Here is a 112,870-nt window from a genome sequence, read left to right on the forward strand (position 1 = left end):
TCCTCGGCTCGTCCACGACGACCTGGACGTGGACGTCTTCGGTGTCCAGGCGCAGCGGGGCTTCGATCGTGAGTTCCTCGACGCCCGCACCGCCGGCGTGCAGGGCCAGCTCGGCGAAGACCGTCCCGGGCACCAGCACGGATCCGCCGACGACGTGGTCGGCCAGCCACCGGTGGCGGCGGACGCCGAGCGAGCCGCCGTGCACGACCCGCGGCGAGTCGGGCGCCTCCAATGCCGGGCCGAGCACCGCGTGGTCACCGCTGTCCCGCTCCGGGGACGGCTGGTCCAGCCAGTACCGCGTGCGCTTGAACGGGTAGGTGGGCAACGGGGTGATCCGCGCGCCCGAGCCGGCGAACACCGCGGGCCAGTCCACGCGGACGCCCGCGGTGTGCACCGAGCCCGCCGCGGCCAGCACCCCGGTGCCCGACATCGTCGCCGGCGCCAGCGGCAGGACGTCCGCGGCCAGGCGGCCGAGCGCCGGCGCCGGGCCGATCTCGAGACCGACGGCCGGCCCGAGGGCCGCCGCCGTGGCGAGCGCGTCGGCGAACCGCACGGTCGAACGGGCGTGCCGGCGCCAGTGGCCCGGCTCGATTTCCTCGACCGGTTCCCCGGTCACGCACGAGACGAGCGGGAGGGCCGGACGGCGGTGCGGCAGCGCGGCGGCGACCTCGTGGAACTCCGCCAGCACCGGATCCAGCGACGGCGAATGGAAGGCGTGGCTGACGCGCAGCAGCGTCCCGCCACCGAAGCGATCGGCCAGCGCCGTCGTCGCGGCTCTTTCCCCGGAGAGCACCACCGAACGCGGGCCGTTGACGGCGGCGATGGCAACGGTGTCGCCCACGAAGGGCGCGACGTCCGCTTCGGTGGTCTCGATCGCGATCATCACCCCGTCGCCGGGCAGCGCGGCCATCAGCCGGCCGCGCGCCGCCACGAGCGTCGCCGCGTCCGCCAGCGACAGCACGCCGGCGACGTGCGCGGCGGTGATCTCCCCGATCGAATGGCCGAGCAGGACATCGGGGCGCAGGCCCCACGATTCGAACAAGCGGTACTGCGCGACGCCGAAGGCGAACAGTGCGGCTTGGGCGTGGTCCGTGCGGTCCAACGCTTCCCCGGTGAAGGCGGCCTCGCGCACGCCGCCGCCCAGGGCGTCGCACGCCTCGGCGAAGGCGCCGGCGAACACCGGGAACCGCTCGGCCAGTTCCCGGCCCATCCCGGCCCGCTGCGCGCCCTGCCCGCCGAACACGACGGCCAGCCGGGTTCCCGCCCGGACGGTCCGGCCCGGCACGCGCCCGTCGGCGACGGCACGCAGGGCCTCCCGGTTCGCCGCGGGCACCAGCACGCGGTGGGCAAGGGCCGTCCGCCGGGCGAGGGTGTAGGCGATGTCGACGGTGTCGGGCGCGTCGGCCAGACCGGCCGCGACGAGCCGGAGCGCGTCGGGGTCCGCGGCGCTGAGCAGCCACGGCGCCGCGGGGAACGGCCGGCGGGCCGGAGAATCCGCCGGCGGTGCCTCCTCGACGATCACGTGCGCGTTGGTGCCGCCGATGCCGAAGGCCGACACCCCCGCCCGGCGCACCCGGTCCGAACGCGGCCACGGCCGCGCCTCCGTCAGCAGCGCCACCCCGCCGGCCGACCAGTCGACGTGCGGGCTCGGCTCGTCCGCGTGTAGCGACGGCGGCAATTCCTCGTGCTGCAACGCCGTCACCATCTTGATCATCCCGGCGATCCCGGCCGCGGCCTGGGTGTGGCCGATGTTCGACTTCACCGAGCCGAGCCAGAGCGGAGCCCGGAGCGGCTCCCGGCGCGAGGTACGCCCGTAGGCCGCGATCAGCGCGTCCGCCTCGATCGGGTCGCCCAGCGGCGTCCCCGTCCCGTGCCCTTCGACGGCGTCGACGTCCGCCGCGGTCAGCCCCGCGTCCGCGAGCGCCGCCGCGATCAGCGCCTGCTGGGCCCGGCCGCTGGGCGCGGTCAGGCCGTTCGACGCGCCGTCGGCGTTCACCGCGGTGCCGCGCAGCACGGCCAGCACGGGATGCCCGTGCCGGCGGGCGTCGGACAGCCGTTCCAGCAGGACCACCCCGGCGCCCTCCGACCACGCCGTGCCGTCCGCTCCGGCCGCGTAGGACCGGCAGCGGCCGTCCGGGGAGAGGCCGCGCTGCCGGCTGAAGGCCAGGAACGTCCGCGGGGTGGCCATCACCGTGGCCCCGCCGGCGAGGGCGAGCGAACACTCCCCCTCGCGCAGCGCTTTCACGGCCAGGTGCAGCGCGACCAGCGAAGACGAGCAGGCGGTGTCGACGGTGAGCGTCGGCCCGGTGAGCCCGAAGGTGTAGGAGATCCGGCCCGAGGCCACCGCGTGCGAGGAGCCGATGCCCAGCCACGCCTCGAGTTCGTGGGCGGTGGTGAACCGGCTCGCGTAGTCCTCGTTCATCACGCCGACGAACACGCCGGTGTCGCTGCCGCGCAGCGCCGGGACGTCGAGGCCGGCCCGCTCGAACGCCTCCCACGACGTCTCCAGGAGCAGCCGGTGCTGCGGGTCGGTGGACAGGGCCTCCCGCGGGGAGATGCCGAACATCCCGGGGTCGAAGTCCGCGAACCCGTCGAGGAAGCCGCCGCGGCGGGTCACCGAATGGCCGATCCGGTCGGGGTCCGGGTCGTAGAGTTCGGCCACGTCCCAGCCGCGGTCGGCGGGGAACTCCCCCGTCGCGTCCACCCGGTCCGCCACCAGCCGCCACAGGTCCTCCGGCGAGCGCACCCCACCGGGGAACCGGCAGGCCATGGCCACGACGGCGATCGGCTCCGCGGACGGCGCCGGGGCCGTCCGCGCGGGCTCCTCCGGGCGGGCCGAGCCGAGCCGGGTCAGCTCGGCGATCACCGCGCCCGGCGTGGGGAAGTCGTAGATCAGCGAGTGCGGGACGGGCACGCCGGTCAGCGCGGTGATCCGGTGCCGGAACTGCACCCCCGCGAGGGAGGACAGCCCGAGGTCGGTGAACGGCCGGTCCCGCCAGCCGTCGCCGCCGTCATGGCCGCAGAGGGCCGTCAGCTCGGCCCGCACCACCGCGGCGAGATCCGGCTGCTTCAGCGCGTTCCGCTTCGGTTTGCCCGACGCGGTCCGCGGGATCGCATCGATTTCGAGGTAGGCCACGGGAACCTTGTGCAGCGACAGCCGGCTCAGGCAGAGGCTCCGCAGTTCCTCGGCGTCGAAGCCGCCGGGCCCGGCTACCACGAACGCCACCGGCACCTGCCCGACGACGTCGTCGGGGCGGCCGGTCACCAGGACCTCCCGCACCGACGGGGATTCCTCCAGCACCGCCTCGATCTCGGTCGGGTGGACGTTCTGGCCGCCGCAGACGATCACGTCGTCGACCCGGCCGGCCAGCACCAGCCGGCCGTCTTCGAACCGGCCGGCGTCGCCCGTGCGGTACCAGCCGTCCCGCAGCGGGGATCCGGTTCGCCCGTGGTAGCCCAGCAGCAGTCCCGGGCCGCGGACGAGCACCTCCCCCGCGTCGATCCGGACGTCCATGCCGGGTACCGGCACCAGTCCCGGTACCCCCGGTCGCTCCACCGCGACCTTGCCGCCCGTTTCGGTGCTCCCGTAGCCGTCGACGAGGGGCAGGCCGAACAGGTCCCGGACCGCGGCGCGGGTCGCCGGCGTGCACGGCGCTCCGCCGGTCAGGCACAGCCTCGGCGGGACGACCGGGCCGCCGGCCTCCTGGTGGAGCCGGTGGTAGGTGGCCGGCACCCCCGCGAGCACGCAGCCCGGGTGCTCGGCGAGCAACTCCGGCGAGCAGCCGTCGGCGAGGCGGGTGTGGGCGCCGAGCGCGATCGTGGCCGTGAAGGCGAGCGACAGGGCGTAGGCGTGGTGGAGCGGCAACGGCCACACCACGGTGTCCGCGGCTTCGATCCCGAAGACGGGGACGTAGCAGGCGGCGGTCGACCACAGCATCGCCCGCTGCGAAAGGAGAACGCCTTTCGGGCGGCCCGTGGTGCCGGAGGTGTAGAGCAGCCAAGCAGGCTCGTCCAGCCCGAGGTCGTCGCGCGGCGGCCCCGCGTTCGCCGGTGGCGGGTCTTCGACGAAGAGCACCCGCAGCCCCAGCCGTTCCGCCCGCGAGGCGTGCCGTGCCTCGGTGATCAGGAGCGTCGCCCCCGAGTCGTCGGCCAGGCGGGCGAGTTCGGTCTCGGTCGACCGCGCGCTCACCGGCACCCCGATCGCCGCCGCCCGCAGCACCGCCAGCAGGGCGACGACGAACTCGACCCGGCTGCCGACCTGGATCAGCACGCGATCGCCCCGGGAGACGCCGAGCCCCGCGGCGAGCCCGGCACTGGCGCGGGCCAGCTCGCCGTAGGCCAGCGTCCGCCGCCCGTCGGAGTAGGCGGGGCGGTCCGCGGGGTGCGCGGACAACGACGTCAGCAGCGGCTGGATGAACTCGGTCCGGATTTCCTCCACCGCTCCGGGTATACCGCAATCACCGCGGCTGCGTCGGCGGAACGGTGCCGGTCCGTTCGTCGCCGTAGCTCAGCCACGTCCCGATCGGCGCGCGCTGCCCGACGCCCGGACGGCGGTAGTCGCAGACGCCGTCGGGGAACGCCGTCCGCAGCCGCTGCCGCTCCGCCGCGGTGAAGGTGACCGGGTAGTCGCGGAAGTCGAGGGGCTTCAGCCGGCACTTCAGCACGTCCAGGGCCAGGCTCTCCCCCGCGACCATCCGGGTGTTGGCCGCGACCGGGTACTGCGCGCCGCACTGGCCGCTCGCCGGGTAGGTCAGCTTCTCGGTGATCCGCGACGCGGGTGAGAGGTAGCAGCCGTCGCCGAGGTCGGCCGGGCGGTTCGCCAGCACCTTCTGCTGGCGGCTGCGGTGTGAGCCGTCGGCGTCGATCGCGGTGAGCCAGCGGTCCATGGCGTCGAGTTCGTAGGCGCTGGCGGCGGCCGCTTCGGCCGGGGTGGGGTGGTTTTCGATGATGACCTGGTTGCCGGCGGTGCCGTTGGCGCGCAGAAGCCGTTGCCGCAGCACGTAAGACCACTCGGTGGTGTGGATGTCGTTGCCGAACCCGGCGAAGTCGAGGTCGGTTCGCTGGTCGATGATCGGCGTCTCCCGCAGGCCTTGCGACGCGGAGTTCAGGATGTCCTCGGCGTACACCGTGGCCAGGGCCTTCGGGTCGGCCGCGATCCGTTGCGGCACCGGTGTTCCGGTGTGGTCGAGGCCGCCGATGGCCGCGTTGAGGTCCACGAACTGGGCCGCGGTGATCGTGCCGGCCTTCAGCGCGTTCAGGCCGTACTGCACGCCGACGGTGTCCAGCGGGCTGCGCACGAACCCGGTCCGCGGATCCCGCCCGAGCTGGTTGACCAGCTGTTCATTGGAGTTGCACTTCACCCCATGCGGGTTGCTGACCGGATCCCACCGCACCGCAACCGGGATGGCCGCGTTGCAGCTGCCGGTCGCCGTGGCGCGGCTGGCGAACGTCTTGTCCCAGGAGACGCAGGTGTCGTAGCTGCCGAAGCCCGCGACGGCCTGCTTCTGCGCCGCGGTGAACGACGCGCCCGGCCCGGCGAAGTACCGCTCCAGCAGGCGGCAGTCCGACACCGGGCCGCCGGTGCTCAGCGGGTCCGGGAACGAGACGCCGGGGATGATCCCGTCGACGATCCCCGGGTAGTTCTCCGCGATGTCGTACTGCTGGATCGCCCCGCCCGAGCCGCCCCAGCCGATGGTGTGGGCGATCGGGCCGTAGGTCTCGGCGAAGTGCTCCTTGACCATCATCGCGGCCTCGGCCGAGATGATCGGGCTGCAGTTGTTGTCGAGCACGTTCAGGGTCGAGGACGCGACCGCGTAGCCCCGGGCCAGGAACAGGTCGTTGACCACCCCGCCGGTCGAGGTGCCCTGGTGGTAGCCAGCGTTGCAGCCGCCGCCGAAGGTGTAGACCAGCTTCCCGTTCCAGCCGGCCTCCGGCGCGACGGGCGACGGCGTGCCGTCGTACAGCGCCGCGATCTCGTAGACGGCGCGGTCGATCGTGCCCCGCTCGACGCGGACGACGTACGGCACCACGTGCCCGCCGACCGTGGCCGTCGCGAGGTCCGCGGGCCGGGCCGCCGGGTCCGCGAGCGGCGCGAACGTCCCGGCGGTGGTCCGGTACTGATAACTGACCTGGGTCGGCGCGCTGCAGAGCGGCTGCTGCGCCGCGGGGAGGCCGAACGCCTGCGTCTCGCAGTAGAACGGGAGCTGCTGCGCGCCGGAGAAGACGGGCCCGGTGCTCGGGTGGTTGGTGACGCGCAGGTTCGCCCGCCGGTCCCGCGTCCGGGCGCCGAGGTCGTTGCCGCCGTCGCGCAGGCCGGTGACCAGGCCGAGCAGGCTGCCGTCCGGCTGGGCGCGGAAACTCGAGGTGACGTCGTGGCCGTTGAGGCTGACGGTGACCCGCCTGTCCGCCGGAGCGACTTTGACCAGCACCTGTCCCCCGCTGACGAGAGCGGGCCGCGGATTCGACACGGTCTCGATCGTCAGCTGCCGCCCCGGCGGAGCGGCCACGGCGGTGGCGGCCCCCAGCAGGAGGACGGGCACGGTCAGGGCCGCGACCACGGCGGACGAACGCACAGCACGGTGTGCCACCAGACCCTCCGGTCGTTCGTGGCATCGCGTCGTCGCGACACCGGGCTACTGCCCGGTATAGCACCTGCGGCCCGGCCGGAACAACGGCCGGCAGGCGGTGCCCTCCGCGGAGGGCACCGCACCCTTTCCGCTAGCCCACCTGCTTCTGCATCTCCTCCTTCTCGAACCGGGACGGCCGGGCCCTGGCGATCCGGGCGATCACCGCGCCCCACTCGTCGCCGAGCGCGCCGCTCAGCCCGCCGAGGACCCCTCGGCAGGCGGCCTTCCAGTCGCCCGGTCCGACCTGGCCGAGTCCGAGCGCGGCCGCCACCTCGGCCTGCAGGTCCGCGTCGATCAGCCGGTAGCCGTAGTAGAAGTACAGCGGGATCAGCGACGGGTCCTCGGCGTTCAAGCTGACGACCGTCTTGCCGTTGTCGCCGGCGTAGGTCTCGGCCTTCGCCATCAGCGCGCTGACCGGGCTCTCGCCGCCCGGCCACTTCGCGTTTTCGGCTTTGGGCTTGGCGATGATGTGGTGGAGCACCAGCTTCCCCCAGAGCCCGACCTTCATCACCGCGAGGACCTCGTCGTCGTGCGAGGCGACGAAGTAGTGCTCCTTGGCCGACGTCGCCCCGCCCAGGCCGTCGGCCATCGATTTGATCTCCTTGACCACGTAGTCGCGATCGGTGTACTTCAGCTGCCGCTTCGGCTGCGCTTTGAGCACCTCCGGGGCGAGGTCGATCCAGCCCAGCAGCACCTTGACGACCGCCGCCCGGTCCCCGGCCTGTACTTCGGTGATCTGCATGCGTGCACGTTCCCTCCACGCCCGAAGGCGTCGTCAGCACGGATTCTCCGAACGAGCTCCGAGCAGGGAGTCGCGCCGGCGTTCCCGGCGTTACACGGGATTCGGCCGAAAGCGTTGCGGGGCAGGCTGTTTCAGCTCAACAGCCGAGTGCGCCACCCGGATGGCCGCACCGCGCGAGCAAGGTGAGCAACCGGGCCACCTCGTCCCCGACCGCGTCCCGGCCGGGGGCCAGGTACCGGCGAGGATCGGTGAGAGCGGAGTGCGACCCCAGTGTCGAGCGCACGGCTTCGGTGAGCACCTGGTTCAGCCGGGTTCCGATGTTGACCTTCACGATGCCGCTGGCCACCGCCCCGCGCAGGCCTTCGTCGGGCACGCCGGAGGAACCGTGCAGCACCAGCGGCACCGGGACCCGGTGCGCGAGGGCCGCGATCAGCGATTCGTCGAGCACCGCGCTGCGGTCGGCCATGGCGTGCGACGAGCCGACGGCCACGGCGAGGGAATCGACGCCGGTCGCCGCGACGAACTCGCGGGCTTCGTCCGGGTCCGTGCGCACGCCGGGGGCGTGGGCGCCGTCCTTGCCGCGGATCTCGCCGAGTTCCGCCTCGACGCGGCACCCCGCGGCGTGGCAGCGTTCGACGACCGCTTTCGTCCGGGCCACGTTTTCGGCGTAGGGCAACGCGGCGGCGTCGAACATGACCGACGTGATGCCCAGGTCGAGCCCCTCGCGGATGAGCTCCTCGTCCTCGATGTGGTCGAGGTGGACCAGGACGGGCACGGTCGCGGTCTCGGCCAGCCGCAGGCAGGCGAGCGCGAACGGCGCGAGCGAACCGTGGTAGCGGACGGCGTTCTGCGAGATCTGCAGGACCACCGGGAACCCGCTGCGCTCGGCACCGGCCACGACGGCTTCGGCGTGCTCGATCAGGATCGCGTTGAACGCCCCGATCGCCCGCCGCTGGGTACGCAGGTCGTCCAGCAGGGTGGTCCAGTTCATCGGATCCTCTCCACGTTCACCGCCGGGATCCAGCGGTTCCTGGCCGCGATGTCGATCTCGCCGGCGACCGGCCGCAGCACCGCGGCGGCCGAGGTGGCGACGACGTCCGCGAGCGCCACCGGCCAGTCCACTTCGGACACTCCGGTCAAGTGCCCGGCCAGCGCGGCGGCGCCCGCGTCCCCGGCGCCGGCCGGATTGCCGGTGACGACCTCGGCGGGCCGGGCCCGCCAGGCACCCTGGGCGGTCACCGCCATCGCGCCGTCGGCACCGCAGGTCGCCACCACCGCGGGGGCTCCCGCGGCCACAAGGTCCCGGCAGGCGCCGGGCCCGCCCAGTTCCCCGAGTTCGTCCTCGTTCGGCATGAGCACCGCGCCGCTTCCGGCGACCTCGCGGAGGGCGGCGCCGGAAACGTCGGCGATGACCGGCACGCCGTGCCGGGCGCACAGCCGGGCCAGCTTCGCGGGGACGGCGGCGCCCAGCCCCTCGGGAACGCTGCCGGAGATCACGACGGCTCCCGCCCCGGCCGCCAGCTCGGCGCCGAGCGCGTCGAGGATGCCGGTTTCCGCGGTCTCGTCGGCCGGGAAGCCGTTCTCCTGCAACATGGTCGTGCCGTCGGCGCGGGTCACCACCGCCACCGTCCGCCGCACGGCGGGCAGCGCCGGGACGAGCCGGTGCGCGAGTTCCAGCCGGTCCAGCCCGTCCCGGAACTCGTCCGGCGTCCGGGTGGTGGTCAGGGCCAGCACCACGCTCTCGCCGCCCAGCTCGCGGACCACGGCCGCGACGTTGACCCCCTTGCCGCCGGCGCGGGACCGGACGTCCGCCACCCGCACGGTCTCCCCCGGGCGCAGCACGTCCACCCGGTAGGTCACGTCGATGGCGGGGTTGAGGGTGATCGTCAGGATCCGAGCGGTCACGGCTCGGCGGTCACTTCCGCGCGGTACACCATCAGGGTCGAGCCGACCAGGGCCAGCACGATGCCCGCGAGCTGGAACCCGGTCGGGGTGGCGCCGAAGAACAGCAGCGAAAGGACGATCGTCAGCACGGGCGCGAGGGCGTTGGTCACCGGCGCCACGATCGACGCCTTGCCCCGGCTCATCGCCATCACCAGGAACAGCGCGCCCACCGCGTTGAGCAGCTGGGTGCCCGCGGTGAGCGCCGGTGCCTGCCACGGGAACCCCAGCGGGAGCCCGCCCATCATCAGCACGGCGACCGGGATCAGCAGCAGCCCGCTGATCGTCATCCACCCGAACGTCGACGCGTCGTCGACCCCGGCGAGCGCGGCCTTGCGCATGAAGAACGCCTGCACCCCCCACGCCACGCACACCCCGGCCGCCAGCACCAGGTAGAGCCACCCGCTGTCCCCGCCGTCCCCGGTGGAGACGGAGAACAGGACGACGGCGACGAGCGCGAGCAGCACCCCGGCCCACGACCACCCGCCGAGCCGTTCCCGCAGCGCGACGAAGGCCAGCAGCACGGTGACCGCGGGCGAGAGCGCGACGATCGGGAAGATCACGTAGGCCGGCCCGATCGTCAGGGCCTTGAACAGCACGAGCTGGCCGCCCGCACCGGTGAGCCCGATCAGCAGCCCGTAGCCGGCCGCGACCCGGCTCCGGCTGAACTTCTTGCCGCGCAACGAGAACCACGCGGGTACGAGCATGGTCAGCGCCCACACCACGTACACCATCGGGTCGGGGTAGGCGTAGAGCTTGGTGGGCAGGCTGGAAAAGGCGCCCCACACGCCCCAGAACAGCACCAGCAGGCCCGCGTACGGGATCCAGGTGCGGGTGGACACGGCGGTTCCGGTCATTTCGGCTCCTCAGCGAGGCAGGGACGCGGTGGAGTGGACCTGCTCGGCCCGCAACGGGTGCCCGTGCAGGCGCGCCGCGTAGAGCGCGGCACCGATGTGCGGTTCCAGCAGGGGCGCCCGCAGGTCGTACTCGAGGGACAGCGCATCGCGGAACGACGACAGCACGTGCGCCGACCCGAACACGCCGCCGGAGTACGACAGCGGAACGCTGTGCCCGGCCTCGAAGCCGAGGGCCGTCCGGCCGACGTCCACGAGCAGGGCGAGCTCGCGCCCGGCTTCCCGCAGCACCCCGGTCGCGACCGCGTCGCCGGCGTCCGCGGCCCGGACCACGACCTTGCTCAGGCTCGCGATCCGGCCCCGGTCGCCGTGCCACCGGTTGACGACGACGTCGATCGCGTCGAAGTCGGCGGCGAGGCCGAGCGCCTGGCGCAGCTCCGCCACGAGCGGGCCGGCGGGCAGCCGTCCGTCGACCATGCGGCTGAACGCGTTCAGGCCCTGGATCGCCACCCAGTAGCCGGAGCCTTCGTCGCCGAACAGCTCGCTCCAGCCACCACCGCGCCACTGCCTGCCGTCGTGCTCGCCGTAGGCGATGGAGCCGGTGCCGGCCACGACGTTGATGCCGTCGATCGCCCCCAGCGACCCGGCCCAGCCGCAGATCATGTCGTTGCCGCAGCGGTAGTTCGGCGTGCCGAGGATCCGGCCGGGGATGGCGTCGAGGACCGGCACGTCGGCGCTGATCTCGCCGTAGGCGGGCAGGCCGAAGAAGGCGTAGGAGATGTCCGGGACCGGAATGCCCGCGGCTGCACAGACCTCGCCGATCCCCTGGCGCAACAAGGGTTCCACGATCTGCAGGCCGTCGCTGAGGTAGTACACGCTCGCGGTCCTGGCCTCCGCGACCACCCGGCCGTCCGGGCTGACCAAGCAGAACGCCGTCTTCGTCCCGCCGCCGTCGACACCGAGGTACACGTCAGCTCACCTCCGAAGGAGTGAAATCGTGGATGACCACGCCCTGCACCACGCGGTTCACTTCACCGTCGGGGAACGGGTTGTCCGGGGTGACGCCCAGGGCGAGCGAGCAGGCGAGGGCCGTGGTCTGGGCCGCGATCACCGCGAGCAAGGCGTAGCCGGCCACGGGGAGGCCGGGTGGCGAGGGCACGGGCCAGACCCGGGCGCCCCCGGTTCCGGTGCCGTCACCCACCACGACGACCCGCTCCTCGCCGAGCGACAGCACCAGTTCGCGGGCGATGTCGACGTCGTACTGCCGGGTGTGCGGATCGGTGGAGAGGAAGACGACGGCGATGGTGCGCTCGTCGAGCACCGACTTCGGGCCGTGCCGGAAGCCCAGCGCGGAGTCGGCGATGCCGACCACTTCCCCCCGGGTCAGCTCCAGGCACTTGAGCGCGGCCTCGCGGGCCAGCCCGCGCAGCGGTCCGGAGCCCAGGAACACCAGCCGGGCCGGCTTGGCGCCGGCGATCGCCGACGCGTGGTCCGCGGCGTCGGCGAGCACGGCGGTCCCGGCGCGGGCCAGCGCCTCGACGTCGACGTCCACGCCGAAGGCGAGCAGGGCGGATAGGGCCATCCCGGTGAACGAGGACGTCATCGCGAACCCGCGGTCGTTGACCTCGTCCGGAAGGGACACCACGACGGCCCGGTCGGCACCGGCCCACCGCCGCGCCAGCTCGCCCGCCGGATCGCAGGTGATCACCAGGTGCGCCAGCTCGGGGGTCAGCCGGTCCAGCAGGTCCGCCGCCGCGACGGACTCGGGGCTGTTGCCGCTGCGCGCGAAGGACACCAGGAGGATCGGCCGCTCGTCGACCACGGCCAGGGGGTCGGCGACGATCTCGGTGGTCGCGATCGCCTCGACCGGCCGGCCGAGCCGGCGCGCGAGGTCGCGGGCCACGACCTCGCCGACGAACGCCGAAGTGCCCGCCCCGGTGAGCACGATCCGCCGGCCGGGCAAGGCGATCAGCCGCTCGATGTCCGGCCGGGCGCGCCGGACGGCGTCCGCCACCCGGAGCCAGGTGGCGGGCTGCTGCCCGATCTCCCGTGCGGTCCAGCTGTCGCCGGACGACCGCCCGTTGCTGTGCATAGGTGTTGCCTCCGATGTCCGAGGACGTCCTCCGGCAGAGTCATCCGCCGCCGCGCGAGCGGGCAAGGTCCGGTGGCCAAATGCGCATTCCGAGTGAGCGTTTCGGCGGCTGTCGTAGGCTCGCCCCATGTCCACGCGGAAGCGGCGCACCACCCGCGCCGAACGGCTCTCGGAGCTGCTGCGCGTGCTCGCGGACACCGGCTCGCTGCAGGTGGGCGAGCTCAGCGCCCGGTTCGGCGTCTCCTCCGCCACGCTGCGGCGTGATCTGGCCAAACTGGAGGAACAGCGGCTGCTGACCCGCACCCACGGCGGCGCCCGGCCCCGGGGACGCACGACCGAAGTGCCGCCGCCCTACCGGGAAAACCGGTCCCGGGACGCCAAACGCGCCATCGTGCAGGCGGCGATCCGCACGCTGCCGTCCGGGCCGCACGTCATCGCCCTGACCGGCGGCTCCACCACGAGCGAACTCGCCAGGGAACTGCCGGGCCGGGCGGACCTGACCGTCGTCACGAACGCGTTGAACATCGCGATGGACCTGGCCCTGCACCCCCGGCTGAAACTGGTCGTCGTCGGCGGCGTCGCCCGGCCCCAGTCCTACGAGCTGGTCGGGCCCTGGGCCGAGCACGTGCTGGCCTCGATCAGCGTCGGCACCGCGTTCGTCGGCGTGGACGGCATCGACGCCACGGCGGGCATCACCACCCACGACGAGAACGAGGCCCGGACCAACCGCGCCATGCTGGGCCGCGCGCAGCGGGTGATCGTCCTGGCCGACGGCAGCAAGCTCGGGCGCACCACCCTCGCCCGCATGGGTGACATCCGGGACGTGCACGAGGTGATCACCGACTCCTCCGCCGCGCCCGGCGCGGTCGCGGCGATCCGCCGGGCCGGTGTCCGGGTCACCGTGGTCGAGGCCGCCGCCGGCCGGTGAAACGCGCATCGCGAATGCGCGTTTCGTTGACCGCGGTGGCCGTCCTGCCTACCTTTCGCCGTCACCAGCCCCGACGATGACGGAGTTCCGGATGAAACGTTCCTTCCCCGTCCACGGCAAGCGATTCGCCTCGTTCACGGCCGCGGGCGCGCTGGCCGTCGGCACGCTCACCGCGGTCGCCGCACCGGCGTCGGCCGCGATCACGCTCCCCCCGCAGGCCGCCGGGTTCGACTACCAGATCGGCGGCGCCTACACCCCGCCGTCGGGGGTGCAGATCGTCAGCCGCGACGTCTCCGCGGCCCCGGCGAGCGGCAAGTACAACATCTGCTACCTCAACGCTTTCCAGGCACAGGAAGGCGCGGACGGCGACTGGCCGGGCGACCTGCTGCTGCGCGACGCGAACGGCAACAAGGTCGTCGATCCGGACTGGAAGGAGACGCTGCTCGACCTGCGCACGGCCGACAAGCGCTCGCGGGTCGCGGCCAAGGTCGGCAGCTGGATCGACACGTGCGCGTCGAAGGGCTACCAGGCGATCGAGCCGGACAACTACGACAGCTACTCGCGGTCGAAGAACCTGCTCACCACCACGCACGCGCAGGAGTACATCAAGCTGCTGGCGGCCCACGCCCACGGCAAGAACCTCGCCATCGCCCAGAAGAACACCCCCGAACTGGCCGGCAACCGGGTCGCCAACGGCCTCGACTTCGCCGTCACCGAGGAATGCGGCGAGTACGAGGAGTGCGCCGACTACGCGGGCCCGTTCAACAACCGGGTGGTCGACGTCGAGTACACCGCGTCGGGCATGAGCAAGGGCTGCCCGTCGTGGAAGAACAAGATCAGCATGGTCCGGCGTGACCTGTACGTGGTGCCCCAGGGGACGAGCGGGTACGTCCGCAAGACCTGCTGACCGCCCGCCTTGACACGTTCGATCGCGCTCGCTTTACTGCTGTCCACGTCGGGAGCACCGACGTCAGAGGTACGCCCAGCCGGTATGTCGGTTCCACCGCGAGCCCGGACCGAGTCGCCAGGACGCGAGAGTCCGAGGCGGGGTCGTGCCCACCATCATCGGGAGTCGGCGATGATGACTTTCTCCTTCCCCCGCAAGACGAGCTGATGGACCGCCGCGGATTCCTGCGCGGCGCCGGTGGTCTGGCCCTCGGCGCCGCGCTCACCGGTTGCGGCCCGGCGCGGGCCACCGGGGGCCCGGTCACGGTCGAGGTCTGGCACGGCCAGACCGACACCGGCAAGAAGGTCCTCGACGAGCTCGTCGCGGACTTCCACCGCACCCACCCCGGGATCCGGATCGACCTGGGCGGCGGGGTTCTCGCCGACGCGATGCTGCAGAAGATCACCGCGGCGCTCGCGTCGGGGTCGTTCCCGGACATCGCCTACGTCTTCGGTTCGGACCTCGCCAGCGTGGCGCGCAGCCCCAGCGTCGTCGACGTCACCGACCTCGTCGACGCGGGCCCCGGCTTCTGGGCACCGGCCCGGGAAGCGGTCACCGTCAACGGCCGCGTCCGCGCGGTCCCGGCGCTGCTCGACTCCCTGGCCGTGGTGTGCAACAAGGAGCTGTTCGCGGGCGCCGGCATCCCGCTGCCCGCCGCGGGCTGGACGTGGGCCGATTTCGTCGCCACGGCGAAGAAGCTCACCGACCCGGGCAACGGCACCTTCGGCACCGCGTGGCCGGCCACCGGTGACGAGGACACCGTGTGGCGGCTGTGGCCGATGGTGTGGGACCTCGGCGGCGACGTCATCGGCGCCGGCGGGCGCGGCATCGGGTTCGCCGGCCAGGGCGTCCGTGCCTTGGAGGTGGTCCGCGACCTCGCCGCGGCGAAGGCCGTCTACCTCGACCCGAAAACCGGCAGCGAGCAGATGTACCAGGCCTTCCAAGCCGGGCACATCGGCATGGTGCCGACCGGGCCGTGGCAGCTGCCCGACATCGCCGACGCCGGGGTCGACTACGCGGTCGTGCCGCTGCCGAGCTTCAGCGGCCGCCCGGTCACCATTTCCGGCCCGGACACCTGGACGCTGTTCGACAACGGCGAAGAACGCGTGGCGGCGGCCCGCACCTTCCTGTCCTGGCTGGCGGACCCGGCCCAGGACGTCCGCTGGGACGACGGCGCGGGCAGCCTCCCGCTGAGCCGCCGGACGCAGCAACTGCCCGCGTGGCAGGAGAAAACCGCCGGAACGCCGGGCCTGCCGGTGTTCGTCGACGCGCTGGAGAACGCCCGCGTCCGGCCGGTGCACCCGGCCTACCCGCAGGTGTCGGCGGCGCTCGGCACCGCGATCGTCGCCGTGCTGCTCGGCCGGGCGACGCCGGCCGACGCCATGCGCGACTGCGCCGCGGCCGCGAACGCCGCCCTGATCATTCCGCGATAGGGAGCCGCCATGCCCGGACTGCCGAGGCCCATCACCGTGAACCCACCGTCACGCGGACGGCGTCGCGAAACCGCGGCCGCGTGGGCCTACATCTCCCCCGCCGTGCTCATCATCCTCGGCCTCGGCGTGGTGCCGGTGGCCTGGTCGCTCGTAATGTCCTTCCAGGCCGACGACCTGGTGACCCCGAGCCGCTGGGTGGGCCTGGACAACTACGCCGCGCTCGCCCAGGACCCGCACTTCGCCCAGGCCGTGGGGAACACCGTGCTGTACACGGTGTTCTACGTCCCGCTCAGCATCCTGTTCGGGTTCCTGCTGGCCCAGGCGCTCAACCGGCGCATCCGCCTGGTCGGCGTGTACCGGACGCTCGTGTTCGTGCCCTTCGTGCTGTCGGCGACGGCCCAGGGCGTGCTGTTCTCCTTCATCCTCGACCCGCAGTTCGGCGCGGCCAACTCGCTGCTGCACCACCTCGGCGTGTCGCCGCAGGGTTTCCTGACCGACCCGGCGCAGGCGCTGCTGGTGCTGGTCGGCATCACCCTGTGGAGCGGCACCGGCTTCTGCGTCGTGGTGTACCTCGCCGCGCTGCAGGACGTCCCGCCGTCGCTGGTCGAGGCCGCTCGGCTGGACGGCGCCGGGACATGGCGGGTGCTGCGGCACGTGACGCTGCCCGCGGTCACCCCGGTGACGGCGTTCCTCGTGCTGTGGCAGCTGATCACGTCGCTGCAGGTGTTCGACCTGGTGTACGTGACGACCAAGGGCGGCCCGCTCGGCTCGACCACGGTCATCGTCTACTTCGTCTGGGAGCAGGCGTTCAAGAACTTCACCGCCGGCTACGGCGCGGCGTCGGCCTACGTGCTCGCGCTGGCGCTGCTGGTCGTCGTGGCCGTCCTGCGGGTGCTGCGCCGGCCGGGGAAGGCCCTGCGATGACCACACAGCCCGCCCGGCTCGACGCACCCGCGACCCGCGCCGCGCTGCCCGTGCTGCGCCGGCCCCGGCTGCCGTTCAGCCCCTGGCACCTGCTGCTCGTGCCGCTGGCCCTGGTGTTCGCGGCGCCGCTGGGGTGGCTGCTGCTCAGCTCGGTGATGAGCAACGCCGAGATCAACCGGTTCCCGCCCGCGCTGTGGCCGTCCCATGTGGACTTCTCGGGGTACCGCTACGTCCTCGACAACGCGTTGTTCGTGCGCTGGTTCACGAACTCGCTGATCGTCTCGGCGGTCACCGTGGTGTCGAACCTGCTGTTCGGCACGCTCGGCGGGTACGCGTTCGCGCGGATGCGGTTCACCGGGTCGCGGGCGTTGCTCGCGCTGATGGTCGCGACGATGGCGATCCCGTTCCAGCTCACCATGATCCCGACGTTCCTGGTGATGAAGAAGCTCGGCCTGATCGACACCCTCGGCGCGCTCATCGTGCCGTCGCTGGTGACGCCGTTCGCGGTGTTCCTGCTGCGCCAGTTCTTCCTGTCGCTGCCCCGCGAGCTCGAAGAGGCGGCGTGGATCGACGGCTGCTCGCGGTTGCGCGTGCTGTTCACCATCGTCGTTCCGCTGTCCCGGCCCGCGTTGAGCACGGTGGCCGTGCTGACGTTCTTGAGCACCTGGAACGACCTGACCTGGCCGCTGATCGCGGTCAACCACGACACGACGTACACGCTGCAGCTGGGGCTCACCACGTTCCAGGGCCAGCACCACACGAACTGGGCCGCGGTGATGGCGGGCAACGTCATCACCGTGCTGCCGGTGCTGCTGGCCTTCCTCGGCGCGCAGAAGACGTTCATCCAGTCCGTCACCTCCAGCGGGCTCAAGGGCTGACCTCCCTCCCAACCTGATCGGAATCCGATGACCCCCAAGATCACCTTCGTCGGCGCGGGCAGCGTCGTGTTCACCCAGGGCCTGCTCGCCGACTTGTTCACCTACCCGGAGCTGGACGGCGTGCACGTCGCCCTGCACGACATCGACCCGGACCGGCTGGCGACCGCGCTGGCCGCGGCCCAGCGGATCGCCGCCGTGCGGGGTGTCAAGCCGGTGCTCACCGCGCACGCCGACCGCCGGGAAGCCCTTTCGGGCGCGGACTTCGTGGTGAACATGGTCCAGATCGGGATGGGCGCGGCGACGCGCACCGACTTCGAGGTGCCGGAGGAGTTCGGTCTGCACCAGACCATCGGCGACACCCTGGGCATCGGCGGGATCTTCCGCGCGCTGCGGACGTTCCCGTTCCTTCGGGCGCTCGGGGCGGACATCGCCGACGTCTGCCCGGAGGCGTGGCTGCTGAACTACACGAACCCGATGGCGATGAACGTCCAGTACCTGAGCGAGGCCACCGGGCTGACGCGGGTCGTCGGGCTGTGCCACTCGGTGTACTGGACGGTGCACGGGCTCGCCAGGCTGGTCGGGGTGCCGTTCGAGGAGGTCACCTACGTCGCGGCCGGCGTCAACCACCAGGCGTGGGTGCTGCGGTTCGAGCACGCGGGCGCTTCCCTCTACCCGCGGCTGCGCGAGCTGGCCGAGTCCGACGAGCAGCTGCGGCGGCGCGTCCGGTTCGACATGCTGCGGCGGCTGGGCTACTACCCGACGGAGACGAGCGAGCACTCGGCCGAGTACGTGCCCTGGTACCTCAAGCACGACAGCGAGATCTCCCGCTTGCGGTTGCCGATCGGCGCGTACCTGGACATCGTCGCGGAGAACGAGGCCGAGTACGAGCGAACCCGCCGGGCGATCGCGGCCGACGAGCCGCTGCCGGTGGAAGGCACGGGCGAGTACGCACCGCAGATCATCCACAGTGTCCTGACGGGAACGCCGAGGACGGTCTACGGCAACGTGGTCAACCGGGGCTTGATCGAAAACCTGCCATCGGGCGGCGTGGTCGAGGTCCCGTGCCTGGTCGACGGCACGGGCCTCCGCCCGACCCGCATCGGCGAGCTGCCCCCGCAGCTGGCCGCGCTGAACCGGACGTACCTGAGTGTGAACGAACTGGTGGTGCGAGCGGCGGTCGAGGACAACCCCCACCACATCCGCCACGCGGCGATGGTCGACCCGGCCACGGCGGCGGCGCTGCCGGTGGAACAGATCTTCTCGCTGTGCGACGCGATGGTCCACGCCCACGGCGACCGGCTTCAGCCTGCGCTGCGGGCGGTGCTCGGGAGGTGAGTCACCCGAGCTGAGCGGCTCGGGTCGGGAGGTGGCGCCGCTCGGGTTCGCTAGTGGTGCGCCGGGCCGCCTCGCGGTAGCCAGCGCAGGCCACGGCGCGCCAGCGCGGTTTCGCTCCCGCCGCGTTGCCTGGTCCGGGCCGCGAAACGGCACCGCGTCGGCTTGGCCACCGGCGACCCGCGGGTCACCAAATCCTGGCAAGCCGGCCGCGGCCCGTCACCCGAGCCGGGCGGCGCGGGTCAGGAGGTGGCGCCGCTCGGGTTCGCTCGTCGTGCGGCGGGCCGCCTCGCGGTAGCCCGCGCGGGCCGCGGCGTGGTCGCCCGCCAGCTCCTGCAAATGAGCCCTCACCGACACCAGGTGGTGCGATGCCGAGAGGCGGTCGTCGGCCGAAAGCCCCTCGAGCAGGGCCAAGCCCGCCGCCGGGCCGTGGACCTCGGCCACCGCCACCGCGCGGTTGAGCGTCACCGCCGGGTTGGGCGCCACTCGCTCCAGGAGCGTGTACAACGCCAAAATCTGGGGCCAGTCCGTGGCTTCCGCCGTCGAGGCCTCGTCATGGAGCGCGGCGATCGCCGCCTGCAGCTGGTATGGGCCGACCGGGCCGCTCGCCAGGGCGCCGGTCACCAGCGCCACGCCCTCGGCGATCGCTTCGGCGTTCCACCGCGTCCGGTCCTGCTCGCCGAGCGGTACGAGGGATCCGTCCGGGGCCGTGCGGGCCGGGCGGCGGGCGTCGGTCAGCAACAGCAACGCCAGCAGCCCGGCCACCTCGCCGTCGCCGGGGACCAGCCGGTGCAGCTCGCGGGCCAGCCGGATCGCCTCGGCCGCCAGCTCCGCCCGCACCAGGCGCGTCCCCGACGTCGCCGTGTAGCCCTCGTTGAACACGAGGTAGACCACGTGCAACACGGCGCCGAGGCGCGCCGCCTGCTCGGCCGGAGGCGGCAGCGCGAAGCCGGCCCCCTTGAGGCGGTGCTTGGCCCGGCTGATGCGCTGGGCCATGGTCGCCTCGGGCACGAGGAACGCCCGGGCGATCTCCGCCGTCGACAAGCCGCCGACCGCCCGCAGCGTCAACGCGATCTGCGACGACGGCGTCAGCGCCGGGTGGCAGCACAGGAACAGCAGCGTGAGCGTGTCGTCGCCGGCTTCGACCTCGCCACCGGCGGGCGGAGTGCGGAGGGCGTCCGCCTCCTCCCGCCGGCGGCGCGCGGCGTCGCTGCGCACCTGATCGGCGAGGCGGCGCGAAGCCACCGTCACCAGCCACGCCCGCGGGTTCTCCGGCCACCCCTCCACCGGCCACTGGGCCGCGGCCGCCACCAGCGCTTCCTGGACGGCGTCCTCGCACGCGTCGAACTGCCCGTAGCGGCGCACCAGCACGCCGAGCACCTCCGGAACCAGCGGCCGGACGGCCTGCCAGCCGGTCACGGCGCGACTTCGGCCTCGTGCATCAGCGGCCGGACCTCGACACCCCAGTAGCGCGCGGACGGGGCCCGCGCCGCGATCTCCAGCGCCCGGTCCATGCTGTCGCAGTCGACGATCATGAAGCTGCCCAGGAACTCCTTCGCTTCGGCGTAGGGGCCGTCGGTCACCACCGGTGTCCCGTCGGTGACCCGGACCATCTTGGTGTTCACCTCGTCGGCGACGCCGTAGGCCCCGACCAGCTCGCCCGACTCGAACAGCTCCCGGTTGAGGGCGTCGGTCTCGCGGATGACCTCGGCGAGGGTTTCCGCACCCACCGAGTTGAAGGCTTCCTCGTTGCCGTAGATCAGCAGCATGTACTTCACCGTTCGCTCCTCTCACTGGCCCGTCTCGGCGGATCCGACCAGGTCACCACTGGCGCCGCGGTCGTCCAGCATCAGCTTCGACCGTCCGGTGACGGTATAGCGGAGGTGGGTCACCCCGGGCGTGTCGACGACCCGGGCCGGGACCAGCTCGATGCCGTCGTCCGCGCCGAGGCCGAGCTCGGGGCCGAACAGGCGCTGGCCCTCCCCCAGCAGCACCGGCGCGATGTGCAGCTCGAGCTCGTCGAGCAGCCCGGCGGCCAGCACCTGGCGCAGGAGCTCACCGCCGCCGGCCACCGCCACGTCCTTGTCCCCGGCGGCGGCCCGGGCCAGCTCGACGGCTCGCTCGACGCCTTCGGTGACGAACGTGAAGGACGTGCCGCCCTGGCGTTCGAGCACCGCCCGGGGCCGGTGGGTGACGACGAACACCGGGGCGCGGAACGGCGGTTCGTCGCCCCACGGGACCTCGCCGGCGTCGAACATCCGCCGGCCCATGACGTACGCCCCGGCCGCGGCGAAAGTCTCGGCGACGATCTCCGAGTCGACCGATTGCTCGCCGCCGGCGAAGCCCTGCCGCTCGCGCCAGGCCATGGCGTCGACGGCCCAGCGGGTCACCCGGAAGAACCCGGGCGCTTCGGGGCCCCGCAGCCAGCCGCTCATGTCCTGGTCAGGCCGGGTGTCCCGCGGCCCGGTGTAGAAGCCGTCGAGGGAAACCGACATCTGGGCGGTCACCTTCGTCATGTTCACGCTCCGTGGTTGGGGGCAGCCTCTCCCGGCCGCCGCTGCCCCTCAGTCGGAGCCGGCCGCGCGTTCTCGACACGCGCCGCCGCCGGCTCCTAGGCGAACCGCTCCCACGCCGACTGGCGGGTCATCCCCAGGGCCTCGCCGATCTGGGACCACGTGCCGCCCAGGTCGCGGGCCTTGCCCACCCAGGCCGCCAGGTTCTGCTGGACCTGGGTGCTCGCCGCCGACACCGGGGCCAGGTTGGACAGCACCTGCTCCAGCGGCAGGTCGTGCTCCCACGGCGCGATCATCGGTGCGTCCGCCGGCTTGCCCTCGATCACCGACACGCACAGGCCGACGCAGCCGTCGCAGATGAACACGCCCGGGCCACCGACCAGGACTTCGACCTCCGTGTTCGGCTTGGCACAGAAGGAACAACGCGCGATCACCATCGACGACCTCCTTTGTCAGGCGCGACCTTACAGCCGTAAGGGAGCGCCTGACAAGAGGAACGCCGCCGTCCACTCGGCCAGCTCCGTCAGCCGGCCGGTCAGTTCCTCGATCTCCGCCCAGCGGCGGTGTTCGCGCTCCAGGTCCGGGACCAGGAAGTCCTCCACCAGCAGCAACAGCGTCGCGATCTCGTAGGCGACGTCGGCGAGCTGCAGGAACGGCCGGTACTCCGCCTCCGTACCGGCCCCGTGCCGGGCGGCCCAGTCGCGGGCGCCGTGACCCGCCGTCCGGCACACCGCCACCACCGTGCGCCGCAGGTCGCCGCGGCGGGAGCCCGAGCCTCCTTCGGCCAGCGGGGCGACGTTCCAGGCCACCGACAGCAGGCAGCACCCGGCGTCGTCCATCGACTCGTTCATCACCGGACGTACTCTGCTGACCGGCACGCACAGCCGCGCCGCTCCGACTCGCTCGGTCACCCCATCGTGTGACCAACCGGCCCGGAACGGGTGAGCATCGGCACCGAGACGAAGTCCGCGAGCGCCTGCTGGCCGGCGGCGTTCGCGTGGATGCCGTCGCCGTTGTCGTACGCCGGGAGGATGCTGTTCGGCTTCAGCGGGTCCGCCAGCACGGTGTCGAAGTCCACGACCCCCGAACACGTGCCGCCGCAGGTGTTCCAGCGCTGCACGAACAGCGCGATCTCGTGCCGGGCCAGGTTCGCCTGGTCGCCGTACCCCGGCCGCGGCGTGCTGGGCGTGACGTACACCGCGATCCCGGCGGCCCGCAGCCGCGCGAACACCGCGCGGTAGCTGTCGAGCTGCCGAACGGCACGACGACGCCCGCCAGCGCGGCATTGTGCACGTCGACGGCGCTGACCACGTACGTCGACCCGACCGTGGCCGTGAACGCGCCGGCCGGGACGTCGCCGGTGTGGTCGCCCGAGCCCGGCGGCGTCAGGTAGTTGTCGCGCAAGGCCGCGCCGTGGCGGCCGGGCACGGCCGTGCCCTCGACCGACATGCTCACCGCGAGGTCGGAATCCGGGCGCGTCACCAGCTTCGTTTCGTCGCTCCACACCTCGCCACCGGCGGGAATCGTGACCGCGGGACGGCCGGCGAAGGTCAGGTCGCGCGCGAAGGTGACGGCGGCGCCGCCCGCGCTCGGCCCGGCCGTGGCGTGCCCGATGGTCAGCGGCCCGGTGCCGAAGGTGTTCTGGAACCGGACGCGCACGGCGTCGCCGCCCTGGCTGAGGTGGGTGATCATCCGCAGCGTCTGGCCGGTGACGGCCGCGTCGGCCCGGCCGTCCTGCGACTGCGCCCACGACGTGAACCACGCCCGCCCGGCTCCGGCGGCCCCCGGGGCGAACGCGAAGACAGCCGCGGAAACCACGGCGAGAAGGGCGAATCTGCGCACGGCGCCTCCCGAGTCCACAAAGGACGAACGTCGACGAGCTGCCCGCCGATGGTAAGCAGCCGGTCACGGAGGCGACAAGGTTTTGTCCGATCTTGTCAGCGGCGGCGGTCTCCGGTTCGATGGCGGACATGACCGAACCCCGCATCTTCGGCGATCCGCACGAAACCCCGGACGGGACCACGGTGATCCCGGTCCACCGGCCGGTCGGCGTGTTCGCGGTCCGCGACGGCCAGGCCAAGTGGGAGCCGGCGGTGGACGCCACGCGCGTCGCCCTGCTGGGCATCGGTGTCGGGCTGGTCGCGGCCACCCTCGCCGGGGTCGCCATGGTGCACCGGCCGCCGTGGCCGGACCTGCGCGGGTGGTGGCGCTAACCCTTCGCCAGCGCCTGGACCCGGCCGATCGGGCCGTTGTAGTAGTTCTGGTCCCCCGGCAGGCCGCCGCCCCGGGCGAACTGCCAGATGCTCTGCTTCGCCCACCCGGCCGGCAGTTCGCCGACCTCGGGGCCGTACCGGGCCAGCCACAGCGGGTCGGTGTTGCCGAAGCGGTTCGTGTTGCCGGTGCAGCGCTTCCACCACGCCGTGCTGGTGTAGATCAGCGCGCTGCGCTTGGCCTGCGCCAGGTAGGTGCGGGTGAAGTCGGTGATCCACGCCGTCAGGTCGGCCGGGTTCTTGCCATAGCAGACGTCGCCGTACGGGTTGTACTCGATGTCCAGCGCGCCGGGCAGTGTCGTGCCGTCCGGGCGCCAGCCGCCGCCGTGGGCGATGAAGTACGCCGCCTGCTCGGCGCCGCCCGAGACGTCCGGGCGGGCGAAGTGGTACGCGCCGCGGATGATGCCCGCCGCGTGCGCGCCGTCGTACTGCTGCGCGAACTGCGGGTTGACGAACCCGGTGCCCTCGGTCGCCTTGACGTAGGTGAACTTCGCCCCGGCACCCGCCGCGGCGGCCCAGTCGACCGGGCCCTGGTGCCCGCTGACGTCGTGCCCCAGCGTCTGCCCGACCGCCTCGGCGCGAGGTGTCCCGTGGACGCCCTCGTGCCGCGCGATCTGGGTGCCCGCGTAGTTCGTGTCCGCCGAGGAGTAGTCGGCTCGCGCCGGCGTCGCGACCACCACGGCCGCGAGCACCGCCAGCGCGGCCGCACCCGACAGCCGCTGTCCCGCCACGGTTCGGTTCATCCGGGCTCCGATCACGTCGGGAACAGGTCCGGAGCCCATGCTGCCTGCCGCGCGCGCTTCCCGCGAGGCGTCTGTCACCCGATGCAGTGATCTTCAGAGTTCGGTGGTGATGATCGCCTCGACGAGCACCTCCCCGGCCGGGGTCAGCTCGACGGCGTCCGGGCCCAACCGGACCAGGCCCCGCGAAGCCAGCGACCGGAACTTGCCCAGCCACGGCTCCGCGAACAGCGAGCGGCCCGGAAAGCGTTGGCGGTGCAGGGAATCCCGCACCGGCTGCAACGTCGTCAGCGCCATCTTGACGGCCCGCGCCTCCTGCGCCTCGGGCGTGAACCGGGTCGCCGACCCCAGCGGGATCCGGCCGGAGAGCACGGTTTCGGTGTAGCGGCGGGAGTTCACGTCGGTGATCGCCTCCGACGCGCGGCAGCTCGAACTGCCGCCGAGGCCGATCGCGACCTCGGGTTCCTGCTTGTCCTGGTCGACCATGATGGACTTCCACTTCTCGGGTCCGAGGCCGTCGCGCGCGAAGTACATCGTCGGGTGCTCGGTGTACCCGGCCGCGCGCAGGCCCTCGGTGAGCAGCTCCCGCATCTGGTACTGCTCGCCGAGCGGCGGCCAGCGGTGGCCGTCGCGCACCAGCTTGTCCCGGTAGGACGGCAGCTGCCACGCCGCCGGCTTCTCGCCGGTGACGCCGGTGCGCGTGTCGCTGTAGGACGCCAGGTGCAGCTTCGTGCAGACCACCGCGGTGACCTCGTTCTCCAGCACGGTGTCGAGGTCGCGGCGGACGCTGTCGAGGGTCTGGTCGAGCAGGCCGTACATCAGGTCGATGCTGACCCACTCGAAGCCCAGCGACCGGGCGTTGCGGACGAAGTCGACGCACATCTCCGCGGAGTGCTCCCGCCCGCACAGCTCGAGCACGTGGTCGTCGAACGACTGGACGCCGCTGGACAGCTTGGTGCAGCCCAGGTCCCGCAGCAGTTCCAGCTTGGCCGGGGTGAACGTGCTCGGGTCGCCCTCGAACCGGATCGTCGTCTCCGGCGTGAACCCGAAGTTCGACCGGTAGAACTCCAGCAGGCGCCGGATCTCGGGTTCCGGCAGCAGCGACGGCGTGCCGCCGAAGACGTTGAACTCGCCCACCTCGGCGCCACGCAGGTGGGGCACGGCCTCGAGCCACAGCTTCGCCTCGGCGATGTTGAGGTCGACCCAGTCCGCCGCCTTCTCCATCTTCCCCTTGACCAGCACGACCGGGTACTGGCAGAACCGGCAGCGGTAGGCGCACGTCGGGATGTAGGACCACAGGTGGATCGGCCCGGACGAAGCGAGCTGCGCGTCGAGGTCGGCCAGGAACTCCGCCGGCGTGCCGGGCACGTTGCCGGGGAACACGTGCGCCCCGAACGGGTCCTCCTGCACGAAGTCCAGGAGGTGCCGGTTCTCCGGCGCTTCGAGCACGTCGAGCACGGCGGGCCGCGGCCACGCGGGGTCGAGCGCGTGCAGCGAGCCGACGGCTTCCTCATAGCCCAGGGTCATCAGAACACCCCTCCGTTGCCGAAGTAGTTGTGGGCCTCGCCGGACTCCCGGTCTTCGCAGTAGTAGCGGACGAACTCGGCGAACCGCGCGGCCGGGATCTCCGCCAGGCAGGGCGGCAGTGGCGGCGGGTACCCGATGTCCTCGCCGACGTGCCGCCGCAGGCACGCGAACAGCTCGTCGGCGAACTCGAAGTACAGCCGGTAGGACGGCGTCTTGTAGGCGTGGATCGGGGTGAAGTCGACGACGCGCATCTCGTGCCGGATCTCGCTGATCCGCCGCGCCAGCCGCGCGGCGAGCTCGGGCCCGAAGAACGCGATGACGGCGGCGTCCTCGAGCAGCGCGGGGGTGAGCAGCACCGGCAGGATGGTGTTCTTCGGCGTGAAGTCCTTGATCGAGAACGCCCACGCCTGCTCGGCCTCGGCTTCGGTGAGGTCGGTGGGTTCCGAGGGCGCCGACGGCCGGATGTCGCGCATGACGATGATGCCGTCGGAGCCGTAGGCGCGGCCGGCGATGACCTCGTCGATGGCGTGGTCCACGCGCCGCGGGTTGATCTCGACGCGCGAGCGCGGCGCGTAGGTGATCGGGTCGCCGCCGTTGGCGACCTTGATCCCGAAGTCCCAGTCGTCGGAGAGGTGGTTGACGAACTTGCCGTCCTGCAGCTGGTAGAAGATCTCGATGCCGCCGGCGCGCTCGTAGGCGTCGCGCTCGACGGCGAAGCCCTTGCCGTCGGGGAAGCCGCCGAAGAGCGCGAAGGTGACGGCCCGGCAGCGCAGGGTCCGCTGGATCGCGTCCCACAGCCGTGGCCGGCCGGTGAAGTGCTCGGCGTTGTAGTAGTAGTCGCAGACGCCGATCGCGGCCTTGGTCGTCTCCATCGCGTCGAGGAGTTCGCTCAGCCAGTGCGCGTCGACGCGGCAGTCGGCGTCGGCGGAGACGAGGTAGAACCGCTCCCCCGGGTCGCTGTCGGGCCGGTTGCGGCTGCGGGCCGCGGCGAAGTCCATCCCGGCCCGCCGCGCGCACGAAACGCCCTGCTCCGGCTCGTGGATGACGTACAGGGCCAGGTCGGGGTGCGCGGCCGCGAAGGCGTGCGCGATGGCGACCGTGTCGTCGGTGGAGTTGTTGTCGACCAGCACGACCTCGTACCGGCTCTTGTCCAGGGGCGCGTCGCCGTCGCGCTGGTCGTGCAGGGTCCGCAGCACCTCCGGGAGGTTCGCGGCTTCGTTGTACACCGGCAGCACGACGCTCAGCCGCGTCGCCGCGCCCATCGGCGGTGGGTACAGCCGGTCGACCAGCTCGTCGACGACCCGCGCCCCGAACCGCGCCTGCCCGAGTTCCGAGTTCACCCGCACCACTTCCGCCCGTTTCCCTTCGTCGGTGATCAGCTCGGCGACTTCGCGCGCGAACGCCGCGTCCGGCAGGTCGCGGCTCCGGATGTCCAGCACCGGGGCCCGGAAGCCGGCGTAGACGACGTCGTAGAGCTCGTAGCCGCTGGTGATGTACGGCGTCCCGGAGGCGATCGCCTCGCTCACCGGGTTGCCGTAGCTCTCGTAGTCGTAGGAGGTCAGGAACGACACGACCGTCGCGTGCGCGAGGAGGTCGCGCACGGAGTACCGGCCGGGGACCGCGGTGTCGTACGGCGTCAGCCAGCCGCCGAACACGACCCGCTCGCGCACGCCCAGGCGCGTCGCGAGGTCGACGAGCCGGGCGTGCTCGGTCGGCGTCTCGCGGGTGTCGCCGGCGACGAACAGCCACGCGTCCGGCAGCAGCGCGAGCAGGTGGAGGTCCCGGTCGATGCGCTTCTGCGGGATGATCCGGGTGATCCGGGCCAGCAGCGGGACGCCGTCGGGAATGCCGTGGTCGCGCCGGAAAGCCGCGTTGCGCTCGTCGATCCGCGCGGGCGCGATGGCGAAGGAGTTCGGCAGGACGTCGATGTTGGCCAGGCCCGGCACCCACTCCAGGGTCCGCGCCAGCGCCTCTTCGTGCAGGGCGAAGTAGTGGATGTGCGGGGAGTTCCGCGGCGCGGGCACGCCGGGGTACGGGAACGTGCCGTACTTGGCGATCCCCGGCTCGCTCTGCCACATCAGGTCGTGGTCGCGCCAGAACACGAACCGGCCGAGCCGGTGCCGCGCGCCGTAGCGGCCGATCGCGGCGTACAGCGCCTCGGTGTAGGCGAGGTTTTCCGGCAGGGTCCCGTTTTCCACCAGGACCACGGTCACGCCCAGCCGTTCCCAGGTGGCCACCATCCGGTCCGCCAGTTCCCCGGCGATCCGGTCGATCTCGGGCCGCAGCGCGGTGTCACCGCCCTGCACGACTTCGCGCAGGACCCGCTCGACGAACGCGCGGTCGTAGCCGCGGATCCGCTCGACACCCTCGACGCGGTCGAGCGTGACCCACTCCGGCAGCAGCTGGGCCTCGTCGCGGTAGGGCCGGAAGAAGGCGTCCTTGTCGGCCTTGATGTCGTACCCGAGGTCGAGGTGGACGCGGTGGCCCCGACCGGCGAAGCGGTGCGCCGTCTTGAGGAACTCGACCACGACCCCGGACAGCGGAGTGGCGTCGAACGAGACGCCCCAGAGCACTGACATCGATGTCAAACCCCCGAATCGGCTTGGCCGTCGAGTCCAGCGTAAGCGCCGGGGTGTCGAACGGCCGTGTGAACGCGTTCGTGGTTGACCGCGGGCCGCCGCAGCCTCCACAGTGACCGCATGAACCGGGCCCTCGGGGTGCTGACCTGCGGCGCCCTCCTCTCGATCGTGCTCGGGGTCCTCGGCTCCGGGGAACCCTGGCTCGCCCTGGTGCTCGGCGTGGTCTTCGCCGCGCTGGCGACGGCGGCCTTCGGCTGGGTGCGCGACGGGAAGGGGCTCGCGTGGGGCGCGGCCTACGTCGCCGTGCAGCTGCCGCTGGCCTTCGTGCTCTTCACGATCGACGCCGGCGTCGGGACGACGCTGTTCCTCGTCGTCCTGGTCAGCCAGTGCGTGCTGCTGCGCCTGCCGCGGCCGGCGATCGCGCTCGTCATCGCCGTGGTCCCGCTCGTCCACCTGGGGATGTCGCTGGGCGAAGGCCTGCGGGAAGGGATCGGCACGCTCATCTCGGTGCTGTTCGCGGCGATCATCACCGAGCTGCTGCTGCGGGAGCAGCGGTCGCGCGCCGAACTCGCCGAAGCGCACGCGAAACTCCGCGACTACGCGGCCCAGGCGGAACGGCTCGCGACGGCGCAGGAGCGCAACCGGGTCGCCCGCGACATCCACGACGGGCTCGGGCATTCGCTCACCGTCGTCCAGATGCAGGTGAAGGCCGCGCGGGCGGTGTTGCCGACCGATCCCGGCAAGGCCGACGACGTCCTCGCGAAGGCGCAGGAGCAGGCGGAAACCGCGCTGGCCGAGGTGCGCCGCTCGGTGCGGACGCTGCGGGAGCCGCGGCCGGTCCCGGCACTGCCGGAGGCGCTGAAGGCCCTCGCGGAAGAGACGTCGGCGACCGGGGTCACGGCCCGGCTGACGGTGACCGGCACCGAACGCCCGCTGCCGGACGAGCAGCGCGAAGCCCTCTTCCGGGCCGCGCAGGAAGGCCTGACGAACGTGCGCAAGCACGCCGGCGCCGCCACGGCGGACGTCGTGCTCGACTACGCCGAGGCGGCGGTCCGGGTCGAGGTCCGCGACGACGGCCGCGGCAGCGACGGCGGCCCGCCGACCGGCTTCGGCCTGGTCGGGCTCCGGGAGCGGGCCGCCCACCTCGGCGGCGAGCTCGCCTTCACCTCGACCCCCGGCCGCGGCAGCGCCCTGACCATGGAGATCCCCGGATGACGCCGGTCCGCGTCCTGCTCGTCGACGACCAGGCCCTGTTCCGCGAGGCCCTGGCCACCCTGCTCGCCACGCACGACGGCATCGACGTCGTCGGCGAAGCCGGCAACGGCGACGAGGCCCTGCGCTCGGCGGCCGCGCTGACCCCGGACGTCGTCCTGATGGACCTGCGCATGCCGGTCCTCGACGGCGTGGCCGCGACCCGGCGGCTGCGGCTGGAGCAGCCCGGCACCCGGGTCATCGCGCTGACCACCTTCGACGACGACGAAGACGTCTTCGCGGCGTTGCGCGCGGGTGCCGTCGGATACCTGCTGAAGGACGTCTCGTCGGCGCGGCTGGTCGAGGCGGTGCTGGCCGCGGCGCGCGGGGAGTCCGTGCTGCAGCCGTCGGTGGCCGCGAAGGTGGTCGCGCGGTTCGCGCAGCTGCCGGACGCGCCGGAGCCCCGGCCGCAGCCGCTGGTGGTGCCGTTGTCCTCGCGCGAGCTCGACGTCCTGCGGCTGCTCGCCGACGGCCGCAGCAACCGCGAGATCGCCACGACGCTGTTCCTCGCCGAAGGCACGGTGAAGAACCACGTCACCAACGTGCTGGGCAAGCTCGGTGCCCGCGACCGCACCCAGGCCGCCCTGCGCGCGCGGGACCTCGGCCTGCTCTAGACCGTGACCCCCGGTCATGACTTCCGGCACCTGGCAGCACGGCCGCCGGCCGCGATCCTCCTTCCAGGAACAACCTGGAGGGACTCATGACCACCACCGAAACCCCGCGGACCACCGCCCGCAAGCTCGCCCGGTTCACCGGCCACTACGTCGAGATGGTCGTCGCCATGCTCGTCGGCATGGTGGCGCTCGCCCCGCTGTGGCCGTCCGCCTGGCTCGAACGCCCGGACGTCGACGCGCTCGTCATGGCCACGGACATGACCGTCGCGATGGTCCTGGCCATGGCGCTGCGCCGGCACTCGTGGCCGCGGATCGCCGAGATGGCCGCGGTGATGTACCTGCCGTTCGTCGCGCTGCTCGTGCCGTACTGGCTGGGCGCGATCTCCGGCACGGCCCTGATGGTCGCCGGGCACGTGATCATGTTCCCGCTGATGCTGGCCGCCATGGTGTGGCGCCGCGCCGAGTACTGGCACTGACCATGCTGAAGCGCATCGCCTTCCTCCTCGCCGCGGTGATCGCCGTGCTGGTGGTCCCCGCCGCGGGTGCGACCGTCGCCGCCCTCGGCGCGTTCGACGCGCTCTACGCCGCCGGCCCGGCGCGGCCCGTCCCCGCCGCGGCGCCGGGCCCCCACGACCCGGCCAAGCCGACCGCGGTGGTCGTCGTCGGCGACCGCGGTGCCGTCGTCTCCGACGCACTGGCCCCCTACGAGATCCTGGCCGCGACCGGCCGGTTCAACGTCTACACGGTCGCACCCCACCGCGAGCCGAAGCCGCTGACCGGCGGCCTCGACCTGGTGCCCGACTTCGACTTCGCCGGCCTCGCCACCCGGCTCGGGTCCCGGGCGCCGGACCTCGTCGTCGTGCCCGCGTTCCCGGACGTCGGCGAGCCCAGCGCCGAACCGGTCACGACGTGGCTGCGGGAGCAGGCCGCACGCGGCTCGAAGCTGCTGAGCGTCTGCAACGGCGGTGCGGTGCTCGCCTCCGCCGGGTTGCTCGACGGGCGGCCGGCCACCGCGCACTGGCTCAAGGTCGACGCCTGGGCCGCCGAATACCCGGCGGTGCGGTGGGTCCGCGGCGAACGGTTCGTCGACGACGGCACCGTCGTGACCACGGCCGGGATCCTCTCCGGCATCGACGGCACCCTGCACTGGGTCGAGCGGCTGGCCGGGCGCCAGGTGGCGGCCGACGCCGCGGCGGCCATCGGCTGGCGCCGCTACGGCACCGCGGTGCCGGTGCACCCCCCGGAGGGAACACCGGACGCGGCCGCGATCGTCAACGCCGGGTTCCGCTGGACCCCCGACGAGATCGGCGTGCTGCTCGCGAACGGCGTCGGCGAGGTCGAACTCGCGTCGGTGTTCGACACCGAAGGCCAGTCGCTGTCCTCGCGCACCCTCGCCGTGAGTCTCGACGGCGGCCCGATCCGCTCCCGGCACGGGCTGGTGTTCCTGCCCCGGGCGGCCCTCGCCTCGGCGGACCTCGACCGGCTGCTCGTGCCGGGCGCGACCCGCGGGATCACCGCACCCGGCGGGCCGGCGCCCGAGTACGTCCACGACCGGCCGGGCTTCCCGTACGACACCGCGGTGAGCGCGCTGTCCCGCCGCACCGACGTGGCGACCGCCCGGTGGACCGCGAAGGTCCTGGAGCTACCCGCCGACGACGTCGTCTTCGAAGGCGACGCCTGGCCGTGGCTGCCGACGGCGCTGCCGATCGCGCTGATCCTGGCGGGCGTCGCGGCGGTGGTCGTGGTCGTCCGGGTCCGGCGCAGGCGGCTCAGCCGAGCTGCCTGAGCTTCAGGTGGAAGTTGTCGAGAGTGGCCGGGAGCGGGCGGTCCGGGGACAGCACCGTCCCCGACGCCTGCTCGTACCGGTGGTCGCGCAGCAGGTTCGCCAGCATCGTGCTCGCGCAGAACTGGACCAGGTCCCGGCCCGGGCAGACGGCCGGGCCCGCGCTGAACGGGACCAGCGCCGGGTTCTCCGCCGCGCGGCCGTCGAGCCACAGGTCCGGGTCGAACCGGTCCGCGTACGGGAGGTCCGGGTCCCGGTGGAAGAACGGCGTGAAGATCAGCACCGTCGTCCCCGCCGGGCCCCAGGTCGTCTCTTCGGTGGTCTCGCGCAGGATCATCGGGGTGGTCGGCCACAGCCGGACCGCGTCCAGCACGCACGCGCGCAGGTAGCTCAGCTGGTTCGGCTCGGCCAGGTCGACGCCGCCGAGGTCCGTGCGGGCCCGGTCCAGGGCCGCCGGGTGACTCGCCAGCAGCGCCAGCGTCCGGTAGGTCGCCATGCCGGCCGCGTCGAACGCGAACAGCCAGTGCGCCACCTGGTCGGGCGCGGTGTCTTCGCCGGTCTCGGCGATCACGGCGGCGAGGCTGCCGGGCTCGGCGCGGCCGAGGTGGGCGACGAGCCGTGCGCGGAACTGTGCGTGCAGCTGCTTGCGCTTCGGGTGCAGGTACGCCCAGTTCGCGTCCAGCCGCAGCCGTTCGAGCTGGTCGGTGAGTGTCGTGTCGTCACGGGCTTGCGAGCCGAGCACGATCCGGCGCACCAGCCGCCACCAGGCGACGTTGAAGGTGTCCCAGTCGAGCGTTTCCGACGTCCGCAGGACGGCCGCCTCCTCGGCGGTGGCGCGGGCGAAGGGTGCCGCGAGCTCGTGCAGCGGACGGCCGGGTTCCAGGACGGCTTCGGTGAACCGGCGACGGGCGGGCCGGTCGGCCGGAGCGGAAATGAGGACGCCGTGCGGCTGGAAGTGCCCCAGCGCGGCGCGTTTCTCCACTGTGGACGGACTGAACGGCGTCGGGGCGCCGGCCAGCAGCCGCTTCACGTCCGCCCCGGACAGGGCCAGCCCGACCGACCGGCCGGGCACGCGCAGTTTCAGCGGGTGCCCGTAGTGGCGGTCGTGCAGCCGGCGCAGCAGCCGCACGGCCGGGCGGTCGTACTGCAGTTTCCCGGCCACCGCCATGGCCGCGGGACGGCGTTTAATCACCCCGCCGGCCAGCGTGGGCAGGGCCACTCCGAGCGCGACACGCAGGGTTTCGGCCACCGAAGCGGTCTCCGGGTGCGTGCGGTGTTCCCGAGTGGACGTCATGGCGCCCGGCTACCCGCGGGCGCCGGTCCGGAAACGCCGCTAGCCGCGCAGGGCGACGTTCAGTACGTCGCCGGCGTGGTCCAGGCAGTCCACGCAGATCACCGCGTCGCGCGCGGCGCAGTCGACCCGCAGCAGCGGCCGCCGGAGCCCGAGGAAGGTCCGGCGTTCCCGGCGCCCGCAGAAATCGCACACCGCGGCCAGCGGCGACGTCACCGCGGCCAGCACGTCACCGGCACCGCTTTCCCGGTCGGCACCGTCGCGCGCCACCCGCAGGCCGGCGCGGACGCAGTCGACGCAGATCGGCCCGCTCCGGCCGGGCACCCGGGGATCCCGCCGCCTCCCGCAGAACCGGCAGGGCCCGCCCGCCCCGTTCACCGCCGTCACCGCGGCCTCCTCGGTCCCGCCGCCCGCGCGCCACTCGCACCGCCCATGCAGACCGGCCCGCTCCGGCCGGCCACCCGAGGATCACGCCGCCGACCGGACAACCGACCTGCCTCGCCCGTCACCGCGGCCTCCTCGGTCCTGCCGCCCGCACGTCCCCCGCGCCGCTCACACAGAGCTGCCTGCCGGAGAACCGGCCTGCCCCGTACGTCACCGCGGCCTCCTCGGTTTCGCCGCCCGCGCGCCGGGAATCCGGGTCGCGGCGCGCCTCTTCCTGCCACGCTACCCGGCTGCCGGGTGCCCGGCCGATCGCGGTGGCGCGGGGACCGGTGAGCAGGAGGAGCCTTTGTCGTCGTTGACCGTGTTGTTCGGAGTGGCCGGCCTGCTGGCGCTCGCCGCGGCGATCGTGCCGAAGCTGGTCGCCGACCGGCCGTTCTCGGTGCCGCTGGTGATGCTCGGCGCCGGCGTCGTGCTCGGGCTGCTGCCGCTGCCCGCCCCCTACGGCAACGGCTGGAGCGACCCCGCCGCCCATCTGCACGGCGTGGAATCCTTCGCCCAGCTGGGCATTCTCGTCGCCCTCGCCGGAGCGGGCCTGTCGGTGGACCGTCCGTTCGGCCTGAAGCGCTGGGGCTCGACGTGGCGGCTGCTCGCCATCACCATGCCGGTGTCGATCCTCGCGATCGCCGTGCTCGGTCACTGGTGGCTGGCGCTGGCCCCCGGCATCGCCCTGCTGCTGGCCGCGGCGCTGGCGCCGACCGATCCGGTGCTGGCGGGCGACATCGGCGTCCCGCACCCCGACGTCGAGCCGGAACTGGCCCGCAACAACGAGATCCGCTTCACGCTCACGACCGAGGCCGGGCTCAACGACGGCCTGACCATGCCGTTCGTCCTCCTCGGCCTGGCCCTGGCGAGCGGGCAGCCGCGTCTGGAGCTGTCCTGGGTGCTGGTGGACCTGCTGCTGCCCCTGGCCGTCGGGGTCGTGGCCGGCCTGCTGAGCGGGCGGCTGCTCGGCTGGGCGATCTTCCGGGCGCCGTCGGACCGGCTGCGGCTGGCCGAGTACGCCGACGGCCTGGTCCTGCTGGCGCTGGCGTTCGTGCCCTACGCCCTTTCGGAACTGGTGCACGGCAACGGGTTCGTCGCCGTGTTCGTCGCGGCCGTCGCGGTCCGCACGCAGGAACGCGAGCACGACTACCACGGCGTCCTGCACGCCTTCGGCCACCAGCTGGAACGGCTGTTCGTCCCGCTCGCCCTGCTGGGACTGGGCCTGGCCATCGGCGACGGCCTGCTGCGCGGACTGCAGCCCCTCGAAGTGGTGCTCGCCGTCGTCGCCGTGCTCGTGGTCCGGCCGCTGGTGGGCTGGCTGTCCCTGCTCGGCGCGCCGTCGCCGGGCCGGCCGGCCACCGCGGCGATCGCGTTCTTCGGCGTCCGCGGCATCGGCACGCTCTACTACCTGGCCTACGCGCTCAACCGGCTTCCCGTGCCGCAGCAGGACGTGCTGTGGCGGGTCGGCGCGCTCGCCGTCGCGGTGTCGGTGGTCGTGCACGGCGTGCTCGCGGAGCCGGCGATCCAGCGGATCGAGCGGATGGGCGGGCACCTGCCGGCCGATGTGTAGCCCGCGAACCAGTGGGTAACCCCCAGGCAAGGCCCTTTTGGCGACTGGCCGATCCGGAAATGTCGCCATGACGGAAGGTGCACCCTGATGAACGACAAGCTGGAAAACAAGGGCGAAGAGCTCAAGGGCCGGGCCAAGGAAGCCGTCGGCGACGCCACCGGCAACGAGCAGTGGCAGGCCGAGGGCAAGTCCGACCAGGCCAAGGGCTCGCTCAAGCAGGCCGGCGAGAAGATCAAGGACGCTGTGAAGGGCGTCACGGACAAGAAGTGACCCGTTTCCCGCTGCCGCACCCCGGACGCCGGGGTGCGGCAGCGGGTTCGTGTCCGGGGGGACTGTGCATGTTCGAAGGCTTCACGCTGGAGCGCGTCGACGTCGGTGACGTGACGCTGCGGGTGCGCCACGGCGGCTCCGGGCCGCCGATCCTGCTGGTGCACGGGCATCCGCGGACGCACACGACGTGGCACCGCGTCGCCCCGCGGCTCGCCGAGCGGTTCACCGTCGTGTGCCCGGACACCCGCGGCTACGGCGAGTCCGCCAAGCCGCCGACCGACGAAAACCACACGCCGTACAGCAAACGCGTCATGGCGGCGGACTGCGTCGCGCTGATGCGGCACCTCGGGCACGACGAGTTCTTCGTGGCGGGCCACGACCGCGGCGCCTACGTGGCCACCCGCCTGGCGCTCGACCACCCGGACGTGATTCGCGGCGCGGCGATCCTCGACGCCGTCCCGATCGCCGAGGCCCTGGACCGCTGCGACGCGCGGTTCGCGCGCGAGTGGTACCACTGGTTCTTCTTCGCCCAGCCGGAAAAACCCGAGCGGGTGATCACCACCGATCCCGACGCCTGGTACGACGTCGGCACGCGCAACTCGCCCGAGCGGCTCGGTGCGGAGAACTTCGCCGACTTCCACCGCGCGATCCACGACCCGGCCACGGTCACCGCGATGCTCGAGGACTACCGCGCGGGCCTGGGCGTCGACCGCGCCCACGACGACGCCGACCGCGCCGCCGGCCGGCGGATCACCTGCCCCACCCTGGTGCTCTGGTCGAGCGACGACGACCTGGAAGACCTCTACGGTGACGTCCTGGCCGTCTGGCGGCCGTGGACGACCGACCTGCGCGGGCACGCGATCAAGTCCGGCCACCACGTCGCCGAGGAGAATCCCGAGGCCCTCGCGGCCGCGCTGGGTGAGTTCTTCGGCGGGCTTCAGCGGTAGCGGGAGGCGAGCTCCGGGCGCTGCCCGCCGAAGGCGGCGAGGTCGGCCCGGAAGACGGCGTCGAGCAGCCCGGCGTCCTCGACCCCCGGGGCGGTGACGACCTCCCCGAGCTCGAAGCCGCGCAGGGACGCGGTGACGACGTCGGCGGCGGACATCCGGGGCACCGCGCCGAGGTCGAGGCCCTGCCGCTCGTGGAACTCGGTCGCGACGACACCCGGGCACAGCACCTGCACCCGGACGCCGGTGCCCTCGAGCTCGGCGTTCAGGGTCTGGGACAGGGCGACCAGGTAGGCCAGCGAACCGGCGTAGACGGCCCGGCGGGGCATGACGGAGGCGTCGGCGGGGCCGCTGAACGCGATCATCCCGGCCACGTTGACGATCTTCCCCTCGCCGCGTTCCTGCATGCCCGCGACGGCCGCGCGGGTCAGCATGGTGGGCGCGGCGACCTTGACGTGAACGAGCTCGCCGGCCTTGCCGGCGGGCAGCTGGGCCAGCGGCATGTAGTGGGCGACGCCGGCGTTGTTGACCAGCAGGGTCAGCGGCTCGGCGGCGCAGAGCGCGGCGACGGCCGCGACGCCGTCGTCGGTGGACAGGTCGGCGGCCACCGTGCGGATCTCGGCGTCCGGGTGGGCGGCGGCGAGCTCGGCGAGGCGGTCCTCGCGGCGGCCGGTGACGATCAGGTCGTAGCCGTCGGCGGCGAGGCGGTCGGCGAAGGCCCGGCCGATGCCGGAGGTGGCGCCGGTGACGAGGGCGAGCTGCTTCATGGTCGCGATCCTTTCCGTGGGGTCTGCCACCACGATCGGCCCGCGGCGAGGGCGCAGGAAGCGGCCGGGTTTTCCTGGGAGCGGCAGTACCAGGACAACCGCCCGGCCGGCTTGCACAATCGAGGTATGGCGAACACCGGACTCGGCACGGCCCTGCGCCACTGGCGCGACCGCGTCCCGCCCCAGGCCGCCGGCCTGCCCGCGGGCCGCCGTCGTCGCGCCGCCGGGTTGCGCCGCGAGGAACTGGCCCAGCTGGCGGGCATCTCCGCCGACTACGTCGTCCGGCTCGAGCAGGGCCGCGCCACCAGCCCGTCGGCGCAGGTGGTCGAGGCGCTGGCCCGGGCGCTGCGCCTCACGCGGGACGAGCGGACGCACCTGTTCCGCCTGGCCGGGCTCGTGCCGCCGGGCCCGGGCACGGTCCCCCGGCACATCACCCCGGGCGTCCACCGCATGCTGGACCGGCTGGCCGGCACCCCGGTCGCCGTCTTCGACGCCGCCTGGAACCAGCTCCTGGCCAACCCGCTGTACACGGCGCTGATGGGCGAATGGCACGGCGACGACCTCAACGGCGTCCGGCGCAATTTCCTCAGCCCCAACGCCCGGGTGCGCGACACCCCGGAGTCCCGGGACGCGCTCCAGGCGGCCCTGGTCGCCGACCTGCGCCGCACGGCCGGCACCTACCCCGACGACACCGGCATCCGGACGCTCATCGCCGACCTCCGGCAGCACAGCCCGCGGTTCGCCGACCTGTGGGACTCGGGCGCGATCGGCCGGCACGAAGCCGCCCGCAAGACGATCGACCACCCGGACGTCGGCGAGCTGACCCTGGACTGCGACGTCCTGAGCGTGGCGGGCAGCGACCTGCGCATGATGGTGTACACGGCCGAGCCGGGCACGGAGGCCGCCGACCGGCTGGCACTGCTGGGTGTCATCGGGACGCAGTCACTGGTCGAGGACCGGCGCTAATCCCTCGTCCGGCGCGTACCGTCGCCGAGCGGCTCGGTCCGGCCGGTCGCGTCCAACCTCTCCAGCAGCGGGATCATCACCCGGCGCGTGCTGTCGAGGGCCTTGCGGGCCTCCGACACCGTGAACGGCTGGGGCAGCCGGCGCAACCCCTCCACCGCCCGCTCCGCCACGTCCGGGCCGAGCACCACCCCCTCGGCGAGCGCCGTCAGCCGGCCCAGGCGGACGGCTGCCGCCAGCTCTCGGCGGCCGAGGCCCAGTTCCCGCAGCTCGTCCGCCTCCGGGGCGCGGAACGGGTGCTCCGCGAGCCGCTTCGCCACCACTTCGAGGGCCTTCTCCACGGCCGGGGCCAACCCGGCGCCGGGGCGGCGGACCAGCCCGCCCGCCACCTCGAACCCGGTCCCCCGCAGCACCGGCACGACCAGCTCCGGGGCGGGCAGCCCGAGCCGCTGCCGCAACGCCTCCACCGGCACGCCCGCGGCCGTGGTGTCCCACGCGCCCACCACCGAGGCCGCCTGCGCGCGCGACGCCGCCAGCCGCTCCTCGTCCGCGCACCACTCGCCCAGCCGCTCCCCCGTCGGGCGCAGACCCATCGCCGCGAAGTCCCCGGCGGGCACGAAACCCTTGCGGCGCAGATAAACCCGCGCGAGGTCGGGCTCGGTCAGCTCGCGGCCGCGGGCCCGGGCCGCGCCCCGGCGGGACAACGCGGGCGGGTCGACGTCGAGGACGTCGAACCCGGCGGCGATCCGGTGCTCGCCGGGGTCGCGCAGCAGGCCGCGGTCGCCGGTGCGCAGCGGCAGCGCGGTCGCCGTGGTGAGGCGGGCGGTGTCCGTCCCGAGTGGACGGACGCGGACCGGCACGGCCGCCGTGCCCAGGTGCAGCACCAGCTCGCGGTGCAGGTCCGCCGCGACCGCGCCGCGCAGCCGGACGTCGAACTCCGTCGTGGTGCGCCAGCGGCCCGGGGTGAGCAGGACGTCGCCGCGGCGGACGTCACCACGGGCGGTTCCGCGCAGGTTCACCGCGACGCGGGCCACCGCGCTCACCCGGGCGTGGGGTTCGCCGAGGGCCTGCAGCGCACGGACCTTCACCCGCGCCGACCCCAGCAGCAGCTCGTCGCCCGTGGCGATCGTGCCGGCGGAGAGGGTGCCCGTGACGACCGTGCCGGCCCCCGAAACCGTGAAGGCGCGGTCGATCCACAGCCGGACGTCGGCGTCCGGGTCGGGGGCCGGGAGCCCGGCCGTGAGCTCGCCGATCGCCGCGCGCAGACGGTCGAGGCCCGCGCCCGTCGTGCCGCTGACGGCGACGCTCGGGACGGCCCCCAGCGACGTCGCGGCGATCTCCCGCAGCGCGAGGGCCGTCGCCGCGGCCGGGTCGGCGCGGTCGGCCTTGGTGACGACCAGCAGGCCGCGGCGGACGCCGAACGCCTCCAGCGCCGCGAGGTGCTCGGCCGACTGCGGCATCCAGCCCTCGTCGGCGGCGACGACGAACAGCACCGCCGGAGCGGGCCCGGCGCCGGCGAGCATGTTGGGTACGAACCGCTCGTGGCCCGGCACGTCCACGAACGCGACGTCCTCCTCGCCGATCCGCGTCCACGCGAAGCCGAGGTCGATGGTGAGGCCGCGGCGGCGTTCCTCGGCCCACCGGTCCGGTTCCATCCCGGTCAGCCGCCGCACGAGCGTGGACTTCCCGTGGTCGACGTGCCCGGCGGTGACGATCACCCGCATCGGCGGACGGCTTCCCGCAGCTTCGCGTCCTCATCCGGGCGCACGGTCCGCAGGTCGAGCAGGCAGCGGTCCTTGACGACCCGGCCGGCCACCGCCGGCTCGCCCGTGCGCAGCGCGGCCGCGTACCGGGCGGGCAGGCTCACCGCGACGCTGGGCAGCTCGACACCCGGTGCGCCCCCGCCGCCGACCGCCGCCACCGACGCGACCACCTCGGTATCGACGTCGCCGAGGGCCTTGACCAGCGCTTCGGCCCGTTCCCGCAGGCTCGCAACGGACGCTTCGAGCGCCGCGCGCACCGGCGGTTCCGGCCCGCGCAGCGTCGCTTCGAGCGCGGCGAGGGTGAGCTTGTCGACGCGCAGGGCCCGAGCGGCCGGGTGGCGCCGAAGCCGTTCGACGACGTCGGCGTCGCCGAGCAGCAGGCCTGCCTGCGGGCCGCCGAGCAGTTTGTCCCCGCTGGCCGTGACGATCGTCGCGCCCGCCCGCAGCGCGCTCGCCGCGTCGGGTTCGTCCGGCAGGAGCGGGTGCGGGGCCAGCAGGCCGGAGCCGATGTCGGCGATCAGCGGCACGCCGAGCCCGGCCAGCTCGCCGAGCGTCGCTTCCGCGGTGAACCCGGTGACGCGGTAGTTGGACGGGTGGACCTTCAGCACGAATCCGGTGTCCGGGCCGATCGCCGCGGCGTAGTCGCCGGCGGTCGTCCGGTTCGTGGTCCCGACCTCGCGCAGCCGCGCGCCGGCCGATTCGAGGAGGTCCGGGATGCGGAAGCCGTCGCCGATCTCGACCAGCTCGCCCCGGCTGACGACGATCTCCCGGCCCGGGGCCAGGGCGAGCGCGCAGAGCAGCAGGGCGGCCGCGTTGTTGTTGACCACGTGCACGCCGCCGGCGTCCGGCACGGCCGCCTGCAGCGCCGCGAGTGCGCCGCGGCCCCGGCGGGCGCGCTCGCCGGTCGTGAGGTCGAATTCGACGTCGGTGGCGCCGCCGGCCGCGGCGAGGGCGTCGAGCGCGGCGGCCGAAAGCGGGGCCCGGCCGAGGTTGGTGTGCACGACGACGCCGGTCGCGTTGACCACCGGCCGCAGCGAGGACGCGCCCGCCGGCAGCCGCGCGAGTACGGCGTCGGCGACGGCGTCCGGGGCGATCTCGCCCGCCCGCGCCGCCTGCTGGACGGCGTTGACCACCGCTTTCACCAGGTCCCGGCCGAGCGTCCCGGCGGCCTTGGCGATCCGGGGCTCGGCCAGGAGCGCGTCGGTCCGCGGGATCGCGCGGCGCGGGTCAGGCATGGCGGAGGCGGACGGGAATCGAACCCGCCAGCGGCAGAACCTGCCGTTCGACGGTTTTGAAGACCGCGCCGGTCACCAGGCCGGATACGCCTCCCTGCACCATGGCAGCCATCCTGCCAAGTTCGCGCCCGGCGGGCACGATGAACCGGTGGGTTACCGACTGACGCAGTACGCGCACGGCGGCGGCTGCGCGTGCAAGATCCCGCCGGGCGAACTGGAGGCGGCCGTGGCCGGCCTGACCGGCGCGGCGCCCGTGGCGCCACCGGGTGAGCTGCTCGTGGGCCTCGACACCGGCGACGACGCGGCCGCGGTCCGGATCTCCGGCGACACCGCGCTGATCGCCACCACGGACTTCTTCACCCCGGTCGTCGACGACGCCTACGACTGGGGCCGGATCGCCGCGGCCAACGCGCTGTCCGATGTCTACGCCATGGGCGGCACCCCGGTGGTGGCGGTCAACCTGCTGGGCTGGCCGCGCGAGACGCTGCCGTTCGAGCTGGCCGCCGAGGTGCTGCGCGGCGGCCTCGACGTCTGCGCCGAGGCGGGCTGCCACCTGGCGGGCGGGCACAGCATCGACGACCCGGAGCCGAAGTACGGCCTCGCGGTGACCGGCGTCGCCGATCCGTCGCGGCTGCTGCGCAACGACGCGGGCCGCGCGGGCGTACCGCTGACGCTGACCAAGCCCCTCGGCATCGGCGTGCTCAATTCGCGGCACAAGGCCACCGGCGAGCGGTTCCCACAGGCCATCGAGGCGATGACGACGCTGAACGCGCCGGCATCCCGGGCCGCGCTGGCCGCCGGGGCGGTGTGCGCGACCGACGTGACGGGGTTCGGCCTGCTGGGCCACCTGCACAAGCTGGCGCGCGCGAGCGGCGTCACGGCCCGGCTGGACCCGGCGGCGGTGCCGTACCTGGAGGGCGCGCGGGAGGCGCTGCGCGACGGCTACGTCAGCGGCGGCACCCGGCGCAACCTCGACTGGGTCCGCCCGCACGCGGAGCTGTCCCGGATCTCGGAGGAGGAAGCGCTGCTGCTGGCGGACGCGCAGACGTCGGGCGGGTTGCTGGTGGCCGGGGAGCTGCCGGGCCACCCGGTGATCGGGACCCTGGAGCCGCGATCGGACCACACGATCGTCGTGGGCTGAGTTTCCGGCCCGGCCGCCCCGGGTACGCGGGGTGGGGAGAACGATCAGGAGGTGTGCGATGCCCGCTCCGGACCGGACCAGCCTCGAGCAGCACCTGTCCGACACCGAGTACCCCTGCGGCCGCGACGAGCTCTTGCGCCGAGCCGCGGCGGCGGGAGGCGGCGACTCGGTGCTGGGCTCGCTCGGCGGGCTGCCGGACAGCGACCGCTACGACAACTTCGACGCGGTGTGGGAGGCGGTGTCCGCCAAGCATATCGGCGGGGCGCCCTAGGAGAGCCGTTCCACGGCGTCCCGGGCTTCCCGGAGGTCGGCGCCGGTGCGTTCGCGGTAGGCCTTGATCGCCTGGATCTTCTTGCCCTGCCGCAGCAGTTCGGTGACCTCGGCGAGTTCCGGCTCCGTGGTGGGCACGCCGAGCCGCTCGGCGATCGCGTCGAGCTTCCGCTCCACCCGCGCGAGCCGCCGATCGACCCGCCCCAGCCGCCGCTCCGTGGCCGACGACGCCAGTCCGACGACCGCGACCAGCGCGACGACACCGAGCAAGAGCATCCCGTAATCCATACCGCGGCATGCTACTTCCGGAAATTGTCGGTGCCGGTGGCTAGGGTGACGCCATGACCACACTGACCGACCGTCCGCACACCGCGCTGGTAGTCATCGACGTCCAGAACGGCGTGATGGAGACGGCACACGACCGCGAAACCGTCGTTGCGAACATCGTCGCGCTGGTGGACCGCGCCCGCGCCGCCGGCACCGAGGTGGTGTGGGTCCAGCACACCAGCGACGAGCTGCCCCGGGGAAGCCAGACGTGGGAGTACGTGCCGGAACTGGTGCGCCGGGAAGCGGAACCCTTGGTGCACAAGGAGTACGGCGACTCGTTCGAGGACACGGACTTGGAGGAGGTGCTGGCGAGCAGGGGAATCGGCTCGCTGGTGGTGGCGGGCGCGCAGACGGACGCGTGCATCCGCTCGACGCTGCACGGCGCGCTGGCGCGGGGATATGACGTGACGCTGGTTTCGGACGCGCACTCGACGGAGGACCTGTCGGCGTATGGCGCCCCGCCACCCGGGCAGGTCATCGCGCACACGAACTTGTACTGGAAGTACCAGACCGCGCCGGGCCGGACGGCCGGGACGGTGGAGACGGCCGAGGTGGAGTTCGGGGTGAAGGCGGAGGTCTGAGCCGGGAGGTTCCGCTGGGCCGGGCGGGCCGGGCCGCCGGGTGAGGTGACTTCGCGCTGGGCGCGGAACGCGTTGGCCAGCGCCCCGCGCAGGCTTGCCCACGTACGCCAACGACTACCAAGCGAGCCAAGGGGCGAACCCGAGTCGCCGCACAGCCGTGGTGGAGTGGCCGGCCCGCCTGCCGTGGTTGCGCGGCCAGGCCCGCCAGCCGCGGTGGAGCGGCCGGGCCTGCCAGCCGTGATGGAGCGGCCGGACGTACCCGCCGCGGCGGAGCGGCCGGGCGTGCCCGCCGCGGCGAGTTGGCGTGCCCGGCCCTCCCGGACGCGCGCATCCTGCCCGCGCCGCCGGACCGCGTCCAGCACCCTCGCGATGATCACCTCGCGCCCCAACCGGTTTCTCAACGCAACGCGTCGCGCAACGTCCGGGCCACCCGGGCCATCAGCACCTCCGCCTCCGGCTGGAGGACCGCCGGCACCCTCGACTCCGTCAGGGCCACCACCGCGAACACCCCTCCGTCCGCGTGCTCGACCACGCCTATCTCGTGCCGCAAATTGAGCAGCGTTCCCGTCTTCGACGACCAGCGGGCCGCGTCGGAGGCGAAGTCAGGGGTCAAGCGGTGGCGGATCACGTTGTTCGCCATCAGGTCGCGGACGCCCGCCGCCACCGAGGGGTCGATCTTCGACGGCCGCCACAGCGCCTCCAGCAACGAAACCAGCGCCCGGGCCGAGGCCGAGTTCGCGCGGGTCACGTCGAGCTGCGGGACGCGGTGGCCCTGGCCCGCCGTCGACGCGCCGATCGCCAGTGCGTGGGCCAGGTGCGCTTCGCCCTCTTCGAAGCGCTCGGCCGGCGTCTCCACCAGGTCGCGCATCAGGTGGCGCACCGCGATCCCCGGCAGGCCCCACTCCCCCAGCATCCGCGTGACCTCCGGCGGCGGCGTCAGTCCGAAGAGGACGTCCGCGGCCGTCCCGTCGCTCAGGGACGTGCTCAGGTACACCAGGTCGCCGACCGCGACGCGGGCCGGGTGGCGGAAGCGGGTCAAGCCGATCGGGCCCGGGGTCGTGACGCCGCCGGGCGGGACCTCCAGCTGGGTGGCCGCGTCGAGCTCGCCGCGGCGGATGCGGTCCAGGGTGGCCGCCGCCAACGGGACCTTGACCAGGGAGGCGATCGGGTACTCGCGGTCCGGGTCGAGGCCGATTTCGGCGCCCGTGCGCAGGTCGCGGACCAGGAACGAGCCGCGCAGGCCGCCGTCGTCCAGGGCCGCGCGCAGGTCGCGGACCAGGGCCGCGGTCACCGGGTCGCTCCGAGGCACCGGCCGACCGCCGCACGCAACGTCGTCCGGAGCCGGTCCGCGTCCTCGGCCAGCGGCGCCGTGACGTCGAAGCCGCGCGCGAGGTCCAGCTCGCCGATCGGGCGCCAGGTCAGGCCCAGGTCCTCCGCCTGCGCCGGTGAGCACAGCAGCAGGTCCTGCGACGCGAACACCTCCGCGGCCGCCGCCGTCAGCGCCTCGGCCACCGCCACCTGGGCCGGGGACAGCCCCACCGCGTCCCGCACGCGCAGCACCCGGTCCCGGATGTGCGGGACGTCGTCCTCCGGCTGGATCCAGACACGCCGCCGCACGCCCGCCGCCCGGCCCGGCCGCAGCGTCTCCAGGTGCACGACCCGGCCCGGCATCGCCCCGACGCCGGCCACGCCCAGCGGCACCGACCACACGGCTTCCTCGGCCGGGACGGCGGTGAGCGCGGCCCGCACCTCGCTCGTCCGGACGAGCGCGGCCCGCTCCCCCGGCCCCGCCTCGCGGAACTCCAGGTGGATCCCCATGCCCCTGGCTTCGGCGGCGAGCCCGGCGAGCTCCCGCACCCCGCACGTCGCCGGCACGGCCACCCGCACCGGCCGCAGCCGGGCGCGCCGCGCGTCGTGTTCCATCTCCTCGGCCAGCTGCACGAGCCGCCGGGCGGAGGGCAGCACGTCCCGGCCGAACGGCGTCAGCCTCGCCCGGCGGGTCGAGCGGTCGAAGAGCCGCTCCCCGAAATGCCGTTCGAGCGCGGCGATGCGCCGGCTCGCGACCGGCTGCGGGATCCGCGCGAGCGCCGCGCCCGCCGTGAAACTCCCCGTCTCGCTCACGCTCACGAACGCCCTGCAGCCGCCGACCAGGTCCACGACCACACCTTATGCCTGATCGGCATCGAACCGCGCACTTCCGTCTTGGACAGCATGGACGATTGGCGTGAGACTGCGAGGACGATCAAGAAACCGGAAGGATGTCTTCGTGCCGTTCCCCCGAGCCCGGCAGGCCGCGCTCACCGCCCTGCTCCTCGTTCCGCTGACCGCCTGCGCCGCGGAACCGGCGAAAACACCGGAAGCGACACCGACCCGAGCCACCACACAGACCGCGGCACCGCAACCGGACTTCGCCCCGCTCGAACGCAGCTTCGACGCCCGCCTCGGCGTGTACGCCCTCGACACCGGCTCCGGCCGCGAGATCGCCCACCGCGCCGACGAGCGCTTCGGCTACGCCTCGACGCACAAGGCGTTCTCGGCCGCCGCGGTGCTCCAGCGCACCAACATGGCCGACCTCGCGAAGGTGCTGACCTACCGCCGGGCCGACCTGCAGGAGAACTCCCCGGTCACCGAAAAGCAGGTCGACACCGGCATTTCGCTGCGCGACGCGATCGACGCGGCGTTGCGCTACAGCGACAACACCGCCGCGAACCTGCTGTTCCAGCAGCTCGGCGGGCCGCCGGGACTCGCCGCCGCGCTGCGGGCGATCGGCGACACGACCACCCACGTCGACCGGACCGAACCCGCGCTCAACGACCTCGCGCCGGGCGACCTCCGCGACACCAGCACCCCGCGCGCGATGGCCGGCAGCCTGCGCACCTTCGCCCTCGGCGACGCGCTCCCGCCGGACAAGCGCGCCCTGTACACGGACATGATGCGCGCCAACCGGACCGGCGCGACCGTGATCCGGGCGGGCACGCCGGCCGGCTGGGCCGTCGCCGACAAGACCGGCACCGGCGAATACGCCACGCGCAACGACATCGCGGTCGTCTGGCCGCCGGGGCGGGCGCCGATCGTCCTCGCGATCATGTCCAGCCGCCAGGCCGAGGACGCCGACCACGACGACCGGCTCATCGCGCAGGCGGCGAAGCTGACACTCGACGCCCTGAAGGGGAACTAACCGAAGAGCCGCAGCACTTCCGAGGAGACGTCGTCGAGCCAGCCGGCCCGCTGGGCGGGGTCGGCGTCGGCCACCACCCGCAGGACGAGCCGCCGCACCTCCGGCTCCCCGAGGTAGGGCGCGAGGCAGCGCCGCCAGATCGCGTCCAGGGGGTCGCCGAACAGCGTCCGCTCCCGCTCCTCCGGGGTGTCGGAGGTGTTGACCACCAGCATCCGCCGCAGGGACAGCAGCGACTCGGGTGCGCCGCCGGCGTCGTCGAGGCGGTAGGCCACGCCGGGGACGAGGATCCGGTCGAGCCAGCCGCCGAGGATCGCGGGCGGCTTGCCCCACCAGTTGGGGTGGATCGCGACGAGCCCGCCGGCCTCCCGCAGTTCCGAACGGTGCCGCCGCACCAGCGGGTCCGGTTCGGCCGCGAGGAACTCCTCCGCCCGGGTCCCGCTGGTGTAGGCCTCTTCCGCGGTCAGCACCGGGTCGAAGCCTTCGGCGTACAGGTCGTGGAACCGCACCGGCACCCCGGCCCGCTCCAGCGCGTCGACCACTCGCGCGGCGAGTGCGTGGTTGAAGCTGCCGGGCCGGGGATGGGCCAGCAGGACCACCACCGGCTTTGCGTCGATCACCATGATCGCGCCATCCTGCCACGGCGCACCGCGGGTCCCGCGGAGCGTTCAGCCCGCGTTGGCCAGCAGGCCCGGCCCGGCCGGCGCGCTGCTCACCAGGCACCGGTGGCACGGCATGCCCCGCAGCCCGTCCAGCACTTCGGCTTCCCCGGGGAAGATCGACTCCCCGCACAGCGCCGTCAGCTGCTCGGGCACCGGGCCGGACGGCACCGGGATCAGGTGACAGACGCGTCTGCTCTCGCCGACGACGCCTCGGCGTAGCCGCACCAGTGCGAGCATCCCACCGTTCTCACCCATGCCAGCACGGTAAGCGACGAACAGCGCAACGGCTTCGTGCCGTCGGCCCAACGATCTTGGGCACCGATGGTCCCGGACACCAAAGTCACGCCGGGGACAGCACCGCCGAGCCCAGGCGGCGGCACAGGGCCAGCGCCAGCTCGACGTCCAGCCGCGACTCGCCGAGGCCGCGAGGCAACAGCTCCTGGGCCTTGCGGACGCGGTACTGCACCGAATTCTTGTGCATGGTCAGCTCCGCGGCCGCCGCCGTGTAGCTGCCGCCCGTGCTCAGGAACACCTGGAGCGTCTCGCGCAGGCGGCCGCAGTTCTCGTCGTCGGCGGCCAGCGGGCCGAGGCTGCTCGCGACCCACAGGCGGGCCGCGTTCAGGTCGCTCGTCATCAGTGCCACCGTGCCGACCTCGCGGAAGGTCAGCACGCGGTCGCAGTGCTCCCCCGCCGCCAGCGCCAGCGCGTGCACCCGGCGGGCCTGCTGGTGGGTGTCGCGGAAACCGGCGACCCCGGTGCCGGCATCGCCGACGGTCACCCGGACTCCGGCTTCGGCGAGCGCCGCGTCGAGGTGCTCGCGGCCGACCGTCGCGCCCGGGGCGAGCGGGAGCCACACCCAGGCGCTGGCCTCGTCGCGCGGGACGAACAGCGGACGGCCTTGCCCGCCGACGCGCTCGGACACCGCGACCGCGACCGATTCCAGCAACGACAGCGCATCGTCGACCAGGGCCGCCGACGCGTGCCAGACGATCATGCCCACGTGCGTGCCGCGCAGGCGGTAGCCGATCAGCGCCTCGGCCGCGTCGACGTCGGGCGGGCCGCCGTTGCCGTCGAGCAGGTCCGCCACCTTCGCCGCCCGCGCGGCACTGCGGTTGAGCAGCCAGCGGTCGCGTTCGTCCTGGTAGACGGCGACGAGGTGGCGGACGACCCGGGTGATGAACTCGTAGGCGACCCGCAGCAGCCGGCGCATCATGGCCCCGAGCAGGGCCGCGTCGTCGACGAGCCGGGTGCACTCCTGGAACCCGAAGTCGAGCATCGCGGCCTGCCCGAGGTCGTACGCGCGGATCAGGTCGAACACCGGCGTGCCGCGCTGGGCCAGCCGCCGCGCGTACTCGATCGCCGCGGCCGGCGGCTCGACACCGGCCGGGTCGATGCCGTGCCGGAAGATCTGCAACGCCGTCTCGATGTTCTGGTACACGCTCGACGACAGCAGGCTCACCATGCGCTCGTCGTCGTTGACCAGCTGCGGCAGATCGGCGGCGTACAGCTGGACCAGTTCGCCGGTCAGTTCGCCCGCGCGGTCGGCGAGGGTGGCGGCGATCTGCCGGATGCGGTCCGAGACGACTTCTTCGTCCACCATGGAGCCACCTTAGGGGGTGGCGCTTCAAGCTAGCCGAGGAACTCGTCGATCAAGTCGAACGTCCGGTCCGGCGCCTGCAGCGCCGGCTGGTGCCCGGCGCCCGCCACCACCTCGAACCGGGCGTCGGCGAACCCCGCCGCATACGCCTTGCCGAACGCCGGCGGGACGACGACGTCGTCTTCGCCCCAGATCAGCAGGGCCGGGACCCGGACCCGCGCGAGCCGGCGCAGCAGCTTCGGGTCGGCGAGGCCCGGGCCGGCGTAGGCCCGCATCGCGGCCAGGTCCGCCGGGTCCGGTCCGGGCGCGCCGGGCGGCGGCTGCGGCAGGCGCACCGGGTGTCCCTCGATCTCCGGGCCGATCGCGTCGAGCAGCACGAGCCGGCCGAGGCGCCGGCCACGGTCCCGCACGGCCAGTTCGGCCGCCACCCAGCCGCCGAACGAACTGCCCACCACGACGACGTCCTCGAGGCCTTCGTCGTCCAGGAGGTCGAGGTAGGCCAGGGCGAGGTCGTCGACGCCGGTGAACGCGTCCGGCCGCGGGGTGCCCGACCAGCCCGGGTGCGTGGGCGCCAGCACACGGGCGCGCGGCGCGAAGTGCTCGACGATCGGGATGACGCTGCGTGGTCCGGCGCCGCCGTGCAGGACGAGCACGGCGCGGTCGCCGCCGCCGGTGTCGACGAGGTCGAATTCCATGGGTTTCCTTCCGTCAGTGTTGTGCGGCGAAGCGGGTCATTTGCTCGACCATCGCGTCGGGCGCGCCGGCGGCGAAGCAGGCTTCGAGGTTGTCCGCCGAGGCCCGCGCGGCTTCTTCCGCGCGGGGGAACATCGCGGCTTCGTAGGCCGAGAGAGCGCTTTCGACGTTGTCGTGGCCGGCCAGCGCGAGGGCCAGTTCGGTGGCGTCCAGCATGGCGAGGTTCGCGCCTTCGCCGGCGAACGGCGACATGACGTGCGCGGCGTCGCCGAGCAGGGTCACGCCCGGCACGCGTGACCAGCGGTGGCCGACCGGCAGGGCGTGGATCGGCCGCGGGATCAGGGGCTCGTCGCTGTCCGCGACCAGGGCCCGCAGTTCCGGGGCGAAGTCGGCGAAGACGTCGAGGAGCCGATTCCGGTCGGCGAACCCGGCGGCGTCCTCGGCCCGGACCGCGGCGTACACCCGGATGCGGCCGCCGCCGGTGCGCTGGGCGATCAGCCCTTTCCCTTCGGCGAGCGCGAACATCGAGCCCGGCCCGACCAGCGCCGCCACGGCCGGGTGCCGGTCGTCCACATCGGACAGCCGGGCTTCCACGAAGGACAGACCGGAATGGCGGGGCACGGCCTCCGAAAGCACCGGCCGGACCTTCGACCAGGCGCCGTCCGCGCCGACCACCAGGTCCGCTTCGACGACCTCGCCGGTGGCCAGGGTGAGCCGCCCCGGTGACACCGCGGCCACCTTGGCACCCCAGCGGACGACGCCGTCCGGCAGCGATCCGGCCAGGATCCGCTTGAGCTCGCCGCGATCGACCTCCGGCCGCGTCCCGTCGCCACCGGTTTCCTCGAACCGGACCGCGCCGTGCCGGTCAAGGATGCGCAGCGCCTCGCCCTCCTCGCGGACGACTGCGCGGAACTCCGCCGTCAGCCCGGCTTCGGCCAGCGCCCGCTGACCGGATTCCTCGTGCAGGTCGAGGGTGCCGCCCTGGTCGCGGGCGGCCGGTGACGCTTCGAGTTCGTAGACGGCCGAAGCGATTCCGCGCGTGTGCAGGATCCGGGCCAGCGTGAGGCCGCCGAGGCCGCCGCCGGCGATCGCGATCGACGGCGTCATCGGGCCTCCCCGGAGCCCGGGCGCGGGGTGGCGAGCGCGCCGTTCAGCAGTGCGTCGAACGCCCACCTCGCGCGGGCGGGGCCGGGGCCGGACACCAGGTCGGTGGCCAGCGCGGCGATGTGCGGGTGCGTCCCCGGCGAGACATCGGCCAGGGACTCCGTCATCACCTCGTGCTCCCGCGCGGCACCGGGCCGCTCCCGGCGGCTGCCGTGTTCGACGGCCGTCGCGGTGGCGGTGAGCAGCAGGACGTCGACCGCCCACGCGGCCTGCCCCGGTGCCATGCCGCCCTCGTCGAGCAGGGCCAGCACCGCCTCGACGAGGGCCAGGTAGTGCGGGCCGCTCAGCCGGGTCACCAGCGCGACCCGGGCCAGGCTCGGGTGGGCGAACAGCACCGACCGGTAGGAGTCCAGCACCGCCCACAGGCGTTCGCGCCAGTCCCCTTCGCCGGTCAGGGCGACCTCGGCGAGCAGTTCGTCGAGCACCGCGGCGTGCAGCTCCTCGGTGTCCTTGACGTAGACGTAGAGCGAGGCGGCGCCGGTGTCGAGCTCCCTGGCGAGGCGGCGCATGGTGACGCGCTCGACGCCTTCGGCGCGCATGACCGCGACGGCGGCCGCCACGATCCCCTCGCGCGTCAACGCGGGCTTCGCCGGGCGTTCCCGGCGGTTGTACGTGCTTCCCGGAGTCATGCCACCACTGTAGCGAACATGTTCGTTGCGAGCACGTTCGGGACGAACATGTTCGCAGTGATCCACGGCACACGAATCAACACATCATTCGGGTGCGTGGAATGCGACATTCGGATCCACCATTTTGTTAAGTCGTCCGTTAAGCACCACATCGAAAGACTCGAAAATAATCGCGAAAGTGCGAGCGCGATTATTTTCGAGGTCCAGACCACTGAGGAAAGATCACCCATACGGCGGCTTCTCCTTGCACCGCAACGATGCCGGACGAGCGATGCGAGCGGTGCCCGGTTTTCGAAACTGCCTTACACGACATTTGGCGCTTGTGGCAACTCTCCACGAGCGGTATATCTGGGTGACCTGAATTCGCACACGGCCGCCTCGCACAGCCGGCCGGTTCGATGCCGCCCTTCCCCGCTCCCCGGAGGCACCACCATGCACCGCCTGGACCCCGCCCGCGACCACGTCATCGGGCTCTACCGCATCGTCATCGGCTTCCTGTTCGCCTGCCACGGCCTCAAGTCGCTCTTCGGCCTGTTCGGGGCGAAGTCCACCATCGCCGTCGGCACCTGGCCCGGCTGGTGGGCCGCGGTGATCCAGCTCGTGTGCGGCGTGCTCGTCTGCGTCGGCCTCGGGACCCGGGTCGCCGCGGTGCTCGGTTCCGGCTCGATGGCCTACGCGTACTTCGTCGTCCACCTGCCGACCGGCCTGTTCCCGATCCAGAACGGCGGCGAAGCGGCCGCGCTGTTCTGCTGGTCACTGCTGCTCGTCGCGTTCGTCGGCGCGGGCCGCTTCGCGCTGGACAACCTGACCGTCCGGCAGCGGTCCTCCGAGCCGACCCGGGCCGGCGCCGCAGTCTAGGAGGAGCGCGAGATCCCGACGCCGCTGCGCGCGTCGGGACCGTACTTCGCCAGCTCCCCCGCGAGGTCGAGCCGCCCGATCGACGCGCCCTTCGCGCGGTCCTCTTCGGTCAGCAGCTCGCGGGGGATGATCCAGACGACCTCGAACTCCAGCCCGCTGGGATCCTTGGCGTACAGGGATTTCGTGGTTCCGTGGTCGGACGAGCCGACCAGCGCGCCCGCTTCGGTGAGCCGGGCGGCGAGCCGCTCGAGGTCGCCGAGCGTGTCGACCTCCCACGCGAGGTGGTACAGCCCGACCGAGGTCCGCCCGGCGCCGGAGTCCGCGGCGTCCGGGCCGATCTCGAAGAGCCCGAGGTCGTGGTCGTTGGCCGAGCCGGGCGCCCGCAGGAACGCCGCGCCCCGGTGCGCGTCCCCGCCGTCGATGTACCCGAAGCCGAGCACGTCCCGGTAGAACGCCACGCTTTCGGCCAGGTCGCGGACGTAGAGCACGGCGTGGTTCAGACGAGAGATCGACATCGAGGCTCCGTGCTGCACGCAGGTCGGTTGAAGTTTCAACTTAATGTTAAGCGCGTGTTCAGCACCGGTCAACCCACCAGTGCCGCCACCCACAGCCCGCCGAGCCAGGCCGCGTACCGCTCGTCGGACCACCCGCGCTGCTCGACGAGCCGGTGCCACAGCGTCCCGTCCGTCGTGGACCACAGCACGTCCCGGCACTCGTCTTCGGACACCCCCAACTGCCCGGTCACCGCGGCGGCCCGGGCGTGTTCGGCCATCGCCGCCAGCCGCTCGCGGTCGATTTCCTCGAGCAACGCCGCCGCCGCGGGCTCACTCGCCGCCGCGCCGCGCACGGCCAGGTGCAGCCGCGCGGTCCGCCGCATGACGGCGGTGTTGACGACGGCCAGCGCCGCGAACCGGGCGGGCAGCTCGGGCTCGGCGAACACGGCCCGCAGTTCCGGACGCTCCAGCAGGGGCACCTCCTGCTCGTCCCCGCCCACGGCCACATCCCACGCGCGGTGCAGCAGCGCGGGCTTGTTCTTGAACGCCGCGTAGACGGTCTCGGGAGCGACCCCGGCCTCGGCGGCGACGTCCGCGATGGTCGTCCGGCCGTAACCGCGCGTGATGAACAGGGCGTGCGCCGCACTGAGGATCCGCCGCCGGTTCTCCAGCGCCTGCTCCCGGCGCCGGCTCGAGTCGTACTGGCGCTTGACGGGCCCGTTCATCCGATACATCCTCACTGTATTGAAAACAGCACGACTGTATTGGAGTCATCATGCCATCCGCCACCGACGCTTTCCTGGCCGAGATGCTGCCGCGGCAGCTCGCCGCCGAAGAAGCCATCCACAACGGCGACGCCGGCCCCCGCAGCGAGACCTGGTCGCACACCGATCCGGTGAGCCTTTTCGGCGCCTGGCTGCCCCTCCGGACCGGCTGGGCCGACGTCGGCGAGGCGTTCAAGCGCGTCGCGGCCCAGTTTTCCGGCTCGCAGGACTACCGCTTCGAGATCGTCGCGGCCGGCGCGAGCGGCGACCTCGCCTACACCGTCGGCTTCGAGCACAACGTCGTGTCGGTCAACGGCAAGCCCACGACGTACACCCTGCGCGCCACGCACGTGTACCGCCGCGAGAACGGCGAGTGGAGGATCGTCCACCGCCACGGCGACCGGCCGCCGGACGAACCGGAGCCCGGGGAAACGCCGACCGGGACCCACTCTCGGTAGGTCCGCCGACCGACCGGGCGACAAACCTTCGACACCGCATCGAGGCCCTGGTCAGAGCCACCGGCGGTTCGTAGGGTAGGTCCACCGCAGGACACCGTGTCAGCTGTCCCGCGGGCGGTGATGCCCCCGGATCCGACCTTTCCCCGAAGCCAAGTCCCGGGGCATCACCGCATCGATCAGCCCTCCCACCGACGTTCCGGCGCACCCCCGGCGGCGCGACCGTGCTCGACGCGCCGGACTTCCCCGCCGAGCCGCGGCCGATCGCGACCTACCCCACCAGCGAACCCGCTTCACCGTCGCCTTCGGACGCATTTACATACATACACCATGTATGTAACCATGGCCGCATGACGAAGCGCAGCGAAGCACTGGGTCAGGAGCACCGCGTCCGGCTGCCCGCCGGCGAGGTGCGGTACTTCGAGCGGGGCGCCGGCGCCCCGGTGGTGTTCGTGCACGGGGTGCTGACGAACGCCGAGCTGTGGCGGAAGGTCGTCCCCGACGTGGCCGCGGCCGGGTTCCGGTGCCTGGCGCCGAATCTGCCGCTCGGCGCGCACGACCTGCCGATGCGCGCGGACGCCGACCTCTCCCCCACCGGCAACGCCGACGTCATCGCCGACTTCCTCGACGCGCTGGACCTGCGGGACGTCACGCTCGTCGCGAACGACACCGGCGGCGCGCTGACGCAGATCCTGCTCGGCCGGCGCCCCGAGCGGGTCGGCCGGGTCGTGCTCACGCCGTCGGACTGCTTCGAGTACTTCTTCCCGCCGATCTTCAAGGCGCTGCCGCCGCTCGCCCGGATCCCCGGGTCGATGGCGGTGCTCGGGCAGCTGCTGCGGATCCGCGCGCTGCACCCGCTGCCGGTCCTCTTCGGCTGGGTCGTCAAGCGGCCGCTGCCGGACGCCGTCGCGCAGGCCTACCTCTCGCCGCTGCGCAAGTCCGCCGGGGTTCGGCGTGACCTGCGGAAGCTGCTGCGGGAGGTTGATCCGCGGCACACCCTGGCCGCCGCGGAGAAGCTGCGGACCTTCGACCGGCCCGTGCTGCTCGCGTGGGCGCCGGAGGACAAGCTGTTCCCGATCCGGCTGGCCCACCGGCTCGCGGAGCTGTTGCCGGACGCGAAACTCGTGGAGGTGCCGGACTCCTACACCTTCCTGTCCGAGGACCAGCCGGCGGTGCTGGCCCGCCACGTCGTCGAGTTCGCGGGCGTCGTGGCAGATTAGGCGGGTGCGACGTACCCAGCAGGACCGTTCCGCCGGCACGAAGGCCGCCCTGGTCGCCGCCGCGCGCGAGCTGTTCGCCGCCCGCGGCTACCAGGCCGTGCCGGCCGACGAGATCACCCGCGCCGCCGGGGTCACCCGCGGCGCGCTGTACCACCACTACGCCGACAAGCAAGGCCTGTTCCGGGCCGTCGTCGAGGAGCTGGAACGCGAGCTGACCGAGGAGGTCCGGGCCGCGTTCGCCGCCGGCAGTGACCCTCTTTCCGGCATGCTGCAGGGCCTCGGCGTGTTCCTCGACGCGTGCCTGCGCGAGGAGGTTCGCCGCATTTCCCTCACCGACGCTCCCGCGGTGCTCGGCTGGGACGTCTGGCGCGAGATCGAGGCGGAGTACGGCCTCGGCCTGATCGTCGCCGTGCTGGAGCAGGCCAGGGCGGACGGGCTGATCGTCGAGCTGCCCGTCCGCGCCCTGGCCCAGCTGGTGCTCAGTGCGGTGATGGAAGCGGCGCGGATGATCGCCGCGGCCGACGACCCGGCCCGCACCCGCGCCGAAGTGCAGGAGGTCCTCGGCGGCTGGCTCGGCAGTCTGGTGCGGACCTAGCGTGTCCGGTAGGTGCTGAGGATCGCCGGCCCGACCCGGGTGGTCGAGACCAGGTGGAAGTCCACGGCGTCGACGAAGAGCCGCCGGCCCGTTCCGGCGACGCTCGGGAAGACGAGCAGGCGGTACTCGTCGACGAGGCCGTGGCGGGCGAGTTCCTGCGCGATCCCGACCGAGCCGATGACGACGACGTCCCGTTCTTCCCGGGCGACCGCTTCGGCGAGCTCTCCTTGCAGCAGCGCGGAGTTCTGCCACGCGGACACGTCGTGGAGGGTCCGCGTGGCGACCAGTTTCGCGGCGGCGTTGAGCCGGTCGGGGAACTCGCCCGAGCGGCCGGGCCAGAGCTTCGCGAACTGCTCCCACGTTGCTCGCCCGAACAGCAGGACGCCGGTGTCCAGCAGGGACCCGAGCCGGAACTTGTCCCCCGCCACCGCGTCCGGGCCGTGCCGGAACGCCCAGCCGCCGGCGGGGGTGCCGCCGCTGCCGTCGGGGTCCTCGACGACGCCGTCCAGGGTGGTGAACTCGACGACGATCACGCTCATGACTGCTCCCGGTGTCTCCCTCGCCGCGCCCCGGTGGCGCGGCCGCACCGGTACCTACCGGCGGCGGCCGCCGGATTCATCGGCCGCCGCCGGAACTTTTTTCCTACGCCGTCACCAGGGACAGGCCGTAGGTCTGCAGGATCTCGTTGACCGGCTGGAACCAGGTCTCCCCGCCGGAGCCGCAGTTGCCCCAGCCGCCGGAGGTGACGCCTTGGGCCTGGTCGCCGGTGATGAACGAGCCGCCGGAGTCGCCGGGCTCGGCGCAGACGTTGGTGCGGGTCATCTGGTAGACGGCGCCCTGGGCGTAGTTGACCGTCTCGTTCTGGCCCAGCACCGTGCCGCAGTGCCAGTGCGTGGTCGAGCCGGAGCGGCACACCGACGTGCCGACCGGCGCGACCCAGGAGCCGCGGACGAGCGCGTCGCTCACCGTGCCCCAGCCGAGCACGACGGGCGCGGTCCACCAGCCGCCGCCGATCCGGATGAACGAATAGTCGTTGCCCGGGAAGGACGAGCCGGCGAAGGTGCCCATCCACGAGCCGTCCCAGCCGACGACCGAGCTGCCGGTGCCGCCGCAGTGCCCGGCGCTGACGAACCCGCCCTGGACGGAGAAGCCGATCGAGCAGCGGGTGTTGCCGTTGATGTAGTAGGGGTCGCCGCCGACGGTGCCGGCCGAGAAGGGCCGCGCGGCCGGCGCGGTCTGGACGGTGACCGGGCCGGCGGCGCGGGCCTTCGCGAGGAAGGCGTCGACGTCGGCGCCGTGCGCACCCGGCTGCAGGGTGACCACGACGCTGCCGGCGCGGGGGTCGGTCCGCCAGCCGCTGACGGCGGCCGGTGCGGGCTTCGTCTTGGCCGACGCGTCGATCGCGGCCTTGGCGGCGTCGAGTTTCGCCGCGCTGGTCGTGGCCGCGACGGGCTCGGCACCGGCCTGCCGGACGGCGGCGGCCGCGGCCGGGTCGGTCACGCCGACCACCAGCTTGCCCCGCGCGGGGTCGAACCACGCCCCGCCGAACGCGGCACCGGCGGCCTGCTGCGCGCCGGGCAGCACCCGGGAGGCGGTCATTTCCTGGGTGAGCCGGGCCGACGCCTGGGCGGCGGTGAGCCCGAGGTCCCGCTGCATGGCGGCGATCAGCCCGGGTGAGGCTTGGGCGACGGCGGGGGTGAGGGCGGTCAGGGACGCGGTGAGGACGGCGGCGGCGCTGCCGAGGGTCAGGGCGATTCTTCGACGCATGGGAACTCCTCCAAGGCCGGGGGAAAGAAACACACCGTCCGCAGAGTGTGCGGGCGAGGTCCGCGCCGGGTCCAGATTTGTCCGGTCTTCTGTCCGATTTCCACGCAGGTTGTCCACTGTGGATAGTGAAGATTGCTTGCCTGGCAGGGGTTTTCCCGCGCATGCCGGAGAGGCGGACCGGCTCTCGGGCCGCCCCGCGTCGATGTCACCACCCCTTCTTCGCGGCGTTGCGGAAAGGTCTGAACCAAGTAGAACACGTTTCCACGACGGCGAGCCCGGACAGGAGTCTGGCGGGCACCGGACGTGCCCGGCCGTCCCCCTGGCCACCTACGGCCCCGAATGGGAGAACTCCGGGCACGACGCCGCCCGGCCACCGATTTTCCGGTGGCCGGGCGGTTCCGTGCCCGGAATCAGATTTCGTCGACCTGGTAGGCGATCACCCGGGCCGGAACGAGGAGCGCACCGGAGCACTCCGCGACCGCGGGGCCGAATCCGTACGGCACCGGAAGACCGGCGACCAGCCAGAACGCGCTGCCGTTCGAGCAGTGCGCGAGGACGCGGTATCCGTAGCCCTCACCGGGGAAGCAGCTGACGGAGACGCCCTGTCCGAACAGGGTCCCGTAACGCTCGCCGAAGCAGCCGGGTGGCGCGAAATCACCGGTCGCCGCGGCCGCCGGCACGACCGACAGACCGAACAGGGAAAACACCGCGATCGCAAAAACCGCGCATTTCCTTCGCATGACCACTCCTCCGACGCCGAGAACCCGACGTGCCGAGCGTAGAAGTGCGCGAGAATTACCGGCAATTCATCGGGCCAGTGAATCGGCACGCAGCGGAAAGTCACAGCGCTGCTCCATCCGGGCTAGCCCGCGCCCCTGGACGGATGGCGGATTCCCCGCCGCGGCCCGTGGATCCGCTCGCAGCCCGGCACCACCGGTGGAAGCGTCCGAACAGGACGGTCAGTGCGCGAAGGCGTTCAGGAACCGGTCCCGGAAGGAGTCCATCTTCCAGATCGGTGCCTGCGCGCCCGGGTGCAGGCCGTCCTGCCAGCCCCAGCCGGCGATCCGGTCGAGCACCTTCGGGTCCTTCGCCACGATCGTGATCGGCACGTCGTGGACCGCGCCCTGCGGGGTGACCACCGGCGGCTGGTGGTCGCCGAGGAACACCAGCACCGTGTTCTCGTCGCCGTACTGCTTGACGAACGAGATCACCGTCTTCAGCGAGTAGTCCGTCGCGTCGCGGTAGGCCTCGCGGATCTTCGACGGCTCCTTCCAGACCGACTCCGGCGCTTCGCCCGCCGCGGGCTGGGGGTTGAAGATCGAGCCGTCGCCGACCTGGTTCCAATCCACCAGCCAGGGCCGGGGCGACCACGGCGCGTGGCTGGAGACGAGGTCGACCTCCGCCATCACCGGCCGCTGCGGGGTGGCGTTCGCCAGCTCCTTGCGCTGCAGCATCGAGAGCGAGAACTGGTCGGGCATGGTCGCGTAGGCGAAGCCCGGGCCGTGGTACCCGATCGACCGGGCGTCGTAGTAGGCGTCCGGGTGGTAGAACCGCTGGCCTTCCGGCCAGTCCTTCGTGTGCGCGGGCACGTCCCAGACCGTCCGCCAGCCCGCCCGCTGGAACGCCCCGCCGAGGGTCAGCCGGTCGCCGGCGAGGAGGTCGTTGTACCGCTGCTGGTTGTCGATCCACATCCCCGACTGCACCGTCGAGTGCGCGAGCCAGCTGCCGCCGCCGAACGTCGACGAGGACAGGAACGCGCTCTTCGCGCCGATGCCGGCCGCGCGCAGTTCGGCCGTGCCCGCGTCGAGCGTCGGACCGATCTTCGCGCCGATGACCGGGTCGTCGAGGGCGATCCGGCCGTAGCTCTCCACGAACGTCAGCACGACGTTCTTGCCGCGCAGCCCGTTCAGCAGCTGCGGGCCCGGGGTGGAGCGGAACGCGTCTTCGGCGGCGACCTCCTCGAACGGCCGCTGGTCGCGCAGGTCCGCGCCCACCTGGCGCAGGTCGCCGTAGGCCAGCGCGGCGGCGCTCTGCGCGGCGACCGGCTGCCCCGGCGCGATCTCGACACCGAACACCGACGAGACGATCCAGACCACGGAAAGGACGGCCACGACCCGGGTGGCGCCGGTCCGCCGTCCGGCGGCGACCCGGCTCAGCCGCAGCATCGCCAGCACCATCAGCACCACGACGGCCACCGCGAGCAGGCCGGCGCCGACCAGCGCGGCGATCGTGGCCGCGTTCCCGATCTGGCCGGCCAGGAACTCGACGCCGGCGTGGAAGAAGCTCCAGTCGTAGACCGGGTCGAACGGCTTCTCCAGCGTCGCGTAGAAGCCGGTGTCGAGGGCTTTCATCAGGGTCAGCAGCCCGAGGCCCAGCCCGGCGAGCACGGCCGCGACGCGGCGCGCCCGCGGCGGCAGGACCAGCAGGACCGCCCCGATGACGAGCCCCTCGACGGGCACGCGCACCAGCGCGGCGACGGAGAACGAGCTGAGGTCGTCCGGGGCGAGCAGCCCGAACAGCACGAGCAGCGCGGCCAGCACGGTGAGGGCCCGGCTCGCGACGACGTGCCGCCGCCGCCCGGGCCGGGGCAGCCCGAAGTCGGGCAGGGCCACCCCCGGGACGGGGGTGCGGCGGCGGACGCGCCGCACCAGCGGCAGACCGATGTTTCCAACCATGGCGAGCCTCACGTCGTGGTGCACGGTGATCGCCGGCCCGTGCGGCCGGGCGGCGATCGTCACCCCCGATATACGGGCCGCGGCGGCGCGCGGTTCACGCACCCCGGGTCCGCTCGCCCGGCCGGTGGGCCGGCGTCCGTCATCGCGGGAGGAACCGGACGATCGGCCGCCGCTACCCGCCGGCGATCTGCCCAAACCCCCGCGGACCGCCTTTCACCCGCGCGAACACCCGAAATCCCCGGCACAGGGGAACGAGCGTTGCGGGCCCGCTCGGCCGGTGTTCTCCTCGGGAGGTCCGAAGATCCACTCCGAAGGAGGCCCACGATGAACCTGTTCGACAAGGCGAAGGAAGCGCTCGGGAAACACCCGGACCAGGCCGACCAGGGTGTCGACAAGGCCGCCGAGGCCGCCAAGGAGCGGTTCGGCCAGCACTCCGACAAGATCGACCAGGGCTCGGAGAAGGCGAAGGAGTTCCTGCACAAGCAGGGCGGCGGGCAGCAGGACGCGCCGCCTCAGTGAGCCGTCGCGGGTGATCCCCAGCCGTCCGGGGGAAGCACGCTTCGCCGCCCCCGCGGCTGGGTACCACCGGCTCCGTGGTCGCCACCTACCTCGTCCCCGTCCGGACCGCCCTGCTCCTGTTCCCGCTCGTCGCGCTCGCCGTGATGCTGCCGGCCGCCTTCGTCAGCTACCGCCGCCGCGGCCGCGCCGGCGGGTGGCCGACGTTCGTCTTCTACGCGTTCCTCTTCTACCTGCTGGCGATCGCCACGCAGACGGTGCTGCCGCTGCCCGCCGACCCGGCGTACTGCGCGGGCCACACCTACGCGAGTTCGCCGCAGCTGCGGCCCTTCTACTTCGTCGAGGTGGTCTCCCAGCGGGCCCGCGGCCACTGGAGCCCCGGCGCGCTGCTGCACAACCCGGCGGTCTGGACCACCGCGCTCAACGTCGTGATGCTGGCCCCGCTGGGCTTCTACGTCCGCTACGCCCAGCGGATGCGGCTGCTGCCGGCCACCCTGATCGGCTTCGGTGTGTCGCTGTTCTTCGAGCTGACGCAGCTGACCGGCCTCTGGTTCGTCTACCCGTGCCCGTACCGGCTCTTCAGCGTCGACGACCTGATCCTCAACACCGCGGGCGTCGTCGCGGGCTGGCTGCTGGCCGGCCCGCTCGGGCGGCTCCTCCCGTCGCCGGAACCCGAGCACGACCGGCGCCGCTACGCCGCCCGGGTCACCTTCACCCGGCGGCTGTTCGCGCTGGCCACCGACCTGCTCGGGTTCGGCGCGCTGCTCGGGTTCCTCTTCGGCCTGCTGACGCTGTTCGGCGAGGACCTGCGCCACCGCGACACGCCGGTGGTCATCCTCGCCCTCGTGTGGTTCGTCGTGCTGCCCGCCGTGACCGGGTCGACGCCCGGCAAGCGCGCGGTGCTGCTGCGGGTGACCCGCCGCGGCGGCCGCCGGGCCGGACCGGTCGCCCTGCTGGTCCGCAACGGCGTGCTGCTCTCGCCGCTGTGGCTGACCTGGCTGCTGCTGGACCTGGACCGCTGGGACCTGGCCGGCCACCCCGAGCAGCTGCTCCTGCCGGTCGCGCTGGCCGCGTCGGTGTTCGTCGTCGGCGTCTGGACGCCGCTGGCGGTGCTGCTCGACCCCGAGCACCGGGCGCCCTACGAGCGGCTGACCCGCACCGTGAACACCGCCGTCGTGCCGCCGGCGGCCGCGGAACCGGAGCCGGCGCCCGCGCCGCCGGAGAAAGTCCTTAAAGGACAGTAACGGGACACCGGCCTGCCCGCGGTCGACAGCGCTGGTAGATTGCGTCCGGAACGGGTTGAGCCGCCAGCCCGTGTCCCGATCCCCATCCAGGAGCTTGTGATGACCACCGACGCAGCGCGGCCCCGGCAGCGGCATTCGGGTGACGGCTGGTCACTCGAAGCGCACGACTCCGGGGGTACCGGCGTGTACACGCTGCGCGGTGAGTTCGACTTCGCGGCCTCGGCGAAGCTGGCCGAGCTGCTCCCGGCCGAGCCCGGCCCCGCGCGGGTCGTCGTGGACATGACCGAGGTCGCGTACTGCGACTCCAGCTGCCTGCAGGTCCTGCTGCGGCTGGCCCGCGGGCTGCGCGCTGCGGGCGGCCGGTTCGCCGTCGTGTCGGCCTCCCCCGCCGTGACCCGGCCCATCGGCCTGCTCGGCCTCGGCGACGTCATGCCCGTGTACCCGGCCCACGAGTCGGTCGAAGCTTCCTGGGGTGCGGCATGACGACCTCGGACACCCGTGTCGGCGGGCCCGGTTCCGGGCATGAAGAAGGGGAGGGCCTTCCCGCGGGGGCCGGCACGGCGAAGGAGGCGGACGTGAAACTCCGATCGATCCGGCACGAACTCGGCATCTCCCCCGAGCTTTCCGAACTGGCGCGGGTCCGCCACTGGGTCCGGACGGTCCTGCGCGGCTTCCCGGCGCACTTCGTCGGCACCGCGGTCATGGTGGTGGACGAGCTGACGTCGAACGCGCTGCGCCACGGCCGCGCGCCCTACCACGTCCGCCTGCTGCCCAGCGCCGCCAAGCTGCGGATCGAGGTCGACGACAGCGGGGGCGAGAGTGCCCGCCGCCGGACGCCGTCCGACCACGGCGGCCGCGGGCTCCTGCTGGTCGAACGCTGCGCGGCGGCCTGGGGTCAGCTGCGCCGGCCCAGCGGCAAGACCCTGTGGGCCGAGCTGGCCACCGACCCGGATCCGGCGGGCGCCCGTGGCTGATCCGGCGCACACCGCGTCCGCCGTCGCGATCGACGGCACCGCGGGCTGGGCGGGCGCGCCGGCCGCGGCCGTGGTGCTCGACCGGTCCGGGACGATCCGCGCCCTCAACGACGCCGCCCACCTGCTGTTCCCCGCCGCCGCACCCGGCCGGCCGGCGGCCGGGACGGTCGCCGGCTGGCTCGTCGAAGCCCACGACCGCGGCTCGGACGAGGTCGTCCGCGGCGAAGTGGGCGACCAGGCGTTCGCCGCGCACCCGGTCCCGCACGGCGAGGCCGTGACCTGGTGGCTGGTCGACGAGACCGACGTCCACTCGGCGCGCGAGGCGCTGGCCCGCGAGCAGGAGCGGACCACGTTCCTCAGCGAGGCCTCCGCCGCGTTGCTGGGCTCGCTCAACCTGGACCGCTGCATGGAGGTCGCCGCCCAGCTCGCCGCCGAGCACCTGGCCGACGCCGCACTCGTCCTGGCCCCCGCCGCGGGGACGAGCTTCCCCGCCGTCACCTGCGTGCGCGGTGGCCGGCCGACCCGGTCCCGGCTGGACATCGACCCGGACGACCTGCCCGGCCTCGGCGAAGCGCTGCAGGGCTTCCCGCCGGTGCCGTCGCGCTGGCTCGACCCGGACGCGGCGCCGTCCTGGGTGCTCCCGGAGGGCTTCGGGCCGGTCGGCTCGATCGTCGTGACGCCGCTGCCCGGCCACGGCGTCCCCGCCGGGGCCCTGGTCCTGCTGCGCCGCGGCGACCGGGCGTCGTTCACCGCCCAGGAGGAGCTCTTCGCCCGGCTGTTCGCGGCGCGGGCGGGCGCGGCGATGTCGGCGGCGCGGGTGTTCGCGCTGCAGGCGTCGATCACCGACACGCTCATGCGCGAGCTGCTCCCGCCGACCCTCGAACAGCTCGGGGGCGTCGAGTTCGCCGGCCGCTACCGCCCGGCCCGCGACGGCGAGCGGATCGGCGGCGACTTCTACGACGTCCACTCGGCGGTCACCACCGAAGGCGACGAGTCACTGGCCGTGCTCGGCGACGTCTGCGGCAAGGGCCTCGACGCGGCCGTGCTCACCGGCAAGATCCGCACCACGCTGCGGGCGCTGCTGCCGATGGCCGGCGACCACCACCGGCTGCTCGAACTGCTGAACCGCACGCTCGGCGAGAACGCCGACGCCCGCTACGTCACGCTCGTGCTGGCCTCCGCGCGGCGCGAAGGCGCCACCGTCCGGCTGCGCGTCACGTGTGCGGGACACCCGCCACCGCTGATCGTGCGGGCCGACGGCCGGGTCGAGGAGGCCGACAGCCAGGGCAGCCTGATCGGCGTGCTGCCCGAGATCGAGTCGTCGAGCGCGGACATCACGCTGCACCCCGGCGAGACCTGCCTGCTCTACACCGACGGGATCGTCGAGGCGAAGGGCGGCCCGCTCGGGGACGCCATGTTCGGCGAGGAGCGGCTCATGCAGGCCCTGGCCGAGTGCGCGAACATGCCGGCCGACGCCGTCGTCGAGCGCGTGCAGATGCTCGCCTCGCAGTGGATCGGGCGCGGCACCCACGACGACATGGCCGTGCTGGCGATCACCGCGCCGCGCGGGCAGCACCTGGCCGCGGTGGGCGGCCACGGACGCGGGAGGTACACCGCTTGAGCACCGCTACCCGGAGCACCGGGGTGGCCGAGCACGCCGAACGGCTCTGGTCCGCCGTCACGGCCGGCGACGAGTACACGGCGGGTGACGTCGTGGTCCGGGCCCTCGGCGACGGGACCGACCCGGAGAGCGTGCTGCTCGACGTGATCGGCGCGGTGCAGCGGCGGGTCGGGCGCGAGTGGGCGGCGAACCGCCTCACCGTCGCCCAGGAGCACGCGGCGACCGCGATCAACGACCGCGTCATCGCCGCCTTCGGCTACGTGCTGAAGCGCCCGGAACCGCACCTCGGCCGGATCACCGTCGCGTGCGTCGACGGGGAGTGGCACGCGATGCCGGCCCGGCTGCTGTCCGAAGTGCTCCGGCTGCGCGGGTTCCACGTCGACTACCTGGGCGCGCAGGTGCCGGCCCCGCACCTGGTGGCCCACCTGCACCGGACCGGCCCGGACGCGGTCGCGCTGTCCGGCTCGCTCGCGCCCCGGCTGCCGACGGCGCACGCGACGATCACGGCGTGCCAGGCGGCGGCGACCCCGGTCATCGCGGGCGGCGCCGCCTTCGGGCCCGACGGCCGGTACGCGCGGCTGCTGGGCGCCGAAGCGTGGGCCCCGGACGCGCGGGCGGCCGCCGACCGGCTGGCCGAGCCGCTCCCCCGGCCGCACGCCGCCCACCAGCCGCTCGACGACCTGCCGCACCTGGCCGACCAGGAGTACACGCTCGTCACGCGCAGCTCGGGCCGGCTCGTGAAGACGGTGCTGGCCGGGCTGGAGGAGCGGATCCCGGCCATGCGGGCCTACACCGACCTGCAGCGCCAGTACACGGCCGAGGACCTCGCGCACACCGTCGACTACCTGGCGACCGCGCTCTACGTCGGCGACACCGAGCTGTTCACCGGATACCTGAACTGGACGGCCGGGATCTTGACCGCGCGGGGCGTCCCGGCGACCTCGCTCGAGCCGGCCCTCGAGCTGCTCGAAGCGGAACTGCGCGACTTCCCGCGGGCCACCGGCATGCTCCGCACCGCACGAACCCACCTGGCGGAGCCGGCCGCCGGATCGGAGCAGTCCGCATGACTTCCGGGCTCACCTGCACCTGGGTGGTGGAGGACGGCGTCGCCCGCGTGGCGATCGACGGCGACCTCGAGTTCGCGACCACGGGCACGCTGCTGCGGCTGGTCACCGACCGGCTGGCCGGCCCCGCGAGCGTCCACGAGGTGCGGCTGGACTGCGCCGGGATCGGCTTCTGCGACTCCTCCGGGCTGTCGGAGCTGATGAAGGTGCTCCACGTGGCCGCCGACGCGGGCGCCCGGTTGCACCTGGACAACCGCCAACCCGCCCTGGACCGGCTGCTCACCCGCACCGGCACCGCCGGCTACCTCACCGGCGAAGCGGTGATTTCCCGGGCCCGGCGGGATTCCTGAGCCGGTCCTCCTCCCCCGGAGCGTGGGCGAAGCCGGCATGGCCGACCGGTCCAGCCGCCCGCGCAGCAGTCCGGCCCGCACGCCGTTGCGGACCGAGCGGCGCGTCATCAAGGTCCGTGTCCTGCGCCGTGGGGACCGGCTCGCATCGCCTGCTTGCTCGGTCTCAACCCCTCCACGGTGGACCTCGATCGGGTCACCGGCCAGCCGGTCCGCCGCTACGAGCACGCCGCACACCTAGGGAGTGGGGATGGCCGGGCACACGGTTCCCCTGGCGGGCAGCTGCAGGTCGTCCAGATAGGCCTCGATCCGGCCGGCCACGCACGGGGACGACAGGAACGCGATGTGCGCGTCGCCCGCGTACTTCAGGAGCACACTCCCCCGGATCTGCGCCGACACCCTGGCGACGTTCCCGTACGGCGACCACGGGTTGCCCTCGGCGCCCACGATCAGGATCGGGGGCGCGTCCCGGACGATCGCCGGCCGGGGCGGGTTCGTGCCCGGTGTGCGACGGCCGACGCAGCCGCTCAGCGCGTCCCACGCCTGGGACGCGCCGCGGGTGTGCGGAGCCAGCCCGGCCACGAGCGGGCGGGCCGCGAGCAGATCGGCCGGCGAGGCCGGGTAGTCCTCGCACATGCCGGCCCGCATCGGGTTCCACAGGTCGCGGAAGCCCCACGAGTAGCGGTAGACGAAGGCGAACACCGGGCTCGTGCCGCTCCTCGCCTGCTGGATGGCGGTCGCCAGGTCGGCCCATCCCATGCCGCCGCCCGGGAGGGTCAGGTCGCCGATCTCCAGCAGCTGCTCGGTGAGGAACGCCAGGTCGTCGCCGCGCACCGCGACCGTGGTCTGCTGCGGTTGCGGGCGCCCCGGCTCGGGCGGCAGGTCGAGCCGGACCGGGTGCCGGTCGGCTGCGCGCAGCAGGGCGTCGTAGACCGCGGCCACGTCCTGTCCGTGCAGGACGCAGTTCACCGATCGCCGGCACCACGCCACGAACCGCGTGAATTCATGCTCCACTGTGGACGCGTACTCCGCGGCTCGGACGACCACCGGAACGCTGTGGTCGAGCGGGCTGTCCATCGCCATGGCCCGGACGCGCTGCGGGAACAGCCGCGCGTACGCCTGCCCCGGCCCGGCGTAGCCGTAGAAGAAGAAACTGGCCCGCTCTTCATCCAAGGCGGCCCGGACGGCGTCGAGGTCCTTGGCCTGGGTGACGGTGTCCAGGTGGCCGGGCAACGGGCCGGCGCAGCTGGCTTCGTACGCCCGGTTGTGCCGGACCAGCGCGTCGACCTCGACGGCCGAGCGCGGGAACACGGTCACGCCGGGGTCGTGCACCGGCAGGCCGCAGTCGACCGCGTCGGACCGGACCGGCGCGGGCAGCCGGCCGGTGAACGGGTGCACCCCGCCGCCGCGGAGGTCCACGCCGATGAGGTCGAAGTCGCGCAGCAGGCCGGGGAACATCGCGAACACCCCGGCGCGGACGTCGGTGAGCAGGAAGTCGAACCCCACGCCCGGCGCCATGAACAGCACGCCCTTGCGGTGCGCCGGATCCGCCCGGTGCCGGTTGAAGGCCAGCGTGATCTTCGGCCCGTCCGGCCGATCCCAGTCCAGCGGGACGGCGATCTTCGCGCATTCCGCACCCACGCCGCAGGGCACCCAGTCAGGGCGTTCCGGCGCGGCGGAGGCAGGTTGAACGACGACGGCCACGAGCAGGATGACGAGTGCCGCGATCCTTCCCCACATACTTCCCCCCATGAGATGTTTGGTTACTAAGATTCTTATCATGGGGTATGGGTGCTGTCGACCGCGATCGCCGCCTTGGGGGCTGCCTGGCAGAAGTTTCAGCTGGCTGCCGGCTTGCTCGCCGGTCGGCCCCGGGCGGGCCAGGGACGGGCCGATGGTCCCGCGCCTCCTGCGGATTCGCCGAACCGGACGCGGCCGGGCTCACCACCGGCCCGGCCGTGCCCGCGGCGAGAAGGCCTACTCCTCACGAGCGATCTGCCGGCCCCGGACCTCCTGGCGCGCCAGCTTCGACGGCCACCAGATCCGCCGCCCGACGTCGATGGTCAGCGCCGGGACCAGCAGGGATCGCACCAGCAGCGTGTCCAGCAGGACCCCGAACGCGACGATGAACGCGATCTGCGCCAGGAACAGGATCGGGATCACCGCCAGCGCCGAGAACGTCGCCGCCAGTACGACGCCTGCCGACGTGATCACCCCGCCCGTCAGCGACAGCCCGCGCAACGTCCCGTCGCGCGTTCCCCGCGTCAGCGCCTCTTCCCGCACCCGGGTCATCAGGAAGATGTTGTAGTCGATCCCCAGCGCCACCAGGAAGACGAAGCCGAACAGCGGCACCACCGGGTCCGCGCCCGGGAAGTCCAGGACGTGGTTGAACACCAGCGCCGACACGCCCATGGTCGCCGCGAACGAAAGGACCACCGTCGCGATCAGCAGGAGCGGGGCCAGCAACGACCGCAGCAGCAGCGCCAGCACCAGGAAGATCACCAGCAGCACGATCGGGATGATCAGCGCCCGGTCGCGCTTCGACGTCTGCTGCGTGTCCAGCTGGATCGCCGTCGGGCCGCCCACCTTGGCGTTCGCCTCCGGGACCGCGTGCACCGCGTCGCGCAGGCGCCCGACCGTCGCGACCGCCGTCTCCGAGTCCGCCGGGTCCGTCAGCACCGACAGGATCTGGACGCGACCGTTCACCACCTTGGGGCGGCCGTCCGGGCCCGGCAACGGGAACGACTGCGCCACTCCGTCTATTGTGGACGCCTTCAGCACCGCGGGCAGCGCGCCGGCGTCGGCGATCGTGATCGCCGGTGCGCCGAGGCCGCCCGGGAAGTGCCGGCCGAGGATCTCCTGCCCGATCCCGGATTCGACCTGGGTCAGGAAGACGTCCGACTGCGCGGTGCCGGACGCCTTGAGCTGCGGCAGGAACGCCACGCCGACGCCGAGCACCAGCGCCGTCACCACCCAGACCGTGCGCGGGCGGCGGCCGACCAGGCGCGCCACCCTCCCCCAGATCCCGGCCGTCTCCGGGTGCGGCGAACCCAGCGCCGGCTTGAACGGCCAGAACGCGCCGCGCCCGCAGAGGGCCAGTGCGGCGGGCAGGAACGTCGTCGATGCGAGCAGCGCGGCGCCGATGCCGATCGCCGCCACCGGGCCGAGGCCCTTGTTCGAGTTGAGGTCGCTGAACAGCAGGCACAGCACGCCGAGCACGACCGTGCCCGCCGACGCCGCGATCGGTTCGAGCGTCGCGCGCCAGGCGAGTTTCAGCGCGTCGAACCGGCTCGGCGTGTCGCGAAGCTGCTCGCGGAACCGCGCCACCAGCAGGAGCGCGTAGTCGGTCGCGGCACCGAAGACGAGGATCGAGAGGATGCCCTGGCTCTGGCCGTTGAGCGCGAGGACGTCGTGCTCGGCCAGCAGGTAGACGACGAGGCTGGCGAGCCCGAGCGCGAACACCGCCGACAGCAGCACCAGGAACGGCAGCAGCGGGCTGCGGTAGACGGCGATCAGGATGAGCGCGACCACGCCGCCGGCGACCAGCAGCAGGATGCCGTCGATGCCGCCGAACGCCTTGACCAGGTCGGCGATCTGCCCGGCCGGGCCGGTGACGAGCACGGTGAGCCCGGCCGGCGCGCCGCCGAGCTGCGCCCGGACCTCCTTGACGACGTCGGCGGGGTTGCCGTCGGCGAAGATCGGCACGGCGAGCTGCGCGGCCTGGTCGTCGCGCGGCGCCTGCTCCGGCTTGCCGAGCGGGCCGGCCACCCCCGGCACGCGGCCCAGCTCCTGGGCCTTGGCCTCGAGGAACCGCCGGTCGTCCGCGGTCAGGCCGCCGGCGCGCTCGGCGACGACGGTGGCGGGCAGGACCTGGCGCGGGGTGAACGCCTTCTGCTCGTCGGAGACCTCGGTGGCCTCCGCCGAGCGCGGCAGGAAGGCGGCGTTGTCGTTCTTCGCGACCTCGCTCAGCTTGCCGGCGAACGGGCCGCCGAACCCGCCGAGGCCCAGCCAGGCGATCACCAGGAGGGCCGGGATCAGCCAGCGGAGGCGGCGCGGGGAGTCGTTCATGGTCGCTAAGGTCCTTTCGAGCGCGAACACGCCCAATTGTTCAGCAAGCTGAACATTCTGCACGACGACCCGCGACGACCCGTGAGTGACGGTGAACACAGCGATGGTGAGCACGGCCCCCGAACCCGACCTGAGCACGTGGCCGACCGGCCGGCTGCTCGCCGTGGCCGCACGGCTGGTGGAGCAACGCTGGGTCGCCGTGCTCGACGGCATGGGCCTCACCCACGCGGGCCTCATCGCCTTGCACACCCTGCGCGACGGGCCGCTCCCCCAGCGGACGCTGGCCCAGCGCTGCCAGGTGACCGACCAGACGATGAGCCGCACGCTCGACCGCCTGGCCAAGGCCGGGTTCGTCAGCCGGGCCGCGGACCCCGCCGACGCCCGCCGCCAGCTCACGCGGCTGACCCCGCGCGGCCGGGAGGTGCACGAGCGGGCCGTGCGCGCCGAACCCGCGCTGCTCGGCAGCCTGGGTGACGACGGCGCCTTCCGCGCCGGCCTGCTGGACCTCATCACCCGGCTGTCGGCGGGCGATTGAGAGCGCGCGCCGGTGGGTAGATCTTCCTACATGTGGATCGCGGTGAGCACCCCAGTGGCCGTCCTGATCGCTACCGTCCTCATGGAGCGGTTCGAGCGCCGGTGCCGGCTGGTGCCGAGCCCCGAAACCGAACGCGCGCCGGCCCGCGGCTGACGCGGAAAGGTTGATCCGTGTTCAACGGAAATCCCCGGTCCGGCGGACACGGCAAAACCCGCTCACCGGCGAGGGGTTCCGGTGAGCGGGCGCCGCGGCAATAACCTCCCGAATTCAGCAGGTCTTCCACGCGAAGTGGTAAATCGTGTCCACGCTCGCGTGTTCGGAATCCATTTCGATGAAACTTCCGCCGGACGACGAACCCGCGTCCGCCCGCAGTTCCGCATTGATGTTCAGGTTGCGGCTCTCGCCGCACGGGGCGAACACCAGCTCGGCCACGTCGGTGGTGTCGGTGGCCCGCCACACGCCGTGGAACGGACCGGGGAAGGTGTGGCGCACCCGGGCGGTCGGCGCCGTCCCGGCGAAGTAGTAGTTGGCTTGTTCGAGGGCGCTCGCCCCGCTCTCGATGTGCGCGAAGCCGCGGTACTCCGCCTCGGCGATCGCATACGTGAACCCTTGCGGCACATGGACGAGCACGTTGATCTGGCAGTTCTTCCGGGCTTCGAGCGCGGACGCGCCGCCGCCCGCCTTCGCGGTGAAGTTCGTGTAGTGCACCGTGAACGAGGTGTTGTCGGACGCGACGTCGGCGGACGCGGTGGCCGTGCCCGCCGGGCAGCCGGAGCCGTTGATCGTCTTGATGTCGAGCGTGATCTTTTCGCTCGGCGCCGACATCGCCGCAGAATCGACGGGAGCGACGAGGGTGGACAGAATCATTGCGCCTACGACCGACATACCGAGCATGACGCTCCTCCAAATGGGCCACGGTGCCTAGGTGGTGATGATGATCGCGCGCGGAGAGGATCGTAGCGCGATCGCAACCTTTTCGACGGCCACTGAACGGAGTAACACGACAGCGGAGCGCACGGGAAATCCATTTCCCGCTATTTCCCGTTTCCCGGGGCTCGAAATGCGGAGAATCGAAGGTCAAGACGACTGGTTCAGACCACGCACGCGCAGGGAGCGGGGCGGGGTGACGCCTCCGAGCAGCGCTTCGGCGTCGAGTGTCACCGCCGTGCTCCCCCGATCCGCGAACCGCCGTGCCACCAGCGCGCCCGGGTTCTCGACCGGGTCCACGCGCCCGGACAGGAACGCCCACTCGTGCTCGTCGGAGCCGAAGTACAGCACCGCGCCGAACACCTCGCGGAACCGCCGCCAGGACGCACGCAGCGTCTCGTTGCGCCACAGCGTCGGGCAGCCCGCCTGGCACGCCACCACCCCGCCCGGCGCCAGCAGGCGCGCGCAGCGGGCGAGGAAATCGGTGCCGTACAAGCGGTTGTGCTGCGCGTCCGGATCGGTGTTCTCGTCCGGCAGGTCGATCACGACTACGTCGTAGGTGTCACCCCGGCCCTCGGCCTCGGCGAGGAAGACCCACCCATCCACATAGGACACCCGGACCGGCCCCTCCCCGCGCTCGGCCCGCGCGAGCTCCGCCGGGGTGTAGCCGTAGGGCAGGTGCTCGGCGCAGGCGCGGACGGCCTGTTGGTCGATGTCGACGTGGTCGACGTGCACCGCGCCGGCGTCGACTGCGAGCCGGCTCGCCACGCCCTCGCTCGACCCGACGATCAGCACCCGCCGCACCCGCTCGGCCAGCAGCAGCGCGGGCACCATCAGGGCTTCGTGATACACCAGCTGGCTCGCCTCGGTGCTTTGGCGCTCGCCGTCGCAGAACAGCGAAACCCCCTGCGCGCTGGTCCCGATCAGCACCTCCTGGTACGGCGTGCGTTCGTGGAACCGCACCTCGCCGACCTCCCAGACGCGGGTGAGGCCGGCGCCGACCGGTTCGTGGATCAGGGGCATCAGCGTTCTCCCCGGTGGAGGACCGACAGGTGGACCGGCGCGGCGTCCAGGGACTTGGCCAGCAGCCGCAAGGCGTGCTCGGGATCGGCGCGTTCCCCGCAGGTGAACACGTCGGCGAAGAGCGACCCGTGTTCCGGGTAGGTGTGGACGGAGGCGTGCGACTCGGCCAGCAGCGCGATCACCGTGGCACCCTGCGGCGCGAACCGCTGCGCGACGACGTCGAGGACGGTGGCGCCCGCATCCGTCACCGCGGCCCGCAGCAGCTCGCCGAGGCGGACCGGGTCGTCGAGCAGGCCCGGGTCGACGCCGTGCAGCTCGGCGAGCACGTGCCGCCCGGTGAACCGGCCGACGTCAGGCATCGCCCCACCTCCCGAGGCAGTAGGTGCGCAGCGGCTCGATCCCGTTGAACCCGACCGAGGCGTAGCTCGCGGTGTAGGCCCCGGTGCCGGGCAGATCGAGGCGGTCACCGCAGCGCAGCGACAGCGGCAGCCGGTACGGCGTCCGCTGGTAGAGCACGTCGTCGCCGTCGCAGGTGGGCCCGGCGAGCACCACCGGCCCGTCCGGGCCGTCGTGGGCCGCCACCGGTTCGAACCGGTAGGCGATGGCTTCGTTCTCGGCCTCGGCGAGCCCGTTGTAGCGGCCGATGTCGAGGTAGACCCAGCGGCGGGTGTCCCGCTGCGCGACCAGCACGACCTCGGTCCGCAGCAGGCCGGCGTCGGCGACCAGCACCCGGCCGGGCTCGAGCAGCAGCTCCGGCCGGTCCTCCGGGAACGCGGTCTCGAGCGCCGTCGCGATGGTCGACGCGTACGCGGCCAACGACGGGACGGCGGTGCGATGCGCCGTGGCGAAGCCGCCACCGAGGTTGAGCCGGGTCATGGCGACACCGTGCGCCACGGCCTCGCCGAACAGCTTCGCCGCCGTGGCGATACCGATCTCCCAGGCGCCGACGTCCGGCTGCTGCGAACCGACGTGGAAGGCGATGCCCGGCCGCAGCCCGAGCGCGGCCGCGCGCAGCACCAGGTCGAGGGCTTCGGCCGGGGCGCAGCCGAACTTCCGCCCGAACGGCGTCACCGAGTCCGGGGCGTCGAGCACGACCCGGATCGACACCGCCGAGCCCGGCGCGTACCGGCCCAGGTGGTCGACGTCGGCGGGGGCGTCCGAAGTGAACTCCCGGACCCCGCGGTCGAACGCGAAGGCGATGTCCCGCGGTTTCTTGATCGGGTTGCCGTAGGCGATGTCCGCCGGGGCGGCACCGCGGCCGAGGCACAGGTCCAGTTCGGCCGGCCCGGCGACGTCGAAGCCGATCCCGGCCGCCACCAGCGCGTCGAGCACCGGCGGCGCCGGGTTGGCCTTGACCGCGTACCGGATCAGCGCGCCGGGGAACGCCGCGCCGAACTCCCGCGCCCGCGCCGCGGCGACGTCGGTGTCGACGACCAGGCACGGCGTCGGCGGCTCACGCTCCTCGAGGAAGCGGCGGATCCGGGTGTAGTCGGCGCACACGGGCGCCAGTGTCGCAAACCGGCGTCAGACGAACCGCCACAGGTGGTCCGGTGTCCCGTTGTCGTCCCACTGGGTCGCCTGGGCACCGTCCGCCGTGGACTGCTGGTCGACCGCCAGCACCTTGCCGCTGCGGACGTTGACGAGCTTGGACCAGCCGCCGCCGGCGTCGACGATCCGCCAGTCGTGGTCCGGCGTGCCGTTGTCGCGGTACTGCTGGACGTGCGCGCCGTTGTCGAGGCTCTGGTCGTGCACGGCGAGGACCTTGCCGCTGTTGCGGTTGACGATCCGGACGGTGCCGTCGCCGTTGTCCACGACGGCCCACAGGTGGTCGGCGGTGCCGTTGTCCGACCACTGCGTCACCTCGGCCATGTCGGCCAGGGACATGTCCGAGACGGCCAGCACCTTGCCCGAGCGCTGGTTCTGCAGCTTCCGCCAGACGGTCGCCGACGCGGCGGGCCGGGTCAGCAGCGCGAGGTAGCCACCGGCGACCGGGCGGGCCTGAAAGCCGCGCTGGGTGGCGTCGGCGACGACGTACCAGTCGCTGAACGGCACCCGCTGGGGCGTGGTGTCGGCGTAGCTGTAGACGCCTTCGACGAGCGTGGTGCGGATGTTCGGCTGGTCGGCGAGCCAGGCCGCGGTCCACAGTTCCCAGTCGGCCTTCGTGTAGTTGTTGCGCGGGTCGAGCAGGACGCCGTGGGCGCCGGCGCGGCCCTGGTACCAGGCGGCCTCCTGCGCGGCGACGCCGAGCGGGACCAGGTCGAGGCCGAGCACGCGGTCGGCGAAGCCGTTGTACTTGAGGCTCCAGGTGCCCGGCTGGTCGTAGGCGAGCCGCAGGTGCTGGCCGTCCTCGGCGAGCGTCACCCACTGGCTGACGTAGCCGCGCGAGGTCGACCGGTACCGCTGGGCGTCGGCCGCGTTGCCGGTCGCGGCGGCGATGATGCCCATCGCGCCGACGCCGATGATGCCCTTCAGGGCGAGGTTCGCGCTGTGGGCGATGAAGCCGGTGAAGTCGTCGGTCTGGTTCTGGAAGCCGGGGTCGAGGGTGTTGGCGACCAGGTATTCGGCCCACTGCCGCAGGATCCGGTAGTGGGTGGTCGCGAAGGCGACGGCGTCGGCTTGCGGCAGCCGCTGCACCAGCGCGGCGGCCATGATCAGCAGGTTGGCCGACTCCTCGACGGGCATGCTTTCCTCGTTGCCGTCGTTGTGCCCGGTCGCGTCCGGGTAGTGCGTGCCGAGGTCGTGCTCGGCGAACGGCATCGGCCAGCCGCCGCGCTCGGCGTAGTCGAGCAACGGCTCCAGCAGCAGGCGCAGGTAGGCGGGCGAAAGGTAGAGGTAGGCCGGGAACGCCGGATAAGTGACGTCCACTGTGGACATGTTGCCGTTGGAGGAGATCTCCTTGAGGAACGCCCAGGGCGCGCCGCCGCGGTCGACCAGTTCGGTGCCGCCGAAGGCCTGGCGCAGGGCGAGCGCGCAGATCCCGGCGTAGTGCTCACCGGTGCTGCCTCCCCCGGCCGCGGCGACGGCGTCGTCGTGCAGCCGCTGGTCGATCGAGGTGGCGGCGGCGAGTGCGGCGGCGTAGTCGTTCGCGAACCAGACCGCCATGTCCGGCCAGGTGCTCCAGTAGTGCGTCCACCAGGGACGGAGTTCGCTGCCGAGGTAGCGGACCGCGGGCGTGCGGACGTGCCCGATCGCCAGGGTGAAGGGCGTGGCCGCCCCGCCGGCGGGGATCGTGCCGAGGTTCTTGTTGAAGGCGAGCACCGGCCAGCGGTCGTCGATGGCGCGGGGCTGGGCGGTGTCGCTGGTGTTGTTCAGGACGCCTTGGCCGGCCGACGCGGCGCGCACGACGGTGTCCTGCCCGATCTGCCAGGTGGTTCCGGAGGCCGGGGCGGCGAGGACGAGGGAGCCCCAGCCGGCCTGGTCGCCGTTCTCCTGGAGCACGCCGGGGTTCGCGGGGGTGCAGCTGAGCAGGGTGTAGCCGCCGGTTTGCTGCTGCGTCCAGGTGACGGGGGTGCCGGTGTTGCCGTGCACCCACTCGGCGGAGGTGTCGAAGTGCAGGTCGACGGCGTGCGCGCGGCCATCGGCGCTGGCGGCCTGGATGGTGACGTAGCCGAAGGGGACGCACTGGCGTTGCAGGTTGGCGGGATCGACCGGGGAGAAGAAGGTGACGGTGAGGTTCACGCCGCCGCCGGTGAGGAGGTAGGTCGAGCGGGTGCCGGTGACCTGCAGGCTGACCTGGGTCATCGGGGTGGGCGCCGGACTGCCGGGCGCGCCGGCGAAGAGGTAGGCGGTGCCGTCGATGCGGGCGATGCCGCAGAGGGCGGTGGTGTGGCCGGTCCAGAAGCTGGACCAGGTGCCGGTGAGGGTGTCGGCGGGCTGCCAGGTGGAGAGGTAGGGCGAGCGGACGATCAGCGGGGTGGCCGGCGGGCGGATCGGGCCGAAGGTCCCGGCGGCGACGGCTTCGGTGACTGGGGCTGCCGCGGGTGTCGCTGCGGGTGTCGCTGCGGCTGCGGCTGCGGCTTCGGCGGTCGCGGGGAGCCAGAGGGTGGCGGTGACGGCTGCGGTGGTGCCTCCGGCCAGGCGGAGCAGGTCGCGGCGGGTGAGGTGGCCGGTTTCCCGGGTTCGGTGCTGATGCTGGCCCTGGTATCGGTCTCGATTTCGGTTTTGAGAGGACATCGGTGACCCCTTCCAACGGCGTGCGAGCCGGGCAGGGACTTTTTTACATCGTTGGTACAACGTTGTAAATCCGCCGAAGGTCGGCGCCGGAGTAGGGTGCGGACCAGTGGAGCCGCAGGTCCACACGGGTTTCCGGCCGCTGGCAACCGCCCCAGGCCCGCCAGGGCCACTCGCGCTGCCTCAGCTGTTTTCCGGCCTCGCACCCGCCTCGGTCCGAACCACGCCCTCCGACCCGAGCCGCTCGCCCCGCCTGAGCATCGCGACCCCGGCCGACCCGCACCCGCCCCCGTCCGAGGCCACGCCACCCAACCCGAGCCACTCGCCCCACCCCGGCCGACCCGCGCCAACCAACCCGAGCCGCATCAACCGCCCCCAAGGCTCCGGCCCACCGCCCGCCGCGGGCAGGTCAAGCCGTGCGGCTGGGCCGGTCCGAGGGCGGCCACACGTACGGCAGGTCCGGCGACACCCCCGGGAACAGCGCGCCGTAGTGGTCCGGGTCTTTCCGCACCAGGGCCGACTGGTGGCTGCGGTGGACCGCTTCGTCGCCCAGCCACGGTGGCACGTCGCCCGCCGCCGTCAGGTCGCGCTGCGTCCGGATCTCCGTCTTGCCCACCGACCGGGTGAACTCCTCCCCCAGCTTCGCCGCGCACGTGTCCGCCGCGCCCAGCTCGCACCACACCGCGCACACCTCCAGGCCGTAGCGCGTCAACGCTTCCTCGTACCCCGTCCACATCTTCGCCGCCGGGTGGTGGCGCCAGCCGTAGCCGGGGATCACCAGCGCGCGCAGCACCTGGAGCGCCTCCACGCGCTGCTTGCCGAGGCGGCGGCGGTCGAGCGTACGAGCGCTGGCGGTGAAGTCGGTGCACGGCAGGAACGTCTGCATCCCGGCCGGGTACCCCGCATCCGCCCGCCGACGCGGGGAAAGCCGCGGCGGCCCCGACCGCGGGATCGGGGCCGCCGGGGGTCACCGGGGGCGCGCCTTGGCCGTGACGGCCGCTTCCGGTTCGACGCTCACCCGCGGGCGCAGGGGCCGGGCTTCGAGGCCCTCGACGTCGATCACCAGGAACCAGTGGGCGTTCGCCGGGATGTGGATCTTGAACATCGGTGCGGTGGCCACCCCGCCGTGCATCCGGTAGTACTGCCGGCGCCGGTAGGCCTGGAAGTTGACCGCCGTCAGCAGCCTGACGTTGGCCATCGCGTCCAGGCGGACGGTGACCACCGCGTCTCTTCGGACCTTCCCCAGGTCGAACACGCTCGCTTCCATTTCGTCCCTCTTCCACGCGTGGTTTTCGGTTCGGATTCGACGGTCGCGGGCAGCGCGGATCGCGCCGCGCAGCACACGACGGGCGGAAGATCGGAACGGACTAGCCGGGCCCCGTGCCCGGTTCGCACGGCCGCCACAGCGGCACGAAATCCCCGTGCGCCCGGGGGGACGCGCGGAAGTGGTGTGGACCGTGGTCCGCGCTCAGGAAGGCGGGCGGAACGCCGGCGCCGGCGCCGGTCGTGGCATCGGGAGACGACACGGGCGCGACGGGGTGGCTCGGGGTCCCCCCGGAACGGTGACCGGCAGCGCCGGTGTGGTGCGCGGAGAGCTTGTGCCGCCGGGGTGAGCTGGGCGGGACACAGGTGCGGGCGGCCGTCTTCCCGATGACGGCGACGGGCTGCCGGACTTGGTTCGGCAGCGGGCCGGTCGCTGTTACTTCGGCCGGCGGGGTGATCGGCCGGACGACGGCGCCGGCCACGGGTGCGTGTGTCGCGCGGGGCTGCCGGCCCCGGTCGGCGACGGGGTTCACGACGGGCGGGGTGTCGCCGGTGACCGGCTGGACGACGCTGGTCAGTCCGGCGTCGGAGACGACGGGGTCGACAAGCCCGGTCACGGTCTTCGTCACCGGCGAGAGGAGCGCCTTCGCCGGGCTCAGGATCGGCTCGATCGAACGCACGACGGGCGCAACGACGGCGCGGGTCGCCGGCGCAGCCGAGGTCACGGCATCGGCAACCGGCGCGACAACGGCGTTGGCGGCCCGGCCCAGGGGCGCGACAAGGGCGCCTGCCGCTCGAGTCACCGGCGCGACACCCGCTGCCGCCGTTTCACCCAATGCGCCAACGGCACGCGTCGCCGGTGCCGCCGCTCGCGATACCGGCTCGGCAACCGCGGCCGCGCTCTTGGCGACAGGCGAGGCAACCGCTTCCACCACACGCGCGATCGGCTCCGCGGCACGCGCCACCGACCTCGCGGACGCGACGGCACCCGGTGCATCCACCGCACTCGGCCGCGCCGGCGAAACCCCAGCAGATACCACCGCACCGGCCCCCGAGGGCGGGCCCAGCACCGGCAGCTCGACACTCCGGCCCTCCGCCGCCGAGGCACTACCCGACACCAGCCACGAAACCAGCCAGAAGCCCGCCACCGCCGCCGCCAGGACCAGCAACCTGCGGGCGGCGACGGACACCTCGCGAGCCCCGGTCACGTCGGCGAACCTCCACGGTGAGAACAGGCCTGGGACTTACCCTCCAACGCCGCAGCCCACACGCCTGCTACGGGCCGTCCGGCGCTTCCACTCGGTCGGCCTAGCACTTCCGGCTCGGCCAGCCCGGCTCGAGACTCCACTCGGGGGAGACCGATCCACCAGGTGTCCCCGAAGACGTACCTCCGGGGCCATCAGGCTTCCGGTGCCCGCCGCTGACCCGACAGTGCCCCCAGGGCCCGGACGCCGTGCTGGAGGCCCTCGCGGAACGTCGCTCGCTGGCCCGGGCTGAGGTCCGCCAGGAGCGCGTTCTCCAGCTCGGTGACCGCCGGTGCGCAGCCCGCCAGCAGCTCGCGTCCGGCGTCCGTGAGGCCCGCCAGCAGGACGCGCTTGTTGTCCGCCTTCGGGGTTCGCGCGATCAAGCCGCGCTTCTCCAGCGTCAGCACCATTTCGTGCATCGTCTGCGGACGGAGGAACGACCGGCGGGCCAGCTGGGCCGAGGACAGGGCTCCACTGGCCTCCAGCACGCTCAGCGCCGTGTACTGCAGCGTCGTCAGCCCCAGCGGCCGCAGGGCGTCGTCGAGCAGCGCCCTGATCACCAGCTCGAGCCGTTTGACCAGGTACAGGGTCAACGGCGGGCCGGCGGGCTGCTCCTGGGCCGAGGTCGTCACGGCGCCCATCATGGCACGCTTCCGCCGCTATGCTCCGATCATGGACCTCGGCCGGCAGACCCGCGTGCGGCAGGCGCTCGACTCCTTCTTCGGCCCCGCGGCACCGGCGCCGGAAACCGCCGTCCTCGAACTGTTCCACCGCACCGCGGAAACCGTGCCCGCGTACCGGAAGTTCCTGCGGGAGCACGGGATCGAGCCGCAGGCCGTCCGGACCATGGCGGACTTCCGGACGCTGCCCCGCACCGACAAGGCCGGCTACCACCGGAAACACCCGTTGCCCGAGCTCTGCCGCGGCGGCACCTTCGACGGGCTCGACATGATCGCCGTCTCCTCCGGCTCCAGCGGCCACCCCACGGTCTGGCCGCGGGCCCTCGAAGACGAGCTGCACGTCGCCCGGCGGTTCGAAACCGTCCTCGTCGACGCCTTCGAGGCCGATCGGCGCCGTACCCTCGCCGTCGTCTGCTTCCCGCTCGGCACCTGGGTCGGCGGCCTGTTCACCACGGCCTGCGTGCGCCACCTCGCCGCCAAGGGCTGCCCGATCACCGTCGTGGCGCCCGGCAACAACAAGGCCGAGATCCTGCGCGTGCTGCCCGAGCTGGCGCCGCACTTCGACCAGGTCGTGCTGCTCGGCTACCCGCCGTTCGTCAAGGACGTCGTCGACACCGGACTCGCCGAGGGCGTCGACTGGCCCTCCTACGCCGTCAAGCTCGTGCTCGCCGGCGAAGTCTTCAGCGAACAGTGGCGCGAGCTGGTCGCCGGGCGGGCCGGGATCGCCGACCCCGTCCGCGACATCGCGTCGCTCTACGGGACAGCCGACGCGGGCGCGCTCGGCACCGAAACGCCCCGGTCGGCGAGCATCCGCCGGTTCTTCGCCGGCCGCCCGGAGCTGGCCCGCGAGGTCTTCGGCGACGCGCGGCTGCCGACGCTCGTGCAGTACGACCCGGCGAGCCGATTCTTCGAAGTCGAGGACGGCACGCTGCTGTTCACCGCGGACGGCGGCATCCCGCTCGTCCGCTACCACATCGCCGACGACGGCGGGCTCCTCTCGCACGCCGAGCTGCTGGCCTTCTGCGCCCGGCACGGCTTCACCCCGGCACCGGGCCCCGAGCTCCCGTTCGTCTACGTGTTCGGCCGCTCGCTGTTCACGGTGTCGTTCTTCGGCGCCAACGTCTACCCGGAGAACGTCACCGTCGGCCTGGAGCAGCCCGGCATCAGCGACACCGTGACCGGCAAGTTCGTCATCGAGTCGGTCGAGGACGCCGACCGCGACCGCCGGCTGCGCCTCACCGTGGAGACCGCACCGGGCACCACCGCCGACGCGGGCCGGATCGCGACGGCCGTGCGGGACCAGCTCGTCCGGTTGAACAGCGAGTTCGCCCACTACGTCCCGCCGGAGCGGCAGCTGCCGGACGTCGTCCTGCGCCCGGCGGGCGACCCCGAGTACTTCCCCGCCGGGGTGAAGCACCGCTACACGCGGCAGAACTAGGGCCGGGCGAGTTTGCGGAACCGCTCGCGGCGCTCGTCGGCCGACGAGCCGTCGGCGATGTCGTCGTCGAACCACGAGCACAGCGCCGCCCACAGTTCGGCGCAGCCGGCGAAGTCCTCGATGGTGGACTGCTCGGTCAGCTCGGCGATGTCCGCGACCAGGTGGTCCAGGCGGCGGTCGCAGAGCCGGACGTACTCGCGGACGACGATGTTCGCGTCGAGGTTCGTCTTCGCCCGCGGGCCGGCCGCGCCCCGCAGCTGGGCGTGCAGGCTTTCCTCGCAGTACAGCGGGAATCCGGAGATCGAGCCCGGGTAGCCGGACTCCGCCGCCCACTCGCGGAACGCGCAGATCGCCTGGTAGCGCGTGTACCAGTCCTGTTTCCCGGCCGCCAGGCTCGCCAGCCTCCGCCAGGCGTCGCGGTCGGCCGACCGCCAGCGGTCGAGGGTGCGGCCGTCCGGGGGCGGGCCCTCGGCGAGCGCCCGGACGCGCCAGAAGTGCGCCCGGCAGCCCGCGATCTCGGCGACCAGCCGGCGGACGTAGCCGACCTGCTCCCAGACGTGGGCGCGTTGCGGCCGCAGCGGCGCCGCCCGGTCCGGGGAGAACGTCACCATCTCGAACACGCGGAACAGTTCGTGGCCGCGTAAGGCGGCGAGGTCCGGGTCCTCCCCCATTACCCAGGAGCGGCGTTCCGGCAGCCGTCCGCTGTGGCTGATCGTCGCCGCGTGGTAGAGCTCGCGGACCGCGCGGCGGGCCACCTCGTCCCGCGATTCGCCGAGCAGACGCGGGTTGCGCGCGCGGTCACGCAGGTCGCGCTCGCCGCGCGGGCCGACTTCGAGCATCGCCACCGCGTACACGCTCGCCGCGTTGTAGCACTCTTCCCACGACTTGCGGGGCCCCGCGGCTTCGACGGTGGCGTCGAGCCTGCCCGGGTCGGGTGGCCAGCGCCGGTCCGGGCAGACGTCGGCCAACCGGACGCGGCTGCCGGGGTAGGCGGGCTGGGGTTCGGGCACCGCGCCGGTGACCGGTTCGACGTCCGCCATCGCGCGCCGCAGCACCGACCAGACCAGCGACAGGTCGAGCGCGCGGTTGGTCAGCTGCTGCCAGCTGCGGCGCCAGCGCCGGCCGAACCGCCGGTAGTCCTCGATGAGCCGCTCGATCTCGTACTGCGACAGCGCGCAGAAGTAGGACCGCATCTCCGCCGCGCGCTGGTTGTACTCGGCGAGCTGCTCCGGGGTCGCTTCGCTGACCAGGAGTTCCTCGACCGGCACCTTCAGCACGCGCCGGTGCAGTTCCAGGCGCTTCTCGCGCGGGATCGCGTACGGGCGGGTCCGGACGTCGAGGTCGACGTACCGGCGGAAGCGCAGCTCGATCGCCGCCCGCAGTTCGGCGCGGCGCTGGGCCCGCGCGTCGCCGGGGATGCCCGCGGTGGTGCGCCGCACCCACCAGGACCCGGCCACGGAGTCGCCGTGGCCGAGGACGAGCGCGTGCCGGTAGCGGGCGATGAGCAGGGCGACGTCGCGGCCGCGGCCGGCGTGGCGGGGCTGGCGCGCGAAGTCGGGGCCGATCCACCAGCGGGCCAGCCGCGGGTGTCCCCGGCTGCACACGGTGATCACGTCGTCGTAGGTGGCGAGCGCGTCGAGGTGCAGGTCGAGCTGTTCCTGCAGGGCGGCGATCTCGAGTCTGATGTAGACGTTGGCCGGGTCGAGGCTGACCGCGCGGTAGTACTCCGCGAGGGCCTCGTCGTAGCGGCGGTAGGCGATGAAGTGGTTGGCGCGCTGGTAGGCGTCGAAGAGCTCGTACGGGATCTTCGCACCGCGCCAGGCGGACCAGTGGATGTTGGAACGGACGTACGCGCTGCGCGGGATGACCAGCGCGGCCACCGCGTTCGCGGCGCGGTGCAGCACGCGCGGCCAGTTCGCGTCCTCGATGACCAGCGGGCTCGCAGCGAAGCGGGGGACGCGCACGAGTTCCAGGATGAGCTGGTGGCGGCCGGGGGTGTTGCCGGGCCGGACGGTGCCGGTGACGGTGAACGCGGCGGGCGGCTGGGCGAGCCGGATCACCTTGGTGACGGCCTTCCACCAGCCCTCCGCGGCGTCGCCGGCGTGCTCGACGATCTGGAGGAAGTCGTACGAGCTCCCGGCGCCCGGGACCGGGGTCGGGGTGTAGAGGCGGGAGTCGTTGAGGAACCGCTTGAAGGTGGCGGTCAGCTCGACGGCGGAGTCGATCTCGCGGTCGTGGCTGCCTTCGGGCCGTTCGTCGACGAACACCCGGATGTCGATCTGGTTGGCCCGGTAGGCGGCGGCTTCCAGCCGCGCCTTGCCGATGAAGTACAGCGTCAGGACGGCCGAGACGAGCACCACGGACGTCTGCAGCACGGTCCAGGTGATCACGGTGGCGACCTTCGGATCCCGCACGAACGTCCAGGACTGGAAGAACGGCAGGTAGGGCACGACGGCGAAGCCGGCCGCGACGAGCCCCGCCGCCACCGCCGCCAGCCACCACCGGATCCGGTGAGCCGCGGGGAGTTCGGCCTGGTCGAACCCGCCGAGCCGCCGCGCGTGCACCATTACTCACCCCCTCGTGTCAGGTTACTCGCACAGGGGGTCCGTTCTGTTACGGCCCGTTATCCGCGAGCTCGGCGATCACCTGGGCGTGGCACGGTTCGGGGACGCACCAGCACCCGAGCCGGCGACCGCGCAGCCCGGGCAGCAGCTCCAGCAGCTCCGGCCGGGACAGCAGGTACTCGCGGTACCGCGCGACGACGTCCTCGCGCGTGCCGTCCGGGCCGGGCCGGAACGGGCTGGCCAGCTTCGACCCGTCGAGGTGCCAGCCGCCGCGGTGCATCGCCCGCCCGACGTAGACGACGTCGGCGTAGTCCGGGTCGTCCCGGTGTCCCTTCAGGTTGACGACCGTGGTCGGCATCCGGCCTCCTTCACCCGTGGTGGTTCATTGTCCACCGGTTCGCCGCCCATCCGGTGGCGCCCGATGGTCCACGTAGTGCAGATGCACTATGCTTGAGGCTCACGGTTGAGCCGTCAGCCGCTGCCGGACGTTCCGCGCCCGGGCCGGCAGGCTGCCCCCGTCCGGCATCCCCGTCCCGCAACGTCCGGTCCGCTCCCGCTGCCCGACGAAAGGGTGCCGCGATGGTTCCGGAACCACGCTCGGCCGACCACCGGCTCACCGACACCGACTGGCTCCACGCCGGCGGCCACATGTCCCTGCGCGTGCTCTCCCCCCGCACCGGCACCCTGCTCGTCGAGGTGACCGGCGAAGTCGACCTGAGCACCGCCCGCCGCCTCGACGAGCTCCTGCAGGACCGGGTCCGGGGCGACCTCGGCGACCTCGTCATCGACCTGGCCGGGGTCACGTTCTTCTCGGTCGCCGGGCTCAACTCGCTGCTGCGCGCCCAGTTGCTCGCCGACTCCGCCGGCGCCCGCCTCACGGTGGACGCCGGGCGATCGCGCGCGGTGCGGCGGCTGTTCACGCTGCTGCCGACCGACTTCGACTGCGTCGCCAACGTCCGGCCGGTGCCCTGACCGCTCACCCCGCCGCCTGACCGCCCAGCCGCCGGACGGCTTCGACGATCGCCGTGTTCGGCGCGCCCTTCACCAGGTACTCGGTGACGCCGGCCGCGGCCAGCCCGGCGATGGAGGCCCGGTCGGCGTAGGCGGAGAAGGCCAGGATGGCGGTGTCCGGGCTGCGCCGGACGATCTCGCGGGCCGCCCGGGCCCCGCCGCCGCCCGGCATCCGGACGTCGAGGACGGCGACCGCGGGCCGGTGCCGCTCGGCGAGCAGGATCGCCTCGTCGGCGTCGCCGGCCACCGCGACCACGGCGATGCCGTCCTCGGCGTCCAGGACTTCCTTGAGGACATCCCGGATCAGCACGTCGTCGTCGGAGATCAGCACGCGCAGCTCGGTCACGGTTCGAGCTCCGTCGCGTCGGGCAGCAGGGGCAGCCAGAACTCGATGACGGTGCCCTCGCCGGGCGTGCTGTCCACCGAGAGCCAGCCGTGCGCGGCTTCGGCGCGTTCGTGCATCTCGACCAGCCCGAAGTGGCCCGCGCCGGCATCGCCGCCGGCCGTGCCGACGCCGTCGTCGGTGATCCGCACCAGGGTGCCGTTGTCCACTGTGGACAGCGTGACGCCGACCCGGGTGGCGCGCGCGTGCTTGCGGACGTTGCTGAGCGCCTCCTGGCAGATCCGGTACACGGTGATCGCCGCTTCGGGCGACGGCTCGGCGGTGAGCTCGTCGCGCACCTCGTGCGCCAATCCCCAGCGGCCCGCGACCTCGTCGGTGTAGGCCGAGACCGCCTCCACCAGGCCGTGCCGGTCGAGTTCCGGCGGCCGCAGCCGCGAGACCAGGCCGCGCAGCCGCGCGATCGCGGCGGCGACCGACTCGTCGAGGCCGCCGACGGCGCTCGCGTGCGGTTCCGGCAGCCGGGAGGCCAGCAGCTGCAGGCGCATGCCGACGGCCACCATGGACTGGATCGACTCGTCGTGGACGTCCCAGGCGATCCGGCGCCGCTCCACCTCCTGCGCCTCGACGAGGTGCCCGACCAGCCGGCGGCGTTCACGCAGGGCCTGCTCGGCGTTGCGGCGTTCGGTCATGTCGCGGGTGACCTTCCCGAACCCGTGCAGCCGGCCGTGCTCGTCGTACAACGCCGTGATCACCACGTTCGCCCAGAACCGGGTGCCGTCCTTGCGCACCCGCCACCCCTCGTCCTCCAGCCGCCCTTCCGCGACGGCGGCCTCCAGTTCCCAGGCCGGTTTCCCGGCGGCCACGTCCTCGGCCGGGTAGAACACCGAGAAGTGCTTCCCGATGATCTCCTCGGCCGCGTACCCCTTGATCCGCTCGGCGCCGGCGTTCCAGCTGGAGATGTGCCCGCCGGTGTCCAGCATGAAGATGCCGTAGTCCTGGACGCTCTGGACGAGCAGGCGGAACCGTTCCTCGCTCTCCCTCAGCGCCAGCTCGGCCGCGCGGCGCTCGGTCATGTCCCGGACGACCTTCCCGAACCCGTGCAGCCGCCCCTGCTCGTCGTACAACGCCGTGATCACCACGTTCGCCCAGAACCGGGTGCCGTCCTTGCGCACCCGCCACCCCTCGTCCTCCAGCCGCCCCTCGGCGACGGCAGTCTCCAGCTCCCGGGCCGGCTCACTCGCCGCGACGTCTTCGGGCGGGTGGAAGACCGAGAAGTGCCGTCCGGCGATCTCCTCCGCCGCGTACCCGGTGATGCGCTCCGCCCCCGCGTTCCACGTCGAGATCCGGCCCTCGGTGTCGAGCATGAAGATCCCGTAGTCCAGCACTCCCTGCACCAGGAGGCGGAACCGGTCGTCGTCCATGCGGCAACTCTGCCGGATGACCGCCCGCCCGGCACGGCCACGAACCCGGCTCAGCCCGCGAGTTCGGCCGCCGAGGCGGGCAGGACACACCAGACCACCTTCCCGCGGCCGTGGCGTTCGGTTCCCCGCACCGAGGACAGGCGGTCGACCAGGACGAGCCCCCAGCCGCCGTCGGCTCCCGCCGGGCGCCGGACCGGCGGCGCCGGGTTGTCGTCGAAGACCTCGATGCGGACGTCCGCGCCGTCCACGCTCAGCCGCAGGACCGGGTCGCCGACGCCGTGGCGCAGCGCGTTGGTCGCGAGCTCGGTGACGACGAGCAGCGCGTCGTCGACCGCGCGGCCGTCGGTCCAGGCCAGCAGGGCGAGCCGGGTGAACCGGCGGGCGAGCGCGAGCCCGTGTACCGAGCCGGTCAGCACGCACTCCGCGGTGAGCGGGGCAGGGATGGTCACGCGGTAAGCCTCGTCGAAGCGGCCCGGGCGGCGCGAGATGCAAAAGCCCTCACGCGGCTGGTGCAGCTGCATCAGCCGATGAGGCCCTCCCGGCGGGCCACCGCGACCGCTTCGAGCTTCGAGCGCGCGCCGAGCTTCTCCAGCACCCGCTGGACGTGGTTGCGCGTGGTGTTGCGGGAAACGCCCAGCCGACGGCCGATCTCGTCGGTGGTCGCGCCCTCGGCGAGCAGGTCGAGGGTCTCGCGTTCCCGCGCGGTCAGCGCCGCACCCCCGCCGCGGCCGGTGAGCCGGTCGAAGACGCCGGGCAGCAGCTCCGGGTCGAAGACGACCCCGCCGGCGGCGACGTCCCGCACGGCGGATTCCAGCACGCCGAGCTGGGAGGACTTCAGCAGCAGCCCCGCACCGCCCGCCTTGGCGACCTGCACGGCGACCGCGGGCGTCGCGTCGCCGGTCAGCACCAGCACCCGCGCCCCGCCGGAGCCGAGCTGCGCGAGGACGCCGAGGGCGTCGCCGTCGGCGAGCCGCCGGTCCAGCACCACGACGTCGGGGGCGTGCTCGGCGACGTCGGCCACCGCCTCCGCCCGGGACCGCGCCCGGCCGACCACGGTGATCCCGTCGGCGCGGTCGAGGGCCTGCTGGAGGGCCTCGGCGACCATGTCGTGGTCCTCCACGAGCAGGACACGGACTGGTCGGGGCTCCTCGGCGCTGCTCACGGTGGTCCCTCACTCCGGTTACGGCTGTGACAACCGGGGCTTCGCCCCGAGCCGGGGGCTTCGCCACCCGGGCCCCCGAAAGCGGTGTGCCCACCCATCCTAGGCGGCCGAGCGCGGGATCGCCGCCGGTCACCAGGCCGGGGAGCTCGGCCGCAGCAGGCCTTCGGGACCGGTGACCGGCAGCCAGTCGACGAGCTCCTCGTGGTGCCCGGCCGCCCGGAACACCGGCGGCCGGAACGACCCGGCGGGCGACCCGGCGACCCGCAGCACCTCGAGGAACCGGGCGACCACGCGCGGCGCGGGCAGCACCTCGGGGCCGCCGAGGTAGGCGAGCGGTTTCGCCGCCCCGCCGCCCGCGGGCTCGACGACCGCCGACCAGCCGTGCACCTCGTCCCAGATCAGGGCGAGGTCGTGCCCCGGCAGGTCGGGGAGCGTGCGGTCGAGGGCGACGTACCCGGAGGCGGGCTCGTCGAGGTCGAGCGAACACGATTCGAAGCCGACGCCGACCGCCCGGGCGACCCGGGCGAGGTAGGCACGCAGCCCCCGGGCGAAGTGGTATTCGATGTCCCGGCCGAAGCCGATGAGCGTGTTCATGGTTCCGCCTCCCGCGCCCGCTGCAGGCCCGGGATACCCGATCAGGCGGGTGATCACACTTTCGCGCTCACTCTTCGATCGCGCCGCCCACGGCCCGGAGATGGGCGCGGAAAGTCAACGCCGGATTCGTTTCCCGCGCCGCAAGAAAGTCACCGAACCGCACCTGCTGCCGCAACGGTTCGCCGCCGCGGATGCGGTCGGCCTGGCGCCGTTCGGTGTCGCGGATTCCTTCGGCGAGGGTGAACAATTCACCCGCACGGGCGAGCGGGACGAAGAGGACCCCGTCGTCGTCGCCGAGCACGAGGTCGGCCGACCCGATCCGCCACGTGCCGACGATCGCTTCGGCCAGCCCGCCGTCGATGCGGGGCCCCAGGCTGAGCGGGCCGGTGGGCAGCGAGCCGAGGCTGAACACCGGCAGCCCGATGGCGCGGATGTCCGCGGTGTCGCGGTGCAGGCCCCAGATCTCCACCCCGGACAGCCCGGCGGCGCGCGCCTCGAGCACCACGAGGTCCCCGACGCAGCTTTCGTCGAGCCGTCCGCCGTTGTCGACCACCAGCACACCGCCGCCGGGGGCGTCCTCGAACGCCTCGAGGAAGACGTCGACGCTGCCGACGTGCCGGGCCGGAACGGCCGGCCCGAACAGCCGGCTGCCCGGCACCACGGCCCGCGTCGGGGCCGGTGCGCACCGCACCGGGAGCCCGGCGCGGATGCACGCGTCGGCGAGGTGGGCGGTGGTCAGCGTCGCGAAGCGCTGCCTGAGTCCATCGTGGTCCATGCGCCGAATCTAGCCAGCGGTCTCCTCGGTCAGCCACGCCAGGTATTCGGCGCTGCCCCCGGTGATCGGCGTGGCGACGACCTCCGGCAGGTCGTAGCCGTGCAGCTGCCGGAGGCGTTCGGTGAGCGCGGGCACCCGTTCGGCGGTGGTCTTGATTTCCACCCGCCACTCCTGATCGGTCTGCACGGCTCCCTCCCACCGGTAGACGCTGGTGATCGGGCCGACGATCTGGGCGCACGCCCCGAGCCGGGCGGCCACCGCCTCGGTGGCCAGCTCGCGGGCCGCGGTTTCCGAGTCCGTCGTGGACGTCACGATCACGTGTTCTGCCGCCATACCGGCGAGATTACCGGTGACCGTTCACCCGGAATTCGAGACAGCGCCACCGCGGGGGCGCCAGGATGGGCCGCGCCCCGTTGCCGACGTGAGGACTCCAGGATGCGCCGTCTGCCCGCACTGGCCACCGCCGCACTCACCGCCTCCGCCCTCCTGATACCCGCCACGGCCCACGCCGCGAGCCCGCCGTTCACCGCGTCGGTCTTCCGCGCGACCCACAACAGCTACTCGGGCAACGTCGACGGCGCCAAGAACTCCATCGCCTACCAGCTCGACCACGGCGTGCGATTCCTCGAACTCGACGTGCACGACAACGGCTACGCCACCTCGCACGACTACGCCGTCGGGCACGACTCGCCCGGCAACCTCGTGGACCACGGCGGCGGCAACCCGGCGTCGAACAACCTCCGCGACTGGCTGGCCGTGGTGAACACCTGGTCCGCGCAGCACCCGGCCGCCGCGCCGATCGTCGTCATGTTCGACCTGAAGGACGACCTGACCGACAACCCCTCGTTCGCCGCGGGGAACCTGACCGCGCTCAACCAGGAGCTCGAGTCGGTGTTCGGCGCGAGGCTGCTGCGGGCGCAGGACTACCCGGCGGCCCAGCCGGACGTCGACGCGCTGCGCGGGCGCGTGCTGCCGCTGCTGTCCGGCGACGGCGGCTCCCGCACCGAGTACAAGCGCGACGTCGGCTACCACCCGGCCGTCGCGCTCAACGGCCGCGGCCAGGTCGTCGAGGTGCACGACTCCGGGGCCGGCGCGCTCTGGTACTGGACCGGGACCTACGGCGCCGACGGGCGGGTCACCTGGCTGCGGCACGGCAAGTACGACAGCGGGCAGACGCCGGCCGTCGCCCTCAACGACAACGGCGACCTCGTCGAGGTCCACCAGTCGCAGGGCGCGACCACGCTCTGGTCCCACGTCGGCAAGCTCGGCGCGGACGGCGAGATCACCTGGCAGGCCAGCCACCAGTACGACAACGGCGTCCTGCCGACGGTCGCCTTCACCGACGGGACGCACCTGCGGGAGATCCACAAGAGCCAGAACAACAGCCAGAACTGGGCCTGGGACGGCGTGCTCGCGGGCACCACGGTGGCGTGGACCGGCAACGGCAAGACTTCCGACGCGCGGTTCGCGAAGGCGACGTCGAGCAGCGCCGGCCGCACGGTGTCGGTGTGGACCGGCGCGGACGGCCCGACCTCGGCGCAGACCCTGCGCGCCGACACCGACCGCGTCGCCGGTGACCGCATCCGCTACCGGCAGGTCGCCTTCGACGAGTTCCAGAAGGGCGACAGCGCCGAGCTGCAGCAGGGCGCGCTGTTCTACGGCGCGCCCGCGACGGAGTCGGCGTTCATCACCTCCGCCCGGCAGGCGGGCAGGCTGGTCCGCGGCTGGGACTTCGACTCCGCGAGCCAGGCGACGACTCCCCTGGCGAACTACCCGGCGACCAACCACCCGTACGACACTTGGTACCAGACGCTGCTGACGAACAACGGCGCCGTCGAGTAGCCGGCCGTCAGCGCTTCGCCAGGGACCGGTAAGCGGCCCTGGCGAAGCTCGGCGGCATGGAGAACCTCACCGTCCTGATCTCCGGCGCGAGCGTCGCCGGCCCCGCGCTGGCCTGCTGGCTGACCCGCTTCGGCTGCACCGTGACCGTCGTCGAACGCGCCCCGGCGCTGCGGCCCGGCGGCCAAGCCGTCGACTTCAAGGGCGCCACCCACCGGACCGTCCTGGACCGCATGGGCGTCCTCGACGAGGTCCTGCGCCGCCAGACCGGCGGGCAGGACCAGACGATCGTCGACGCGACCGGAAGGCCGCGGGCCGTGATCCCCGGCGAATTCACCGGCGGCGACATCGAGATCCGCCGCGGCGAGCTGTCGGAGATCCTGTACAGCCACACGGACTGCGAGTACCTCTTCGGTGACACCATCACGTCGCTGACCGAGACCACCGGCGGCGTCGACGTCACCTTCGCCCGGGCGGAGCCGCGCCGGTTCGACCTGGTCGTCGGCGCGGACGGCATCCACTCGAACGTCCGGCGGCTCGCCTTCGGCCCGGAGCGCGACTACGTGCAGTACCTCGGTTACCACTATGCGCTGGCCGAGCTCGGCGAGGAGCTCGGCGGCGGCGACGCGCAGATGTACAACGAGCCCGGCCGGATGGCCGCGGTCGGCGGTCCGAAGGCGTCGGCGTTCTTCGTGTTCGCCTCCCGAGCTGGACTACGACCGCACCGACACCGACAAGCAGCGCCGGCTGCTGATGGACGCCTACCGCGGCGCGGGCTGGCGCGTGCCGGAGCTGATGGCCCGGATCCCGCAGGCCCGCGAGTTCTACCTGGACTCGCTCAGCCGCGTGACGATCGACGGCTACGCCCGCGGCCGGGTCGTGCTGCTCGGCGACGCGGCGTACGGCAACACCCTGGGCGGCTTCGGCACCGGCCTGGCGGTCGTCGGCGCGTACGTGCTGGCCGGCGAGCTGCGCGCGGCCGACGGCGACCACCGCGTCGCGTTCGCCCGCTACGAGGAACTGATGCGGGACTACGCCAAGGTCTCGCAGCGCGGCAGCGCCGGGCCGTTCCTGGCGCCGCCGTCGCCGCTGCGGATCAAGCTGCGGGACTGGACGTTCAAGTCCCGCTTCCTCCTCGGCCTGATGCTCAAGGCGACCGACAAGTTCGCCACGGACATCGAGCTGCCGGACTACGCCTCGGGGTCGTAGGCCAGGTTCGGGCGGAGCCACTGCTCGACCTCGGCGACCTCGACCCCCTTGCGGCGGGCGTAGTCCTCGACCTGGTCGCGGCCGAGGCGGCCGACGGTGAAGTAGCGGGAGTCCGGGTGGGCGAAGATCAGGCCGGACACGCTCGCCGCCGGGGTCATCGCGAACGACTCCGTCAGGGCCATGCCCAGCCCGTCCGCTTCCAGCAGCTCGAACAGCTCGCGCTTCTGGCTGTGGTCGGGGCTGGCCGGGTAGCCGAGCGCCGGGCGGATGCCGCGGAAGCGCTCCGCGTGCAGGTCCTCCAGCTTCGGCTGCGCGTCCGGCTCGAACCAGTCGCGGCGGGCGCGCAGGTGGATGTGCTCGGCGAACGCCTCGGCGAGGCGGTCGGCCAGCGCCTTGACCATGATCGCGCGGTAGTCGTCCTGCTCGGCCTCGTAGCGCGCGGCCAGCGCCTCGGCGCCGTGGATCGCCACCGCGAAGCCGCCGAGGTGGTCGCCGATCGGGGCGATGTAGTCGGCCAGGCAGCGGTTCGCGCGGTCCTCGGGCTTGGCCGTCTGCTGCCGCAGCATCGGGAACTTGACGTGCGCGTAGTCGCCTTCGAGCAGGATGTCGTCGCCCTCGCTGTGCGCCGGCCAGAACGCGTACGCGCCCTTCGCGGTGAAGCTGCCTTCGGCGATGATCTGGTCCAGCAGCGTGTTCGCGTCGTCGAACAGCTCGCGCGCGACCGGCTGTTCGAGGATGGCCGGGTACTTGCCCTTGAGCTCCCAGGCCAGGAACAGGAACTGCCAGTCGACCATCTCGCGCAGTTCGGCGATGCTCGGCTCGACCACGCGCAGGCCGGTGAACGCCGGGGTCGGCAAGCCGTCGAAGGCCACCTTCTCGGGGTTCGCGCGGGCCTGTTCGAGGGTGAGCATCGGGCGGCGCTGCTTGCTCGCGTGCTGCTCGCGCAGCACTTCCTGGTCGGCCCGGTTCTTCGCGGTGAGCGCGATCGAGCGGTCCGGGTCGAGCAGGTCGGAGACGACGCCGACCACGCGCGAGGCGTCGAGGACGTGCACCGTCGCGTTGTCGTAGGCCGGGGCGATCTTCACCGCCGTGTGCTGCTTGGACGTCGTCGCGCCGCCGATGAGCAGCGGCATCTTCAGCCCGCGCCGCTGCATTTCGGTGGCGACGGCGACCATCTCGTCCAGCGACGGCGTGATCAGCCCGGACAGCCCGACGGCGTCGGCGCCTTCGGTGACCGCGGTGTCCAGGATCTTGCCCGCCGGCACCATCACGCCGAGGTCGATCACCTCGTAGTTGTTGCAGCCGAGGACGACGCCGACGATGTTCTTGCCGATGTCGTGGACGTCGCCCTTGACCGTGGCGAGCACGATCTTGCCCTGGCCACCGCTGGAGGCGAGCCGGCCTTCCTGGCGCGCCTGCTCCTTCTCCGCCTCCATGAACGGCTCGAGGTAGGCGACCGAGCGCTTCATCACGCGGGCGCTCTTGACCACCTGCGGCAGGAACATCTTGCCGGAGCCGAACAGGTCGCCGACGATCTTCATGCCGTCCATCAGCGGGCCCTCGATGACGTCGAGGGGCCGGGGCAGCTGCTGCCGCGCCTCTTCGGTGTCTTCCTCGATGTAGTCGACGATGCCGTGGACCAGGGCGTGGGACAGGCGGTCGCCGACCGGGCCTTCGCGCCAGGAGAGGTCGACGACGCGCTTGGTGCCGCTGCCCTTGACGTTCTCGGCGAAGGCGACCAGCCGGTCGGTGGCGTCTTCGCGACGGTCGAAGAGCACGTCCTCGACCAGCTCCAGCAGGTCCTTGGGGATGTCTTCGTAGACGGCGAGCTGGCCGGCGTTGACGATGCCCATGTCCAGGCCGACCTGCATGGCGTGGAAGAGGAACGCCGAGTGCATCGCCTCGCGGACGACGTCGTTGCCGCGGAAGGAGAACGACAGGTTCGAGATGCCGCCGGAGATGTGGACGCCGGGACAGCGTTCCTTGATCCGGGGCAGCGCGTCGATGAACGCCTTCGCGTAGCCGTTGTGCTCGGCGATACCGGTGGCGACGGCGAGGACGTTCGGGTCGAAGATGATGTCCTCGCCCGCGAAGCCGGCCTGCTGCGTGAGCAGGTCGTACGCGCGGGCGCAGATCTCCACCTTGCGGTCGGCGGTGTCGGCCTGGCCCTGCTCGTCGAAGGCCATCACGACGACGCCGGCGCCGTAGTCGCGGATCGTGCGGGCCTGGGCCAGGAACGGCTCCTCGCCCTCCTTGAGGCTGATCGAGTTGACCACGCCCTTGCCCTGCAGGCAGCGCAGGCCGGCTTCGAGCACGCTCCACTTGGAGCTGTCGACCATCACCGGGATCCGGGCCACCTCGGGCTCGGTGGCGATGAGGTTGAGGAACGTCGTCATCGCCTGCTCGGATTCGAGCAGGTCGGCGTCCATGTTGACGTCGAGCAGGTTGGCGCCGCCGCGGACCTGTTCGAGGGCGACGTCGACCGCGCCCTGGTGGTCGCCGGATTCGATGAGCCGCCGGAACCGCTTGGAGCCGGTGACGTTGGTGCGCTCGCCGATCATCACGAACCCGGTGTCGGCGCCGATGCCGAACGGCTCGAGGCCGCTGAAGCGCGTGTGGGTGCGCGGCGCCGGGATCACCCGCGGGCCGATGCTCTTCGCCGCTTCGGCGATCTTCGCGATGTGCGCCGGGGTCGTGCCGCAACAGCCGCCGACCAGGTTGACCAGGCCGTCGCGGGCGAACCCGCCGAGCAGCCCGGCGGTCTGCTCGGGCGTCTCGTCGTAGCCGCCGAACGCGTTCGGCAGGCCGGCGTTCGGGTGGCAGGCGACGTAGGTGTCGGCGAGCCGCGCGAGTTCCTCGACGTGCGGGCGCGCCTCCTGGGCTCCGAGCGCGCAGTTGACGCCGACGACCAGCGGTTTCGCGTGCTCGATCGAGCTCCAGAACGCCTCGACGGTCTGCCCCGACAGCGTCCGCCCGCTCAGGTCGACGATGGTGACCGAGATCCACAGCGGCAGGTGCGGCGCGACCTCGCGCGCGGCGGCGACCGCGGCCTTGCAGTTCAGCGTGTCGAAGATCGTCTCGATGAGCAGCACGTCGACGCCACCTTCGGCGAGCCCGGCGATCTGCTCGGCGTAGGTGGCCTTGACCTGCTCGAACGTGACCGCCCGGTACGCCGGGTCGTCGACCTTCGGCGAGAGGCTGAGGGTGACGTTGAGCGGGCCGATCGAGCCCGCGACGAACCGGCCGCCCACTTCGTCGGCCGCCTGGCGGGCGAGCTGCGCGCCGCGGACGTTCATCTCGTGGACGTACGCCTGCATCCCGTAGTCGGCCTGGCCGATGCCGGTGGCGGTGAAGGTGTTGGTCGTGGTGATGTCCGCGCCCGCGGCCAGGTACTGGCGGTGGACGTCGAGGATGACGTCCGGGCGGGTGAGGTTCAGCAGGTCGGGGTCGCCGGTGACGTCGTGGGTGTGCTCGCCGAAGCGGTCGCCGCGGTAGTCGGCCGGGGTGAGCCCGGCGCCCTGCAGCATGGTGCCCCAGGCACCGTCGAGGACCGCTACGCGCTGGTCGAGCAGCTCACGCAGCCGGCTGGTGGGATCTTGACTCATCGGCGCCCTCCCTCGTCCGGGAGGCGCCCTTGGTGCGGTGGAGCGGGTCGAGCGTGGCGGACCCCGCGGTCCGTTGCAGCGCCTCTCGGCCCGTAACCGAGGATAGTGGATACGGCACCCGGCTGGCCATCCCGCCCCGCCCGGGCGTCCACGATCTGGGACACCGGCCGCGACCGTCCACAGTAGAGCATTGGGTCCACCCTGCACCTCCACCCCCCATGCTCCCCGTGGCGGCGGCAGTACTCACCTCGTGGACTGCCCACCTTGAAAACTGAAACACGTTCTAATACGCTCCGCGGGTGGACTACGGAATCGTGCTGTTCACCAGCGACCGGGGGATCACCCCGGCGGCCGCGGCGCGCGCCGCGGAAGCCGCGGGGTTCTCGACCTTCTACGTCCCCGAGCACACCCACATCCCGGTGAAGCGCGAGTCACCGCACCCGCGCACCGGCGACGCGTCGCTGCCCGACGACCGCTACAGCCGGACGCTCGACCCGTGGGTCGCCCTGGCGACGGCGGCCTCGGTCACGTCGCGCATCCGGTTGTCCACGGCGGTGGCGCTGCCGGTCGAGAGCGATCCGATCACGCTCGCCAAGACGATCGCCAGCCTCGACCACCTCTCCGGCGGCCGCGTCACGCTCGGCGCCGGATTCGGCTGGAACGTCGACGAGCTGACCGACCACGGCGTGCCCGGGAACCGCCGCCGCACCGCGCTGCGCGAGTACCTCGAGGCGATGAGTGCACTGTGGACGCAGGAGGAAGCCGCCTACGACGGGGAGTTCGTCTCCTTCGGGCCGAGCTGGGCGTGGCCGAAACCGGTCCAGGCGCACATCCCGGTGCTGCTCGGCGCGGGCCCGACCGAGAAGACGTTCCGCTGGATCGCCCGCCACGCCGACGGCTGGCTCACCACGCCGGCCGACACCGACCTCGACGGGCACGTGGCCCTGCTGAAGGAGATCTGGCACGCCGAAGGCCGGGAAGGCGCTCCGCGGATCTGCGCGCTCGGCGAGCGACCGGACCCGGAACGCCTGGCGCACCTGGATTCCCTCGGCGTCACCGAGACGATCTTCGGCCTCCCGGACCGGTCGCCGGAGGAAGTCGAGGCGTGGATCGGCCGGCTGGCCGGGAAGCTCACCCTCGCCCCCGCACACTGAAACCGGCCAGGCGGCGGGCCCGAGCGTCGCGAATGACTCATTCGGGACCTCGGACGTCCCGAATGAGTCATTCGCGGCACCGGGGTTGGGCCACCCGGGGGTCAGCTCTTGGCCGCGACGCCCTGGCGCGCCCGCAGGTCGAGCTCGATCTGCTCCAGCGTGCGGCCCTTCGTCTCCGGCACCAGCCACTTGGTCAGGACGAACAGCACCACGTTCACCCCGGCGAAGAGGAACATCGAACCGCCGATGCCGAGGGACTTCGGGTCGGAGATGATCGGGAACACCGCGCTCACGATGCCCGTCGCCGCCCAGAGGACCACGCTGCTGACGCCCATGCCCGTGGCCCGGTACTTCAGCGGGAACACCTCGGACATCATCACCCAGACGACCGCGCCCCAGCCGAGCTCGTAGCCGACCAGGTAGAGCACCATCATCACCAGCATCAGCAGGCCGCGCGTGCCGGTGTCGTGGACGTTCAGCACCACGAGCCCGGCCCCCACCAGGGTCAGCACCATGATGACGTTGCCGATGAGCAGCAGCGGCTTGCGGCCCCAGCGGTCCACCACGAACACGACCCACGCGGTGAACAGGAACTTCGTGACGCCGAGCAGCACGCCGGACAGCAGCGCGGCCTGCGTCGCGAACCCGAGGCCGATAAGCATCGTCGGGAAGTACGCGTTGATGGCGTTGACCCCGCTGAACTGCTGGCCGATCGCGAGCAGCAGGGCCACCACGAGCATCGGCCGGACGAACCCGGAGAACAGGTCGCGGATCCGCGGCTTCTCCTCGGTGTCGAGCCGGATCACCTCGTGGATGGTCGCGATCTCCTCGTCGAGGTTCACCGCGTTGCCGTGCGCACTGGCCAGCACCCGCCGGGCCTCGTCCTCCTGGCCGTTCTTGACCAGCCAGCGCGGCGTCTCCGGCAGGAACACCAGCCCGACGAGCAGGACCACCGCGGGCACGATCGCACCGGCGAACATCCAGCGCCACGCCGAGATCGGGCCGAGCCAGTAGCTGACCAGGAACGCGATCAGGATGCCCAGCACGATGAAGATCTGGTTGAGCGCGCCCATCGCGCCCCGCCACTTCGCCGGCGCCAGTTCGGACAGGTACGTCGGGACGGTCGACGACGAAAGGCCGATGCCCAGCCCGATGACCAGCCGCGAGAGCACCAGCAGCACGAACGTCGGCGAGAAGCTGGCCGCCAGCGTGCCGACGATGACGATGCCCGCGGCGACCATGATCGTGCGGCGCCGGCCGAGGGCTTCGTTGGTGCGGCTGGACAACAGCGCGCCGACGATCGCGCCGACCGACAGGCTGGCGGTGATCACGCCCTTGTCCCAGCTGGTCAGTGCCCACAGTTTCCCGATGAACGGGAGCACCCCGGAAATGACGCCGAGGTCGTAACCGAACAGGATGCCGCCGAGCGCGCCGAAGAAGTACAACGTGGTCCGCCCGATGTGCCGCGCCGGGGCTGCTTGCGTCATTGCCGGGTCGCCTCTTTCGTAGGTCCAGTCCAGCCAGCGGCCACCACACTCACACGCCGGAAAATGGCGGGCAAGAAGATCCGTGATAACAATTCAGAAACCTGATCGACGTTCACGTATGTGATTCCGGCATATCCGGCGCCGGCTGCCGGTAAATCCACTGTGGACAGTGCCGATCACCGAAATCGTCGAACGCTTTACAACGCTCCGAACGCTGGTTTACCGTCCCTCTGGAAGCGCTCCCAGAGTGTGGAGGCCACAGTGCACAACGTCGTGCCAGCAACGCATTCCCCGTCCAGGTTCCGCTCGGCGAGACGGCTGCTCGCCGGCGCGCTCGCCGTGCTCGTGCCGGTCGCCGTCGCGGTCACCGTCGGCGCGCCGGCCTCCCCGGCCGCACCGGCGGCCACCACATGGCGCAACGCCGAAATCGCCGGCGGCGGGTTCGTCCCCGGCATCGTCTTCAACCAGACCGAACCCGGGCTGGTCTACGCCCGCACCGACATCGGCGGGGCGTACCGGTGGAACACCGCCACCGGCCGCTGGCTCCCGCTGCTGGACTCGGTCGGCTGGACCGACTGGGGCCACAACGGCGTCGTCAGCCTGGCCACCGACTCCGTCGACCCGAACCGGGTCTACGTCGCCGCCGGGATGTACACCAACAGCTGGGACCCGAACAACGGCGCGATCCTCCGTTCGGCCGACCGCGGCGCCACCTGGCAGGCATCCGCGCTGCCGTTCAAGCTCGGCGGCAACATGCCCGGCCGCGGCATGGGCGAGCGGCTCGCGATCGACCCCAACCGCAACAGCGTCCTCTACCTCGGCGCGCCGAGCGGCAACGGGCTCTGGCGCAGCACCGACTCCGGTGTCACCTGGGCGAAGGTGACCAGTTTCCCCAACCCCGGCAACTACGCGCCCGACCCGAGCGACACCACCGGGTACTCCAGCGACATCGAAGGCGTCACCTGGGTGACGTTCGACCCGGCGACCGGCACCCGCGGCAGCACCACGCAGACGATCTACGCCGGGGTGGCCGACAAGCAGAACACCGTCTACCGCAGCACCGACGGCGGCACGACGTGGGCGCGGCTGGCCGGCCAGCCCACCGGGTTCCTGGCGCACAAGGGCGTCCTCGACCCGGTCGGCGGCTACCTCTACCTGGCGACCAGCGACACCGGCGGCCCCTACGACGGCGCGAAGGGCGACGTCTGGAAGTACGCCACGAAGACCGGCACCTGGACGCGGATCAGCCCGATCCCCTCCGACAGCAGCGACGACTACTTCGGCTACAGCGGGCTGACGATCGACCGGCAGCACCCGAACACGCTGATGGTCGCCACGCAGGTGTCGTGGTGGCCGGACGTCATCTTCTTCCGCAGCACCGACGGCGGGGCCACCTGGACCCGGATCTGGGACTTCTCCGGCTACCCGGACCGGTCGCTGCGCTACACGCAAGACATCTCCTCGGTGCCGTGGCTGACCTTCGGCACGCAGCCCGCTCCCCCGGTGCCCTCGCCGAAGCTCGGCTGGATGACCGAGTCGGTGGAGATCGACCCCTTCGACTCGAACCACCTGCTGTACGGCACCGGCGCGACCATCTACGGCACGTCCGACCTGACGAAGTGGGACAGCGGCGGGAAGATCACCCTGAAGCCGGTCGTCGGCGGGCTCGAGGAGACCGCGGTGCTCGACCTGATCAGCCCGCCCTCGGGCGCTCCGCTGCTCTCGGGCCTCGGCGACATCGGCGGGTTCCGGCACGACAGCCTCGACGCCGTCCCGGCCACCATGTACACGCAGCCGGTGTTCACCACGACCACCAGCCTCGACTACGCCGAGCTGTCGCCGGCGACGATCGTGCGGGCCGGCACGCTCGACCGGTCCGCGCGGCCGAACGACAACCGGATCGCCTTCTCCACCGACGGCGGCAAGAACTGGTTCCAAGGCGCCGAGCCGGGCGGCAACGCCGGCGGCGGCACGGTGGCCGCGGCCGCCGACGGCAGCCGGTTCGTCTGGAGCCCGGACGGCGCGAACGTCAGCTACTCGGTGGGCTTCGGCTCGTCGTGGACGGCGTCGGCGGGCATCCCGGCGGGCGCGGTGGTCGAGTCGGACCGGGTCGACCCGAAGCGGTTCTACGGGTTCGCGGCGGGCAAGTTCTACGTCAGCACCGACGGCGGCGCGAAGTTCACCGCGACCGCGGCCACCGGGCTGCCGTCCGGCTCCGCCCACTTCAAGGCGATGCCGGGCGTGGCCGGGGACGTCTGGCTGGCCGGCGGCTCCGGTACGGCGTACGGCCTGTGGCACTCGACCGACTCCGGAGCGTCCTTCACGAAACTGGCGAACGTCACCGAAGCCGACAACATCGGGTTCGGCAAGGCCGCTCCCGGCCGGACGTATGCGACGTTGTACACGATCGCCGAAATCGGCGGGGTGCGCGGGATCTTCCGCTCGGACGACGCCGGAGGGTCCTGGACGCGGATCAATGACGACCAGCACCAGTACGGCAACATCGGGGCGGCGCTGACCGGCGACCCGCGGGTGTACGGCCGGGTGTACGTGGGCACGAACGGCCGCGGCGTGATCATCGGCGAGTCCGGCGGCAGCGAGCCGCCCCCTCCGACAAGCACCACGCCGACGACGACCACCCCCACCACGACCACGACTCCGACGACGACCACGACTCCGGTGCCGTCGGGTTCCTGCACGGCGGCCTACACGGTCACCAACCAGTGGCAGGGCGGCTTCCAGGCCTCGGTGAAGCTGGGCAACACCGGCACCGCGGCGGTGACGGGCTGGACGGCGACGTGGACGTTCGCCGACGGCCAGCGGGTGACCCAGGCGTGGAACGCGCAGGTCACCCAGGCCGGCGCGGCGGTGACGGCCCTGGACGCGGGCTGGAACAAGACCATCCCGCCGGGTGGGAGCGCGGAGTTCGGCTTCACCGGGAGTTCGGGGATGGTGAACTCCCGGCCGGGCGCGATTTCGCTCAACGGCCGGTCCTGCACGACGTCCTGAGCCGGTGCCGCGAATGACTCATTCGGGACCTCGGAGGTCCCGAATGAGTCATTCGCGACCTTCCGTCGCGCGGGCGAAGGGGGTTTCAACCCACCCCCAGGCGGTTGAAACCCCCTCCCCGCGCCCCCAGTCCCGGGGTCTACCGCCCGAGCAGCCGCAGCCTGCTCGGGTGGCGTCCCCGGTGATGTCCACTCTTCCTGGTGCCGATGGCCACCGCCATTCCTGCCCAAAGGGGACTTTTTCACTCCCCCACAACCCTGCTGACCTGCGAAAACAGGGCTCACGGGTACCGAAAATACCCACCCGGGCCGGCAAAACTTACCCGGCGGGCAGCGGCGGCTCAGGCGCTCTCCAGCACGACCTTCCCGAGGTGGGTCCCGGACTCCAGGTGCTTGAGCGCCTCGGCCACCTCGTCGAAGGCGAACCGGCGGTCGACGACCGGCCGCAGGCCGGTCCGCTCGATCGCGGTGTTCATCGCCTGGAACGTCTCGCGGGAGGCGTTGGTGAGGCCGCGCAGGGTCAGCTGCTTGACCAACACCAGGATCGGGTCCGCGCCACCCTCGTGGGTCAGGACGCCGGCGACGCTGACGTGGCCGCCGTACCGCGCGGCGAGCATCGACTGGCCGATCGTGCCGCCGCCGCCCACGTCGACGACGTGGTCGACGCCGCCGCCGGTCAGCTCCGCCACCGCGGCACCCCACTCCGGGGTAGTCGCGTAGTTGAGCGTCTCCGCCGCACCGAGCGCGCGCAGCCGCTCCAGCTTCTCGTCCGAGCTCGACGTCGAGACGACGTGGGCGCCGCCGAGCGCGGCGAACTGCAGCGCGAACGTCGACAGCCCGCCGCTGCCCAGGGTGAGCACGGTCTGCCCCGGCGTCAGCCGGCCTTCCTCGACGACCGCCCGCCACGCCGTCACGCCGGCGCTGGGCAGCGTGGCGGCTTCCGCGTAGTCCAGGTGCGCGGGCACGGCCACCAGGGCGTCCTCGGCGAAGACGGCGTACTCCGCGAGCACGCCGTCGAGCGTGCCGCCCAGGTCGTCCGCGGTCTTCTCCGGCGTGCCGGGCCCGGCCAGCCAGTCCGGGAAGTACGTCGCCGCCACCCGGTCACCCGCGGTCCAGGCCCGCACCCCGGCCCCGACCGCGACGACCTCGCCCGCGCCGTCGGACAGCGGGATCACGTCCGGCTTCACCGGCTTCGGGTAGAACCCCCTGAGGATCATCAGGTCACGGGCGTTCAGCGCCCACCCGCGCAGGCGGACCAGGACCTGTCCGGGACCGGGTTCGGGCACGTCACGCTCGCCGAGGACGAGCCCGGCACCGGGACGGGGCAGGGAAAAGAACTTCACAGCGGCTCCAAGGGGTCGGCAACACTCATCGACGAGGCCAGTGTGTCGAAGCCGCGAGCTCGCCGTCGACGATGGCCAGCAGTTCCGGGGTCAGTTCGGTGAGCGACGTGGCGAAGTGGCGGACGCCGTACGAGGCCATGAACTCCCGCTGCCGCGCGTGGGCGGGGCTCGACGGGAACCCCACGAACCCGGCGCCGTGCGCGCGGGCGTCCTCGGCCACCCGGCTGACGTCGTCGACGAAGACGATCTCGTCGAACCCGACGCCGAGCACGGTCCGCGTGATGTGGTCGACGCCCGGCCGGTGCTCGTTGATGCTCACGTAGGGCACCTCGGGATCCAGCAGGTCCACGAAGTCGCCGAGGTGGTGGTCGAAGGTGTGCTCGCGGGTGCGGCCGCCGTAGCAGACCAGCCGCACCGGCAGCTTCGACAGGGCCGCCAGGCACTCCCGCGCGCCTTCGGCCACCCGGATCGGGTGCTCGGCCAGGTAGTCCTGCCGCGCGGCCCACAGCTGCTTCAACGTCGCCTCGGCCGGCTGGTCCAGACCACAGAGCGCGGTCACCTTTTCGGCGACGACGATGTCACGCAGCCCGATGACGTCCCGCTCGGCCGCGGCGTCGTACACCCCGCCGTGCTCGGTGACGAACCGGGCGAGCATGGCCAGGTAGGTGTCGTCGATGAGCACGCCGTCGCAGTCCAGCGCGACCACGCGCAGCTTGTCGAAGCCGCTCACCGCTGCGCGAATACTTCGCGCGCGGCCGCGATGGCGTTGAGCGCGGCCGGGAAACCGCAATAGAACGCCAGGTGCAGCACGGTCTCCACGACCTCCTGCTCGGTGCCGCCGACGTTGAGCAGCCCGTGGATGTGCACCTTCAGCTGCGGCAGCGCGGTGCCCAGCGCGACGCACGCGGCGATCGTGACGATCTCGCGGTGGCGCAGGCTCAGGTGCGGCCGGGAGTAGATCTCGCCGAAGGTGAATTCGACGATGTAGGTGGCCAGGTCGGGGGCGATGTCCCGCAGCGCCTCGGCGACCCGCTCCCCCGCCTCGCCGTCGACGGCCTTCATCGCCGCCAGGCCGCGCTCGTAGCGGTCCTCGATGCCCGCCCAAGGCAGGTCGGCGGCGTCCTCGGGCTGCTGCTCCTCCTCCGGCAGCCCTTCGAAAGCCGCCTTGAGCGCCGTCAGGGCGTTGAGCGTGGCCGGGAACCCGGCGAACGAGCTGACGTGGATCACGGCCTCGATCAGCTGGCGGCGGGTGCAGCCGACGTTGAGCGCGGCCTTGGCGTGGAACTGCAGCTGCGACCCCGCGTAGCCGAGCGCGGTGAGCGCGGCGACCGTGGCCAGCTGCCGTTCCGGCAGCGGCAGGCCGGGCCGGTGGTAGACATCGCCGTAGATGAACCCCACGCACTGCTCGCCGAACTCGGCCTCCCCGATGCTCTCGAACAGGTCCAGCACGGCCGGCCGGTCGGCCCCGCCGAGCTGCTGGATGAGTTTCAGGCCCTGGGCGAAGGACGCGGAGCGGTCCTGCTGCTGCAGGTCGGACATCGTGAAGTGGTTTCCCTTCCGGAGTGACGGCTCACCCGAGGTAGGCCCGGGTGGCCTGGTCGGCCTTGCGGCGTTCGAGGGTGCCGACGCGGCCCTGCGCGATCATCGAGTACTCGATGCCGGCGGTGGCCACGGTCCGGCCGTGCTGGCGCACCGACGTCGTGGCGCGGAACTTGAGGTTGGTCTCCCGGTCGAGGTCGGCTTCGACGATCAGCGATTCGACCGTGGCCGGCAGCGGGAACAGGAAGTCCTGGAAGGACAGGTCGATCCGCTTCCACACCCCGGCGTACGCGGCCGGGGCGAGACCGGGGCGGACCGCGGTCTCGAACTGCGCGATGCAGATCTGGCGCATCGCCTCGATGATCACGATGCCCTGCACGTGCTCGCCGGTGTGGTGGTCGAGGACGAGCTCGTTGTCCCGGTGGATCCGCAGCTCGGCGCGGCAGTGCGTGGGCGCGGGGCTGTGCACGCCGGCGAGCAGCACGTTCTCCGGCCGGTCCTTGTGGACGACGATCGGCGGCTCGTGCGGCAGCCGGAACGCCTCCGGATCCGCGAGGCACAAGGCTCCCTCGCTCTTGTCGCACGCGGCCTGGAGCAGGTCACCGTCGGTCGCGTCGATGCCCTGGCCGAAGTGGACGACCCAGCGGCAGTCCGGCGGCGTGAGACCGCCGGTGCCGAGCAGGGCCAGCAGGCCGGACAGGGTGAACACCCGGTCGTCGCGGGCGAACTGCGCGAAGCGGTCGGCCACCACGACGACGTCCCGCTGCTGGTCGAACGTCCGGTCCTCCTCACACGGCAGTTGCGGGCACGAGAAATCGTGCGGTGCCACTTCGGGCGCCTCCGTCCGGGTTTGCTCAGGGGTCACGGCCGCGCCGAGGCGTGGGCGTCCAGGAGTGCTTCGGCGAGGTTGCGGGCCGTCGTGGCCGAACGCCAGCGCGGCCCGGACAGCTCGGTGGCCATCAGCTTCAGCATGGCGCGCACCATGTCCGGCTGTTTGCCCACCCCCGCGTCGAGCAGCGGCTCCACCTGTGCGGCGGCGCCGTCGAGGTCGTCGAGCTGCAGGTGGGCGCGGCCGGTGTCGATCCGGATCATCGGATCCATGGCTTCCCAGCGGTTCTCCAGCGACAGCTTCTCGAAGGCCTCGCGGGCGGTGGTGAACTCGCGCAGCGCGGCGGCGGCCTGCCCGACCGAAAGCAGCGAGTTCCCGGCCATGTAGTGGCGCCGGTCCTTCGTGATGTTGAAGAAGCTGTCCTCGCCGCCGGCCCCGAGGTCCGGGTCCTCGATGGCCGTCCAGCGCGCGATCGCGTCCAGCACCTGCCGCTCGGCCTGCACCGACGACCAGCCGCGCGCCTCGGCGAGGATCAGCGGGGCGTCGGTGAGGCGCCCGGCGGCGTGGTAGTTGAGCCCGTCGGCGGCCAGTTTCGCGGACTCGATGCCGTTCCCGGCCCAGAACGCCACGCGCGCCTGTGACGTGCGCACCCAGCGCCGGGCGAGGAAGTCGTCGGCGTACTGGGTGTAGAGCCAGGCGGCGGAGTTCAGCTCGCGCGAGAGCCGGTAGCGGCCGAGGTCACCGGCGATCCACGCCATCATCGCGCTCGTCTTCGCGCCGATGAGCAGGAGGTCTTGCGTCTGCTTCGGGCGTTGCCTGCCCTTCAGCAGGGACGCCGTCCGCTCCTCGATCACGGCGAGCTGGCCGAGGATCGAATCGGGCGCGGTGCGGGTGTAGGCGCCGCCCAGGAAGTCCAGGTCCGACCACAGGTCGTCGAGCTGGACGTCGTCCACGTTGGTCTTGGTGAGCAGGATGGCGTCGTCCAGGGCACCGGCACCGAGCTCCTCGTCGGACCGGGCTTCGGCGCGGGTGCCGGCCCGGGTTTCGGTGAGGATGCGGGCCGGCGGCGCCGCGGGCTCGGGCGACGCGACCGTGGGCTGCAGATCGGCGTGGTACTCGGCGAGGTCCTTGGCCGGCAGCTGCTCGAGGTCCTGCAGCCCCAGCAGGCACTTCCAGCCGGTGCCGTAGACCTGGGCCAGCACCCGCAGCGCGGCGACGGTGGGCCGGACGCCGCGGTCGGGCCACTGCTCGTACTCCCAGATCCGCGTGCCGCGCATGCCCGCGCGGGGGTCTCCGGTGACGGCGTTGTACTGGTGCGCCGCGACGTCGAGCGAGAGCTCGGACGCCAGCCGCCAGGCGGTGCGCGGCGGGATCCGGCATTCGACGATCAGGTTCTTCGCGACCTGGGCCGGGATCGCCTCCTCGGGGAAGCCCAAGGCGGTCAGCCGCTCGCGCAGTTGCGCGCGATAGGGCTTACTCCCAGGTTTGGCCTGTCGACTCATCGTTCATCCAACGATTTCCGGAGTACGGGGGCACGGCGCCGACCTTACCGCAGGGTCAGCTCGGGGGCTCAGGTCGGCAACGGGCGGGAACCGTGTGATTCGCGAGAAGTTGAAGATGCAACAAGGGTTTCCGGTGGTTCGGCCTCGACAGACGCCCTGAGAGCGCTCCCAATTTCCGGGTCGCGAGGGCCATTTCGTGATCTTGGCGCGGATTTCCGGATTCCACCCCAACGGAGGTGTCCCGCGCCGGGTACCGGTGGCGCAGTGCGACCGGGACAAGTACTGCACGCCAACGGGTTCGGCCGTTCAGGAGCGTTCAGTGGGGACGCCGGGCGTCCCGGCTGCGGAAAACGGACCACCGGATCGGCTCGCAGCCGGGTCGCTCTTTACAAGCACGACACACCGGGGTTACCTTTCCGGCGGCTGGAAGCGCTCCCATGCCAGGTCGCCTCGCCAGAACGCGGCCACCACCCAGGGGCGTCGTGGTGCAAGCCACGACGCCCCTGTCCGCGTCCCCACGAGGAGCCACCCCATGAACAGGTTCGCCGGCGCACTGGCCGCGCTCTGCCTCGCCGCGGCGGGCACCACTGCGGTCCTCGTGGCCGGGCCGGCCACCGCCGCCCCCGCGTGCTCGGTCGCCTACCGCGTCAACCAGTGGCAGAGCGGCTACACGGCCGAGATCACGGTGACCAACGGCGCCACCGCGGTCTCGTCCTGGACGCTCACCTGGCACTACGCCGGGAACCAGGCGGTCACGTCGGCCTGGAACGCCACCGTCCGCCAGACCGGGACGGCGGTCACCGCGCAGAACCTCGCCTACAACGGGTCGGTGCCCGCGGGCGGCACGGTCTCCTTCGGCCTCCAGGGCACCTACAGCGGGACCAACGACACACCGGCGGACTTCGCGCTCAACGGCGTCTCGTGCGGCGACCCCGCACCCCCGACGTCGACCACGCCGACGACACCGACCACACCCACGACGCCGACCACCACTCCCACCACCACGACTTCCGGGCCGCCGCCCGCCGGCTGCTCGGGCGCCACGCTCTGCGACGACTTCGAGCAGCAGACGGGCAGCACCCCGGGTGGCCGCTGGACCGTCGGCGCGGCGAACTGCACGGGCACGGGCACGGTCGCCGTCGACACGGCGGTCGCGCACTCGGGCAGCCGGTCGGTCAAGGTCACCGGCCAGGGCGGCTACTGCAACCACGCCTTCCTCGGCACCGGTCTCACCGGAACCGGCCCGCTGTTCGGGCGCTTCTGGGTCCGGCACACGACCCCGCTGCCCACCGGGCACGTGGCCTTCATGGCCCTGCGCGACACCGCCGACGGCGGCCGTGACCTGCGGGCGGGCGGCCAGAACAAGGCCCTGCAGTGGAACCGCGAGTCCGACGACGCCACGCTGCCCGCCCAGAGCCCGGCCGGGGTGGCCCAGAGCGTGCCCTTGGCGACGGGCACGTGGTCGTGCTTCGAGTTCGAAGTCGACGGCTCGGCGGGCCGGCTCCGGACGTGGCTGAACTCCGCCGAGGTGCCGGGCCTGGTGGTCGACGGCGTCCCGACCCAGGACATCGACCAGCAGTGGCTCGCGAAGTCCTGGCACCCGGCGCTGACCGACCTGCGCCTGGGCTGGGAGAGCTACGCGGGCGACGCGGACACGCTGTGGTTCGACGACGTGGCCGTGGGCACCTCCCGGATCGGTTGCTGAGGGCGCCGGCTACCGGTCCAGGGCGCGCTCGATCCCGGCCAGCTCCTCGTCCGTGAACTCCAGGTTCGCGGTCGCCGCGACCGTGTTCTCCAGTTGCGCGACGCTGCTCGCCCCGATCAGCGCCGACGTGACCCGCCCGCGCCGCAGCACCCACGCGATCGCCAGCTGCGCGAGCGTCTGACCACGCCCCTTCGCGATCTCGTTCAGCGCGCGGATGGTGGCCAGCGTGTCGTCGGTCAGCCGGTCGCTGGTGAGGAAGGGGCTGGCGCCCGCCGCCCGGGAGTCGGCCGGGATGCCGTCCAGGTAGCGGTCGGTCAGGAGGCCCTGGCTCAGCGGCGAGTACGCGATCGAGCCGACGCCGTGCGCGTCCAGGGTGTCCAGGAGGCCGTCTTCGACCCAGCGGTCGAGCATCGAATAGCGCGGCTGGTGGATCAGCAGCGGCGTCCCGAGCTCCCGCAGTGCCGCGAGCGCCGCCTCGGTCTGTTCCGGCGAGTAGTTCGAGATCCCCGCGTACAGCGCCTTGCCCGAACGCACCGCCGTGTCGAGCGCGCCCATCGTCTCCTCGATCGGCGTGTCCGGGTCGGGGCGGTGCGAGTAGAAGACGTCGAAGTGGTCCAGGCCGGTGCGGGCCAGGCTCTGGTCGAGGCTCGCCAGGAGGTTCTTGCGCGAGCCCCACTCGCCGTACGGGCCGTCCCACATCAGGTAGCCCGCCTTGGACGACACCAGGATCTCGTCGCGGTACGGGCGGAAGTCGGCCGCGAAGTGGCGCCCGAAGTTGGTCTCGGCCGAGCCGGGCGGCGGGCCGTAGTTGTTGGCCAGGTCGAAGTGCGTCACCCCGAGGTCGAACGCCCGGCGCAGCACCGCCCGCTGGACGTCGAGGGGCTTGTGGTCCCCGAAGTTGTGCCACAGGCCGAGCGACACGGCGGGCAGCTTCAGCCCGCTGCGCCCGGCCCGCCGGTACGGCATGTCCGCGTACCGGTCTTCGGCCGCGACGAAAGGCGACATGGTGCTCCTTCGGAGAGGGGACGGCGAACGCAGTCTAGCCGCGCGGGAGGAGCGCGCCGGCGAACGACGCCGCCGGCGGCAGTCCGGGCAGCAGCGTCGCCTGGTAGGCGTGGTAGACGTCCGGTTTGCCGGCCCACACTGTCGCGGCGGGCCGGTTGTCCGGGTCGAGTTCGTGGTGCCACGAACCGAGTTCCCGGTCGACGAAGCAGGTTTCGGCGTGCGCGCACCACTGCTCGAACCGGGCGAGGTAGGCCGGTTCGCCGGTCTCCTGGTGCAGCGTCCACGCCGCGGCCATCGCCTCGGTCACCACCCAGTGCAGCCGGGTGCGCACCACCGGCGTCCCGGCGAAGTCGGTCGTGTAGACGAACCCCGGCCGCCCGTCCACGGCCCAGCCGTACCGGACGCCCGCCTCGAACAGCGCGATCGCGTCGGGCACCAGCCACGCCGGGGCGGCGTCGCCGAGCGCGCGTCCGAGGTGGACGGCCAGCCGCGCCCACTCGAAGAGGTGCCCGATGGTCGCGCCGAACGGGCGGAACGGGTGGGCGGGCTCGGCGCGGTTGAACTCGAGCCGGACGCGCCAGTCCGGGTCGAAGTGCTCCGGGAGCAGCCAGCCGTGAGCGCGGGCTTCGCCGTGGATCAGACGCTCCACAATGGACAGCGCACGGGTGGCCCACACCGCGTCGCCGGTGACGTCGGCGGCGGCGAGGAAGGCCTCCACGGTGTGCATGTTGGCGTTGGCGCCGCGGTAGTCCTCCAGGCGCGTCCAGCCGCGGTCCCAGACGTCGGCGACGAGCCCGGCCCCCGGTTCCCAGAACCGGCATTCGACGGTTTCCAGGGCCTCGGCCAGCAGCGGCCGCGCGCCTTCGGCACCGGCGGCGGCCGCGCTCGCGGCCGCCAGCACGACGAACGCGTGCTCGTAGGCCCGCTTCTCCGCCAACGCCGTGGAGGCGTACCAGCCGCCGTGCTCGGCGTCCCGCAGCGGGCCGGTGAGGGCCGCGACGCCGTGCGCGACCTGCTCGCCGGTGTCCGCGCCCTGCAGCGAGGCGAGCGCGAAGACGTGCGTCATCCGGCAGGTGATCCAGGTCTCGACGGGCCGGTCGAGCACCGGCCGGCCGGTGTCGTCGAGCCAGGCGAACCCGCCGTCCGGGTGCGCCGCGCCGCGGGCGAATCCGAGCAGCCGGGCGGGTTCGGCCCGCACCCAGGCGGGAACCGAAGACGGACTGTCCACTCTCTGCCTTTCTCACACGGGCCCGCCCTGGTCGAGGAGCCTCCGTCAAGGTAGGCCAAGGCTCCCGCCCCGGCCATCGCGGGCTGTTCCGGAAGTGACCGCCGCCGCGTATCCTGACCTTGGAAGCGCTCCCAGTCTTCGACGCACGCAACCCAATGAAGGGACTGACGTGACCAGGAGACGAAGTACCATCCTCGCCGCCGTCACCGTGCTGCTGGCGAGCCTGACCGCCATCCTGCTCAGCACCGGCACGGCCGAGGCGCACGGCGCCATGATGAAACCGGGCAGCCGGACCTTCCTGTGCTGGCAGGACGGGCTCAGCTCGACGGGCGAGATCAAGCCCCAGAACCCGGCCTGCGCGGCCGCCGTGGGGGTCAGCGGGGCCAACTCGCTGTACAACTGGTTCGGCGTGCTGCGCTCGGACGGCGCCGGGCGCACGCGCGGGTTCATCCCGGACGGGAAGCTGTGCTCGGGCGGGAACCCGAACTACGCGGGCTTCGACGGGGTCGGCAACTGGCCGCTGACCCACCTGACCGCCGGCGCCCAGTTCGACTTCTCGTACAACGCGTGGGCCGCCCACCCGGGCTGGTTCTACACCTACGTGACGAAGGACGGCTGGAACCCGAACCAGCCGCTCACCTGGGACTCGCTGGAGGACACGCCGTTCCTGACGGTGGACCACCCGCCGGTGACCGGTCAGGTCGGCACGGTGGAGGGCCAGTACAAGTGGAGCGGTGCCCTGCCGACGAACAAGTCCGGCCGGCACATCATCTACTCGGTGTGGAAGCGCTCGGACAGCGCGGAAACGTTCTACGGCTGCTCGGACGTCACCTTCGACGGCGGGCACGGCGAGGTCACCGGCGTGAAGGACCCGGGCACGGGCCCGACGACCACCACGCCCACGACCCCGACCGGGCCGACGACCACCACGCCCACCACGCCGACGACCCCCACGACGCCGACGACCACGACGTCGATGCCGCAGGGCTCGTGCATGGCGATGTACGAGATCACCAACACCTGGAGCGGCGGCTACCAGGCCACGGTGACGGTGATGAACCACAGCACGAGGGCGTACACGAGCTGGCAGGTGGGCTGGACACTGCCCGCGGGCCAGACGGTCGCCAGCGTGTGGAACGGCACGCTGAACCAGTCCGGTTCGGCGGTCACCGTCCGCAACGCCAACTGGAACGGCAGCGTGGCGGCCGACGGCACGACCACGTTCGGCCTGGTCGTCAACACGACGGGAGGGAACGCGGCCCCGTCGCCGACGTGCCAGGGCACCTGAACCGTCCGGAGTGGACGGACAGCCGGGAAGGCCGCTTCGGGAACGCCCCCGAAGCGGCCTTCACGCGTTCGCGAGGCCGGCGCCGGAAGGTCGCGAATGACTCATTCGGGACCTCGGAGGTCCCGAATGAGTCATTCGCGGCAGCGGCACCGGGCGGAAGCGGCCTTCACGCGTTCGCCGGACCGGTGCTCCCCCGCGTGATCAGCCTCGGCCGGGACGTCTGCACATCGCCGGTCCGCTCCCCCGCCAGCACGTCCCGCAGCACCGAAGCCGCCAGCGAGCCGAGCTCGGCCAGCGGCCGGCGGATCGCCGTCAGCGCCGGCCGGACCAGCCGGCACAACGGCGTGTCGTCCCACGACACCACCGAGAGGTCCCTCGGCACCACGAGGCCGAGTTCCCGCGCGGCGGCAAGCGCGGCCACCGCGAGGTCGTCGGTGTCGCACAGCAGCGCGGTGGGCCGGGGGCGCTCGGCCAGCACGCGGCGGACCGCGTCGGCCGACGGTTCCGGGTGGACGGTCTCCGGGTGCGGCAGGCCCGTCGCCGCCGTAGTGAAGGCCCTCCGGCGCGCCGCCGGGTCGGCGAACGCCGCCGCGCCCGCGATGCGGACCACGTGCCGGTGCCCCAGGGCCGCGAGGTAGGCCAGCGCCTCCGCGGCCCCGGTGACGTCGTCGACGAGCACCGACGGCACGCCCGGCACGCCGCCCGGCCCGCCGAGCACCACCGCCGGCAGGCCGATCCGGACCAGCTCGGCCGCGCAGCCCGGCTCGGTGAGCAGCACGCCGTCGACCCTCCGCTCGGCGCGCCAGCGGCGGTAGATGGCCAGCGCGGCTTCGCGGCCCAGGGCCACCTGCAGCAGCAGCTCGCCCTCGAAGCCGT

106 protein-coding genes, 1 tRNA gene and 2 pseudogenes (2 of these 109 only partly in view) are annotated in these 112,870 nt (G+C 72.8%); 40 read left to right on the forward strand and 69 right to left on the reverse strand.

From position 1 onward, the window contains the following. The 8 genes from H5965_RS27270 to H5965_RS27305 all read right to left on the reverse strand — a co-directional run. On the reverse strand, positions 1 to 4,438 hold the 5' portion of the coding sequence (locus H5965_RS27270; protein WP_310973087.1) for a type I polyketide synthase. It extends 1,943 nt beyond the left edge of the window; only the first 4,438 of its 6,381 coding nucleotides appear in the window; its start codon is at positions 4,436 to 4,438; the stop codon falls past the left edge of the window. 19 nt (positions 4,439 to 4,457) lie between these two features. Then, on the reverse strand, positions 4,458 to 6,587 hold the full coding sequence (locus H5965_RS27275; RefSeq protein ID WP_310973088.1) for a DUF6351 family protein: 2,130 nt from the start codon (positions 6,585 to 6,587) through the stop codon (positions 4,458 to 4,460). Positions 6,588 to 6,717: 130 nt separating this feature from the next. After that, on the reverse strand, positions 6,718 to 7,368 hold the full coding sequence (locus H5965_RS27280; protein WP_310973089.1) for a hypothetical protein: 651 nt from the start codon (positions 7,366 to 7,368) through the stop codon (positions 6,718 to 6,720). A 136-nt stretch (positions 7,369 to 7,504) separates the two neighbouring features. Beyond that, positions 7,505 to 8,359, reverse strand: a complete 855-nt coding sequence (locus H5965_RS27285; protein WP_310973090.1) for a class II fructose-bisphosphate aldolase — start codon at positions 8,357 to 8,359, stop codon at positions 7,505 to 7,507. Next, positions 8,356 to 9,273 (reverse strand): PfkB family carbohydrate kinase, encoded by a 918-nt coding sequence (locus H5965_RS27290; RefSeq protein WP_310973091.1) that lies wholly within the window; start codon positions 9,271 to 9,273, stop codon positions 8,356 to 8,358. Before H5965_RS27290 ends, H5965_RS27285 begins: the two co-directional genes overlap by 4 nt. Further along, complete coding sequence (locus tag H5965_RS27295; protein WP_310973092.1) at positions 9,270 to 10,166, reverse strand: DMT family transporter; 897 nt, start codon at positions 10,164 to 10,166, stop codon at positions 9,270 to 9,272. Before H5965_RS27295 ends, H5965_RS27290 begins: the two co-directional genes overlap by 4 nt. A 9-nt stretch (positions 10,167 to 10,175) precedes the next feature. Continuing rightward, positions 10,176 to 11,132 (reverse strand): BadF/BadG/BcrA/BcrD ATPase family protein, encoded by a 957-nt coding sequence (locus tag H5965_RS27300; RefSeq protein WP_310973093.1) that lies wholly within the window; start codon positions 11,130 to 11,132, stop codon positions 10,176 to 10,178. 1 nt (position 11,133) lies between these two features. Further along, positions 11,134 to 12,255 carry an SIS domain-containing protein gene (locus H5965_RS27305; protein WP_310973094.1) on the reverse strand — a complete coding sequence of 374 codons (1,122 nt, stop codon included), beginning with the start codon at positions 12,253 to 12,255 and terminating at the stop codon, positions 11,134 to 11,136. 127 nt (positions 12,256 to 12,382) lie between these two features. Between H5965_RS27305 and H5965_RS27310 the strand changes: the two genes are divergently transcribed. The 6 genes from H5965_RS27310 to H5965_RS27335 all read left to right on the forward strand — a co-directional run bounded on the left by H5965_RS27310 (position 12,383) and on the right by H5965_RS27335 (position 18,699). After that, positions 12,383 to 13,183 (forward strand): DeoR/GlpR family DNA-binding transcription regulator, encoded by an 801-nt coding sequence (locus tag H5965_RS27310; protein WP_310973095.1) that lies wholly within the window; start codon positions 12,383 to 12,385, stop codon positions 13,181 to 13,183. Between the two features lie 91 nt (positions 13,184 to 13,274). Beyond that, the gene (locus H5965_RS27315) at positions 13,275 to 14,090 is read left to right on the forward strand and encodes an endo alpha-1,4 polygalactosaminidase (RefSeq protein ID WP_310973096.1); all 816 of its coding nucleotides are present in this window, start codon (positions 13,275 to 13,277) and stop codon (positions 14,088 to 14,090) included. A gap of 206 nt (positions 14,091 to 14,296) precedes the next feature. After that, complete coding sequence (locus tag H5965_RS27320) at positions 14,297 to 15,562, forward strand: ABC transporter substrate-binding protein (protein WP_310973097.1); 1,266 nt, start codon at positions 14,297 to 14,299, stop codon at positions 15,560 to 15,562. 9 nt (positions 15,563 to 15,571) lie between these two features. Continuing rightward, on the forward strand, positions 15,572 to 16,486 hold the full coding sequence (locus H5965_RS27325; RefSeq protein ID WP_310973098.1) for a sugar ABC transporter permease: 915 nt from the start codon (positions 15,572 to 15,574) through the stop codon (positions 16,484 to 16,486). Then, on the forward strand, positions 16,483 to 17,364 hold the full coding sequence (locus H5965_RS27330) for a carbohydrate ABC transporter permease (RefSeq protein WP_310973099.1): 882 nt from the start codon (positions 16,483 to 16,485) through the stop codon (positions 17,362 to 17,364). The genes H5965_RS27325 and H5965_RS27330 overlap by 4 nt, the downstream gene beginning before the upstream one ends. A gap of 27 nt (positions 17,365 to 17,391) precedes the next feature. Beyond that, the gene (locus H5965_RS27335) at positions 17,392 to 18,699 is read left to right on the forward strand and encodes an alpha-glucosidase/alpha-galactosidase (RefSeq protein ID WP_310973100.1); all 1,308 of its coding nucleotides are present in this window, start codon (positions 17,392 to 17,394) and stop codon (positions 18,697 to 18,699) included. Between the two features lie 216 nt (positions 18,700 to 18,915). On the opposite strand, the gene H5965_RS27340 is transcribed toward H5965_RS27335, so the two are convergent. The 7 genes from H5965_RS27340 to H5965_RS27370 form a co-directional block, all read right to left on the reverse strand. Further along, positions 18,916 to 20,115, reverse strand: a complete 1,200-nt coding sequence (locus H5965_RS27340; RefSeq protein ID WP_310973101.1) for a DUF6596 domain-containing protein — start codon at positions 20,113 to 20,115, stop codon at positions 18,916 to 18,918. Continuing rightward, a complete protein-coding gene (locus H5965_RS27345) occupies positions 20,112 to 20,465 on the reverse strand; it encodes a YciI family protein (protein ID WP_310973238.1) in 354 nt (117 codons plus the stop codon). Before H5965_RS27345 ends, H5965_RS27340 begins: the two co-directional genes overlap by 4 nt. 21 nt (positions 20,466 to 20,486) lie before the next feature. Further along, the gene (locus H5965_RS27350) at positions 20,487 to 21,212 is read right to left on the reverse strand and encodes a dihydrofolate reductase family protein (protein ID WP_310973102.1); all 726 of its coding nucleotides are present in this window, start codon (positions 21,210 to 21,212) and stop codon (positions 20,487 to 20,489) included. A gap of 95 nt (positions 21,213 to 21,307) precedes the next feature. Next, entirely contained in the window at positions 21,308 to 21,643 is a 336-nt protein-coding gene (locus tag H5965_RS27355; protein WP_310973240.1) for a ClpX C4-type zinc finger protein, read from the reverse strand. 30 nt (positions 21,644 to 21,673) lie between these two features. Next, positions 21,674 to 22,060, reverse strand: coding sequence for a hypothetical protein (locus tag H5965_RS27360; RefSeq protein ID WP_396136954.1), 387 nt, complete (start codon positions 22,058 to 22,060; stop codon positions 21,674 to 21,676). A gap of 56 nt (positions 22,061 to 22,116) precedes the next feature. After that, on the reverse strand, positions 22,117 to 22,287 hold the full coding sequence (locus H5965_RS27365; protein ID WP_310973104.1) for a hypothetical protein: 171 nt from the start codon (positions 22,285 to 22,287) through the stop codon (positions 22,117 to 22,119). Next, positions 22,254 to 23,051 (reverse strand): hypothetical protein, encoded by a 798-nt coding sequence (locus H5965_RS27370; RefSeq protein ID WP_310973105.1) that lies wholly within the window; start codon positions 23,049 to 23,051, stop codon positions 22,254 to 22,256. Before H5965_RS27370 ends, H5965_RS27365 begins: the two co-directional genes overlap by 34 nt. A gap of 128 nt (positions 23,052 to 23,179) precedes the next feature. Here H5965_RS27370 and H5965_RS27375 point away from each other — a divergent pair, with 128 nt between their 5' ends. Then, entirely contained in the window at positions 23,180 to 23,422 is a 243-nt protein-coding gene (locus H5965_RS27375) for a hypothetical protein (protein WP_310973106.1), read from the forward strand. Here H5965_RS27375 and H5965_RS27380 read toward each other — a convergent pair. The 3 genes from H5965_RS27380 to H5965_RS27390 form a co-directional block, all read right to left on the reverse strand. Continuing rightward, the gene (locus tag H5965_RS27380; protein ID WP_310973107.1) at positions 23,419 to 24,222 is read right to left on the reverse strand and encodes a GH25 family lysozyme; all 804 of its coding nucleotides are present in this window, start codon (positions 24,220 to 24,222) and stop codon (positions 23,419 to 23,421) included. The two genes, H5965_RS27375 and H5965_RS27380, sit on opposite strands and share 4 nt — an antisense overlap. 93 nt (positions 24,223 to 24,315) lie before the next feature. Next, positions 24,316 to 25,746, reverse strand: coding sequence for a radical SAM protein (locus tag H5965_RS27385; protein ID WP_310973108.1), 1,431 nt, complete (start codon positions 25,744 to 25,746; stop codon positions 24,316 to 24,318). Next, a complete protein-coding gene (locus tag H5965_RS27390) occupies positions 25,746 to 28,325 on the reverse strand; it encodes a glycosyltransferase (RefSeq protein WP_310973109.1) in 2,580 nt (859 codons plus the stop codon). Before H5965_RS27390 ends, H5965_RS27385 begins: the two co-directional genes overlap by 1 nt. A 120-nt stretch (positions 28,326 to 28,445) precedes the next feature. On the opposite strand from H5965_RS27390, the gene H5965_RS27395 reads away from it, so the two are divergent. From H5965_RS27395 to H5965_RS27410, 4 genes are all read left to right on the forward strand, one after another. After that, positions 28,446 to 29,540 carry a sensor histidine kinase gene (locus tag H5965_RS27395; protein WP_310973110.1) on the forward strand — a complete coding sequence of 365 codons (1,095 nt, stop codon included), beginning with the start codon at positions 28,446 to 28,448 and terminating at the stop codon, positions 29,538 to 29,540. Next, positions 29,537 to 30,190, forward strand: coding sequence for a response regulator transcription factor (locus H5965_RS27400; protein WP_310973111.1), 654 nt, complete (start codon positions 29,537 to 29,539; stop codon positions 30,188 to 30,190). The genes H5965_RS27395 and H5965_RS27400 overlap by 4 nt, the downstream gene beginning before the upstream one ends. An 86-nt stretch (positions 30,191 to 30,276) precedes the next feature. Continuing rightward, entirely contained in the window at positions 30,277 to 30,666 is a 390-nt protein-coding gene (locus tag H5965_RS27405) for a hypothetical protein (protein ID WP_310973112.1), read from the forward strand. Between the two features lie 2 nt (positions 30,667 to 30,668). After that, positions 30,669 to 31,976, forward strand: coding sequence for a DJ-1/PfpI family protein (locus H5965_RS27410; protein ID WP_310973113.1), 1,308 nt, complete (start codon positions 30,669 to 30,671; stop codon positions 31,974 to 31,976). Here the strand turns inward: H5965_RS27410 and H5965_RS27415 are convergent. After that, positions 31,960 to 33,267, reverse strand: coding sequence for a cytochrome P450 (locus H5965_RS27415; protein WP_310973114.1), 1,308 nt, complete (start codon positions 33,265 to 33,267; stop codon positions 31,960 to 31,962). The two genes, H5965_RS27410 and H5965_RS27415, sit on opposite strands and share 17 nt — an antisense overlap. A gap of 39 nt (positions 33,268 to 33,306) precedes the next feature. After that, on the reverse strand, positions 33,307 to 33,651 hold the full coding sequence (locus H5965_RS27420; protein WP_310973115.1) for a hypothetical protein: 345 nt from the start codon (positions 33,649 to 33,651) through the stop codon (positions 33,307 to 33,309). Positions 33,652 to 33,994: 343 nt separating this feature from the next. Between H5965_RS27420 and H5965_RS27425 the strand changes: the two genes are divergently transcribed. The 3 genes from H5965_RS27425 (at position 33,995) to H5965_RS27435 (ending at position 36,477) form a co-directional block, all read left to right on the forward strand. After that, positions 33,995 to 35,260 (forward strand): cation:proton antiporter, encoded by a 1,266-nt coding sequence (locus H5965_RS27425; RefSeq protein ID WP_310973116.1) that lies wholly within the window; start codon positions 33,995 to 33,997, stop codon positions 35,258 to 35,260. Positions 35,261 to 35,347: 87 nt separating this feature from the next. Further along, positions 35,348 to 35,530 (forward strand): CsbD family protein, encoded by a 183-nt coding sequence (locus tag H5965_RS27430; protein ID WP_308670772.1) that lies wholly within the window; start codon positions 35,348 to 35,350, stop codon positions 35,528 to 35,530. A 68-nt stretch (positions 35,531 to 35,598) separates the two neighbouring features. After that, a complete protein-coding gene (locus H5965_RS27435) occupies positions 35,599 to 36,477 on the forward strand; it encodes an alpha/beta hydrolase (protein ID WP_310973117.1) in 879 nt (292 codons plus the stop codon). Here the strand turns inward: H5965_RS27435 and H5965_RS27440 are convergent. Continuing rightward, entirely contained in the window at positions 36,468 to 37,241 is a 774-nt protein-coding gene (locus H5965_RS27440) for an SDR family NAD(P)-dependent oxidoreductase (RefSeq protein WP_310973118.1), read from the reverse strand. The genes H5965_RS27435 and H5965_RS27440 overlap by 10 nt on opposite strands. Before the next feature lie 126 nt (positions 37,242 to 37,367). Here H5965_RS27440 and H5965_RS27445 point away from each other — a divergent pair, with 126 nt between their 5' ends. Then, positions 37,368 to 38,207 carry a helix-turn-helix transcriptional regulator gene (locus tag H5965_RS27445; RefSeq protein ID WP_310973119.1) on the forward strand — a complete coding sequence of 280 codons (840 nt, stop codon included), beginning with the start codon at positions 37,368 to 37,370 and terminating at the stop codon, positions 38,205 to 38,207. On the opposite strand, the gene selB is transcribed toward H5965_RS27445, so the two are convergent. From selB to H5965_RS27460, 3 genes are all read right to left on the reverse strand, one after another. Continuing rightward, a complete protein-coding gene (gene selB / locus H5965_RS27450) occupies positions 38,204 to 39,928 on the reverse strand; it encodes a selenocysteine-specific translation elongation factor (RefSeq protein WP_310973120.1) in 1,725 nt (574 codons plus the stop codon). The two genes, H5965_RS27445 and selB, sit on opposite strands and share 4 nt — an antisense overlap. Then, complete coding sequence (gene selA, locus H5965_RS27455; RefSeq protein WP_310973121.1) at positions 39,919 to 41,202, reverse strand: L-seryl-tRNA(Sec) selenium transferase; 1,284 nt, start codon at positions 41,200 to 41,202, stop codon at positions 39,919 to 39,921. Before selA ends, selB begins: the two co-directional genes overlap by 10 nt. After that, positions 41,202 to 41,296 (reverse strand) — tRNA-Sec (locus H5965_RS27460). Before H5965_RS27460 ends, selA begins: the two co-directional genes overlap by 1 nt. A gap of 54 nt (positions 41,297 to 41,350) precedes the next feature. Between H5965_RS27460 and selD the strand changes: the two genes are divergently transcribed. Beyond that, on the forward strand, positions 41,351 to 42,343 hold the full coding sequence (gene selD / locus H5965_RS27465) for a selenide, water dikinase SelD (RefSeq protein WP_310973122.1): 993 nt from the start codon (positions 41,351 to 41,353) through the stop codon (positions 42,341 to 42,343). Between the two features lie 58 nt (positions 42,344 to 42,401). Beyond that, positions 42,402 to 42,614, forward strand: coding sequence for a DUF2795 domain-containing protein (locus H5965_RS27470; protein WP_310973123.1), 213 nt, complete (start codon positions 42,402 to 42,404; stop codon positions 42,612 to 42,614). Here H5965_RS27470 and H5965_RS27475 read toward each other — a convergent pair. Continuing rightward, entirely contained in the window at positions 42,611 to 42,889 is a 279-nt protein-coding gene (locus H5965_RS27475) for a hypothetical protein (RefSeq protein WP_310973124.1), read from the reverse strand. The genes H5965_RS27470 and H5965_RS27475 overlap by 4 nt on opposite strands. A 65-nt stretch (positions 42,890 to 42,954) precedes the next feature. Between H5965_RS27475 and H5965_RS27480 the strand changes: the two genes are divergently transcribed. Continuing rightward, on the forward strand, positions 42,955 to 43,521 hold the full coding sequence (locus tag H5965_RS27480) for a cysteine hydrolase family protein (RefSeq protein WP_310973125.1): 567 nt from the start codon (positions 42,955 to 42,957) through the stop codon (positions 43,519 to 43,521). 397 nt (positions 43,522 to 43,918) lie between these two features. On the opposite strand, the gene H5965_RS27485 is transcribed toward H5965_RS27480, so the two are convergent. Both H5965_RS27485 and H5965_RS27490 read right to left on the reverse strand, forming a co-directional pair. Continuing rightward, positions 43,919 to 44,812, reverse strand: coding sequence for a serine hydrolase (locus tag H5965_RS27485; protein ID WP_310973126.1), 894 nt, complete (start codon positions 44,810 to 44,812; stop codon positions 43,919 to 43,921). Further along, on the reverse strand, positions 44,809 to 45,678 hold the full coding sequence (locus H5965_RS27490) for a LysR family transcriptional regulator (RefSeq protein WP_310973127.1): 870 nt from the start codon (positions 45,676 to 45,678) through the stop codon (positions 44,809 to 44,811). The genes H5965_RS27485 and H5965_RS27490 overlap by 4 nt, the downstream gene beginning before the upstream one ends. Positions 45,679 to 45,787: 109 nt before the next feature. On the opposite strand from H5965_RS27490, the gene bla reads away from it, so the two are divergent. Continuing rightward, positions 45,788 to 46,699, forward strand: coding sequence for a class A beta-lactamase (gene bla / locus H5965_RS27495; RefSeq protein WP_310973129.1), 912 nt, complete (start codon positions 45,788 to 45,790; stop codon positions 46,697 to 46,699). On the opposite strand, the gene H5965_RS27500 is transcribed toward bla, so the two are convergent. From H5965_RS27500 to H5965_RS27525, 6 genes are all read right to left on the reverse strand, one after another. Continuing rightward, positions 46,696 to 47,319: an NAD(P)H-dependent oxidoreductase gene (locus H5965_RS27500; protein WP_310973130.1), complete on the reverse strand. Its 624-nt coding sequence runs from the start codon at positions 47,317 to 47,319 to the stop codon at positions 46,696 to 46,698. The genes bla and H5965_RS27500 overlap by 4 nt on opposite strands. A 45-nt stretch (positions 47,320 to 47,364) precedes the next feature. Then, positions 47,365 to 47,613 carry a hypothetical protein gene (locus H5965_RS27505; protein WP_310973131.1) on the reverse strand — a complete coding sequence of 83 codons (249 nt, stop codon included), beginning with the start codon at positions 47,611 to 47,613 and terminating at the stop codon, positions 47,365 to 47,367. A gap of 85 nt (positions 47,614 to 47,698) precedes the next feature. Next, positions 47,699 to 48,958: a helix-turn-helix domain-containing protein gene (locus H5965_RS27510; RefSeq protein WP_310973132.1), complete on the reverse strand. Its 1,260-nt coding sequence runs from the start codon at positions 48,956 to 48,958 to the stop codon at positions 47,699 to 47,701. Positions 48,959 to 48,987: 29 nt separating this feature from the next. Beyond that, entirely contained in the window at positions 48,988 to 49,650 is a 663-nt protein-coding gene (locus H5965_RS27515) for an alpha/beta hydrolase (RefSeq protein ID WP_310973133.1), read from the reverse strand. Positions 49,651 to 49,663: 13 nt separating this feature from the next. Then, positions 49,664 to 50,755, reverse strand: a complete 1,092-nt coding sequence (locus H5965_RS27520; protein WP_310973134.1) for an NAD(P)/FAD-dependent oxidoreductase — start codon at positions 50,753 to 50,755, stop codon at positions 49,664 to 49,666. Next, positions 50,752 to 51,441: a TetR/AcrR family transcriptional regulator C-terminal domain-containing protein gene (locus H5965_RS27525; RefSeq protein ID WP_310973135.1), complete on the reverse strand. Its 690-nt coding sequence runs from the start codon at positions 51,439 to 51,441 to the stop codon at positions 50,752 to 50,754. The genes H5965_RS27520 and H5965_RS27525 overlap by 4 nt, the downstream gene beginning before the upstream one ends. A gap of 432 nt (positions 51,442 to 51,873) precedes the next feature. On the opposite strand from H5965_RS27525, the gene H5965_RS27530 reads away from it, so the two are divergent. Next, on the forward strand, positions 51,874 to 52,299 hold the full coding sequence (locus H5965_RS27530) for a DoxX family protein (protein WP_310973136.1): 426 nt from the start codon (positions 51,874 to 51,876) through the stop codon (positions 52,297 to 52,299). Here the strand turns inward: H5965_RS27530 and H5965_RS27535 are convergent. Both H5965_RS27535 and H5965_RS27540 read right to left on the reverse strand, forming a co-directional pair. After that, entirely contained in the window at positions 52,296 to 52,814 is a 519-nt protein-coding gene (locus H5965_RS27535; protein WP_310973137.1) for a VOC family protein, read from the reverse strand. The two genes, H5965_RS27530 and H5965_RS27535, sit on opposite strands and share 4 nt — an antisense overlap. A gap of 68 nt (positions 52,815 to 52,882) precedes the next feature. After that, entirely contained in the window at positions 52,883 to 53,518 is a 636-nt protein-coding gene (locus H5965_RS27540; RefSeq protein ID WP_310973138.1) for a helix-turn-helix domain-containing protein, read from the reverse strand. A 50-nt stretch (positions 53,519 to 53,568) separates the two neighbouring features. Between H5965_RS27540 and H5965_RS27545 the strand changes: the two genes are divergently transcribed. The 3 genes from H5965_RS27545 to H5965_RS27555 all read left to right on the forward strand — a co-directional run bounded on the left by H5965_RS27545 (position 53,569) and on the right by H5965_RS27555 (position 55,827). Then, positions 53,569 to 54,015 (forward strand): nuclear transport factor 2 family protein, encoded by a 447-nt coding sequence (locus tag H5965_RS27545; protein WP_310973139.1) that lies wholly within the window; start codon positions 53,569 to 53,571, stop codon positions 54,013 to 54,015. Positions 54,016 to 54,362: 347 nt separating this feature from the next. Continuing rightward, a complete protein-coding gene (locus H5965_RS27550) occupies positions 54,363 to 55,232 on the forward strand; it encodes an alpha/beta fold hydrolase (RefSeq protein WP_310973140.1) in 870 nt (289 codons plus the stop codon). Positions 55,233 to 55,236: 4 nt separating this feature from the next. Further along, positions 55,237 to 55,827: a TetR/AcrR family transcriptional regulator gene (locus tag H5965_RS27555; RefSeq protein WP_310973141.1), complete on the forward strand. Its 591-nt coding sequence runs from the start codon at positions 55,237 to 55,239 to the stop codon at positions 55,825 to 55,827. Here the strand turns inward: H5965_RS27555 and H5965_RS27560 are convergent. From H5965_RS27560 to H5965_RS27575, 4 genes are all read right to left on the reverse strand, one after another. Then, a complete protein-coding gene (locus tag H5965_RS27560; protein WP_310973142.1) occupies positions 55,824 to 56,366 on the reverse strand; it encodes a dihydrofolate reductase family protein in 543 nt (180 codons plus the stop codon). The genes H5965_RS27555 and H5965_RS27560 overlap by 4 nt on opposite strands. 103 nt (positions 56,367 to 56,469) lie before the next feature. Next, complete coding sequence (locus H5965_RS27565) at positions 56,470 to 57,594, reverse strand: S1 family peptidase (protein WP_310973143.1); 1,125 nt, start codon at positions 57,592 to 57,594, stop codon at positions 56,470 to 56,472. A gap of 410 nt (positions 57,595 to 58,004) precedes the next feature. Next, positions 58,005 to 58,334 (reverse strand): hypothetical protein, encoded by a 330-nt coding sequence (locus tag H5965_RS27570; RefSeq protein ID WP_310973144.1) that lies wholly within the window; start codon positions 58,332 to 58,334, stop codon positions 58,005 to 58,007. Between the two features lie 219 nt (positions 58,335 to 58,553). Then, positions 58,554 to 60,269, reverse strand: a complete 1,716-nt coding sequence (locus H5965_RS27575) for a sulfatase-like hydrolase/transferase (protein ID WP_310973241.1) — start codon at positions 60,267 to 60,269, stop codon at positions 58,554 to 58,556. 324 nt (positions 60,270 to 60,593) lie between these two features. Here H5965_RS27575 and H5965_RS27580 point away from each other — a divergent pair, with 324 nt between their 5' ends. From H5965_RS27580 to H5965_RS27615, 8 genes and pseudogenes are all read left to right on the forward strand, one after another. Beyond that, complete coding sequence (locus H5965_RS27580; protein WP_310973145.1) at positions 60,594 to 60,788, forward strand: antitoxin; 195 nt, start codon at positions 60,594 to 60,596, stop codon at positions 60,786 to 60,788. Positions 60,789 to 60,862: 74 nt separating this feature from the next. Beyond that, on the forward strand, positions 60,863 to 62,029 hold the full coding sequence (locus H5965_RS27585; protein WP_310973146.1) for a VanZ family protein: 1,167 nt from the start codon (positions 60,863 to 60,865) through the stop codon (positions 62,027 to 62,029). Between the two features lie 99 nt (positions 62,030 to 62,128). Next, positions 62,129 to 62,512: an STAS domain-containing protein gene (locus H5965_RS27590; protein ID WP_310973147.1), complete on the forward strand. Its 384-nt coding sequence runs from the start codon at positions 62,129 to 62,131 to the stop codon at positions 62,510 to 62,512. Between the two features lie 92 nt (positions 62,513 to 62,604). Next, on the forward strand, positions 62,605 to 63,003 hold the full coding sequence (locus H5965_RS27595; protein ID WP_310973148.1) for an ATP-binding protein: 399 nt from the start codon (positions 62,605 to 62,607) through the stop codon (positions 63,001 to 63,003). Beyond that, positions 62,996 to 64,624, forward strand: coding sequence for a PP2C family protein-serine/threonine phosphatase (locus H5965_RS27600; protein ID WP_310973149.1), 1,629 nt, complete (start codon positions 62,996 to 62,998; stop codon positions 64,622 to 64,624). The genes H5965_RS27595 and H5965_RS27600 overlap by 8 nt, the downstream gene beginning before the upstream one ends. Beyond that, entirely contained in the window at positions 64,621 to 65,691 is a 1,071-nt protein-coding gene (locus tag H5965_RS27605; RefSeq protein WP_310973150.1) for a cobalamin-dependent protein, read from the forward strand. The genes H5965_RS27600 and H5965_RS27605 overlap by 4 nt, the downstream gene beginning before the upstream one ends. Then, the gene (locus tag H5965_RS27610; protein WP_310973151.1) at positions 65,688 to 66,038 is read left to right on the forward strand and encodes an STAS domain-containing protein; all 351 of its coding nucleotides are present in this window, start codon (positions 65,688 to 65,690) and stop codon (positions 66,036 to 66,038) included. The genes H5965_RS27605 and H5965_RS27610 overlap by 4 nt, the downstream gene beginning before the upstream one ends. A 16-nt stretch (positions 66,039 to 66,054) precedes the next feature. Next, positions 66,055 to 66,269 (forward strand): annotated as a pseudogene (locus H5965_RS27615) (IS481 family transposase); the annotation flags it as partial. A gap of 3 nt (positions 66,270 to 66,272) precedes the next feature. On the opposite strand, the gene H5965_RS27620 reads toward H5965_RS27615, so the two are convergent. Both H5965_RS27620 and H5965_RS27625 read right to left on the reverse strand, forming a co-directional pair. After that, positions 66,273 to 67,775 carry an alpha/beta hydrolase gene (locus tag H5965_RS27620; RefSeq protein ID WP_310973152.1) on the reverse strand — a complete coding sequence of 501 codons (1,503 nt, stop codon included), beginning with the start codon at positions 67,773 to 67,775 and terminating at the stop codon, positions 66,273 to 66,275. A 237-nt stretch (positions 67,776 to 68,012) separates the two neighbouring features. Beyond that, positions 68,013 to 70,103, reverse strand: a complete 2,091-nt coding sequence (locus tag H5965_RS27625; protein WP_310973153.1) for an MMPL family transporter — start codon at positions 70,101 to 70,103, stop codon at positions 68,013 to 68,015. Positions 70,104 to 70,206: 103 nt separating this feature from the next. Between H5965_RS27625 and H5965_RS27630 the strand changes: the two genes are divergently transcribed. Continuing rightward, on the forward strand, positions 70,207 to 70,638 hold the full coding sequence (locus H5965_RS27630) for a MarR family transcriptional regulator (protein WP_310973242.1): 432 nt from the start codon (positions 70,207 to 70,209) through the stop codon (positions 70,636 to 70,638). 267 nt (positions 70,639 to 70,905) lie between these two features. Here H5965_RS27630 and H5965_RS27635 read toward each other — a convergent pair whose 3' ends face one another. From H5965_RS27635 to H5965_RS27675, 9 genes are all read right to left on the reverse strand, one after another. Continuing rightward, positions 70,906 to 71,532 carry a DUF4360 domain-containing protein gene (locus H5965_RS27635; RefSeq protein WP_310973154.1) on the reverse strand — a complete coding sequence of 209 codons (627 nt, stop codon included), beginning with the start codon at positions 71,530 to 71,532 and terminating at the stop codon, positions 70,906 to 70,908. Positions 71,533 to 71,715: 183 nt separating this feature from the next. Then, positions 71,716 to 72,588 (reverse strand): spermidine synthase, encoded by an 873-nt coding sequence (locus H5965_RS27640; protein ID WP_310973155.1) that lies wholly within the window; start codon positions 72,586 to 72,588, stop codon positions 71,716 to 71,718. Then, on the reverse strand, positions 72,588 to 72,947 hold the full coding sequence (speD, locus tag H5965_RS27645; protein ID WP_310973156.1) for an adenosylmethionine decarboxylase: 360 nt from the start codon (positions 72,945 to 72,947) through the stop codon (positions 72,588 to 72,590). Before speD ends, H5965_RS27640 begins: the two co-directional genes overlap by 1 nt. Continuing rightward, positions 72,940 to 74,088, reverse strand: coding sequence for a type III PLP-dependent enzyme (locus tag H5965_RS27650; protein WP_310973157.1), 1,149 nt, complete (start codon positions 74,086 to 74,088; stop codon positions 72,940 to 72,942). Before H5965_RS27650 ends, speD begins: the two co-directional genes overlap by 8 nt. A gap of 24 nt (positions 74,089 to 74,112) precedes the next feature. After that, a complete protein-coding gene (locus H5965_RS27655; protein ID WP_310973158.1) occupies positions 74,113 to 76,761 on the reverse strand; it encodes a glutaminase domain-containing protein in 2,649 nt (882 codons plus the stop codon). Between the two features lie 406 nt (positions 76,762 to 77,167). Beyond that, the gene (locus tag H5965_RS27660) at positions 77,168 to 77,644 is read right to left on the reverse strand and encodes an MSMEG_6728 family protein (protein ID WP_310973159.1); all 477 of its coding nucleotides are present in this window, start codon (positions 77,642 to 77,644) and stop codon (positions 77,168 to 77,170) included. A gap of 81 nt (positions 77,645 to 77,725) precedes the next feature. After that, entirely contained in the window at positions 77,726 to 78,025 is a 300-nt protein-coding gene (locus H5965_RS27665; protein WP_310973160.1) for a DUF1883 domain-containing protein, read from the reverse strand. A gap of 100 nt (positions 78,026 to 78,125) precedes the next feature. Continuing rightward, entirely contained in the window at positions 78,126 to 79,211 is a 1,086-nt protein-coding gene (locus H5965_RS27670; protein ID WP_310973161.1) for a hypothetical protein, read from the reverse strand. Between the two features lie 209 nt (positions 79,212 to 79,420). Beyond that, positions 79,421 to 79,909, reverse strand: coding sequence for a MarR family transcriptional regulator (locus H5965_RS27675; protein ID WP_310973162.1), 489 nt, complete (start codon positions 79,907 to 79,909; stop codon positions 79,421 to 79,423). Between the two features lie 28 nt (positions 79,910 to 79,937). On the opposite strand from H5965_RS27675, the gene H5965_RS27680 reads away from it, so the two are divergent. Then, complete coding sequence (locus H5965_RS27680; protein ID WP_310973163.1) at positions 79,938 to 81,383, forward strand: phenylacetate--CoA ligase family protein; 1,446 nt, start codon at positions 79,938 to 79,940, stop codon at positions 81,381 to 81,383. Here the strand turns inward: H5965_RS27680 and H5965_RS27685 are convergent. Further along, positions 81,380 to 83,950 (reverse strand): hypothetical protein, encoded by a 2,571-nt coding sequence (locus tag H5965_RS27685; RefSeq protein WP_310973164.1) that lies wholly within the window; start codon positions 83,948 to 83,950, stop codon positions 81,380 to 81,382. The two genes, H5965_RS27680 and H5965_RS27685, sit on opposite strands and share 4 nt — an antisense overlap. Before the next feature lie 46 nt (positions 83,951 to 83,996). Continuing rightward, positions 83,997 to 84,305, reverse strand: a complete 309-nt coding sequence (locus H5965_RS27690) for a DUF4326 domain-containing protein (RefSeq protein WP_310973165.1) — start codon at positions 84,303 to 84,305, stop codon at positions 83,997 to 83,999. A gap of 221 nt (positions 84,306 to 84,526) precedes the next feature. Between H5965_RS27690 and H5965_RS27695 the strand changes: the two genes are divergently transcribed. Then, complete coding sequence (locus H5965_RS27695) at positions 84,527 to 84,919, forward strand: STAS domain-containing protein (protein WP_310973166.1); 393 nt, start codon at positions 84,527 to 84,529, stop codon at positions 84,917 to 84,919. 4 nt (positions 84,920 to 84,923) lie between these two features. On the opposite strand, the gene H5965_RS27700 is transcribed toward H5965_RS27695, so the two are convergent. The 7 genes from H5965_RS27700 to cutA all read right to left on the reverse strand — a co-directional run bounded on the left by H5965_RS27700 (position 84,924) and on the right by cutA (position 89,586). Continuing rightward, positions 84,924 to 85,304, reverse strand: coding sequence for a response regulator transcription factor (locus H5965_RS27700; protein ID WP_310973167.1), 381 nt, complete (start codon positions 85,302 to 85,304; stop codon positions 84,924 to 84,926). After that, positions 85,301 to 86,722, reverse strand: coding sequence for a PAS domain S-box protein (locus H5965_RS27705; RefSeq protein WP_310973168.1), 1,422 nt, complete (start codon positions 86,720 to 86,722; stop codon positions 85,301 to 85,303). Before H5965_RS27705 ends, H5965_RS27700 begins: the two co-directional genes overlap by 4 nt. Positions 86,723 to 86,772: 50 nt before the next feature. Further along, on the reverse strand, positions 86,773 to 87,171 hold the full coding sequence (locus H5965_RS27710) for an ATP-binding protein (RefSeq protein ID WP_310973169.1): 399 nt from the start codon (positions 87,169 to 87,171) through the stop codon (positions 86,773 to 86,775). Positions 87,172 to 87,242: 71 nt separating this feature from the next. Continuing rightward, positions 87,243 to 87,884 carry a response regulator transcription factor gene (locus tag H5965_RS27715; RefSeq protein ID WP_310973170.1) on the reverse strand — a complete coding sequence of 214 codons (642 nt, stop codon included), beginning with the start codon at positions 87,882 to 87,884 and terminating at the stop codon, positions 87,243 to 87,245. A gap of 129 nt (positions 87,885 to 88,013) precedes the next feature. Beyond that, positions 88,014 to 88,478, reverse strand: coding sequence for a DUF6292 family protein (locus H5965_RS27720; RefSeq protein ID WP_310973171.1), 465 nt, complete (start codon positions 88,476 to 88,478; stop codon positions 88,014 to 88,016). Between the two features lie 67 nt (positions 88,479 to 88,545). Then, a complete protein-coding gene (locus H5965_RS27725) occupies positions 88,546 to 89,253 on the reverse strand; it encodes an RraA family protein (protein WP_310973172.1) in 708 nt (235 codons plus the stop codon). 9 nt (positions 89,254 to 89,262) lie between these two features. Further along, positions 89,263 to 89,586, reverse strand: a complete 324-nt coding sequence (gene cutA / locus H5965_RS27730) for a divalent-cation tolerance protein CutA (protein WP_310973173.1) — start codon at positions 89,584 to 89,586, stop codon at positions 89,263 to 89,265. 102 nt (positions 89,587 to 89,688) lie between these two features. Here cutA and H5965_RS27735 point away from each other — a divergent pair, with 102 nt between their 5' ends. Together H5965_RS27735 and H5965_RS27740 are read left to right on the forward strand one after the other, a co-directional pair. Next, positions 89,689 to 91,095, forward strand: coding sequence for a hypothetical protein (locus H5965_RS27735; RefSeq protein WP_310973174.1), 1,407 nt, complete (start codon positions 89,689 to 89,691; stop codon positions 91,093 to 91,095). A gap of 56 nt (positions 91,096 to 91,151) precedes the next feature. Continuing rightward, a pseudogene (locus H5965_RS27740) lies at positions 91,152 to 92,301 on the forward strand (FAD-dependent monooxygenase). Here H5965_RS27740 and metH read toward each other — a convergent pair. Beyond that, a complete protein-coding gene (metH, locus tag H5965_RS27745; RefSeq protein ID WP_310973175.1) occupies positions 92,283 to 95,906 on the reverse strand; it encodes a methionine synthase in 3,624 nt (1,207 codons plus the stop codon). The pseudogene H5965_RS27740 and the gene metH overlap by 19 nt on opposite strands. Before the next feature lie 299 nt (positions 95,907 to 96,205). Here metH and H5965_RS27750 point away from each other — a divergent pair, with 299 nt between their 5' ends. Continuing rightward, positions 96,206 to 97,060, forward strand: a complete 855-nt coding sequence (locus H5965_RS27750; RefSeq protein WP_310973176.1) for an LLM class F420-dependent oxidoreductase — start codon at positions 96,206 to 96,208, stop codon at positions 97,058 to 97,060. 101 nt (positions 97,061 to 97,161) lie between these two features. Here the strand turns inward: H5965_RS27750 and H5965_RS27755 are convergent, their stop codons facing one another. Beyond that, positions 97,162 to 98,547 carry a sugar porter family MFS transporter gene (locus H5965_RS27755; RefSeq protein WP_310973177.1) on the reverse strand — a complete coding sequence of 462 codons (1,386 nt, stop codon included), beginning with the start codon at positions 98,545 to 98,547 and terminating at the stop codon, positions 97,162 to 97,164. A gap of 261 nt (positions 98,548 to 98,808) precedes the next feature. On the opposite strand from H5965_RS27755, the gene H5965_RS27760 reads away from it, so the two are divergent. Further along, positions 98,809 to 101,556: a cellulose binding domain-containing protein gene (locus tag H5965_RS27760; RefSeq protein WP_310973178.1), complete on the forward strand. Its 2,748-nt coding sequence runs from the start codon at positions 98,809 to 98,811 to the stop codon at positions 101,554 to 101,556. 340 nt (positions 101,557 to 101,896) lie between these two features. On the opposite strand, the gene H5965_RS27765 is transcribed toward H5965_RS27760, so the two are convergent. Genes H5965_RS27765 through H5965_RS27785 form a run of 5 tightly spaced genes read right to left on the reverse strand, consistent with a single transcriptional unit; the run spans position 101,897 to position 106,768 of the window. Then, positions 101,897 to 102,898: an NAD(P)-dependent alcohol dehydrogenase gene (locus tag H5965_RS27765; protein WP_310973179.1), complete on the reverse strand. Its 1,002-nt coding sequence runs from the start codon at positions 102,896 to 102,898 to the stop codon at positions 101,897 to 101,899. A 25-nt stretch (positions 102,899 to 102,923) separates the two neighbouring features. Then, on the reverse strand, positions 102,924 to 103,628 hold the full coding sequence (locus H5965_RS27770) for an HAD family hydrolase (RefSeq protein ID WP_310973180.1): 705 nt from the start codon (positions 103,626 to 103,628) through the stop codon (positions 102,924 to 102,926). Then, on the reverse strand, positions 103,625 to 104,437 hold the full coding sequence (locus H5965_RS27775; protein WP_310973181.1) for a carboxymuconolactone decarboxylase family protein: 813 nt from the start codon (positions 104,435 to 104,437) through the stop codon (positions 103,625 to 103,627). The genes H5965_RS27770 and H5965_RS27775 overlap by 4 nt, the downstream gene beginning before the upstream one ends. Before the next feature lie 31 nt (positions 104,438 to 104,468). Then, positions 104,469 to 105,266 carry an AfsA-related hotdog domain-containing protein gene (locus H5965_RS27780; RefSeq protein ID WP_310973183.1) on the reverse strand — a complete coding sequence of 266 codons (798 nt, stop codon included), beginning with the start codon at positions 105,264 to 105,266 and terminating at the stop codon, positions 104,469 to 104,471. 32 nt (positions 105,267 to 105,298) lie between these two features. Beyond that, on the reverse strand, positions 105,299 to 106,768 hold the full coding sequence (locus H5965_RS27785; RefSeq protein ID WP_310973185.1) for a hypothetical protein: 1,470 nt from the start codon (positions 106,766 to 106,768) through the stop codon (positions 105,299 to 105,301). 532 nt (positions 106,769 to 107,300) lie between these two features. On the opposite strand from H5965_RS27785, the gene H5965_RS27790 reads away from it, so the two are divergent. Beyond that, entirely contained in the window at positions 107,301 to 108,473 is a 1,173-nt protein-coding gene (locus tag H5965_RS27790; protein ID WP_310973187.1) for a cellulose-binding domain-containing protein, read from the forward strand. Between the two features lie 9 nt (positions 108,474 to 108,482). Here H5965_RS27790 and mgrA read toward each other — a convergent pair whose 3' ends face one another. After that, positions 108,483 to 109,478, reverse strand: coding sequence for an L-glyceraldehyde 3-phosphate reductase (gene mgrA / locus H5965_RS27795; protein WP_310973188.1), 996 nt, complete (start codon positions 109,476 to 109,478; stop codon positions 108,483 to 108,485). Between the two features lie 34 nt (positions 109,479 to 109,512). Further along, positions 109,513 to 110,706, reverse strand: a complete 1,194-nt coding sequence (locus H5965_RS27800) for an AGE family epimerase/isomerase (protein ID WP_310973189.1) — start codon at positions 110,704 to 110,706, stop codon at positions 109,513 to 109,515. A gap of 169 nt (positions 110,707 to 110,875) precedes the next feature. On the opposite strand from H5965_RS27800, the gene H5965_RS27805 reads away from it, so the two are divergent. Continuing rightward, entirely contained in the window at positions 110,876 to 111,994 is a 1,119-nt protein-coding gene (locus H5965_RS27805) for a lytic polysaccharide monooxygenase (RefSeq protein WP_310973191.1), read from the forward strand. Positions 111,995 to 112,160: 166 nt separating this feature from the next. Here H5965_RS27805 and H5965_RS27810 read toward each other — a convergent pair whose 3' ends face one another. Then, positions 112,161 to 112,870, reverse strand: partial view of a LacI family DNA-binding transcriptional regulator gene (locus H5965_RS27810; RefSeq protein WP_310973193.1) — the 3' portion only. 241 nt of this gene lie beyond the right edge of the window; 710 of the gene's 951 nt are visible here — the last part of the coding sequence; its start codon lies beyond the right edge, outside the window; the stop codon is at positions 112,161 to 112,163.

This window comes from Amycolatopsis sp. 505 (assembly GCF_031625235.1).
Lineage (GTDB): Bacteria > Actinomycetota > Actinomycetes > Mycobacteriales > Pseudonocardiaceae > Amycolatopsis.

Bases quoted from the DNA above. Each gene is read 5' to 3' on its own strand.
- H5965_RS27280 (WP_310973089.1), bottom strand. From the start codon at position 7,368: ATGCAGATCACCGAAGTACAGGCCGGGGACCGGGCGGCGGTCGTCAAG.
- H5965_RS27285 (WP_310973090.1), bottom strand. From the start codon at position 8,359: ATGAACTGGACCACCCTGCTGGACGACCTGCGTACCCAGCGGCGGGCG.
- H5965_RS27295 (WP_310973092.1), bottom strand. From the start codon at position 10,166: ATGACCGGAACCGCCGTGTCCACCCGCACCTGGATCCCGTACGCGGGC.
- H5965_RS27305 (WP_310973094.1), bottom strand. From the start codon at position 12,255: ATGCACAGCAACGGGCGGTCGTCCGGCGACAGCTGGACCGCACGGGAG.
- H5965_RS27310 (WP_310973095.1), top strand. From the start codon at position 12,383: ATGTCCACGCGGAAGCGGCGCACCACCCGCGCCGAACGGCTCTCGGAG.
- H5965_RS27315 (WP_310973096.1), top strand. From the start codon at position 13,275: ATGAAACGTTCCTTCCCCGTCCACGGCAAGCGATTCGCCTCGTTCACG.
- H5965_RS27320 (WP_310973097.1), top strand. From the start codon at position 14,297: ATGGACCGCCGCGGATTCCTGCGCGGCGCCGGTGGTCTGGCCCTCGGC.
- H5965_RS27325 (WP_310973098.1), top strand. From the start codon at position 15,572: ATGCCCGGACTGCCGAGGCCCATCACCGTGAACCCACCGTCACGCGGA.
- H5965_RS27330 (WP_310973099.1), top strand. From the start codon at position 16,483: ATGACCACACAGCCCGCCCGGCTCGACGCACCCGCGACCCGCGCCGCG.
- H5965_RS27335 (WP_310973100.1), top strand. From the start codon at position 17,392: ATGACCCCCAAGATCACCTTCGTCGGCGCGGGCAGCGTCGTGTTCACC.
- H5965_RS27345 (WP_310973238.1), bottom strand. From the start codon at position 20,465: ATGCTGCTGATCTACGGCAACGAGGAAGCCTTCAACTCGGTGGGTGCG.
- H5965_RS27350 (WP_310973102.1), bottom strand. From the start codon at position 21,212: ATGACGAAGGTGACCGCCCAGATGTCGGTTTCCCTCGACGGCTTCTAC.
- H5965_RS27360 (WP_396136954.1), bottom strand. From the start codon at position 22,060: ATGAACGAGTCGATGGACGACGCCGGGTGCTGCCTGCTGTCGGTGGCC.
- H5965_RS27375 (WP_310973106.1), top strand. From the start codon at position 23,180: ATGACCGAACCCCGCATCTTCGGCGATCCGCACGAAACCCCGGACGGG.
- H5965_RS27380 (WP_310973107.1), bottom strand. From the start codon at position 24,222: ATGAACCGAACCGTGGCGGGACAGCGGCTGTCGGGTGCGGCCGCGCTG.
- H5965_RS27385 (WP_310973108.1), bottom strand. From the start codon at position 25,746: ATGACCCTGGGCTATGAGGAAGCCGTCGGCTCGCTGCACGCGCTCGAC.
- H5965_RS27390 (WP_310973109.1), bottom strand. From the start codon at position 28,325: ATGTCAGTGCTCTGGGGCGTCTCGTTCGACGCCACTCCGCTGTCCGGG.
- H5965_RS27395 (WP_310973110.1), top strand. From the start codon at position 28,446: ATGAACCGGGCCCTCGGGGTGCTGACCTGCGGCGCCCTCCTCTCGATC.
- H5965_RS27400 (WP_310973111.1), top strand. From the start codon at position 29,537: ATGACGCCGGTCCGCGTCCTGCTCGTCGACGACCAGGCCCTGTTCCGC.
- H5965_RS27405 (WP_310973112.1), top strand. From the start codon at position 30,277: ATGACCACCACCGAAACCCCGCGGACCACCGCCCGCAAGCTCGCCCGG.
- H5965_RS27410 (WP_310973113.1), top strand. From the start codon at position 30,669: ATGCTGAAGCGCATCGCCTTCCTCCTCGCCGCGGTGATCGCCGTGCTG.
- H5965_RS27415 (WP_310973114.1), bottom strand. From the start codon at position 33,267: ATGACGTCCACTCGGGAACACCGCACGCACCCGGAGACCGCTTCGGTG.
- H5965_RS27430 (WP_308670772.1), top strand. From the start codon at position 35,348: ATGAACGACAAGCTGGAAAACAAGGGCGAAGAGCTCAAGGGCCGGGCC.
- H5965_RS27435 (WP_310973117.1), top strand. From the start codon at position 35,599: ATGTTCGAAGGCTTCACGCTGGAGCGCGTCGACGTCGGTGACGTGACG.
- H5965_RS27440 (WP_310973118.1), bottom strand. From the start codon at position 37,241: ATGAAGCAGCTCGCCCTCGTCACCGGCGCCACCTCCGGCATCGGCCGG.
- H5965_RS27445 (WP_310973119.1), top strand. From the start codon at position 37,368: ATGGCGAACACCGGACTCGGCACGGCCCTGCGCCACTGGCGCGACCGC.
- selB (WP_310973120.1), bottom strand. From the start codon at position 39,928: ATGCGGGTGATCGTCACCGCCGGGCACGTCGACCACGGGAAGTCCACG.
- selA (WP_310973121.1), bottom strand. From the start codon at position 41,202: ATGCCTGACCCGCGCCGCGCGATCCCGCGGACCGACGCGCTCCTGGCC.
- H5965_RS27470 (WP_310973123.1), top strand. From the start codon at position 42,402: ATGCCCGCTCCGGACCGGACCAGCCTCGAGCAGCACCTGTCCGACACC.
- H5965_RS27475 (WP_310973124.1), bottom strand. From the start codon at position 42,889: ATGCTCTTGCTCGGTGTCGTCGCGCTGGTCGCGGTCGTCGGACTGGCG.
- H5965_RS27480 (WP_310973125.1), top strand. From the start codon at position 42,955: ATGACCACACTGACCGACCGTCCGCACACCGCGCTGGTAGTCATCGAC.
- H5965_RS27500 (WP_310973130.1), bottom strand. From the start codon at position 47,319: ATGGTGATCGACGCAAAGCCGGTGGTGGTCCTGCTGGCCCATCCCCGG.
- H5965_RS27505 (WP_310973131.1), bottom strand. From the start codon at position 47,613: ATGGGTGAGAACGGTGGGATGCTCGCACTGGTGCGGCTACGCCGAGGC.
- H5965_RS27510 (WP_310973132.1), bottom strand. From the start codon at position 48,958: ATGGTGGACGAAGAAGTCGTCTCGGACCGCATCCGGCAGATCGCCGCC.
- H5965_RS27515 (WP_310973133.1), bottom strand. From the start codon at position 49,650: ATGGAATTCGACCTCGTCGACACCGGCGGCGGCGACCGCGCCGTGCTC.
- H5965_RS27520 (WP_310973134.1), bottom strand. From the start codon at position 50,755: ATGACGCCGTCGATCGCGATCGCCGGCGGCGGCCTCGGCGGCCTCACG.
- H5965_RS27525 (WP_310973135.1), bottom strand. From the start codon at position 51,441: ATGACTCCGGGAAGCACGTACAACCGCCGGGAACGCCCGGCGAAGCCC.
- H5965_RS27530 (WP_310973136.1), top strand. From the start codon at position 51,874: ATGCACCGCCTGGACCCCGCCCGCGACCACGTCATCGGGCTCTACCGC.
- H5965_RS27535 (WP_310973137.1), bottom strand. From the start codon at position 52,814: ATGTCGATCTCTCGTCTGAACCACGCCGTGCTCTACGTCCGCGACCTG.
- H5965_RS27540 (WP_310973138.1), bottom strand. From the start codon at position 53,518: ATGAACGGGCCCGTCAAGCGCCAGTACGACTCGAGCCGGCGCCGGGAG.
- H5965_RS27545 (WP_310973139.1), top strand. From the start codon at position 53,569: ATGCCATCCGCCACCGACGCTTTCCTGGCCGAGATGCTGCCGCGGCAG.
- H5965_RS27550 (WP_310973140.1), top strand. From the start codon at position 54,363: ATGACGAAGCGCAGCGAAGCACTGGGTCAGGAGCACCGCGTCCGGCTG.
- H5965_RS27560 (WP_310973142.1), bottom strand. From the start codon at position 56,366: ATGAGCGTGATCGTCGTCGAGTTCACCACCCTGGACGGCGTCGTCGAG.
- H5965_RS27565 (WP_310973143.1), bottom strand. From the start codon at position 57,594: ATGCGTCGAAGAATCGCCCTGACCCTCGGCAGCGCCGCCGCCGTCCTC.
- H5965_RS27570 (WP_310973144.1), bottom strand. From the start codon at position 58,334: ATGCGAAGGAAATGCGCGGTTTTTGCGATCGCGGTGTTTTCCCTGTTC.
- H5965_RS27575 (WP_310973241.1), bottom strand. From the start codon at position 60,269: ATGGTTGGAAACATCGGTCTGCCGCTGGTGCGGCGCGTCCGCCGCCGC.
- H5965_RS27580 (WP_310973145.1), top strand. From the start codon at position 60,594: ATGAACCTGTTCGACAAGGCGAAGGAAGCGCTCGGGAAACACCCGGAC.
- H5965_RS27590 (WP_310973147.1), top strand. From the start codon at position 62,129: ATGACCACCGACGCAGCGCGGCCCCGGCAGCGGCATTCGGGTGACGGC.
- H5965_RS27610 (WP_310973151.1), top strand. From the start codon at position 65,688: ATGACTTCCGGGCTCACCTGCACCTGGGTGGTGGAGGACGGCGTCGCC.
- H5965_RS27620 (WP_310973152.1), bottom strand. From the start codon at position 67,775: ATGTGGGGAAGGATCGCGGCACTCGTCATCCTGCTCGTGGCCGTCGTC.
- H5965_RS27625 (WP_310973153.1), bottom strand. From the start codon at position 70,103: ATGAACGACTCCCCGCGCCGCCTCCGCTGGCTGATCCCGGCCCTCCTG.
- H5965_RS27630 (WP_310973242.1), top strand. From the start codon at position 70,207: ATGGTGAGCACGGCCCCCGAACCCGACCTGAGCACGTGGCCGACCGGC.
- H5965_RS27635 (WP_310973154.1), bottom strand. From the start codon at position 71,532: ATGCTCGGTATGTCGGTCGTAGGCGCAATGATTCTGTCCACCCTCGTC.
- H5965_RS27640 (WP_310973155.1), bottom strand. From the start codon at position 72,588: ATGCCCCTGATCCACGAACCGGTCGGCGCCGGCCTCACCCGCGTCTGG.
- speD (WP_310973156.1), bottom strand. From the start codon at position 72,947: ATGCCTGACGTCGGCCGGTTCACCGGGCGGCACGTGCTCGCCGAGCTG.
- H5965_RS27655 (WP_310973158.1), bottom strand. From the start codon at position 76,761: ATGTCCTCTCAAAACCGAAATCGAGACCGATACCAGGGCCAGCATCAG.
- H5965_RS27660 (WP_310973159.1), bottom strand. From the start codon at position 77,644: ATGCAGACGTTCCTGCCGTGCACCGACTTCACCGCCAGCGCTCGTACG.
- H5965_RS27665 (WP_310973160.1), bottom strand. From the start codon at position 78,025: ATGGAAGCGAGCGTGTTCGACCTGGGGAAGGTCCGAAGAGACGCGGTG.
- H5965_RS27675 (WP_310973162.1), bottom strand. From the start codon at position 79,909: ATGATGGGCGCCGTGACGACCTCGGCCCAGGAGCAGCCCGCCGGCCCG.
- H5965_RS27680 (WP_310973163.1), top strand. From the start codon at position 79,938: ATGGACCTCGGCCGGCAGACCCGCGTGCGGCAGGCGCTCGACTCCTTC.
- H5965_RS27685 (WP_310973164.1), bottom strand. From the start codon at position 83,950: ATGGTGCACGCGCGGCGGCTCGGCGGGTTCGACCAGGCCGAACTCCCC.
- H5965_RS27690 (WP_310973165.1), bottom strand. From the start codon at position 84,305: ATGCCGACCACGGTCGTCAACCTGAAGGGACACCGGGACGACCCGGAC.
- H5965_RS27695 (WP_310973166.1), top strand. From the start codon at position 84,527: ATGGTTCCGGAACCACGCTCGGCCGACCACCGGCTCACCGACACCGAC.
- H5965_RS27705 (WP_310973168.1), bottom strand. From the start codon at position 86,722: ATGGACGACGACCGGTTCCGCCTCCTGGTGCAGGGAGTGCTGGACTAC.
- H5965_RS27720 (WP_310973171.1), bottom strand. From the start codon at position 88,478: ATGAACACGCTCATCGGCTTCGGCCGGGACATCGAATACCACTTCGCC.
- H5965_RS27725 (WP_310973172.1), bottom strand. From the start codon at position 89,253: ATGGACCACGATGGACTCAGGCAGCGCTTCGCGACGCTGACCACCGCC.
- cutA (WP_310973173.1), bottom strand. From the start codon at position 89,586: ATGGCGGCAGAACACGTGATCGTGACGTCCACGACGGACTCGGAAACC.
- H5965_RS27735 (WP_310973174.1), top strand. From the start codon at position 89,689: ATGCGCCGTCTGCCCGCACTGGCCACCGCCGCACTCACCGCCTCCGCC.
- metH (WP_310973175.1), bottom strand. From the start codon at position 95,906: ATGAGTCAAGATCCCACCAGCCGGCTGCGTGAGCTGCTCGACCAGCGC.
- H5965_RS27755 (WP_310973177.1), bottom strand. From the start codon at position 98,547: ATGACGCAAGCAGCCCCGGCGCGGCACATCGGGCGGACCACGTTGTAC.
- H5965_RS27775 (WP_310973181.1), bottom strand. From the start codon at position 104,437: ATGTCCGACCTGCAGCAGCAGGACCGCTCCGCGTCCTTCGCCCAGGGC.
- H5965_RS27785 (WP_310973185.1), bottom strand. From the start codon at position 106,768: ATGAGTCGACAGGCCAAACCTGGGAGTAAGCCCTATCGCGCGCAACTG.
- H5965_RS27790 (WP_310973187.1), top strand. From the start codon at position 107,301: ATGAACAGGTTCGCCGGCGCACTGGCCGCGCTCTGCCTCGCCGCGGCG.
- mgrA (WP_310973188.1), bottom strand. From the start codon at position 109,478: ATGTCGCCTTTCGTCGCGGCCGAAGACCGGTACGCGGACATGCCGTAC.